96 protein-coding genes, 2 tRNA genes and 1 pseudogene (2 of these 99 cut by a window edge) are annotated in these 115343 nt (G+C 72.1%); 42 read left to right on the forward strand and 57 right to left on the reverse strand.

The features are described 5' to 3' along the window. A protein-coding gene (locus tag QMG39_RS05965; protein ID WP_281883054.1) for an FAD-dependent monooxygenase crosses the window boundary here: on the reverse strand, positions 1 to 1073 show its 5' portion. 490 nt of this gene lie to the left of the window's left edge; 1073 of the gene's 1563 nt are visible here — the first part of the coding sequence; the start codon lies at positions 1071 to 1073; its stop codon lies off the left edge, out of view. Between the two features lie 108 nt (positions 1074 to 1181). Between QMG39_RS05965 and QMG39_RS05970 the strand changes: the two genes are divergently transcribed. From QMG39_RS05970 to QMG39_RS05980, 3 genes are all read left to right on the forward strand, one after another. Continuing rightward, positions 1182 to 1967 carry an IclR family transcriptional regulator gene (locus QMG39_RS05970; protein ID WP_281883056.1) on the forward strand — a complete coding sequence of 262 codons (786 nt, stop codon included), beginning with the start codon at positions 1182 to 1184 and terminating at the stop codon, positions 1965 to 1967. Positions 1968 to 2111: 144 nt separating this feature from the next. Continuing rightward, complete coding sequence (locus tag QMG39_RS05975) at positions 2112 to 3011, forward strand: VOC family protein (RefSeq protein ID WP_281883058.1); 900 nt, start codon at positions 2112 to 2114, stop codon at positions 3009 to 3011. A 64-nt stretch (positions 3012 to 3075) separates the two neighbouring features. Further along, positions 3076 to 3942, forward strand: a complete 867-nt coding sequence (locus tag QMG39_RS05980; protein WP_281883060.1) for a fumarylacetoacetate hydrolase family protein — start codon at positions 3076 to 3078, stop codon at positions 3940 to 3942. Between the two features lie 88 nt (positions 3943 to 4030). On the opposite strand, the gene QMG39_RS05985 is transcribed toward QMG39_RS05980, so the two are convergent. From QMG39_RS05985 to QMG39_RS05995, 3 genes are read right to left on the reverse strand one after another with little or no spacing between them, the layout of a single operon-like run. Further along, positions 4031 to 5173 (reverse strand): amidohydrolase family protein, encoded by a 1143-nt coding sequence (locus QMG39_RS05985; protein ID WP_281883062.1) that lies wholly within the window; start codon positions 5171 to 5173, stop codon positions 4031 to 4033. Between the two features lie 52 nt (positions 5174 to 5225). After that, a complete protein-coding gene (locus QMG39_RS05990; RefSeq protein ID WP_281883064.1) occupies positions 5226 to 6698 on the reverse strand; it encodes an aldehyde dehydrogenase family protein in 1473 nt (490 codons plus the stop codon). A gap of 10 nt (positions 6699 to 6708) precedes the next feature. Then, positions 6709 to 7662, reverse strand: coding sequence for an amidohydrolase family protein (locus QMG39_RS05995; protein WP_281883066.1), 954 nt, complete (start codon positions 7660 to 7662; stop codon positions 6709 to 6711). A gap of 88 nt (positions 7663 to 7750) precedes the next feature. Here QMG39_RS05995 and QMG39_RS06000 point away from each other — a divergent pair, with 88 nt between their 5' ends. Next, positions 7751 to 8653 carry a LysR family transcriptional regulator gene (locus tag QMG39_RS06000; RefSeq protein ID WP_281883068.1) on the forward strand — a complete coding sequence of 301 codons (903 nt, stop codon included), beginning with the start codon at positions 7751 to 7753 and terminating at the stop codon, positions 8651 to 8653. 36 nt (positions 8654 to 8689) lie between these two features. Here QMG39_RS06000 and QMG39_RS06005 read toward each other — a convergent pair whose 3' ends face one another. From QMG39_RS06005 to serS, 12 genes are all read right to left on the reverse strand, one after another. After that, positions 8690 to 9520 (reverse strand): alpha/beta fold hydrolase, encoded by an 831-nt coding sequence (locus QMG39_RS06005; RefSeq protein ID WP_281883070.1) that lies wholly within the window; start codon positions 9518 to 9520, stop codon positions 8690 to 8692. Then, positions 9520 to 11340: a glycoside hydrolase family 3 protein gene (locus QMG39_RS06010; protein WP_281883072.1), complete on the reverse strand. Its 1821-nt coding sequence runs from the start codon at positions 11338 to 11340 to the stop codon at positions 9520 to 9522. Before QMG39_RS06010 ends, QMG39_RS06005 begins: the two co-directional genes overlap by 1 nt. Positions 11341 to 11429: 89 nt before the next feature. After that, positions 11430 to 12287 (reverse strand): ATP-binding cassette domain-containing protein, encoded by an 858-nt coding sequence (locus QMG39_RS06015; RefSeq protein ID WP_281883074.1) that lies wholly within the window; start codon positions 12285 to 12287, stop codon positions 11430 to 11432. Then, complete coding sequence (locus QMG39_RS06020) at positions 12284 to 14089, reverse strand: dipeptide/oligopeptide/nickel ABC transporter permease/ATP-binding protein (RefSeq protein ID WP_281883076.1); 1806 nt, start codon at positions 14087 to 14089, stop codon at positions 12284 to 12286. The genes QMG39_RS06015 and QMG39_RS06020 overlap by 4 nt, the downstream gene beginning before the upstream one ends. Next, positions 14086 to 15021 carry an ABC transporter permease gene (locus QMG39_RS06025; protein WP_281887183.1) on the reverse strand — a complete coding sequence of 312 codons (936 nt, stop codon included), beginning with the start codon at positions 15019 to 15021 and terminating at the stop codon, positions 14086 to 14088. Before QMG39_RS06025 ends, QMG39_RS06020 begins: the two co-directional genes overlap by 4 nt. Before the next feature lie 76 nt (positions 15022 to 15097). Continuing rightward, positions 15098 to 16624 (reverse strand): ABC transporter substrate-binding protein, encoded by a 1527-nt coding sequence (locus tag QMG39_RS06030; RefSeq protein ID WP_281883078.1) that lies wholly within the window; start codon positions 16622 to 16624, stop codon positions 15098 to 15100. Positions 16625 to 16769: 145 nt separating this feature from the next. Beyond that, a complete protein-coding gene (locus tag QMG39_RS06035; RefSeq protein WP_281883079.1) occupies positions 16770 to 17879 on the reverse strand; it encodes a PQQ-dependent sugar dehydrogenase in 1110 nt (369 codons plus the stop codon). 58 nt (positions 17880 to 17937) lie between these two features. Then, a tRNA-Ser gene (locus QMG39_RS06040) sits at positions 17938 to 18026 on the reverse strand. 89 nt (positions 18027 to 18115) lie between these two features. Further along, positions 18116 to 19432, reverse strand: coding sequence for an LCP family protein (locus QMG39_RS06045; protein WP_281883082.1), 1317 nt, complete (start codon positions 19430 to 19432; stop codon positions 18116 to 18118). A gap of 42 nt (positions 19433 to 19474) precedes the next feature. Further along, positions 19475 to 19562 (reverse strand) — tRNA-Ser (locus QMG39_RS06050). Between the two features lie 201 nt (positions 19563 to 19763). Beyond that, positions 19764 to 20564, reverse strand: a complete 801-nt coding sequence (locus QMG39_RS06055) for a Cof-type HAD-IIB family hydrolase (RefSeq protein ID WP_281883084.1) — start codon at positions 20562 to 20564, stop codon at positions 19764 to 19766. 9 nt (positions 20565 to 20573) lie between these two features. Continuing rightward, positions 20574 to 21842: a serine--tRNA ligase gene (serS, locus tag QMG39_RS06060; RefSeq protein WP_281883086.1), complete on the reverse strand. Its 1269-nt coding sequence runs from the start codon at positions 21840 to 21842 to the stop codon at positions 20574 to 20576. 112 nt (positions 21843 to 21954) lie between these two features. On the opposite strand from serS, the gene QMG39_RS06065 reads away from it, so the two are divergent. Then, on the forward strand, positions 21955 to 22977 hold the full coding sequence (locus QMG39_RS06065; protein ID WP_281883088.1) for a diacylglycerol/lipid kinase family protein: 1023 nt from the start codon (positions 21955 to 21957) through the stop codon (positions 22975 to 22977). Between the two features lie 9 nt (positions 22978 to 22986). Here the strand turns inward: QMG39_RS06065 and pheA are convergent, their stop codons facing one another. Further along, positions 22987 to 23940 (reverse strand): prephenate dehydratase, encoded by a 954-nt coding sequence (gene pheA / locus QMG39_RS06070; protein ID WP_281883090.1) that lies wholly within the window; start codon positions 23938 to 23940, stop codon positions 22987 to 22989. Between the two features lie 156 nt (positions 23941 to 24096). Here pheA and pgm point away from each other — a divergent pair, with 156 nt between their 5' ends. The 4 genes from pgm to treZ all read left to right on the forward strand — a co-directional run bounded on the left by pgm (position 24097) and on the right by treZ (position 32606). Beyond that, the gene (pgm, locus tag QMG39_RS06075) at positions 24097 to 25722 is read left to right on the forward strand and encodes a phosphoglucomutase (alpha-D-glucose-1,6-bisphosphate-dependent) (RefSeq protein ID WP_281883092.1); all 1626 of its coding nucleotides are present in this window, start codon (positions 24097 to 24099) and stop codon (positions 25720 to 25722) included. Positions 25723 to 25790: 68 nt separating this feature from the next. Beyond that, positions 25791 to 28352: a glycogen debranching protein GlgX gene (glgX, locus tag QMG39_RS06080; protein ID WP_281883094.1), complete on the forward strand. Its 2562-nt coding sequence runs from the start codon at positions 25791 to 25793 to the stop codon at positions 28350 to 28352. After that, a complete protein-coding gene (gene treY / locus QMG39_RS06085; RefSeq protein WP_281883096.1) occupies positions 28352 to 30775 on the forward strand; it encodes a malto-oligosyltrehalose synthase in 2424 nt (807 codons plus the stop codon). The genes glgX and treY overlap by 1 nt, the downstream gene beginning before the upstream one ends. A gap of 82 nt (positions 30776 to 30857) precedes the next feature. Continuing rightward, positions 30858 to 32606, forward strand: coding sequence for a malto-oligosyltrehalose trehalohydrolase (gene treZ / locus QMG39_RS06090; protein ID WP_281883098.1), 1749 nt, complete (start codon positions 30858 to 30860; stop codon positions 32604 to 32606). Between the two features lie 94 nt (positions 32607 to 32700). Here treZ and QMG39_RS06095 read toward each other — a convergent pair whose 3' ends face one another. The 3 genes from QMG39_RS06095 to QMG39_RS06105 form a co-directional block, all read right to left on the reverse strand. Then, positions 32701 to 33804, reverse strand: a complete 1104-nt coding sequence (locus QMG39_RS06095) for an amidase domain-containing protein (RefSeq protein WP_281883100.1) — start codon at positions 33802 to 33804, stop codon at positions 32701 to 32703. Between the two features lie 187 nt (positions 33805 to 33991). After that, the gene (locus QMG39_RS06100) at positions 33992 to 35248 is read right to left on the reverse strand and encodes an MFS transporter (RefSeq protein WP_281883102.1); all 1257 of its coding nucleotides are present in this window, start codon (positions 35246 to 35248) and stop codon (positions 33992 to 33994) included. 23 nt (positions 35249 to 35271) lie between these two features. Next, a complete protein-coding gene (locus tag QMG39_RS06105; RefSeq protein WP_281883104.1) occupies positions 35272 to 36087 on the reverse strand; it encodes a M15 family metallopeptidase in 816 nt (271 codons plus the stop codon). 265 nt (positions 36088 to 36352) lie between these two features. Here QMG39_RS06105 and QMG39_RS06110 point away from each other — a divergent pair, with 265 nt between their 5' ends. The 5 genes from QMG39_RS06110 (at position 36353) to QMG39_RS06130 (ending at position 42295) form a co-directional block, all read left to right on the forward strand. Then, the gene (locus QMG39_RS06110) at positions 36353 to 37660 is read left to right on the forward strand and encodes an ABC transporter substrate-binding protein (RefSeq protein ID WP_281883106.1); all 1308 of its coding nucleotides are present in this window, start codon (positions 36353 to 36355) and stop codon (positions 37658 to 37660) included. Between the two features lie 165 nt (positions 37661 to 37825). Next, a complete protein-coding gene (locus QMG39_RS06115) occupies positions 37826 to 38863 on the forward strand; it encodes a carbohydrate ABC transporter permease (RefSeq protein WP_281883107.1) in 1038 nt (345 codons plus the stop codon). Continuing rightward, positions 38860 to 39798 carry a carbohydrate ABC transporter permease gene (locus QMG39_RS06120; protein WP_281883109.1) on the forward strand — a complete coding sequence of 313 codons (939 nt, stop codon included), beginning with the start codon at positions 38860 to 38862 and terminating at the stop codon, positions 39796 to 39798. Before QMG39_RS06115 ends, QMG39_RS06120 begins: the two co-directional genes overlap by 4 nt. Continuing rightward, entirely contained in the window at positions 39798 to 41279 is a 1482-nt protein-coding gene (locus QMG39_RS06125) for a GH1 family beta-glucosidase (protein ID WP_281883111.1), read from the forward strand. The genes QMG39_RS06120 and QMG39_RS06125 overlap by 1 nt, the downstream gene beginning before the upstream one ends. Beyond that, positions 41276 to 42295 (forward strand): LacI family DNA-binding transcriptional regulator, encoded by a 1020-nt coding sequence (locus tag QMG39_RS06130; RefSeq protein ID WP_281883113.1) that lies wholly within the window; start codon positions 41276 to 41278, stop codon positions 42293 to 42295. Before QMG39_RS06125 ends, QMG39_RS06130 begins: the two co-directional genes overlap by 4 nt. A 24-nt stretch (positions 42296 to 42319) precedes the next feature. On the opposite strand, the gene QMG39_RS06135 is transcribed toward QMG39_RS06130, so the two are convergent. The 3 genes from QMG39_RS06135 to QMG39_RS06145 all read right to left on the reverse strand — a co-directional run bounded on the left by QMG39_RS06135 (position 42320) and on the right by QMG39_RS06145 (position 46301). After that, on the reverse strand, positions 42320 to 43882 hold the full coding sequence (locus tag QMG39_RS06135) for a gamma-glutamyltransferase family protein (protein ID WP_281883115.1): 1563 nt from the start codon (positions 43880 to 43882) through the stop codon (positions 42320 to 42322). Between the two features lie 46 nt (positions 43883 to 43928). Next, complete coding sequence (locus QMG39_RS06140; RefSeq protein WP_281883117.1) at positions 43929 to 45290, reverse strand: FAD-binding oxidoreductase; 1362 nt, start codon at positions 45288 to 45290, stop codon at positions 43929 to 43931. A gap of 147 nt (positions 45291 to 45437) precedes the next feature. Next, entirely contained in the window at positions 45438 to 46301 is an 864-nt protein-coding gene (locus tag QMG39_RS06145; protein WP_281883119.1) for a DNA-methyltransferase, read from the reverse strand. 93 nt (positions 46302 to 46394) lie between these two features. Between QMG39_RS06145 and QMG39_RS06150 the strand changes: the two genes are divergently transcribed. Next, positions 46395 to 46898 (forward strand): flavodoxin domain-containing protein, encoded by a 504-nt coding sequence (locus QMG39_RS06150; protein ID WP_281883121.1) that lies wholly within the window; start codon positions 46395 to 46397, stop codon positions 46896 to 46898. A gap of 14 nt (positions 46899 to 46912) precedes the next feature. Here QMG39_RS06150 and QMG39_RS06155 read toward each other — a convergent pair whose 3' ends face one another. From QMG39_RS06155 to QMG39_RS06185, 7 genes are all read right to left on the reverse strand, one after another. Continuing rightward, positions 46913 to 47284: a hypothetical protein gene (locus QMG39_RS06155; RefSeq protein ID WP_281883123.1), complete on the reverse strand. Its 372-nt coding sequence runs from the start codon at positions 47282 to 47284 to the stop codon at positions 46913 to 46915. A 9-nt stretch (positions 47285 to 47293) separates the two neighbouring features. Beyond that, complete coding sequence (gene lplAB / locus QMG39_RS06160; protein WP_281883124.1) at positions 47294 to 48343, reverse strand: lipoate-protein ligase LplAB; 1050 nt, start codon at positions 48341 to 48343, stop codon at positions 47294 to 47296. Positions 48344 to 48513: 170 nt separating this feature from the next. Then, entirely contained in the window at positions 48514 to 49845 is a 1332-nt protein-coding gene (locus QMG39_RS06165; RefSeq protein ID WP_281883125.1) for a glycoside hydrolase family 6 protein, read from the reverse strand. A gap of 248 nt (positions 49846 to 50093) precedes the next feature. Then, positions 50094 to 50942, reverse strand: coding sequence for an alpha/beta fold hydrolase (locus QMG39_RS06170; RefSeq protein ID WP_281883126.1), 849 nt, complete (start codon positions 50940 to 50942; stop codon positions 50094 to 50096). A 46-nt stretch (positions 50943 to 50988) separates the two neighbouring features. Beyond that, positions 50989 to 51834, reverse strand: a complete 846-nt coding sequence (locus QMG39_RS06175; protein WP_281883127.1) for a transglutaminase family protein — start codon at positions 51832 to 51834, stop codon at positions 50989 to 50991. After that, complete coding sequence (locus QMG39_RS06180) at positions 51831 to 52760, reverse strand: alpha-E domain-containing protein (RefSeq protein WP_281883128.1); 930 nt, start codon at positions 52758 to 52760, stop codon at positions 51831 to 51833. The genes QMG39_RS06175 and QMG39_RS06180 overlap by 4 nt, the downstream gene beginning before the upstream one ends. Further along, entirely contained in the window at positions 52754 to 54490 is a 1737-nt protein-coding gene (locus QMG39_RS06185; RefSeq protein ID WP_281883129.1) for a circularly permuted type 2 ATP-grasp protein, read from the reverse strand. The genes QMG39_RS06180 and QMG39_RS06185 overlap by 7 nt, the downstream gene beginning before the upstream one ends. A gap of 163 nt (positions 54491 to 54653) precedes the next feature. Between QMG39_RS06185 and QMG39_RS06190 the strand changes: the two genes are divergently transcribed. Both QMG39_RS06190 and QMG39_RS06195 read left to right on the forward strand, forming a co-directional pair. After that, on the forward strand, positions 54654 to 55079 hold the full coding sequence (locus QMG39_RS06190) for a MarR family winged helix-turn-helix transcriptional regulator (protein ID WP_281883130.1): 426 nt from the start codon (positions 54654 to 54656) through the stop codon (positions 55077 to 55079). A 5-nt stretch (positions 55080 to 55084) separates the two neighbouring features. Continuing rightward, complete coding sequence (locus QMG39_RS06195; RefSeq protein ID WP_281883131.1) at positions 55085 to 56626, forward strand: MFS transporter; 1542 nt, start codon at positions 55085 to 55087, stop codon at positions 56624 to 56626. Between the two features lie 18 nt (positions 56627 to 56644). On the opposite strand, the gene QMG39_RS06200 is transcribed toward QMG39_RS06195, so the two are convergent. From QMG39_RS06200 to QMG39_RS06230, 7 genes are all read right to left on the reverse strand, one after another. Next, a complete protein-coding gene (locus tag QMG39_RS06200; protein ID WP_281883132.1) occupies positions 56645 to 57829 on the reverse strand; it encodes a 4-hydroxybenzoate 3-monooxygenase in 1185 nt (394 codons plus the stop codon). A gap of 28 nt (positions 57830 to 57857) precedes the next feature. Further along, the gene (locus tag QMG39_RS06205; protein ID WP_281883133.1) at positions 57858 to 58661 is read right to left on the reverse strand and encodes an IclR family transcriptional regulator domain-containing protein; all 804 of its coding nucleotides are present in this window, start codon (positions 58659 to 58661) and stop codon (positions 57858 to 57860) included. A gap of 11 nt (positions 58662 to 58672) precedes the next feature. After that, the gene (locus QMG39_RS06210; RefSeq protein ID WP_281883134.1) at positions 58673 to 59509 is read right to left on the reverse strand and encodes an ABC transporter ATP-binding protein; all 837 of its coding nucleotides are present in this window, start codon (positions 59507 to 59509) and stop codon (positions 58673 to 58675) included. Positions 59510 to 59511: 2 nt separating this feature from the next. Then, a complete protein-coding gene (locus tag QMG39_RS06215; RefSeq protein WP_281883135.1) occupies positions 59512 to 60363 on the reverse strand; it encodes an ABC transporter permease in 852 nt (283 codons plus the stop codon). After that, on the reverse strand, positions 60360 to 61169 hold the full coding sequence (locus QMG39_RS06220; protein ID WP_281883136.1) for an ABC transporter permease: 810 nt from the start codon (positions 61167 to 61169) through the stop codon (positions 60360 to 60362). Before QMG39_RS06220 ends, QMG39_RS06215 begins: the two co-directional genes overlap by 4 nt. Next, the gene (locus QMG39_RS06225; protein WP_281883137.1) at positions 61166 to 62140 is read right to left on the reverse strand and encodes an ABC transporter substrate-binding protein; all 975 of its coding nucleotides are present in this window, start codon (positions 62138 to 62140) and stop codon (positions 61166 to 61168) included. Before QMG39_RS06225 ends, QMG39_RS06220 begins: the two co-directional genes overlap by 4 nt. Positions 62141 to 62352: 212 nt before the next feature. Further along, on the reverse strand, positions 62353 to 63861 hold the full coding sequence (locus QMG39_RS06230) for an apiosidase-like domain-containing protein (protein WP_281883139.1): 1509 nt from the start codon (positions 63859 to 63861) through the stop codon (positions 62353 to 62355). A 118-nt stretch (positions 63862 to 63979) separates the two neighbouring features. Here QMG39_RS06230 and QMG39_RS06235 point away from each other — a divergent pair, with 118 nt between their 5' ends. Continuing rightward, positions 63980 to 64858, forward strand: coding sequence for an SMP-30/gluconolactonase/LRE family protein (locus QMG39_RS06235; RefSeq protein ID WP_281883141.1), 879 nt, complete (start codon positions 63980 to 63982; stop codon positions 64856 to 64858). Positions 64859 to 64860: 2 nt separating this feature from the next. Here QMG39_RS06235 and QMG39_RS06240 read toward each other — a convergent pair whose 3' ends face one another. After that, a complete protein-coding gene (locus QMG39_RS06240) occupies positions 64861 to 65730 on the reverse strand; it encodes an NAD-dependent epimerase/dehydratase family protein (RefSeq protein ID WP_281883143.1) in 870 nt (289 codons plus the stop codon). Between the two features lie 127 nt (positions 65731 to 65857). On the opposite strand from QMG39_RS06240, the gene QMG39_RS06245 reads away from it, so the two are divergent. After that, on the forward strand, positions 65858 to 68536 hold the full coding sequence (locus tag QMG39_RS06245; protein ID WP_281883145.1) for a family 78 glycoside hydrolase catalytic domain: 2679 nt from the start codon (positions 65858 to 65860) through the stop codon (positions 68534 to 68536). A gap of 95 nt (positions 68537 to 68631) precedes the next feature. Here the strand turns inward: QMG39_RS06245 and QMG39_RS06250 are convergent, their stop codons facing one another. The 5 genes from QMG39_RS06250 to QMG39_RS06270 are packed head-to-tail and all read right to left on the reverse strand — an operon-like array spanning position 68632 to position 73397. Next, positions 68632 to 69513 carry a phosphogluconate dehydrogenase C-terminal domain-containing protein gene (locus tag QMG39_RS06250; protein ID WP_281883147.1) on the reverse strand — a complete coding sequence of 294 codons (882 nt, stop codon included), beginning with the start codon at positions 69511 to 69513 and terminating at the stop codon, positions 68632 to 68634. Continuing rightward, the gene (locus tag QMG39_RS06255) at positions 69510 to 70304 is read right to left on the reverse strand and encodes a sugar phosphate isomerase/epimerase family protein (RefSeq protein WP_281883149.1); all 795 of its coding nucleotides are present in this window, start codon (positions 70302 to 70304) and stop codon (positions 69510 to 69512) included. Before QMG39_RS06255 ends, QMG39_RS06250 begins: the two co-directional genes overlap by 4 nt. After that, the gene (locus tag QMG39_RS06260; RefSeq protein ID WP_281883150.1) at positions 70301 to 71158 is read right to left on the reverse strand and encodes a triose-phosphate isomerase family protein; all 858 of its coding nucleotides are present in this window, start codon (positions 71156 to 71158) and stop codon (positions 70301 to 70303) included. Before QMG39_RS06260 ends, QMG39_RS06255 begins: the two co-directional genes overlap by 4 nt. Then, a complete protein-coding gene (locus QMG39_RS06265) occupies positions 71158 to 71634 on the reverse strand; it encodes a ribose-5-phosphate isomerase (protein WP_281883152.1) in 477 nt (158 codons plus the stop codon). The genes QMG39_RS06260 and QMG39_RS06265 overlap by 1 nt, the downstream gene beginning before the upstream one ends. Further along, positions 71631 to 73397, reverse strand: a complete 1767-nt coding sequence (locus QMG39_RS06270) for a dihydroxyacetone kinase family protein (RefSeq protein WP_281883154.1) — start codon at positions 73395 to 73397, stop codon at positions 71631 to 71633. The genes QMG39_RS06265 and QMG39_RS06270 overlap by 4 nt, the downstream gene beginning before the upstream one ends. 165 nt (positions 73398 to 73562) lie before the next feature. Between QMG39_RS06270 and QMG39_RS06275 the strand changes: the two genes are divergently transcribed. Further along, a complete protein-coding gene (locus QMG39_RS06275; RefSeq protein ID WP_281883156.1) occupies positions 73563 to 74297 on the forward strand; it encodes a FadR/GntR family transcriptional regulator in 735 nt (244 codons plus the stop codon). Between the two features lie 24 nt (positions 74298 to 74321). Here QMG39_RS06275 and QMG39_RS06280 read toward each other — a convergent pair whose 3' ends face one another. The 3 genes from QMG39_RS06280 to QMG39_RS06290 form a co-directional block, all read right to left on the reverse strand. Next, positions 74322 to 75344 (reverse strand): LacI family DNA-binding transcriptional regulator, encoded by a 1023-nt coding sequence (locus tag QMG39_RS06280; protein ID WP_281887185.1) that lies wholly within the window; start codon positions 75342 to 75344, stop codon positions 74322 to 74324. A 61-nt stretch (positions 75345 to 75405) separates the two neighbouring features. After that, entirely contained in the window at positions 75406 to 76512 is a 1107-nt protein-coding gene (locus QMG39_RS06285; protein WP_281883158.1) for a dienelactone hydrolase family protein, read from the reverse strand. After that, positions 76509 to 79322, reverse strand: coding sequence for an alpha-L-rhamnosidase (locus QMG39_RS06290; RefSeq protein ID WP_281883160.1), 2814 nt, complete (start codon positions 79320 to 79322; stop codon positions 76509 to 76511). The genes QMG39_RS06285 and QMG39_RS06290 overlap by 4 nt, the downstream gene beginning before the upstream one ends. Before the next feature lie 262 nt (positions 79323 to 79584). On the opposite strand from QMG39_RS06290, the gene QMG39_RS06295 reads away from it, so the two are divergent. The 3 genes from QMG39_RS06295 to QMG39_RS06305 all read left to right on the forward strand — a co-directional run bounded on the left by QMG39_RS06295 (position 79585) and on the right by QMG39_RS06305 (position 82846). Further along, entirely contained in the window at positions 79585 to 80907 is a 1323-nt protein-coding gene (locus tag QMG39_RS06295) for an ABC transporter substrate-binding protein (protein WP_281883162.1), read from the forward strand. A 104-nt stretch (positions 80908 to 81011) separates the two neighbouring features. Continuing rightward, complete coding sequence (locus tag QMG39_RS06300) at positions 81012 to 81944, forward strand: carbohydrate ABC transporter permease (RefSeq protein ID WP_281883164.1); 933 nt, start codon at positions 81012 to 81014, stop codon at positions 81942 to 81944. Then, positions 81941 to 82846: a carbohydrate ABC transporter permease gene (locus QMG39_RS06305; RefSeq protein WP_281883167.1), complete on the forward strand. Its 906-nt coding sequence runs from the start codon at positions 81941 to 81943 to the stop codon at positions 82844 to 82846. The genes QMG39_RS06300 and QMG39_RS06305 overlap by 4 nt, the downstream gene beginning before the upstream one ends. Positions 82847 to 82858: 12 nt before the next feature. Here QMG39_RS06305 and QMG39_RS06310 read toward each other — a convergent pair whose 3' ends face one another. After that, positions 82859 to 83641 (reverse strand): nucleotidyltransferase domain-containing protein, encoded by a 783-nt coding sequence (locus tag QMG39_RS06310; protein WP_281883169.1) that lies wholly within the window; start codon positions 83639 to 83641, stop codon positions 82859 to 82861. 119 nt (positions 83642 to 83760) lie between these two features. On the opposite strand from QMG39_RS06310, the gene QMG39_RS06315 reads away from it, so the two are divergent. The 6 genes from QMG39_RS06315 to QMG39_RS06340 all read left to right on the forward strand — a co-directional run bounded on the left by QMG39_RS06315 (position 83761) and on the right by QMG39_RS06340 (position 90876). Further along, positions 83761 to 84150, forward strand: coding sequence for an L-rhamnose mutarotase (locus tag QMG39_RS06315; protein ID WP_281883171.1), 390 nt, complete (start codon positions 83761 to 83763; stop codon positions 84148 to 84150). Positions 84151 to 84179: 29 nt separating this feature from the next. Further along, positions 84180 to 85346 carry an L-rhamnose isomerase gene (rhaI, locus tag QMG39_RS06320; protein WP_281883173.1) on the forward strand — a complete coding sequence of 389 codons (1167 nt, stop codon included), beginning with the start codon at positions 84180 to 84182 and terminating at the stop codon, positions 85344 to 85346. Between the two features lie 180 nt (positions 85347 to 85526). Next, entirely contained in the window at positions 85527 to 86444 is a 918-nt protein-coding gene (locus tag QMG39_RS06325) for an alpha/beta hydrolase fold domain-containing protein (RefSeq protein WP_281883175.1), read from the forward strand. Between the two features lie 9 nt (positions 86445 to 86453). Beyond that, positions 86454 to 88490 carry a bifunctional aldolase/short-chain dehydrogenase gene (locus QMG39_RS06330; RefSeq protein ID WP_281883177.1) on the forward strand — a complete coding sequence of 679 codons (2037 nt, stop codon included), beginning with the start codon at positions 86454 to 86456 and terminating at the stop codon, positions 88488 to 88490. Further along, positions 88487 to 89911 carry a rhamnulokinase gene (locus tag QMG39_RS06335; protein WP_281883179.1) on the forward strand — a complete coding sequence of 475 codons (1425 nt, stop codon included), beginning with the start codon at positions 88487 to 88489 and terminating at the stop codon, positions 89909 to 89911. The genes QMG39_RS06330 and QMG39_RS06335 overlap by 4 nt, the downstream gene beginning before the upstream one ends. Next, on the forward strand, positions 89908 to 90876 hold the full coding sequence (locus tag QMG39_RS06340) for a serine hydrolase domain-containing protein (protein ID WP_281883181.1): 969 nt from the start codon (positions 89908 to 89910) through the stop codon (positions 90874 to 90876). The genes QMG39_RS06335 and QMG39_RS06340 overlap by 4 nt, the downstream gene beginning before the upstream one ends. 63 nt (positions 90877 to 90939) lie before the next feature. On the opposite strand, the gene QMG39_RS06345 is transcribed toward QMG39_RS06340, so the two are convergent. Both QMG39_RS06345 and QMG39_RS06350 read right to left on the reverse strand, forming a co-directional pair. Beyond that, the gene (locus QMG39_RS06345; RefSeq protein ID WP_281883183.1) at positions 90940 to 91611 is read right to left on the reverse strand and encodes a TetR/AcrR family transcriptional regulator; all 672 of its coding nucleotides are present in this window, start codon (positions 91609 to 91611) and stop codon (positions 90940 to 90942) included. Positions 91612 to 91666: 55 nt separating this feature from the next. After that, positions 91667 to 92635, reverse strand: a complete 969-nt coding sequence (locus tag QMG39_RS06350; RefSeq protein WP_281883185.1) for an aldo/keto reductase — start codon at positions 92633 to 92635, stop codon at positions 91667 to 91669. A gap of 106 nt (positions 92636 to 92741) precedes the next feature. Here QMG39_RS06350 and QMG39_RS06355 point away from each other — a divergent pair, with 106 nt between their 5' ends. Together QMG39_RS06355 and QMG39_RS06360 are read left to right on the forward strand one after the other, a co-directional pair. Beyond that, complete coding sequence (locus QMG39_RS06355; RefSeq protein WP_281883187.1) at positions 92742 to 93710, forward strand: NYN domain-containing protein; 969 nt, start codon at positions 92742 to 92744, stop codon at positions 93708 to 93710. 37 nt (positions 93711 to 93747) lie between these two features. Then, entirely contained in the window at positions 93748 to 94668 is a 921-nt protein-coding gene (locus QMG39_RS06360) for a 2-hydroxyacid dehydrogenase (RefSeq protein WP_281883189.1), read from the forward strand. 19 nt (positions 94669 to 94687) lie between these two features. Here QMG39_RS06360 and QMG39_RS06365 read toward each other — a convergent pair whose 3' ends face one another. After that, positions 94688 to 95350, reverse strand: a complete 663-nt coding sequence (locus QMG39_RS06365; RefSeq protein ID WP_281883191.1) for a hypothetical protein — start codon at positions 95348 to 95350, stop codon at positions 94688 to 94690. A 182-nt stretch (positions 95351 to 95532) separates the two neighbouring features. Here QMG39_RS06365 and QMG39_RS06370 point away from each other — a divergent pair, with 182 nt between their 5' ends. The 4 genes and pseudogenes from QMG39_RS06370 to QMG39_RS06385 all read left to right on the forward strand — a co-directional run. Further along, entirely contained in the window at positions 95533 to 96663 is a 1131-nt protein-coding gene (locus tag QMG39_RS06370) for a sensor histidine kinase (protein WP_281883193.1), read from the forward strand. After that, entirely contained in the window at positions 96660 to 97361 is a 702-nt protein-coding gene (locus QMG39_RS06375) for a response regulator (protein WP_281883195.1), read from the forward strand. The genes QMG39_RS06370 and QMG39_RS06375 overlap by 4 nt, the downstream gene beginning before the upstream one ends. 53 nt (positions 97362 to 97414) lie before the next feature. Then, positions 97415 to 98191, forward strand: coding sequence for a FadR/GntR family transcriptional regulator (locus QMG39_RS06380; RefSeq protein WP_281883197.1), 777 nt, complete (start codon positions 97415 to 97417; stop codon positions 98189 to 98191). A 32-nt stretch (positions 98192 to 98223) separates the two neighbouring features. Beyond that, positions 98224 to 99459, forward strand: a pseudogene (locus QMG39_RS06385) (alpha-hydroxy acid oxidase); the annotation flags it as partial. A gap of 291 nt (positions 99460 to 99750) precedes the next feature. On the opposite strand, the gene QMG39_RS06390 reads toward QMG39_RS06385, so the two are convergent. Beyond that, the gene (locus QMG39_RS06390) at positions 99751 to 100275 is read right to left on the reverse strand and encodes a hypothetical protein (RefSeq protein ID WP_281883199.1); all 525 of its coding nucleotides are present in this window, start codon (positions 100273 to 100275) and stop codon (positions 99751 to 99753) included. A gap of 174 nt (positions 100276 to 100449) precedes the next feature. On the opposite strand from QMG39_RS06390, the gene nhaA reads away from it, so the two are divergent. Together nhaA and QMG39_RS06400 are read left to right on the forward strand one after the other, a co-directional pair. Next, the gene (gene nhaA / locus QMG39_RS06395; RefSeq protein ID WP_281883201.1) at positions 100450 to 102318 is read left to right on the forward strand and encodes a Na+/H+ antiporter NhaA; all 1869 of its coding nucleotides are present in this window, start codon (positions 100450 to 100452) and stop codon (positions 102316 to 102318) included. Between the two features lie 206 nt (positions 102319 to 102524). Beyond that, entirely contained in the window at positions 102525 to 103412 is an 888-nt protein-coding gene (locus QMG39_RS06400) for a helix-turn-helix transcriptional regulator (RefSeq protein WP_281883203.1), read from the forward strand. 129 nt (positions 103413 to 103541) lie between these two features. Here QMG39_RS06400 and QMG39_RS06405 read toward each other — a convergent pair whose 3' ends face one another. Both QMG39_RS06405 and QMG39_RS06410 read right to left on the reverse strand, forming a co-directional pair. Then, the gene (locus QMG39_RS06405; protein WP_281883205.1) at positions 103542 to 103952 is read right to left on the reverse strand and encodes a (R)-mandelonitrile lyase; all 411 of its coding nucleotides are present in this window, start codon (positions 103950 to 103952) and stop codon (positions 103542 to 103544) included. Positions 103953 to 103992: 40 nt separating this feature from the next. Further along, positions 103993 to 105042 carry a zinc-binding dehydrogenase gene (locus tag QMG39_RS06410; RefSeq protein ID WP_281883208.1) on the reverse strand — a complete coding sequence of 350 codons (1050 nt, stop codon included), beginning with the start codon at positions 105040 to 105042 and terminating at the stop codon, positions 103993 to 103995. Between the two features lie 180 nt (positions 105043 to 105222). Between QMG39_RS06410 and QMG39_RS06415 the strand changes: the two genes are divergently transcribed. Together QMG39_RS06415 and QMG39_RS06420 are read left to right on the forward strand one after the other, a co-directional pair. Then, positions 105223 to 105591, forward strand: coding sequence for a DUF2255 family protein (locus QMG39_RS06415; RefSeq protein ID WP_281883210.1), 369 nt, complete (start codon positions 105223 to 105225; stop codon positions 105589 to 105591). A 126-nt stretch (positions 105592 to 105717) separates the two neighbouring features. After that, entirely contained in the window at positions 105718 to 106332 is a 615-nt protein-coding gene (locus QMG39_RS06420; protein ID WP_281883212.1) for a TetR/AcrR family transcriptional regulator, read from the forward strand. Between the two features lie 26 nt (positions 106333 to 106358). Here QMG39_RS06420 and QMG39_RS06425 read toward each other — a convergent pair whose 3' ends face one another. Further along, positions 106359 to 108605: a glycoside hydrolase family 3 C-terminal domain-containing protein gene (locus QMG39_RS06425; protein WP_281883214.1), complete on the reverse strand. Its 2247-nt coding sequence runs from the start codon at positions 108603 to 108605 to the stop codon at positions 106359 to 106361. A gap of 141 nt (positions 108606 to 108746) precedes the next feature. On the opposite strand from QMG39_RS06425, the gene QMG39_RS06430 reads away from it, so the two are divergent. Continuing rightward, entirely contained in the window at positions 108747 to 109340 is a 594-nt protein-coding gene (locus QMG39_RS06430; RefSeq protein WP_281883216.1) for a TetR/AcrR family transcriptional regulator, read from the forward strand. 86 nt (positions 109341 to 109426) lie between these two features. Beyond that, on the forward strand, positions 109427 to 110626 hold the full coding sequence (locus QMG39_RS06435; protein ID WP_281883218.1) for an ROK family protein: 1200 nt from the start codon (positions 109427 to 109429) through the stop codon (positions 110624 to 110626). Here QMG39_RS06435 and QMG39_RS06440 read toward each other — a convergent pair. Both QMG39_RS06440 and QMG39_RS06445 read right to left on the reverse strand, forming a co-directional pair. After that, positions 110561 to 111394: a polyprenol monophosphomannose synthase gene (locus QMG39_RS06440; protein WP_281883220.1), complete on the reverse strand. Its 834-nt coding sequence runs from the start codon at positions 111392 to 111394 to the stop codon at positions 110561 to 110563. The genes QMG39_RS06435 and QMG39_RS06440 overlap by 66 nt on opposite strands. Before the next feature lie 25 nt (positions 111395 to 111419). Continuing rightward, positions 111420 to 112937, reverse strand: coding sequence for a peptide MFS transporter (locus QMG39_RS06445; RefSeq protein ID WP_281883222.1), 1518 nt, complete (start codon positions 112935 to 112937; stop codon positions 111420 to 111422). 100 nt (positions 112938 to 113037) lie between these two features. On the opposite strand from QMG39_RS06445, the gene QMG39_RS06450 reads away from it, so the two are divergent. Next, positions 113038 to 114291 (forward strand): MFS transporter, encoded by a 1254-nt coding sequence (locus QMG39_RS06450; protein WP_281883225.1) that lies wholly within the window; start codon positions 113038 to 113040, stop codon positions 114289 to 114291. A 12-nt stretch (positions 114292 to 114303) separates the two neighbouring features. Here the strand turns inward: QMG39_RS06450 and rocD are convergent, their stop codons facing one another. Then, positions 114304 to 115343: the 3' portion of an ornithine--oxo-acid transaminase gene (gene rocD, locus QMG39_RS06455; protein WP_281883227.1), read on the reverse strand. Its footprint extends 187 nt past the window's final position; 1040 of the gene's 1227 nt are visible here — the last part of the coding sequence; the start codon falls outside the window, past its right edge; the stop codon is at positions 114304 to 114306.

Here is a 115343-nt window from a genome sequence, read left to right on the forward strand (position 1 = left end):
GACGCGGCGAGCGCGATGGTCTGCTGCTCGATCGCGCGTCGCTCCGCGTCGTAGCTGTCCAGGAGGTCCTCCGGCGCCCACCCGTCGATGACGGCTGCGAGCTTCCAGCCCAGGTTGACGGCGTCGCCGACGCCGGTGTTGAACCCGTGCCCGCCCCACGGCGGATTCTGGTGCGCCGCGTCGCCGACCAGGAACAGGCGTCCGTCGCGATACCGGTCGGCGAGCAGCATCCGTGCCTGCCACGGGTCGGTCGCGACGACCTCGACGTCGATCTCGTGCCCCACAAGGGAGCGTACGATGCGCTGCGCGTGCCCGGTGTCATCGACGGACTCGGTGCCGGTGGAGATGGCCCACCAGGTGCCGTCGCGGTCCAGCGGGCCGATGACTCCCGGGGCATCCGGATCGAGCACCCAGAAGTGGATCGACGCCGGGTGCGGCACGAGGGCCTGCAGCTGCGACGAGCGGAACGTGATGTTGACGTTCTTCCGCCCGCCTGCGGAACCCTCGTACCGTGCGCCCATCGCGCGGCGGACGATGCTCCTCGGCCCGTCCGCGCCGACGACCCATCGCGCGCGGACCAGTCTGGGGCGACCGGTCGCGTCCTCGAGACGCACCGTGACCCGGTCGTCGTACTGCTCGATCGCCGTCGCCGTCCATCCCAGGAGGAGGTCGACGTCCTCGACGGAATCAAGGTGGCGGCGGAGCACCTCCTCGACGATCGGCTGGGTCACCTGCTGCGCGGGCTCCGGGGAGATCTCCGGGCCGGTGTCGAGCCCGAGGCATCCGTCGATATGGGCGATCTCGCTCCCGGTGACGTGCTGCACGAACGTGACGCGCTGCGAGTAGGCCCGGTCGAGCGGCGCCGCAGCACGGAGGTCGTCCGCGATGCCCCAGCGGCGGAAGTGCTCCATCGTGCGCACGGAGGTCGTCTTCGCCCGGGGCCGTGAGTGCTCCACCTCGACCCTGGGCTCGACCACGGTGACGGGGATGCGGTGGAACCCGAGCTCCGCGGCGAGCGCGAGCCCGACCGGGCCGCCGCCGATGATGAGTACCGGGAGAACGTCGTCGGTCATTGCTGCGGGCTCCATCGTCGCGTTTCGGTCGTCTCTGACCTGTGCATGCTCGCCCATCCGAGCGGCACAGGTTGCCGCGACTTTCAATGAGTGGCAACATCCCGTGTCGTGGAGCACACGACGCAACGCGGCGGGCGGCCGCCATCCGGCGAGCCCGTCCTCGACCGCGCGTTCCGGCTGCTTGACGCGTTCAGCGACGAGCGCCCGATCCTGACGGTCACCGAGCTGAGCGAGGCGACCGGCATCCCGCTGAGCTCGGCCTTCCGCCTGGCCCAGCACCTGGCGCGGCGCGGCGCCCTCGAGCGGCAGCCCAGCGGCGGCTACATGATCGGGCTCCGGATGCTGGAATACGCAGCGCTCGCACCGCGCGGCCACGGGCTGCGCGCCATCGCGCTCCCGTACATGGAGGAGCTGCACCGGGCGACCCGGCAGCACGTGCAGCTGGCGGTTCGCGAGAAGGACGAGGCGGTGATCATCGAGCGGCTCTCGGCGAAGGACGCGGGCGCGGTCCTGTACTACCCCGGCGGGCGTGCTCCGCTGCACGGGACGGGCGTCGGGCTGGTCCTGCTCGCGCACAGCCGACCGGAGTTCCTGGCTGCCTACCTGCAGCAGGAGCTGTTCCTGGAGCCCGAGCACGTCCCGCTCCCCGCGTCCGAGCTGAGCGAGACGCTCGGCGCCGTTCGGCGCACCGGGCTCGCGTCGATGTCGCGAACGCTCCCCTCCGCCGCGACGTCGATCGCCGCTCCCATCTTCGACCGGACCGGCGCATGCGTGGCCGCGATGTCCGTGCTCGGGGCCGACGGATCCGTCGACGCGACGAGGCTCGAGCCGGCGCTGCTCGCCTTGACGCGGGTCATCAGCCGGGACCTCAAGCGGGTCGCAACGACCTCGTGAGCCTGCGCGGGCGACCTGCCCGCGGCGGTCGTGCGGAGTCGCATCCGCTCGCTTCCAATCATTGAAAGTCGAGGCCGGCCGTTCTCCGCGCCCGAGGTAGACAGTACTCGGCCGACCGGCACCCACACTCGACGAGGAGCGACCATGAACGACCACGGCAGGAGCGACAACGCAACGGGCGCGGTGTCCGAGATCGGATACGTCTCGATGCGGACGCGGGACCTCTCTGCGTCGCTGTCGAACGCCGTGGAGGTCTTCGGCCTCGTGGAGACGGAGTCGGACGGTGCGAAGGCGTTCGTGACCGCCCAGGACAAGCACCACGAGCTCGTGTACACGAAGGCGGACGAGGACGCGCTCGACCACATCGGACTCGTCGTGCCCAATGGCGCCGAACTGGAGGCGATCCGCGCGAAGGTCGACGAGGCGCGCTTCGCCGTCGTCTCCGAGCAGCCGATCGAGGACCACATCGAGCAGGGCTTCGCGTTCGTCGGGCCCGAGGGTTACACCTGGCAGATCTACACCGAGAAGCTCGACTACTCGATGCGCAAGCGCGGCAGCCTCACCGCCGACCGGCTCGGACACGTGAACATCAAGTCCGGCAACGCGCCGGCCATGCGCGACTTCCTCTCGGAGATCTTCGACTTCCGGGTGTCGGACGCGATCGGCATCGACAACTTCTTCATGCGGTGCAACAACGACCACCACGGGATCGCGATCTTCTCGTCATCCGACCTGGGCCTGCACCACCACGCGTGGCAGGCCGGCAACATCATGGACCTCGCGCGCTTGGGCGACCGCCTGGCGCGGCGCGGGGCACGCCTCGCCTGGGGCCCGGTGCGGCACGGTGCCGGCGACAACATCGCCGTCTACTACGTCGAGCCGAGCGGCGCGGTCATCGAGTACTACTGCGACATGGAGACCATCCGCGACCCGGACCGCCCCGCGCGCACGTTCGACCCCGAGGACCTGTACTGGATCAACCAGTGGGACGGCCAGGTGCCGGCGGGGATCCTCGACTACGGCGTGATCCCGATCGACCGCTGACCTCCCTCGCCCCGCGCGCACCTCCCGACTCCCGACTCCCGACTCCAACAGAAAGCGTCACCACATGCGCATCGCGAACCGTTCCAGCCGACTCGTCCTCATCTCCGGAGACCGCGCACTCGACGTCGAACTCGCCAGCGAGGGCCGGTTCGGCTCGGACCCGCAGGCGGTCTACGCCGACTGGGAGGAGTTCATCGAGTGGGCGAGGCAGCAGGACGCATCGAGCGGCGAACGGTACGAGGCGGCCGAGCTGGACGCCGCCGTGCCGCGTCCGCCCCAGGTGTTCGCCATCGGGCTGAACTACGCGAGTCACGCCGGGGAGTCGGGATTCGCCGTGCCGACGGATCCCGTCGTGTTCACCAAGTTCGTGTCGAGCTTCACCGGGCCCGACGTCGACGTCGCGCTCACCGGTGACGCCGTCGACTGGGAGGCCGAACTGGTCGCCGTCATCGGCACCGGCGGCCGCGACATCCCGGAGGACGAGGCCTGGCACCACGTCGCCGGGCTCACGGTCGGTCAGGACCTCAGCGACCGGACGGTCCAGTTCTGGGGGCATCCGCCCCAGTTCAGCCTGGGGAAGTCCAGGGCCCGGTTCGCGCCGGTGGGCCCGACGGTCGTGACGATCGACGAGGTCGGCGCCGCCGCGGATCCGTCCGACCTTCGCGTCCGCTGCACGCTGACGCGCGCCGACGGCTCGAGCGAGGTGCTGCAGGACGGGCGCACGCGCGACATGATCTTCACGGTGCCGGTGCTCATCGCGCGGCTCTCCGCAGTGGTCGAGCTGCTCCCCGGCGACGTCATCTTCACGGGAACGCCCGAGGGCGTCGGCCACGGCCGCACGCCGCGCGTCTACCTCGCGCCGGGCGACGAGCTCACCACCGAGGTGGAAGGCGTCGGACTCATCACGCAGCGCTTCTGCGCAGCCGGCTGAGCCGGGGCATCCGCCGTCCGAGCCGGGCATCCGGCGTCGGAACAGGGGCGGCGGATGCCCCGGATGGACGTCTCGCGATCCCGTCGGCTCAGCGGTGGGCGCTCGCGACCTCCACGACCCGCGCCCCGCCGATCCACACCCCGCGGATGCGGCGGGAGGCGGAGATGTCGTCGGTCGGGTCGCCATCGACGAGGACCAGGTCCGCGCGCAGGCCGGCGCGGATGCGGCCGCGGTCGTCAAGACCGTACACATCCGCTGCGGCGGATCCGGCGCCCCGCAGCGCCTCGACGGGCGTGAGGCCCGCGGCCACGAGTCGGCCGAGCTCGTCATGCAGCGACTCGCCGAACGGCACCTGGTGCGGCACGTTGGCGTTGTCGTTCGCGTCGGTGCCGACGAGTACTCGGCTCCCCTCGTCGCGGAACGCGCGCACCGTCGCCTCGGCGAACCGGTAGTCCATCCGCGCCGCCGGCACGAGCGCGCCGATGATCTTCATCAGCAGCCGCCCGCCGACCGTCTCGACGATGCCGTGCATCATGCCCAGCGTCGGGATGATGACGGTGCCGTTGCGGGCGATGAGCGCGCGGGCCTCGTCGTCGGGCTCCCCTCCGAGCGCGGCATGCGTCACGATGTCGACTCCTGCATCCAGCGCCTGCCGCAGCGTGAACGTGCTCACGACGTGGGCGACCGTGAGGTAGCCGGCCTCGTGCGCAGCACTGACGAGCGCCGCGATCGTCGCGGTGTCGAGCGGCTTCGACCCGGGGAACTTGGGGTCCTCGATGATGATCTTGATGAGGTCCGAACCGTCGGCCTTCCGATCGGCGACGAAGCGCGCGGCGTCGTCGGGACCGGTGACGCCGGTGGAGGCCGGCATGCCGACCTTCTCGATGAACATCGAGCCCGGTCCGCTGGCGACATGGCCGGCGCTCCGGAGGTCGGGCACCCCGGTCTCGGCCCGCAACGCGCGGACGGTGTCGAGGTCCGGCGATCCGAGGTCGAAGATCGTGGTGATGCCCGCACGGGCGGCCGCGTCGAGCTGCTCGCGCGTGCGCGGGTGAGCGTGCGTGTCGATGAATCCGGGGAGGAGGGTCGCCCCCTCCCCGTCGATGACGACGTCCGCGCTGTCGACGGCGGTGTCCGCCGAGATGGTCTCGCCGTCGATGACGACGGCGGTCGGTTCGGAGAGCGACTCGCCGTCGAAGACGCGTACACCGGTGATTGCAGTTCGACTCATGGGACTTCCTCGTCTCAAGGTGCGGTGGGTGGTGGTGGGTGGAACGTCTGGGTCAGAAGGGGTACCGACCCGGCTGGCTGCTGACCGTGGTCATCCTGACCTCGGTGAAGTCGTCGATGGCGTAGTGGCCCGACCTCCCCCAGCCGGACGCCTTGACCCCGCCGACGGGCAGTGCGGCTTCGCTCGCCATCGTGGGGGCGTTGACGTGCACGATGCCGGCATCGAACCGATCGGCGATGTCGAGCCCGCGGGATCGGTCCCGGGTCATGATCGCTGCGGTGAGCCCGTACGGCGTGTCCTGCGCCTCGGCGATCGCGGCCTGTTCGTCGTCGAACGCCTGGACGACCAGCAGCGGCCCGAACGTCTCGTCCTTCCCGGTGGTGCAGATCGCGTCCGAGGGCACGTCGGTGAGGATCGTCGGCTCGTAGAGGCGCCCCTCGGCGCGACCACCGGTGACGATCGTGGCACCGCGGTCGACGGCGTCCTGCACGCGCTCGTCGATCTGGGCGACGGCGCGGTCGTTGATGAGCGGTCCGATGACGACCCCGGGATCGGTCGGGTCACCGACCGGGAGCTGCCGCACGCGGTCGGCGAGGCGGGCGACGAACTCGTCGTGCAGCGCTCGTGCGACGTACACCTTGCGGGAGTTCATGCACACCTGGCCCTGATGCAGGAACGCGCCGAACGTCACGGCCTTCGCGGCCTCCTCGATGTCGGCGTCGTCGAGCACGAGCACCGGGTTGAATCCGCCGAGCTCGAGCACCATCCGCTTGAGCGCGCGGCCGGCGCGCTCGCCGAGCACGCGGGCCGTCCGGTCGGAACCCGTGAAGTTGATGCAGCGCACCGCGGGGCTGTCGAAGAACACGTCCGCGATCGCAGGTGCGTCCCCGGGCGCATGCGTCACGACGTTGAAGGTCCCGGGTGGGAACCCGGCCTCCTCGAGGATCTCGGCGTGGACGAGGCCGGCCGACATCGGCGCCTCCTCCGACGGCTTGATCACCGTGGTGTTGCCGAACGCCATGGGCAGCAGAAAGGTGCGCCATGCGAGGTAGAACGCCCCGTTCCAGGGAGTGAACCCGGCCACCACGCCGAGCGGCTTGCGGGTGACCGTGGCGGTCCTGCCGGGGACGTCGCTGCGCAGCACGTCTCCGTACGGGAGGTACCCCCAACCTGCGGCCTGGCGCAGCATCGCGGCGGACAAACGGATCTGGTAGGTCGAGAACGCGCGGCTCGCACCGCCTTCGACGGCCATGAGCCGGACGAGCTCCTCCTGCCGTCGCTCCACGATGTCCGCCGCCCGGAGGAACAAGTCCTGACGTGCGCCCGGTGCGGCCGCGGCCCACCCCGGGAACGCGGCGGCCGCTGCGGCGACGGCCGCCTCGGCCTCGGCGGCGCCGCCCGCGGCGGCCCGGGCCACGAGGGCGTCATCGAGCGGGTTCCGCACGTCGAACGTCGGGCCGGTCGGGTCGGTCCATCGTCCGTCGATGAAGTGGGAGGTGCGGCGTGGTGATGCTGGTGCGGTCATGGTGCGGTCCTCAGATGCTCAACAGTGCTTCGGCGTTCTCGTGTGCGATCTTCTCCCGATCGGAGGGTGTCAGGGGCGCGTCACGCAGGTGCGCGGTCGCGCGCGAACTGCTCGCGAACGGATGGTCCACCGAGAACAGCACGTGGTCGGCGCCGAACGTCGAGAGCGCGCACTCGAGGGGCGCGTCGGAGAAGTACCCGGACGTCGTGAGGTACACGTTGCGCCGCAGGGTGTCGGCCACCGTCAGGGAGTGGCCGGTGACCACCGGACCGAGCATGTCCTGGATCCGGTCGAGGTGGAAGGGAAGCCCCTCCCCCATGTGCCCCACGATCACCGTGAGGTCCGGCAGCTCCTCGAACACTCCGGCGGCGACCATCCGCAGGACGTGCATGCCGCACTCGGAGTGCCACCCCCAACCGGACGTGGACAGGCATGCCTGCACGGCCGGGGAGAGGTTCGAGTAGTAGGCGTCGAGCACCGTGGTGGGCGGGGGCGCCGGATGCAGGTAGACGGGCACGCCGAGACGCGACGCGGTCTCGAGCACGGGCCGTACCGATGGGTCGTCGAGGAAGACGCCGTCGGTCTGCCCGTGGATCATCGCACCGACGAACCCGAGCTCCTCGACGCACCGGGCGAGTTCGGCGGCCGCGTCGCGAGGCGCCGTCATCGAGAGGGAGGCGAACGCCCGGTAGCGGTCCGGATGCCGCGACACGGCCGCGGCCAGTCTGGCGTTCAGCTCGCGGCTCAGCGGCACCGACCTGGCGGGCTCGAGGTTCTGCACGAGCCAGCCCAGCGCCGAGAGCACCTGCACGTCGATGCCAGCCTCGTCCATGATGCGCAGGCGCCCCTCGTCCAGCTCGTCGAGGTCGGGGATCTTCGCGCCGGCGCGCAGCCCGAAGTCGAGCTGCTCCGATTCGATCAGGTCGCGGGGGAACATGTGCTCCTCGAGGGCGATGACCTTCACGCGGCGCTCCATTTCTGTCGGTACGGCTACCGTGACACCGGGCCAGCTATATGTCCAATGCATTGCAGACAGAGCTACTATGTTCGTCGTGCATATCGAGAACCTGGACCTGAACCTCCTGAAGGCGCTCGAGATCCTGCTGGACGAGCGTCACATCTCTCGAGCCGCGACGCGCGCGCACATCACGCAGCCGGCGATGAGCCGCGCGCTCGCTCGCCTCCGCGTCGCCTGCGACGACGAGCTGCTCGTCCGTACGCCGGCCGGCTACGAACTGACCGCCCGCGCTCGCACGCTCCAGGACGAACTCATCGGCGTCATGCGCAGCATCAGGGCGATGTTCGACGACATCGACTTCGACCCGAGCACGGCGTCGGGCTCGCTGCGCATCGCCGCGTCGGACTACCCCGTCAGCCTCCTCGGAAGTCGCCTCTTCCCGACCTTCACCCGGGAGGCCCCGAAGATGTCCCTCATCGTCACCCCGGTCGCCCCGTCGTCGTTCGTCGACCTCGACCAGGGCCGTGTGGATCTCGTTCTCACTCCGCTCGCGGCTCCCGAACACCTCGCGAGGCAGCCGATGTTCACCGAGGACTTCGTCTGCGTGCTGGCGCGCTCGAACCCGCTCCGCGCCGAACGATTGACCGTGGACGACCTCACGTCGCACGGCCTCGCCAGCGTCGGCGGGATGCACCCGCAGCAGACGATCGTGCTCGATCAGCTCGAGCGCCTCGGCGCACACGCCACCGCCGAGATCAGGGTCCCCACGTTCAGCGCGGCGATCAGCGCGGTCCGGGACACCGACCTCATCGCGGTGCTCCCCCGCCGGTTCGCGAACCGCCACGCCGACGAGGCCGTCCGGATCGCCGAGGCCCCCGAGGAGATCGCCGGCTTCTCGTACTGGATGCTCTGGCATCCCCGCGTCACGGACGACCGCGAGCACCAGTGGCTGCGCTCGCTCGTCCTGCGGGTGGCCGAGGAGGCGACCGCCGACTGACGGATGGCGCGCGACGACCGTCGCGCAGCGCCGGACTCACGGCTCGAGCTGCCCGAGGAAGCCACCCGCCGCGGCGAGGGCCTCGTCGAAGCGGTCGCGGTGGACGTTGTGGCCCGCGTCCGCGACGTGCACGAGTTCACCGCGCGCCATGAGCCCCACCGCCTCGGCGGCGACATCCGCAGTCACGCGCCCGCCGAGATGCGCGTCGCCGGTGAGCAGCAGCGCCGGGCATCGCACCCGTGCCGCGACGCTGCGCCAGTCGCGCCCGAGCGATGCGTACAGCGCCAGTGCGGCCGGGTCGAACTGCGCCTTCGTCTCCGCCCACGGCGCGAGTTCACTGTCGTGCCAGTGCGGATTCGCCTCCCGCGCCAGCGCGATCCGCGCCTCCGTCGGGATCGCCGCCATCTTCTCGAGCAGCGTCAGGAACCTGCTCCTCGGGTCGTCGCCACCGCCCGACGCGGGAACGGGTGGCGCGTCGAGGAACGGCGGATCCTCGAGCACGACCGCTGCGACCAGATCCGGGCGCATCGCGGCGACCTGCGCCGCAGTGGACGCCCCGAGCGAGTGACCCCAGATGCGCACGGGTGCCAGGCGGAGCCCCTCGATCAGCGAGATCGCATCCGCCGCGAGCAGCGGGACGGAGATCTCGCCGTGGACGCGTCGGCTCAGCCCATGCCCGCGCGCATCCGGCATCACGATGTCGAAGCGGTCGACGAACTCGTCGGCCACACGCGTCCAGACCGCACCGCCGTCGGAGATTCCGTGCAGCATGAGCAGGGCCGGCGCCCCGGCGCGACCCCGGCGCCGGTAGTGGAGCGAGCCGCCCGTGGTCGCGAGGTCGCGCTCGGTCCCGGTTGGCCCGGCCATCAGACCGCCAGGCCGTGACCGAACGCGAAGAGCGGGTCGGCGGTGTCGAACGGAACGTCCGGCCGCGACGCCTCGACCGCCGCCATGGAGCGTGGCAGGTCGAACGGCAGTCGGCCCTCGGAACGACTCGCGCCCGTGACCACGTCGAGGAGTGCTGCCGCTCCGGCACCCCAGTTCACGGTCACCGCCGCTGCCGACGCGACGAGCGGCTCGAGGATCGCCGGCCGATCGGCATAGACGTCGACGACCGTCGGCACCTGCTCCGCGACCTCGCGGACATGGTCGATCTCGTACGCGGGGAACTCGAGCGAGCCCGCGTGGAAGAAGTTCTCGAACACGGTCGCGCGTTCCTCGAACGGCGCCCTGAGACGCAGGATGGCGACGTCGGCCTCGGCAGGCGAGGAGACGACCTCGCCGTAGCCCGCCGCGACGTCGGCATCGATTCCCTCGACGTACAGCCGCGCGCCGCGCGGGACGGGCAGGATCGGCGCGTCGGCGTCACCGTCCGCTCGGTCGCGCGTGCGGTTGGTGAGCACCGTGATCGCTGCGCGCTGGGCGGCCTCGCCGGCTGCTCGGAAGTCCGCGCGGCCGACGAGCTCATCGGCCGCGTCCTCGTCGACGTACGGATCGTCGAACAGCCCGAGTTCGAACTTCTCGCGCAACAGGCGCCGGACCGAGACATCCAACCGCTCGACCGACACCTCGCCGGTCTCGACCAGCCCGACCAGGATGTCGGTGCACGCCTCGCCGCCGAACTGGTCGACACCGGCCTCGATCGCCGTGCGCATCCGCTCGGACGCGGTGAGGTGCTCGACGCCCCAGGCCTTGGCCGGCAGCGGGTCCCCGAAGATCTCGGCGTCGGAGATCAGGCCCCAGTCGGTGCACACCACGCCGTCGAATCCGTAGCGCTCGCGCAGCAGACCCGTGATCACCGACCGGTTGAAGCCGAAGCCGACCTCCTCGTACTCGGTGCCGACGGGCATCCCGTAGTAGGGCATGACCTGGCGGGTACCCGCCTCGAACGCGGCCTCGAACGGCTTCAGGTGCAGCTCGAACTCTCCGCCGGGGTACACCTGCTCGCGCCCGTATGCGAAGTGCGGGTCCTCGCCGTCCTTCTGCGGGCCGCCGCCCGGGAAGTGCTTCGTCATCGTCGCGACGGAGCCGGCGCCGAACGATTCGCCCTGGAAACCCCGGATGTACGCCGCCCCGAGGCGGCCGGTGAGTTCCGCGTCCTCGCCGAAGGTCGCATTCTGACGCGCCCACCGAGGCTCGGTGGCCAGGTCGACCTGCGGATGCAGCGCGACCCGGAGGCCCACGGCCGTGTACTCCTGCCGAGCGATGTCGGCGAACCGCTCGACGAGCTGCTCGTCGCGGATCGCGGCGAGACCGAGCGTCTCCGGCCACTGGGAGAACGGCCCTGCCATGATCGCCGCGCCCGGGTTGTCGCTGAACGAGTGCCGCGGATCCGTCGAGAGGGTCACCGGGATGCCCAGGCGGGTGGACGCGGCCAGCCGCTGGAGCCGGTTGTGCCAGGCGGCGATGTCGCGACCCGTGGGCGCCCCGCCCAACAGGTTGAAGTGCGTCATCCCGCGATCGACCACCAACTCGCGCGCCGACGGCAGGGAGAAGGCCGAGTTGTCGGCGTCGAGATCGACCAGCGGGAGGACCGTGTGGAAGCAGAGCCCGGCCTTCTCCGCCACGGTCATCTCGTTCAGCAGCAGCTCCACGCGATCGCTGATCGGCAGGCTCCGGTCGAGCCACGGCCGAGCGTGCTCGGTCCGGGCCGCGGGAGGGTTCGACTGATCGGTGGTGGTGGGCATTTCGCTCCTTCTGACGGGTGGGCGGTGGTCGGCCGGATGACGATCAGCCGGTGACGATGCGGGGGCGGACTGGTAGGGCGTCGTGGTACTCACGACATCACGGCCGTCGACGGCGCCGTGATCGACTCGCGCAGCGAGTGCCGAGCCGCGCGGCGCTCGGCCTGGGCGCGCGGGTCGGCGACCGGCGCCGCGAGGAGGAGGCGCTGCGTGTACGGATGGACCGGCCGCGCCGTCACCTGCTCGCCATCGCCGGTCTCGACGATCTCGCCGCGATACATGACCGACACCCGGTGACTGATGTGGCGGACGACGGCGAGGTCGTGCGAGATGAAGAGGTAGGCTACCCCTGTCCGCTCCTGGACCTCGACGAGCAGGTCGAGGACCCGAGCCTGGGTCGAGAGGTCGAGCGCGGAGACGGGCTCGTCGCAGACCACCAGCCTCGGGTCCAGCGCGAGTGCCCGGGCGATGGCGATGCGCTGCCGCTGTCCTCCCGAGAACTCCCGGGGGAGCCGGCGGGCGGCGTCCGAGGGCAGGGCCACCCGCTCGAGCAGGTCGCCGACGCGGCGGCTCGCCTCCTTCGCCGCGACCCCGCGCGCCATGAGCGGCTCCGCGAGGATCTGGGCGACCGTGAGGGACGGGTTCAACGAGGAGTAGGGGTCTTGGAACACGACCTGGATCTCGCTCGCGAGTGGTCGGCGTGCACGATGCGACAGGTGACCGATCTCCCTGCCGTCGAACACGATCTCGCCCGACGTGACGGGCGCCAGCCCGAGCACGGCGCGGCCCAGCGTCGTCTTGCCGGAGCCCGACTCGCCGACCAGGCCCAGCGACTCGCCCGGGCGGATGTCGAGGGACACCCCGGCGAGTGCGCGGAACGGTCTCGCACGGAGTCCTCGACCCGGGTACTCGACGATCAGGTCCCGGACCTTCAGCAGGCTCGTCATCATCGGGCTCCCCCGGTCGTCACGAGCGAATCGACCAGTGGCCCGCGCGCGGGGCCGTCGTCGAGGATCGCGTCCAGCAGCGAGCGGGTGTAGGGGTGGGACGGCGCCGTGAGGATGGTGCTCACGGTGCCCTGTTCGACGAAGCGCCCCTGCTGCATGACGGACACGCGGTCGCAGAGGTCGGCGACCACGCCGAAGTTGTGGGTCACGAGCAGCATCGACAGCTCCCGCTCGCGCTGGAGGTCGCGCAACAGGTCGAGCACCTCCGCCTGCACCGTCACGTCGAGTGCCGTCGTCGGCTCGTCGGCGATGATCAGTTCGGGATCTGTGGACACCGCACCCGCGATCAGCACCCGTTGCGCCATGCCGCCCGACACCTCGAACGGATACGCATCGAACGTGCGGCGCGGATCCGGGATGCCGACGCGATCCAGCAGTTCCAGGGCTCGCGCCGTGGCATCCTTCTTCGACAGCCCGAGGCCTCGTCGAAGCGGTTCGACGAGCTGGTACCCGATGCGGAACGACGGGTCGAGGTTCGACATCGGTTCCTGGGGGATGTAGCCGATGCGGGTTCCGCGGATGCGCGAGTAGGTGCGCTCCGGTGCATCCGCCAACTGGATGCCGCCGAAGTCGATGCTGCCCGCGGTGACACGACCCGCCGCGGGCAGCAGACCCAGCACCGCGAACGCCGTCTGACTCTTGCCCGATCCGGATTCGCCGACGAGGCCGTGGATCTCTCCGCGCCGGATGTCCAGGGACACCCCGTGCACGACCTCGATGTCGGCACCCGACACCGGCTGCTCGTACCCGACCCGCAGCTCCCGCACCGACAGGACGACGTCGCGCATCGGCCCAGCCGGAGCGTCGGAGTAGGCGATCGCGTCGCCTACGGGAGCGTCGACCACGTCCAGGGTTCGTCGCTGAGAGCGCCGGCGAACGGGCGAGACGCGTTCCAGCGCGTCTCGCATGGCGTTCGCGAGCAGGGTGAGCGCGACGCAGGTGAGCGCGATGGCGACCGAGGGCCACAGCATGAGCAACGGTTGCTTGTAGATGTTCGCGAAGCCGTCGGACAGCAGCCCGCCCCAGGTCGGCACGCTCGAGTCGCCGAGCCCGATGAAGTCGAGTCCTGCCTGCACGCCGATCGCGATGCCGGCGACGATGGCCGATTGGATGATGATCGGAGCGCGCACGACCGAGAGGATGTGGCGGCCGATGATGCGCGCGTCACCGAGCCCGGAGACCCGTGCGGCGTCCACGTAGAGCTCGTTTCGGACCCCGACGACCGTGGTGTAGGTCAGGCGGAAGTAGATGGGCGACAGGATGACGCCGAGGACGAGCATCGCGCCGAAGATCGTCGGCCCGAGCACGGAACGAGCCGCGATGAGCACGACGATGCCCGGCAGGGCCATCACGAGGGATGCGCACCAGGACGAGACCGCATCGAACCAGCCTCGGAAGTACCCCGCGACGAGTCCGGAGACCACCCCCAGCACCAGCGAGCTGACCACGGCGACGGCCGCGGCCGCAAGGGTGACCTGGGTCGCGACCAGCAGACGCGACAGCACGTCGCGACCTGCTCCGTCGGCCCCGAGCCAGTGCTCCGGGCTCGGTGACGCCAGGACGAGTTGCAGCGACGCCGTCCCGGGGTCGTAGGGGGCGATCCATGGACCGACGAGCGCGATCAGGGTGAGGAACGCGAGGAAGCAGATGGCGCCGAGTCCTGCCGGATTCCGCACCAGGCGCCGCCAGAGCGACGCGCTCTCGATGGTGGCCGGGATGCTGATGGGGGCTTCGATGGCGGTCATGAGAGTCGTACCTTCGGGTTGAGCGCCGCCTGCGCGAGGTCGATGGCGAGATTGACGACGATGACGATGATGGCGAACACGACGACCACGCCCATCACGACCGGGATGTCGCCGCCGACCCCCGCTGCGACCGTGAGCTGGCCCATGCCCGGGAGCGCGAACACCTGCTCGACGATGAGGGAGCCGCCCAGCAGTCCGATGAACTGGAGCGCGAGCACCGCGAGCGCGGGTCCGGCCGCATTGCGCAGCACGTGCCGGTAGACGACGCTCGCCGGCGAGAGGCCGCGACTGCGCAGCGTTCGGACGTAGTCGCGCGACATCCCGTCGATGACCGCACCGCGTATCTGCTGCGTCACGGCCGCGACCGCACCGAAGGACAGTGCCAGGATCGGCAGCGTCACGGACGCGAGCCACCCGGAGATCGAGTCCGTGGGCGGAACGTACCCGGTCGCCTTGAACCAGTGCAGGTTGATCGCGAATGCGAGCACGAGGTAGAGGGCGATGAGGAACCCGGGAATCGCGAAGCCGAGCACCGTGATGACCTGGATCACGCCGTCGACCCAGCCTCCCTTCTGCGCCGCGAGGATACCGAGCACGACGGACGCGATCGCCGTCAGCACCGTCGTGCCGATGACCAACGACAGCGTGACCGACAGCCGATCCGCGAGATTCACCGAGACGAGCTGGCCGTTGGTCCACGAACGACCGAGGTCGCCCTGGAGCGCGTTGGCGAGCCACTGGAGGTACTGCTGCCACAGGGGCAGGTCGAGTCCGAGCTCGGCCGTCTTCCTCGCGATCAGCTCCTCCGTGGCCGTCTCGCCGAGGATCCGGCGCGCGATGGTCGCGCTGTCGAGGTAGAGCAGCGTGAACGCGAGTATCGAGATCGCGAAGAGCAGGATCGCTCCGGCCACGATGCGCCGGACGATGAACATGAGCACGGTTCGCTCCTCCTGTCTGGAGAGGACGGTCTCCCCGGCCCGCCCTCCGGCGAGTCGGGGAGACCCGAGGTCAGGACTTCGGCTGGATGTCGTAGATGGCGGGGAAGATGTTCGTCGGGAGCATCTCCACCGTCGTCTCGGGATCCGTCGCAAAGCTGCCCTGCACGCGGTAGAAGGGCGCGAACCACGCGTGCTCGACGAGCCACTCGTTCAGCTCGCCGGTCGCCTCCTGCGCGACCGACTCATCGCCGAACTGGATCTGCTCGATCAGCTCGTCGACGCGCGGGTCCTGCGACCGGAGCGGGTTGAACGCAGCGGTCGGCGCGATCATGTAGTTGATCAGCTGCCAGTCCGGGTTCTGCTCCAGCGACATGAAGACACCCGGGTACTTGGGAGCGAGCATGTCCGCGATCGCCTGGTCGATTCCCGTGTCCACGTACGACACCCGGATGCCGACGTCCTCGAGCTGCTGCCCGATCAGCGCGAAGGTGCTCGCACCGAGCATCGAGATGGACATCGATTCCATCTCGAACCCGTCGGGGTAGCCCGCCTCCGCGAGGAGCTGCTTCGCGCGCTCCGGGTCGTAGGTGTAGTAGTCGTCCAGGCCGTCGTCGTACCCGACCGACGAGGCCGGGAACATCTGCGTCGTCACGGTGCCGAGGCCGCCCTGAAGCGTCTCGAGCATCGCGTCCCGGTCGATCGCGAAGTTGATCGCCTGACGCACCTTCACGTTGCCGAGGGCGGGATTCATCTCCCCGTCGCGATCGAACAGCAGGAGGCCCTGCACGTCCAGCTCCGTCGACTCGATCGTCCAGCCCGCGGCTTCGACCTCCGCCACGTCGTCGTTCGTCACCAGCTTGACGCCGTTCGCCTCGCCCGCCTTGAGCGCGTTGAGCGCAGCGGTCGGGTCCGTGATGACGTTGATGACGAGCTCGTCGTAGTGCTGGACCTCGGGGTTCCAGTACTCCGCGTTCTTCGTGTACACGTACGTGGTGCCCGTCACGGTGGCATCCGTGTCGAGCACGTACGGCCCCGAGCCGACGGGCGTCGTCGCGACCTCGGGGCTGTCGAGCGAGTCCGCGCTGCCGACGAGGCCGGCATCCCGGGTGAGATAGCTCAGCAGCGCGGGGTCGGGCGCCTCGAGCGCGATGGCGACGGTTGCGTCGTCGAGCGCCTCGAAGCCCTCGACGGCCGCGAACTGGCCGGCGTTCGGGGACGTGCCGTCCTTGTACCGCTGGAGGTTCTTCACCACGACGTCCGCGGTCAGGTCGGACCCGTCGGTGAACGTCACGTCGTCGCGCAGCGACAGCGTGAGCACGGTGTTGTCCTCGTTGTACTCCCATCCGGTCGCGAGCCACGGCTCGATGGTGCCCGCTGGGGTCGCGAGCAGCAGCGTGTCGAACACCGACTGGTAGAAGGGCGATGAGTTGCCCCACGATGCCCCTGCAGGGTCCATCGTGTCCGGGGCGGTGAAGCCGACGAGGGTGAGCGTGCCGCCGGACTCGTCGGTGGAGGCGGATTCGCTCGCTGCGGCACATCCGGTGAGGGCGAGCGCGGCGATCATGAGCGCGGCCGTTGTGGTCTTCCAGCGGGTCAACGTTGATCCCTTCCCATAGTCGCGATACGCCGTCGTATCGCTGTGGGGGAAAACCTAGCACGGTTCCGTATATTCGCTAGAATATATTCCACACGATATAGCTTCACTGGACGCGCGTCGTCAGGGGCAACGACCCGTCAGGAGGTCACGACCGGACGTCGATCCGCAGGATGCGATCGTCGCCGTCGCGCGGCGAGCCGCGCCCGTCGGTGTTGTTGGTGAGCACCCAGAGCGAGCCGTCGGGTGCGGCGACGGCGTCGCGCAGGCGTCCGTACTCGCCGGCCAACAGGTCCTCGTGCTGCGTCGGGTCGGCGACCGGGACCGCCCGCAGCACCTGCCCGCGCAGGTTCGCGAGGAAGAGCGTCTCGTCGACGATCGCGATGCCGCTCGGGCTCGCCTCGTCGGGGTTCCACTGCTGCACGGGGTCGATGAACCCGTCGCCGCCGCCAATGCCCTCGACCTCGGGCCAGCCGTAGTTGCCGCCGGGCTCGATCACGTTCAGCTCGTCCCACGTGTTCTGCCCGAACTCCGAGGCGAACATCGTGCCGTCGTCGGCCCAGGCGATGCCCTGCACGTTGCGGTGGCCGTAGCTGTAGACGAGCGAGCCGTCGAAGGGGTTGTCATCGGGCGCGTCGCCGTCAGGTGTCATCCGCAGGATCTTGCCGGCGAGCGAGGCGAGGTCCTGGGACGCCGGGCGGTCGCCCGCGTCACCGGTCGTGGCGTAGAGCATGCCGTCGGGCCCGAACGCGATGCGGCCGCCGTCGTGGAAGTTCGCGTCGGGGATGCCGTCGAGGATCGTCTGCGGCGAGCCCAGTGCGAGGCCGCCGGGTTCACCGCGCAGCACGAAGCGCTGGATGCGGTTGCCGCCGGGCGTGGTCGAGTACGCGTAGAGGCGGTCGGCGTCGTCGACGGCGAGGCCGAGCAGGCCGGCCTCGCCATCCGAGCGGATGCCGGCGACCGCGCCGACCTCGCGCGCCTCGCCGGTCTCGGACAACTCGAGGATGCGACCGGTGTCGCGCTCGCTCACGAGCGGCGTGCCGTCGGCGCGGAACGCGACCGACCAGGGGGCGGCGAGTCCGGTGGCGAAGTCGGTCGGGGCTCCGAGCGACGGGACCGGCGCGAGTCCGCCGTCGGCGGCGGTCGGGGCGACGGCATCGGGCGTCGCCCCCTCGGAGCATCCGACCAGTGCACCTGCGACCGCGACGGCCAGGGCGAGGCGGATGCCCCGTGCGGCGGTACCCCTCAGCGATGCCATGCACCCATCCTCCGGCCCGGAGACGACGAAACCCCTCGCGAAGAGGGGTTTCGGTGAGCGGAGACGGCGGGATTTGAACCCGCGGTCCCCTTACGGGGACTCCACCTTAGCAGGGTGGTGCACTCGACCGGACTATGCGACGTCTCCTCGTGCGACGCTCGCGCGACGCACGCCTGACATCATAACCGCACATGCCCCCGAGCGACGATTCGAGGCCGGGAGCGGGCGGGCGGATGCTACTGGTCGGCGAGCGTGCGGCCCGCGGAGCAACGGGTGTCGGCCGCCGTCTGGCCGTAGACGTCGCTCGGCAGCGCCTCTGCGGTGGGCTCGGGCGAGGCGGTCGCGGTCTCGCCACCGGCATCCGCCGTCGACTCGGGCGCCGTGGTCTCGGCCGGCTCCTCGGTGGCCTCGGCGCTGGGCGAGGGCGATGCGGTCTCGTCCTTCTCCGAGGCGAAGCTCGCCTCGTTCTGGTCCTCGTCGAACGAGACCGGCCGGTCCTCCTGCAGCGCGAGGTTCACGACCTCGGCCGACGCGGTGGGCACGACGGCGCCCCCGTTCGCCGTGTACCCGGTCGGGTACTGGATGAACGCGAGCTGGGCGAGGTCGATGTCCTTCATCGCCTTGGCGATCGAGACCATGCGCACCGGGTCGGTGAGGCTGCTCGAGAGCTGCATGTTCGCCAGCGCCGCCTTCGCGATGCTGAACAGCTTCACCGGGTCGGTGAACGTGCCGTCGCTCTGCAGCGTGCGCGCGAGCGCGGAGAGGAAGACCTGCTGGTTCGAGATGCGGCCGAGGTCGCTGCCGTCGCCGACGCCGTGGCGGGTGCGGAGGAACTGCAGCGCGGGGATGCCCTCGAGGGTGTGCATGCCCGCGTCGAGGAACGTGCCCGTGTAGAGGTCCTCGATGGGCTCGGCCACGCAGACCTCCACGCCGCCGACGGCCTTGGAGAGCGCGGCGACGCCGAGGAACTGCACGACGCCCGCGAACGGGATCGTGACGCCGGTGAGGTTCTCGACGGTGCTCACGACGCAGGCCATGCCGCCGTACGCGAGCGCGGTGTTGATCTTGACGCCGTACTGGTCCCAGAGGTCGGCACCGGTCTCCGGGTCCTTGCAGCCGACCAGGTCGACGAGCATGTCGCGCGGGAAGCTGATCACCGAGGCGTGCGTGTGGTCCTCGGAGATGTGCAGCAGCATCGTCACGTCGTTGAGGACGGCCGTCTCCTGGGTCGGGTCGCCGAAGCCGTTGCCCTGGCCCTCGCGGCTGTCGCTGCCGACGAGCAGGAAGTTCACGCCGCCGTCGATCGCGCCCACGTCGGGCACGCCCTCGAGCACCTCCTCGTTGCCGAGGGTCACCGACGGCTGCACCGTGTCGGCCAGGTCCCACGCCGCGTACGCCGCGACGGAGACACCGCTGACGAGCAGCACCGCGAGCGTCGAGGCGGTGACCTTGGCCAGCGTGCGCCAGGCGCTCGACTTCTTCAGGCGGCCGTGCCGGGCGACGGTGGGGTGCTTCGCGGCTCGACGCGAGCTGTGGCGGATCTCCTCGTTCACTCGGCTCCTTCCCGGTCTCCTGGTCGTGTCGTGGTCTTCGGTTGGCGGAGGGCGTGGGATTCGAACCCACGAGGCATTGCTGCCCACTGGTTTTCAAGACCAGCTCCATCGGCCGCTCGGACAGCCCTCCCGGCCGGGCACGCTGACGCGGCCGTACTCGACGGCATCCTCGCTCCCGAACTGGCCCGATTCTACTCGAACGCAGGTTGCGAGCCTGCCAGCGTCCACTGGGAGACCCCTGAACCGGGGCTGTGCGCGGGCAGTCGACGGATGCCGCGGGCGGCATGCCCGAGCCGGGCCGTCGCCGCGCGTGCCCCCGCCCGAATGGGTCTCAGGGCAGCGAGTCGAGCGCCTGGACGACCCCGTCGTGGTCGATGTCGCCCGTCACCTCGGTGGCGGCCGCCTTGACCTCGTCGGGCGCCTGCCCCATCGCGACCGCGCGGCCCGCGCGAGCCGCCCACTCGAACATCTCGATGTCGTTGCGGCCGTCGCCCACCGCGAGCACGCGGTCGGCAGGCACCCCGAGCCACTCGCGCACGCGCTCGAGCGCGGTGGCCTTGTTCACGCCCTCCGGCGCGATGTCGAGCCACGCCGTCCAGCCGATGGCGTAGCTCACCTGGTGCAGGCCCATCTGCTCCACGATCGCGAGGAACTCGTCGAGCTCGTGCCCGGGCGAGATGACCACGACGCGGGTGGCGGGCGTGTGCAGCAGGTCGTCGAAGTCGACCTCGTGCGCGTCCTCGAGGTCCCAGTCGTCCATGCCCGCGGTGTAGAGGCGGTAGCCGGTCGGGTCCTCGACCATGAAGCTGCCCTGCGGGAGGTACTCGCGGATGCGGCGCAGCACGTCGGCCGGATCGAACGTCTCGATGTGCTCGCGGCGGTAGCCGCCGCCGGGTTCGCCGTCGCGCTTCAGCACCAGCGCGCCGTTCGCGCAGACCACGTACTCGGGCTCGATGCCGAGGCGCTCGAGGATCGGCCGCGTGTGCTTCCAGGAGCGTCCCGTGGCGAGCGTCACGAGGTGCCCCGCGTCGCGGGCGACCTGCACGGCCTCGACGACGGCGAGGTCGAGCGTGCCGTCCTCGTGCAGCACGGTGCCGTCGACGTCGAGCGCGACGAACCAGGGCGACGTCATCGGCGAGGCCTACTTGCCCACCGGCTCGAGCACCTCGAGGCCGCCGAGGTACGGCCGGAGCGCCTCGGGCACGACGACCGAGCCATCGGCCTGCTGGTGGGTCTCGAGGATCGCGACGATCCAGCGGGTGGTCGCGAGGGTGCCGTTGAGGGTGGCGACCGGGGCCGTCTTCCCGCTCTCGGTGCGGTGGCGGATGTCGAGACGGCGCGCCTGGAACGTCGTGCAGTTCGAGGTCGACGTGAGCTCGCGGTACGCGCCCTGCGTCGGCACCCACGCCTCGACGTCGTACTTGCGTGCCGCGCTGGAGCCGAGGTCGCCCGCGGCGACGTCGATCACGCGGTAGCTGAGCCCCAGGTCCTGCAGCATGCCCTCCTGCCAGGCCAGCAGCCGCTCGTGCTCGGCCTCGGCGTCGGCCGGGTCGACGTAGGAGAACATCTCGAGCTTGTCGAACTGGTGCACGCGGATGATGCCGCGGGTGTCCTTGCCGTGCGAGCCGGCCTCGCGGCGGTAGCAGGTCGACCAGCCCGCGTAGCGCAGCGGGCCGCCGGACAGGTCGATGATCTCGTCGGAGTGGTACCCGGCGAGCGCCACCTCGCTCGTGCCCGTGAGGTAGAGGTCGTCGGCGGGGAGGTGGTAGACCTCCTCGGCGTGCGCGCCGAGGAACCCGGTGCCCTGCATGATCTCGGGGCGCACCAGCGTCGGGGTGATGAGCGGCGTGAAGCCCGCGTCGATCGCCCGGGCAAGGCCCATGTTCATGATGCCGAGCTCGAGGCGGGCGCCGACGCCCTTGAGGAAGTGGAAGCGCGCACCGGAGACCTTCGCACCGCGCTGCATGTCGATCGCGTCGAGCAGCTCGCCGATCTCGAGGTGGTCGCGCGGGTCGAAGTCGAACGTGGGGCGCTCGCCCACCTCGCGGAGCAGTACGAAGTCGTCCTCGCCGCCGGCCGGCACCCCGTCGATCACGACGTTGCCGATCGCGCCGATCGCGGCGGTGAACCGCTCCTCCGCCTCGCCGGACGAGGCGTTGGCGGCCTTCACCTTCGCGGCGAGCTCCTGCGCCTGGGCGACCAGGGCGGGCTTGTCCTCCTTGGGCGCCTTCGCGACGGTCTTGCCGAACGCGTTCTGCTCGGCGCGGAGGGTCTCGAACGCGCTGATCGCCGCACGACGCGACGCGTCCGCCTCGAGGGCGGCGTCGACGAGGTCGGGAGACTCGCCGCGCGCCTCCTGCGAGCGCTTGACGACATCTGGGCTCTCGCGGAGCAGCACGGGGTCGATCACGCGAGCAAGTCTAACGGCGGCGTGCCCGGCGGGCCGCGGGGCGCCCTGCCCCGGCCCGCCACCCCGTGCGCGGCGGGCACATGTCGCGCACGGCATGCCGTACCGTTGAGCCATGGATGCGGGGGGAACTGGCGCGGACGGCGGGGAACGCCGGGCGGCGGTGATCTACAACCCCACGAAGAAGGGCGTCGAGGCGCTGCGCCGCGACGTGGCATCCGCCATCGAGGAGGCCGGCTGGGCCGAGCCGGTCTGGATCGAGACCGAGGCCGACGACCCCGGCAAGGGCATGGCCGAGATCGCTGTCGCGAAGGGCGTCGACCTCGTGATCGCCGCGGGCGGCGACGGAACGGTGCGCGCGGTCGCCGAGGGGCTGCGCGGCACGGGCGTCGAGATGGCCGCCGTGCCGCTCGGCACGGGAAACCTGCTCGCGCGCACGCTCGGCATCCCGGTCAACGACGTGAAGGGTGCGTTGCAGACCGCGCTGCACGGGGTGCCGCGCGCGATCGACGTGATCATGCTCGAGGTCACCCGCCCGGGCGGCGAGGCCGAGACGTTCGCCTCGCTCGTGATGGCCGGCATCGGCATCGACGCCGACATGATCGCCAAGACCAGCGACGACCTGAAGAAGCGCGTCGGCTGGCTCGCCTACGTCGAGGGCGCGGTTCGCGCACTCCCCGAGTCCGAACCGTTCCGGGTCTACTACCGGCTCGACGACGACCACGCCCACCGCGCCCGGGTCAGCTCGGTGCTCATCGCGAACCTCGGCGACCTGCCGGGCAACGTCGAGTTGATCCCCGACGCCGAGGTCGACGACGGCAGGCTCGACGTCGCGGTGCTCCAGCCCAAGGGCTTCCTCGGCTGGCTGCAGGTCTGGCGGCGCGTGACCTGGGAGAACCGGGTGCTGCGCCGCACGGCGGTCGGCCGCACGGTCATCAAGATGCGCGACGACACCGAGGGCTCCGAGCGCAGCTCGGTCATCGCGTACCTGCGCGGCCGCTCGTTCAGCCTCGACCTCGGCGACGACGCGAAGGAGCTCGAGGTCGACGGCGACGAGTTCGGCAAGGTCGTGAAGATCGCGGCGAAGACGGATGCCTCGTCGGTCGTGATCCGCGTCGACCGCGAGCACCTGGGCTGACGCCGAGCGCTACGCCTCGGGCTCGCCGCTCAGCAGGCCGCGCAGCCAGTCGCGCGCCTCGACGTAGACCGCGTCGTCGTACTTCGAGTGGTACTCGTTCGGCTGCTTGTCGGCGCGCGGGTACGAGCCCAGGAAGATGACGTTCGGGCTGAAGCGGCGCAGGCCGAGCAGCGCGTCGGCCACGCGTTCGTCCTCGATGTGCCCGTCGAGGTCGACCACGAACCGGTACCGACCCAGCGCGTCGCCGATGGGCCGCGACTCGAGCAGGCTCATGTTCACGCCTCGCGTCGAGAACTGCTCGAGCATCGCCAGCAGCGAGCCGGGCTCGTCGTCGGGCAGCTCGACGATGAGGCTCGTCTTGTCGGCGCCGGTGCGCGGAGGGATGGCGCGCGAGCGGCTGACGAGCACGAAGCGGGTCACGGCGTTCGGGTTGTCGCCGATGCCGGTCGCGAGCACGTCGACCGGGTGGTGCGCGTCGATGCCGGGCGGTGCGACCGCCGCATCCGCCACGTCGTTCTCGAACAGGGATGCGGCCGCCTGCACGTTGCTCGAGCTCGGCACGTGCGCGTGGCCGGGCAGCTCGCGCTCGAGCCAGCCGTGCGTCTGCGCGTACGCGACCGGATGCGCGTTGACGGTGCGCACGTCGGCGAGCGTCGTGCCCGGGCGCGCGACGAGCACGAAGTTCACCGGCACGAGGTACTCGCCGACGATGCGCAGGCCCGGCACGGTCGCCAGCGCGTCCTGCGTCGCCGAGACGCCGCCCTCGATCGAGTTCTCGATGGCGATCATCGCCGCCACCGCCCGGCCGGACGTGACGTCGGCCAGCGCCTCCCCCACGTTGTTCACGGGGTTCCACGGGTGCCCCGCGGCATCCGGAACCTGCTTCAGCGCCGCCTCGGTGAAGGTGCCGGCCGGCCCGAGGTACGAGTAGGCGTCGGTGGCGTCGGCAGCGGCATCCGTCATGGAGGTCAGCCTAGCCAGCGCGGGCGCGCGGCCGGCGCCGAGCGCGGTCTGGTTCGCGAGCGGCGAAGCGGCCCGGCGAGTCGACCGAGGGTAGGCACGGGACGGATGCCCCGCAAGGGCGTGACGCCTGCGCGCCCCGGTGGAAGGATGAAGGTCATGCACGAGCGAGCGGGAACCCCGGCCCTGGCATCCGATCTCATCGACGTCGATGCCCTCATCCACGCCTACCACGAGCTGAAGCCCGACGTCTCGGTGCCCGAGCAGCGGGTGGCGTTCGGCACCTCCGGCCATCGCGGGTCGAGCCTGAAGACCGCGTTCAACGAGCACCACATCCTCGCGATCACGCAGGCGATCGTCGAGTACCGCGCCGCGCAGGGCACCACCGGTCCCCTGTTCATCGGCGCCGACACCCACGCGCTGAGCGCCCCGGCGCAGACCAGCGCGCTCGAGGTGCTCGTCGCGAACGACGTGCGCGTGCTCGTCGACGAGTTCGGCGACTACGTGCCGACGCCCGCGCTGTCGCACGCGATCCTGAAGTGGAACAACGACCCCGAGCGCCGCGCCGAGGGCGAGGCCGACGGCATCGTCATCACCCCGAGCCACAACCCGCCCGCCGACGGCGGCTTCAAGTACAACCCGCCGCACGGCGGCCCCGCCGACTCGGATGCCACGAAGTGGATCGCCGACCGCGCGAACGCGATCATCGAGGGCGGCCTGCGTGACGTGAACATGCGGGAGGCCAGCGCGGTCGAGACCTACGACTTCCGCGGCAACTACGTCGACGACCTCGCGTCGATCATCGACGTGGACGCGATCCGCGAGTCGGGCATCCGCATCGGGGCGGACCCGCTGGGCGGGGCATCCGTGCACTACTGGGAGGCCATCGCCGAGCAGTACGGCCTCGACCTGACGGTCGTGAACCCCCGGGTCGACGCCACCTGGTCGTTCATGACGCTCGACTGGGACGGGAAGATCCGCATGGACCCGTCGAGCCCGTCGGCCATGGCCTCGGTGCTCGAGCACGCGGCGGAGTACGACATCGTCACCGGCAACGACGCCGACGCCGACCGCCACGGCATCGTCACGCCCGACGCCGGGCTCATGAACCCGAACCACTACCTCGCGGTCGCCATCGAGTACCTCTACGCGCACCGCCCCGAGTGGCCCGCCGACGCCGCCATCGGCAAGACGCTGGTGTCGAGCTCGATGATCGACCGGGTGGCATCCGCCCTCGGCCGACGGCTCTGGGAGGTGCCGGTCGGGTTCAAGTGGTTCGTGCCGGGCCTCATCGACGGGTCGGTCGCCTTCGGCGGCGAGGAGAGCGCCGGCGCCTCGTTCCTGCGCAAGGACGGCACGGTCTGGACGACGGACAAGGACGGCATCCTGCTCTGCCTGCTCGCATCGGAGATCCGCGCCGTGACGGGGAAGAGCCCGTCGCAGCTCTACGCCGAGCTGGTCGAGCGCTACGGCGACCCCGCGTACCAGCGGGTCGACGCGCCCGCGACGCCGGCGCAGAAGGCCGTGCTCGGCAAGCTCGACGGCGACGCGATCACGGCGACCGAGCTCGCGGGGCAGCCCATCACCGCGAAGCTGTCGAAGGCGCCGGGCAACGACGCCGCGATCGGCGGCCTCAAGGTCACGAGCGAGGACGCCTGGTTCGCGGCCCGCCCGAGCGGCACCGAGGACGTCTACAAGATCTACGCCGAGTCGTTCCGCGGCCCCGAGCACCTCGCGGAGGTGCAGGCGGAGGCGAAGCGCATCGTCGATGCGGCGCTCGGCTGACGCCACCCGCTGCACATCCCCGTAACACGGGGGTGCGATGATGACGCATTGCTTCGGAAGGGGACTGAATGCAGGCGTGGCCCGGAACCGCATATCCGCTCGGCGCGACATTCGACGGCAGCGGCACCAACTTCGCCCTGTTCAGCGAGGCCGCGGAGCGCGTCGAGCTCTGCCTCTTCGATGAGGACGGCACCGAGACCCGCGTCGAGCTGCAGGACGTCGACGCGTTCGTCTGGCACGCCTACCTGCCGCAGGTGCAGCCCGGCCAGCGCTACGGCTACCGGGTGCACGGCGCGTACGACCCGAAGCGGGGGCTGCGGGCGAACCCGAACAAGGTGCTGCTCGACCCGTACGCGAAGGCCATGGCGGGCGCGTTCGACTGGGACCAGGCGCTGTTCTCGTACGACTTCGGCGACCCCGACTCGCGCAACGACGAGGACTCGGCCGCGCACGTCATGCACTCGGTCGTCATCAACCCGTTCTTCGACTGGGCGGGTGACCGGCCGCCCAAGACGCCGTACAACGAGACGGTGATCTACGAGGCCCACGTGAAGGGCCTCACCGAGCTGCATCCGGCCATTCCCGAGGAGCAGCGCGGCACGTACTCCGGGGTCGCGCACCCGGCGGTCATCGAGCACCTCCAGCGGCTCGGCGTGACCGCGCTCGAGCTCATGCCCGTGCACCAGTTCGTCCAGGACTCGACGCTGCTCGAGAAGGGCCTGCGCAACTACTGGGGCTACAACACGATCGGCTTCCTCGCGCCGCACAACGAGTACTCGTCGACCGGTGAGCTCGGCCAGCAAGCGCAGGAGTTCAAGTCGATGGTGCGGGCCCTGCACGAGGCCGGCATCGAGGTCATCATCGACGTCGTCTACAACCACACCGCCGAGGGCAACCACCTGGGGCCGACCATCGGGTTCCGCGGCATCGACAACGCCGCGTACTACAAGCTCGAGGAGGCCGACAAGCGGTACTACACCGACTACACCGGCACCGGGAACTCGCTGAACGTGCGGCATCCGCACGCCCTGCAGCTCATCATGGACAGCCTGCGGTACTGGGTGCTGGAGATGCACGTCGACGGGTTCCGCTTCGACCTCGCGGCGACGCTCGCACGCGAGTTCTACGACGTCGACCGCCTGTCGAGCTTCTTCGACCTCGTGCAGCAGGACCCGGTGGTCTCGCAGGTGAAGCTCATCGCGGAGCCGTGGGACGTCGGGCCCGGCGGGTACCAGGTCGGCAACTTCCCGCCGCAGTGGACCGAGTGGAACGGGAAGTACCGCGACGAGGTGCGCGACTTCTGGCGCGGCGAGCCGTCGAGCCTCGGCGAGTTCGCGGGGCGCATCACCGGTTCGGCCGACCTGTACGAGAACAGCGGCCGGTTCCCGTTCGCGTCGATCAACTTCGTGACCGCGCACGACGGGTTCACGCTGCACGACCTCGTGTCGTACAACGAGAAGCACAACCAGGCCAACGGCGAGGGCGGCAAGGACGGCGAATCGCACAACCGCTCGTGGAACTCGGGCGCAGAGGGCGAGACGACCGACCCCGAGGTGCTCACGCTTCGGGCCCGCCAGCAGCGCAACTTCATCGCGACCCTGATGCTCTCGCAGGGCGTGCCGATGCTGCTGCACGGCGACGAGCTCGGACGCACGCAGCTCGGCAACAACAACGTCTACGCGCAGGACAACGAGCTGAGCTGGGTGCACTGGGATGCCGCGGACGAGCCGCTGATCGAGTTCACCGCCGCGGTGTCGCGCCTGCGCAAGGACCACCCGACTTTCCGCCGCCGCCAGTTCTTCGACGGCCGCCCGGTCGAGAGCGAGGAGGGCGCGAAGCTGCCCGACATCGTCTGGCTGCGCCGCGACGGCACGCGCATGCAGCCCGCCGACTGGGACCGGCCGCTCGCACGCACCGTGGGCGTGTTCCTGAACGGCGACGGCATCCGCGAGCGCGACGCACGCGGCGAGCCGATCACCGACGTCGACTTCCTGCTCTTCTTCAACGCCGACCCCGAGCCGGCGAAGTTCACGATCCCCACCCGCACCAGGCGGCAGTGGGACATCATCCTCGACACCTCGGGCATGTCGGCGGATGCCCCGCCCAAGCGCGCCGGCCAGCGGCTCACGCTCGTGGGCAAGTCGCTGCTGGTCATGCGGGCGCACGCCGTCGACGAGGCGGAGCCCGACCACTCGGTCGCCGCGTCGCTCGCGGTGCGGAGCGCGCAGACCGGGGCGATCCCGGTGCAGTCGAGCGCCGCGTTCGACGCGATGCTCGCGCGCGGCGGGGGCGACATCGAGACCGAGGACCCGGAGCCGGGCCAGGAGGCGCGCGAGGCCGCGGCCGAGGCAGCGGCGGCCGGCGATGCCGAGGCGGCCGAGCGCGAGGCCGCGGCCGAGGCCGAGGCGGTCGCCGAGGCCGCCACCGAGATCGAGGCGAAGGCGGCGGCGCGGGTCGCGTCACCGCGGTCGGCGTCGGCCGCGGTCGAGGCGACGGATGCCGCGAGCGCGACCCGCACGCCGACGAAGCCGATCCCGTCGCCGGTCGACGACGAGCCCGATGCGCCGGCCGACTCCGACTCCGAACCACCCGAACCATCCGAACCATCCGAACCACCCACGGAGGACTGATGCGCCGACCGGTCTCGACCTATCGCCTGCAGGTGCGGGCGGGCTTCGACCTCGACCGGGTCGCCGGGATCGCCGACTACGTGCGCGCGCTCGGCGCCGACTGGCTCTACCTCTCGCCGCTGCTCGAGTCGGCGGGGGGCAGCGACCACGGCTACGACGTGGTCGACCACTCGCGGGTCGACGCCGCGCGGGGCGGGCCCGAGGGGCTCGCGCGGGCGGTCGCGGCTGCGCGGGCGCACGAGCTCGGCGTGCTCCTCGACACCGTGCCGAACCACGTCGGCGTGGCGGTGCCCGCCGAGATGCGCTGGTGGTGGGACGTGCTCGAGCGCGGCCGTTCGTCGCGGTTCGCGGAGGCGTTCGACATCGACTGGGAGTTCGGCGGCGGGCGGCTGCGGTTGCCCGTGCTGGGGTCGGCGGAGGACGTCGCGTCGCTGCGGCTGGTCGAGGTCGAGCCGAGCGAAGACGAGGCGGATGCCTCGGGGCCGACGGGCGACGCGGCGGGCGCGCCGCGGTTCGAGCTGCACTACTGGGACCACCGGTTCCCCGTGGCATCCGGAACCGCCGCCGCAGGCGACGACCCGGTCGCCGTGCACGACCGGCAGCACTACGAGCTGATCGACTGGCGGCGGGCCGACTTCGACCTCAACTACCGGCGCTTCTTCGCGGTGAACCAGCTCGCGGGCGTACGGGTCGAGGTGCCGTGGGTGTTCGACGAGTCGCACGCCGAGATCGTCCGCTGGCTGCGCGAGGGGCTCGCCGACGGCATCCGCGTCGACCACCCCGACGGGCTGCGCGACCCGGGCGGCTACCTCGACCGCCTCGCCGCGGCGACCGGGCACGCGTACGTGCTGGTCGAGAAGATCCTCGAGGGCGACGAGCCGCTGCCGCCGCACTGGGAGGCCGACGGCACGAGCGGCTACGACGCGCTCGCCGACATCGACCGCGTCTTCGTCGACCCCGCAGGCGCGCCGGCCCTCGACGCGCTCGACACCGAGCTGCGCGGCGGCACGCCCGCGCCCGCCTGGCCCGACCTCATCCACACCACGAAGCGCGCGATCGCCGACGGCATCCTCCACTCCGAGGTCCTCCGCCTGACCCGCGAACTCCTCGCCCCCGCCGAGCCTGCACGATTCGACGCTCTGAGCGCTGAGAACGACGATTTGCGCAGGTTCGGCGATACGCGGGTCGCGGACGCGGTGGCGGAGGTGCTGACGTGCTTCCCGGTGTACCGGTCGTACCTGCCGTATGGGCGGGAGCACCTGGAGGATGCGGTGGCCGAGGCGCGCTTGCGCCGGCCCGAGCTGGCGGGCACGATCGACGCGGTCGCTGCGGTGCTGGGCGATTCGGGGCATCCGGCCGCCGTGCGGTTCCAGCAGACGAGCGGCATGGTCATGGCCAAGGGCGTCGAGGACACCGCGTTCTACCGGGCGACGAGGCTCGGCACGCTCACCGAGGTGGGCGCCGATCCGTCGGAGTTCGCGATCGACGTGCCGACGCTGCACGAGCGGTTCGCGAGGCGGCAGGCCGAGTGGCCGCTCTCGATGACCACGCTGTCGACGCACGACACGAAGCGCGGCGAGGACGTGCGGGCGCGCCTCTCGGTGCTCGCCGAGGTGCCCGAGCGCTGGGCGGCGGCGCTCGGCGAACTGCGGGCGATCGCGCCGACGGGCGACGGGCCGTTCGACGCGCTGCTCTGGCAGGCGATCTTCGGGTCGTGGCCGGCGTCGCGCGAGCGACTGCACGCCTACGCCGAGAAGGCGTCGCGCGAGGCATCCGTCTCGACCACCTGGACCGCACCCGACGAGGCATTCGAGCAGCGGATGCACCGTGCCGTCGACGCCGCCTTCGACGACCCGCGCGCCCGCGAGATCGTCGAGGGGCTCGTCGCGGAGCTCTCGGCGCCGGGCTGGTCGAACTCGCTGTCGGCGAAGCTCGTGCAGCTCGCCGGGCCCGGCGTGCCCGACGTGTACCAGGGCAGCGAGCTGTGGGAGACGAGCCTCGTCGACCCAGACAACCGGCGGCCCGTGGACTTCGGCGAGCGCAGGCGCCTGCTCGCCGAGATCGACGCGGGCGCGCTGCCGCCGGTCGACGAGTCGGGCGCGGCGAAGCTGCTCGTGACCTCGCGGGCGCTGCGGCTGCGGCGCGACCGTCCGGAGCGGTTCACGCGGTACACGCCGATGGCCGTGGAAGGCCCCGCGGCGGCGCACGCGATCGCGTTCGACCGCGGCGGGGCGCTCGCGGTGGCGACGCGGCTGCCCGTCGGCCTCGCCGCGCGCGGCGACGACCCGTGGGCGGGCACGGTGCTGCTGCGGCACTCCGGGCCGACGGTCGACGTGCTGACCGGGCGGCGTTTCGAGGGCGGCGTCGTGCCGATGGGCGAGCTGCTCGCGACGTACCCGGTGGCGCTGCTGGGGCCGGCGTGATGGGCGCGAGCCGGGCGGGCGACGCGGCGAGGCATCCGATCGCGCCCCGACCCCCACGAGACGACTCTTCGAGGGAGACGACATGACCGAGTTCCGCGTGTGGGCACCGACGCCCGAGCGGGTCACCCTGGTGGCCGGCGACGAGCGCGTGCCGATGACCGGCGGGGCCGACGGGTGGTGGTCGGCCGAGGCATCCGCCGCCCCCGGCACCGACTACGGGTTCCTCCTGGGCGACGGCGACACGCCGCGGCCCGACCCGCGCTCGCGCCGCCAGCCCGACGGGGTGCACGGGCTCAGCCGCGTGTTCGACCCGGGCGCGCACCACTGGGGCGACGGCGACTGGCACGGCCGGCCGCTCGCGGGCGGGGTGATCTACGAGCTGCACATCGGCACGTTCACGCCCGAGGGCACGCTCGATTCGGCGATCGAGCGGCTCGACCACCTCGTCGACCTCGGCGTCGACTTCGTCGAGGTGCTGCCGGTCAACGCGTTCAACGGCACGCACAACTGGGGCTACGACGGCGTGGCCTGGTTCGCGGTGCAGGAGACCTACGGCGGGCCGGCCGCGTACCAGCGGTTCGTCGACGCGTGCCACCGGCGCGGACTCGCGGTGATCCAGGACGTGGTCTACAACCACCTCGGCCCGAGCGGCAACTACCTGCCCGAGTTCGGGCCGTACCTGCACCAGGCCTCCGCCAACACCTGGGGGCTGTCGGTCAACCTCGACGGGCCGGACTCCGACGAGGTGCGCCGGTACATCCTCGACAACGTGCGGATGTGGTTCCGCGACTACCACGTCGACGGGCTGCGGCTCGACGCCGTGCACGCCCTGCTCGACCACCGCGCCACGCACCTGCTCGAGGAGATCGCGATCGAGACGGATGCCGCCTCAGCGACGCTCGGCCGCCCGCTCACGCTCATCGCCGAGAGCGACCTCAACGACCCGCGCATGATCCGCCCGCGCGCCGCGCACGGGCTCGGCATGACCGCGCAGTGGAGCGACGACTTCCACCACGCCCTGCACGTGAATCTCACCGGCGAGACCGTCGGCTACTACGCCGACTTCGACTCGGTCGGCGCGCTGGCGAAGGTGCTCGAGCGCGGGTTCTTCCACGACGGCACGTTCTCGAGCTTCCGCGGGCGCACGCACGGCCGCCCGATCGACCGCGAGCGCACGCCCGCGTCGGCGCTCGTCGTGTTCGCGCAGGACCACGACCAGATCGGCAATCGCGCGATCGGCGACCGGCTCACCGCGACGCTCGGCGAGGGCCGGCTGCGGCTCGCGGCCCTGCTCATGCTGACCGCGCCGAACACCCCGATGCTCTTCATGGGCGAGGAGTGGGCGGCGTCGACGCCGTGGCAGTTCTTCACGTCGCATCCGGAGCCGGAGCTCGGCCGCGCGACCGCCGAGGGGCGCATCGCCGAGTTCGCGCGCATGGGCTGGGACCCGTCGGTCGTGCCCGACCCGCAGGACCCCGAGACCTTCACGCGCTCGAAGCTCGACTGGACCGAGCCGTACGGCGACCGCGACGACGGCGGGGACCTGCACGCCCGAACGCACGCGCTCTACCGAGAGCTGCTCGCGCTGCGCCGAGCCCGGCCCGAGCTCACCGACCCGCGCTTCGGCACCGTGCGCGTCGAGTACTCGGAGGACGAGCGCTGGATCGTGCTGCACCGCGGCGCGCTGGCCGTCGGCGTGAACCTCGGCGACGCGCCCGTCACGGTGCCGGTCTCCGGTCACGTGCTCCTGGCGACGGATGCCGGCGCCTCGGTGTCGCCCGAGGGCCTGGTGCTGCCCGCGGCATCCGGCGCCGTGCTCGACTCGGCCTGACCCATCGCGGCGGGCATCGAGTCGTCACGGAGTGCCGGAATCCAGGTGCCTGAAGCGACAGTTCGTGACGACTCGCGGCGGAGCGCGCGAGGGGCTAGTGGATGCTCCAGAAGTAGACGGAGCCGCCGGAGGCGATCGCCTCGTCGACGTTCCAGTAGTCGGTGTCCTTGGTGTGGCCGGCGACCCAGATCTTGGTGCCCGCACTGGTGTGCTCGACGCGGCTGACGATCGTGGTGTGGTCGCGGTCGCCCGAGTTGTCCCAGTCGAACTGGGCGATGTCGCCGACCTTGACCTGTGAGCGCTCCGAGCCGAGGTTCGTCGCGCGATCGGTCTGCGTGGCGAGGTAGTCGCGCAGCGCGGTCGAGCTGATCCAGCTCGGCGAGTAGCCGGCGGCCGAGTAGTTCCAGCCCGAGTCCATCTCCCAGCCGCGGGCGGCGAGCGACTGGCTCGTGAAGTTCGCGCAGTCGGCGCCCGAGATCACGATGTACTTCGCGCTGTTGTACGACTTCCAGTACTTCATGACGTAGCGCATCTGCTTCTCGATGGCGGGGTCGGCCACGTAGGTGAGCACGAGGGCGTCGGCTGCGTCGGCTGCGTCGGCCTGCGACTCCGCCGCCTCCACGTCGTCCGCCTCGTCTGCGACGGGCGCGAGCGCGCCGTCCTCGGTCAGCACCTGCACGAGCTCCGTGCCGGCGACCGACGCCGAGTTGTCCACGACGGCGGCGGGGTCGACCACGGGGATCTCCTCGCCGTCCTCGTCGAGGAAGGTCACGTCGACGTCGCCGGTGCGCCCGGCGTCGGCCGCGGGCATCTCGAACGCGATCGCATCGTCCGCGTGGTCGATGATCTCGACCTCGTCGCCGTCGACGGCGACCGCGGCGACCATCGTGAGGTCGGTGCCCTCGACCGACACCTCGGTGCCGCCGGTGACCGGGATCTCGTCGATCGACGCGCCGTCGAAGACGACGGGCTCGGCGGGGGCGGGGGTGACGGATGCCACGAGCTCGGCGTTCTCGAGCGAGGCCTGCGCGGCGGCGGTCAGCGTCTTGGGCGCTGCCCACGAGTTCGTGACGACGGCGCCGAGGGCGCACGCGGCGACGGTGCCGAAGGCGGCGGTGGAGAGGACGACACGGCGCACGGTGGTCGCGGGCAGCGCGACGACCCGTGCGCGGGCACGGTGGAAGGAGGTGTTCTGCACGGGGGTCCAGGGGGGGTTCGGGGGCCCGGAGCGATCGGGGATGGGGAGGCGCGACGATGCGCGGGAATCGGGCCGCCGGACACGGTTCCAGCCCCGTCTGGGCGAATCCGTCACGTTTCCTGAATGAAACGTGAGCAGAGTTCGAATTCGGCGCGCCGAAAGCGCCTCCGACCGGCCGCGCCGGGAATCAGCCGGTGAGCGCCGACTTCCGCACCACGACGCGGATCGCGGCGACCACCACGGGCAGCAGCAGGACCGCCGCGACGGCGTTCACCGCGCCGTACCCGCCGGCGCTGAGAATCAGCCCGGAGAAGGCCGCCGAGGCGGCCGCGGCGAGGTTCATCGCGGCATCCGTCGCCCCCTGCAGGGGCACGCGAAGGCGCCGGTCGACCGCGTGGGTGAGCAGCGCGGACCCGCCGATCAGGCCCGCCGACCAGCCGAGCCCCAGCAGGCCCAGGGCGACGGATGCCCCGATGAAGCCGCTGCCGAAGAACCCGCCGACCGTGACCGCGGCGGCCAGCACGACCACGCCGATGCCGATCACGCGCACGGTGCCGATGCGGTCGACCAGCCAGCCGACCAGCGGGCTGGCGCCGTACATGCCGAGGATGTGGATCGAGACCACGAGCCCGATGAGCGGGATGCCCAGGCCGTTCACGTGCAGGTGCACGGGCGTCATCACCATGACGCCGACCATGACGGTGTGCGCGGTGACGATCGCGAGGACCGCCAGCAGCGCCTGCGGCTCGCGCACCGCCGTGCGGAGCGCGCGGAACGCGCTCGGCGCGGGCTCGTCGGACGCCTCCGCGTCGGGCTCGTCGTCCTGCAGGGTGCCGGCGGGCGGGGTGCGCAGCAGCGCTGCGACGAGCACGGCGCAGATCGCGAACGCGACGAACGAGAAGGCGAACGGGCCGACGAACGACGGCAGGCCCCATCCGCGGCCGACGTCGTCGCCCCACTGGGAGAGGTTCGGCCCGGCGACCGCACCGATCGTGGTGGCCCAGAGCACCAGCGACATCGCTCGGGCCTGGAACTCGGGGCGCACGACCTCGGGCGCCGCGAACCTGGCCTGCAGGCCGGCGGCCGTCGCGGCCCCGATGCCGGCGAACCCGGGGATCAGCACCCAGGCCAGCCCGGTGACCGCGGCGACGACGATGAGCACCGCGCCGACCGCCGAGGCGGCGTAGCCGGACGCGAGTGCGACGTGGCGGCCGCGAGCGACGGCGATGCGCGCCATCGGCACGGCGAGCAGGCCCGCGCCGAGCACGATGGCGGTCTGCGCGAGGCCGGCGAGGGCGACCGCCCCGGTCATGTCCTCGACGAGGATGCCGCCGACGGCGATGCCCGTGGCCACGCCGAGCCCCGCGAGCAGCTGGCTCGTGACGAGCACGCCCATCGCGAGGCGCGCATCGGTGCGTCGACCGCGGTGCGTCGCCTCGGGCATTGCCGCCTCCCCCTGGGCCTACGCTACCCCTGGTCGGCCGGGTACTCCGGCGCTGCGGGGAGCCCGAAGAACTCCTCGAGCGTGGTGACGCCGGTCTCGTGCATCTCGGTCGAGAGGTCGGTGCCGACGTAGCGGAAGTGCCACGGCTCGAACTGGTACCCGGTGACCTCGGTCTTGTCGGCCGGGTAGCGCAGGATGAAGCCGAACCGCCAGGCGTTGTCGCGCAGCCAGATGCCCTCTGCGGTGTCGGCGAGGCACACGTCGAGCGAGCAGACGCCCGACGCTGCGCCGATGTCCATCGTCAGGCCGGTCTGGTGCTCGCTGTAGCCGGGTCGCGCGGTGAGCAGGTCGTTGCCGGTGTAGATCGCCGCCTGCGAGTCGTAGCTGCGGTAGGCGGAGTTCGAGGCGAGCGCGAGGCCGGCCTCCTCCGAGGCGGCGGTGAACATGGCGACGATGGCGTCGGACGCCTCCTGCCGCATCTCGGGCACCCAGGTGTGCGCGACCGGCACCTGCACGAGGTCGGGCGGAACGAAGTTCGCGGGCTCGAGCGGGTTGAGCTTATTGACCACGACCCAGATGCTGGTCGGATCGTCGAGCGAGTTGGCCTGGCGATCGAACGTGTCGACCGGCTCGGCGGTGGGCGTCGACGCGGGCTCGGGCCGCGGGGTCGGCGTGGCGGTCTCGGTCGGCTCGGCCGACGAGCTGCCCGCCCCCGCGAACGCGCCGAACAGCGCGCCGGCCGCGAGGGCGGCGACGAGCGCGACGACGAGGGAGACGACGATCGCGGTGGTGTTGCGGCGCCCCTGGCGCGAGGCCCGGGATCGGGAAGCGGCGGCCATGGGTTCGAGCCTAACGCCGGTCGGCCGTTCGCTCTGAGCGAACGGCCCGCCCGAGGCATCCGCTCGCCCGCATCGTGCGCGTTCGGTCACGGAACGGTCACGATCGGCGCGAATCCGAAGATTCGTGAGAGCGCTCTCTTGACACCGGTCCGAACCGCGTGCAAGCATCGGTCCCGCAAGCGTGAGAGCGCTCTCACGGAGTTGAGAGAGCGCTCTCTTGTGAGCACATTCCCCGACCCCAACGCACACACACAAAGGAGTGACCGTGAAGCTCTCACGCCACACGAAGGTCGCGGCGGCTGTTGCCGGCGCCGCGTCCGTCGCCCTCCTCGCCAGCGCCTGCTCCTCCGGAGGCGGCACCGACGATGCAGCGAGCGACGAGCCCATCACGCTGACGATCACCACGTTCGGCACCTTCGGGTACGACGACCTCTACGAGCAGTACATGGAGGAGAACCCGAACATCACGATCGAGGCGACCAACATCGACACCGGCGGCAACGCCCGCACCGACGCGTTCACGAAGATCGCGGCCGGCTCGGGCCTGTCGGACATCGTCGCGATCGAGGAGGGCTGGCTCGGCTCGATCATGGAGGTCTCCGACACGTTCGTCGACCTGCGCGACTTCGGCATCGAGGACCGCTCGGGCGACTGGGTCGACTGGAAGTACGCCCAGGCGACCGACGCCGACGGCCGCGTCATCGGCTACGGCACCGACATCGGCCCCGAGGGCCTCTGCTACAACGGCGTGCTGTTCGAGGAGGCCGGCCTGCCGAGCGACCGCGCCGAGGTGGCCGAGCTCATCGACGGCGACTGGGAGCACTTCTTCGACGTCGGCCGCGACTACCAGGAGGCCACCGGCAAGGCCTGGTACGACCACTCCGGCTTCGTCTGGAACGCCATGGTCAACCAGCTCGACGAGGGCTACTACACCGCCGACGGCGACCTGAACGTCGAGGGCAACGCCGAGCTGCAGGAGCGCTTCGAGCTGCTCGGCGCGGCGACCGAGGACGGCCTGTCGGCCGCCCAGGCGGCCTGGGACTGGAACGGCGGCAAGTCGTTCGTCGACGGCACCTTCGCCACGTTCGTCTGCCCGGGCTGGATGCTCGGCGTCGTGCAGGGCAACACCGAGGCCGGCGGCGGCGACGCCACCACCGGCTGGGACTTCGCCGACGTCTTCCCCGGCGGCGCGGCCAACTGGGGCGGCGCGTTCCTCGCGGTGCCCGAGACCAGCGAGCACCAGGCCGCTGCCGCGGCGCTCGCCGACTGGCTGACCCAGCCCGAGCAGCAGGTCGCGCAGTTCGAGGCGGCCGGCACCTTCCCGAGCACCGTCGGTGCGCAGGACGAGCTCGCGGCGAACCCGACGCCCAACGAGTTCTTCAACGACGCCCCCGTCGGCGAGATCCTCGCGGGTCGCTCGGTCGGCGTGGTCGCCCAGTTCAAGGGTCCGGACGACTCGGTGATCCAGGAGAACGTCTTCGGCCCGCCGCTGCAGAAGCTCGACCGCGGAGAGGTCTCCACGCAGGAGGCCTGGGACGAGGCGATCGTGCTGCTGGACGAGCTGGTCGGCTAGACCGAGCCCGGCACCAGCGCGGGGTCCCCGGGAGACAGCGCCCGGGGGCCCCGCCCCACGAACCCCGCATTCCGACGACGCCGCGTGAACCGCGCGCCGAGCCCGCGCGCCGCCCCGCGGCATCCGCCCCCGAAATCGCACGCACCCCGCACGACAGGACCCGCGATGACCTCCACCCTCACGCCGCCGACCGGCACCGGCTCGGGCGACGACGACCGACCGCCCCGCGAGAGCCGCCTCACCTGGCGCCAGCGCGTCAGCCGCTTCGACGTCAAGGCCAGCCCCTACGCCTACGTCGCCCCCTTCTTCCTCCTGTTCGGCATCGTCGGCCTGTTCCCCCTCGCCTACACGTTCTGGGTCTCGCTGTTCGACTGGGACCTGCTGAAGGGCCAGGGCGACTTCGTCGGCATGGACAACTTCTGGGCGATCCTGAACGACCGGTTCTTCTGGAACTCGATCCGCAACACGATCAGCATCTTCCTGCTGAGCGCGATTCCGCAGCTGGCGATGGCGCTGCTGCTGGCCTACCTGCTCGACCAGGGGCTGCGCGCGAAGACCTTCTGGCGCATGAGCATCCTGCTCCCCTACGTCGTCACGCCCGTCGCGGTCGCCATCATCTTCTCGAGCGTGTTCAACGAGGCCGACGGCCTGGTCAACAACCTGCTGAACCTCGTCGGCATCCCCGACCAGCAGTGGAAGCACGACACGTTCCTCAGCCACATCGCGATCGCGTCGATGGTGAACTGGCGCTGGACCGGGTACAACACGCTCATCCTGCTCGCCGCGATGCAGGCCGTGCCGCGCGACCTCTACGAGTCGGCGGCGATCGACGGCGCCGGTGCCGCGCGCCGCTTCTTCTCGGTCACCATCCCGAGCATCCGCCCGACCCTCATCTTCGTCGTGATCACGGCCACCATCGGCGGCCTGCAGATCTTCACCGAGCCGCGCCTGTTCGACGTGTCGAACGCGGGCGGCATCGGCGGCGCCGACCGGCAGTTCCAGACCACCGTGCTGTTCATGTGGGAGCTCGCGTTCTTCCGGCGCGACTTCGGCGAGGCGTCCGCCGTGGCCTGGCTGCTGTTCCTGCTCATCGTGGCCTTCGGCCTCGTCAACTTCCTCCTCTCGCGCAGGGTCGCCACCGGCGACGCGCGAGGAGGGCGGCGCGCCGCGCGCCGCGCGGCCCGGAAGGGAGCCGACGCATGACCACCGCAACCCCCGAGCCCGTCCCCGCCGTCGAGGTGGACGTGGTCTCGCCCGACCGCCGGGAGAAGGTCGACAAGTACGGCCGCCCCCGCCGGGCCCGCGGCTCCGGCCAGGCCGGCCTCGGCAGCCGACCCGGGTTCCTCACCTACGGCCTGCTCGCCGCGTTCGTCATCGGCGGCGCGTACCCGCTGTGGTGGTCGTTCGTCGTCGCGAGCGGCACCAACGCGACCCGCGGAGAGACGCTCCCCCTGATTCCGGGCGGCAACTTCCTCGCGAACGCCGTGCAGGTGCTCGACGCCATCCCGTTCTGGCTCGCGCTGTGGAACTCGATCCTCATCTCCTCGATCATCACGATCTCGGTCGTGACGTTCTCGACGCTCGCGGGCTACGCCTTCGCCAAGCTCCGCTTCCGCGGCCGCGACGGGCTCATGATCTTCGTCATCGCGACCATGGCGATCCCGACGCAGCTCGGCATCATCCCGCTGTTCATGGTCATGCGCGAGCTGGGCTGGACGGGCGAGATCGGCGCGGTCATCGTGCCGACGCTGGTCACCGCGTTCGGCGTGTTCTTCATGCGGCAGTATCTGGTCGACGTGATCCCCGACGAGCTCATCGAGGCGGCGCGCGTCGACGGCGCGAACCAGATCCGCACGTTCTTCCACGTGGCGCTGCCGGCGGCGCGCCCGGCGATGGCGATCCTCGGGCTGTTCACCTTCATGATGGCGTGGACCGACTACCTGTGGCCGCTGATCGTGCTGAGCCCGACCAACCCGACCCTGCAGACCGCGCTCAGCCAGCTGCAGTCGGGCTACTACATCGACTACTCGATCGTGCTCGCGGGCGCCGTGATGGCGACCATCCCGCTGCTGATCCTCTTCGTGGTCGCGGGCAAGCAGCTCATCTCGGGCATCATGGCCGGGGCGGTGAAGGGCTGATGGCGCGCACGTTCCCCGACGGGTTCCTCTGGGGCTCGGCCACCGCGGCCGCGCAGATCGAGGGCGCCGCCCACGAGGACGGCAAGCTCGACTCCATCTGGGACGCGTACGCGCGCGTGCCCGGCGCAGTCGCGAACGGCGACACCCCCGAGCGGGCGGTCGACCACTACCACCGCTACCGCGAGGACGTCGCGCTCATGCGCGACCTCGGCCTCGACTCGTACCGGTTCTCGACGAGCTGGGCGCGGGTCGTGCCCGACGGGCGCACCGTCAACGCGGCGGGCCTCGACTTCTACTCGCGCCTCGTCGACGAGCTGCTCGAGGCGGGCATCCTGCCGTGGCTCACCCTCTACCACTGGGACCTGCCGCAGGCGCTCCAGGAGCAGGGCGGCTGGGCGAACCGCGACGTGGTCGCCCGCTTCGCCGACTACGCCGAGGCGACCTACGCGGCGCTCGGCGACCGGGTGTCGCACTGGACCACGTTCAACGAGCCGTTCTGCTCGTCGCTCATCGGCCACGTCGGCGGCGAGCACGCCCCGGGCCTCAACGACCCCCGCGCGGGCCTGGCCGCGGTGCACCACCAGCACCTCGCGCACGGCACGGCCGTCTCGCTGCTGCGGGAGCGGGCGGATGCCTCGGGGCGCGAGATCGAACTCGGCATCACGCTCAACCTCACCAACGCGGTGCCGCTCAACCCGCACGACCTGGCGGACGTCGAGGCGGCCCGCCGCATCGACGCCATCTGGAACCGGATGTACCTCGACCCGATGCTGCGCGGCGCGTACCCGGCCGACCTGCTGGACGACGTGCGCGGGCAGGGGCTCGACGACGTCATCGAGCCGGGCGACCTCGAGGTGATCTCGGCGCCGATCGACTTCCTGGGCGTGAATCACTACCACGACGACTGCGTGAGCGGCCGGCCGCTGCCCGCCGACCACGTGCCGTCGGCGAAGCCCACCGACAAGCCGGGTCGGTCGCCCTTCGTCGGCAGCGAGTACGTGACCATGCCCTGGCGCGGGCTGCCGCGAACGGCCATGGACTGGGAGGTGCACCCCGCGGGCCTGCGCACCCTGCTCGTGCGCCTCGGGGAGGAGTACGAGCACCTGCCGCCGCTGTACGTCACCGAGAACGGCGCCGCGTACGACGACGAGGTCTCGGCCGACGGCGCCGTGCACGACCCCGAGCGCACCGCCTACATCGAGGCGCACGTCGACGCCGTCGCCGACGCGATCGCCGACGGTGCCGACGTGCGCGGCTACTTCGTCTGGTCGCTGCTCGACAACTTCGAGTGGGCGTGGGGCTACGACAAGCGGTTCGGCATCGTGCACGTCGACTACGAGACGATGGTGCGCACGCCCAAGGACTCGGCGCTCTGGTACGCCCGGCGAATCGCCGCCTCGCGCCCGGTCGCCGCATCGGCGAGTACCGTTGGTGGCAACCCGGCCGACACCGGCGTGCCGGGAGGCGGGAGCACAGCATGACCCAGGCGGGTGCCGCGGGCGCGACCCCGACGCTCGAGATGGTCGCCGCGCGGGCGGGCGTCTCGCGCGCGACGGTCTCGCGGGTCGTCAACGGCTCGCCCAAGGTCACGCCCGAGATCGTCGAGGCCGTGCAGGCCGCGATCGCCGAGCTGAACTACGTGCCCAACCGCGCGGCGAGGTCGCTCGCGAGCCGTCGCACGCACGCGATCGCGCTCGTCGTGCCCGAGTCGACGGCCCGGGTCTTCAACGACCCGTTCTTCGCGACGCTCGTGCAGGGCGTCGCACTCGCCCTGTCGGACACCGAGTACACGCTCTCGATGCTCATGGAGTCGGAGCGGTCGGTCGACAAGACCCGGCGCTACCTCCTGGGCGGCAACGTGGACGGCGCGCTCGTCGTCTCGCACCACACCGGCGACCACTCGTACGCGCACGTCAGCCGATCGCTGCCGGTGGTGTTCGGCGGCCGGCCGCTCGACCCCGCCGAGCAGGTGACCCACACCGTCGACGTCGACAACGTGCACGGCGCGGAGCTCGCGACCCGCCACCTCATCGACCGCGGCTGCAGGCGCATCGCGACGATCGCCGGCCCGCAGGACATGCCGCCGGGCGTCGACCGCCTCGCCGGCTGGCGCCGCGCGCTGCAGGAGGAGGGCCTCGCCGACGACCTGGTCGAGTTCGGCGACTTCTCCCCCACGACCGGTGCGGCGGCCATGCGCCGGCTGCTCGATCGCGGCGAGCCGATCGACGGGCTCTTCGCCGCCAACGACCAGATGGCGATCGGCGCGTACTCGGCCATCCGGGAGGCCGGACTCTCGATCCCCGACGACATCGCCGTGGTGGGGTTCGACGACGACAACTACGGGGCGACCGCCGTGCCGCCGCTCACCACGGTGCACCAGCCGTCGCTCGAGATGGGCTCGACCATGGCGCGCACGCTCGTGCAGCTCATCGAGGGCGAGGACGTCGAGCCGGCGACGATGCTCGACACCGAGCTCGTGCTGCGCGCGTCGGCCTGACGGCTCCGCGCCACCCGGTCCCCGTCAGACGACGATCGCGGCGCCGTCGGCGCGCGGGTCGGTGCCCGCGGTGAAGCCGTCGGCATCGATCCGCACCAGGTGGGCGTGCCCGTGGCCGTCGGAGCGCGCGGGCACCTCGACGAGCGGATGCCCCGCTGCCGCGATCGCGTCGCGGGCGACCGGGTCGAGGTCCGCCTCGACCGAGACCGAGCGCCCGTCGTCGTCGCCGTCGGCTCCCGCGATGAACCGCGGCGCGGCGACGGCCTCGGCGGGTGACGCACCGGCGAACGCGCGCAGCAGCACCTGGGTGTGGATCTGCGGCTGGCCCTGCCCGCCCATGCACGAGGAGACGTACTCCACGTCGTCGGCGCGCGTGACGAGCACCGGCATGAGCGTGTGGCGGGGCCGCTTGCCCGGAGCGACGACGTTCGGCGAGGCCGGGTCGAGCGAGAAGCTCGCGCCGCGGTTCTGGAAGATGACACCGGTCGACGGCTCGAGGATGCCCGAGCCGAAGCCGTAGTAGAGCGACTGGATGAGCGAGACCGCGGTGCCGTCGGCGCTCGCGACGGCCACGCCCACCGTGTCGCCGTCGGCGTGCCGGTCGAGGTCGCGATCGCGCGACGGGGCGGTGGCGGCGAGGAGCGCCGCACCGTCGGGCGCGCCGAAGCGGGGGTCGCCGAGCAGCGCCGCGCGCACGTCGTTGCTCGCGAGGAAGGCGTCGACCAGGGCGCCGGCGTCGCGGCCGAGCGGGTCGGGCCACGCGGCATCCGCCACCGCCCGCATCGCGCGCAGCAGCGAGTACCCCTGCGTGTTCGGCGGGCTGGTGTGCACGGTGCGGTCGCCGTGCTTCGCCGAGAGCGGGTCGACGACGTCGGGCGCGTAAGCCGCGGCGTCGTACGGGGCGATCGCCGAGCCGAGCGCCTCCAGGCCCGCGACCCAACGGCGCGCCACGTCGCCCGAGTAGAACTCGTCGGCGCCGCCAGCGGCGATGCGGGCGAGCGTGTCGGCGAGCGCGGCCTGCACGAGCGGACGCCCGACGCGGGCGGGCTCGGGGTGGGAGAGGAAGACCTCGCGGAAGCCGGCGTCCTGCTCGAGCATCGGGCGGCCGCGCTCGATGCCGCGGGCAATCGCCGGGGCGACCGGCACGCCCTCGCGCGCCATCCGCTCGGCGGGCGCGAGCCGGTCGGCCCAGCCGAGGCGACCGCCGAACGCGGCGAGGGCCTCCCAGCCGCGTACCGCGCCGGGCACCGTGATCGTGTCGATGCCGCGCAGCGGCAGTGCGTCGCCGTGCCGCTCGGCGAGCCGCTCGCGGGTCTGCCCGCGCGGTGCGGTGCCGGTCGCGTTCACGCAGCGGATCGCTCCGTCGGGCGTGCGCACGAGGGCGACCAGGTCGCCGCCCAGGTGCACCATGCTCGGGTACGCCACGCACAGCGCGGCTGCGGTCGCGATGGCCGCGTCGATCGCGTTGCCGCCCGCGCGGAGCATCCGGGCGCCGACCTCGCTCGCCGCCGCGTGCGGCGACGCCACGGCACCTCCCCCGGCATGCACGGGGTCGGCTGCGGTCACGGGCGTCGTCGCGTCGGTCACCCCACGAGCCTAGACGCGACGTGCGCCCGCGACCTCCCCCTGTGGTTCACGACTCGACGTTGCGGTTGAACCGGAAGACGTTGTCGGGGTCGTACCGATGCTTCGCCGCGCGCAGGCGCGCGACGTCGAGCCCGGCGTGCTCGCTGCCGCCGCCGTCGCCCATGCTGAAGTTGGAGTAGCGGCCGGGCCGGGCCTCGTCCGCGATCGCTCCGTGGAACTCGCGCACCCACGCCATCGCCCGCTCGTCGTCGGCGGGGTCCGCCCACGAGCCGGCGACGATGCCGAGGTACCCCGCGTCGCGCTCGCCGAAGGCCGTCGCGTCGGCCGGCACGTCCTGCACCGCGCCATCGAACGGATACAGGTGCAGCACCGAGCTCGGCCCGGGCACGAGCGGCCCGAAGCGCCGCACGGCCTCGCCGACCGACGGGCCGATGTCGTCGAGGTACAGGGGCCGCCAGTACTGGCGGTTGCCGGCGGGCGCGGACGCGTCGTTCGCCGAGTTCAGGAACGCGTACGACACCGGGCCGACGTGCTCCGCGACCGGCTCGGCCACGTCGCGGAAGGTGCCGATACGCGCCAGCCCCTCGTCGGGATCGCCCGTCCAGCACGAGATCACGGCGAACATCGGCTCGCCCACGCGGTCGGGCGGCATGAACGGCGCCGGGCCCGCGACGTCGAGCGCCGGGAACCCGCCGTACTCGCGCGGCGCGGTGCGGATGAACTCGGCGAACCGGTCGAGCACGGCCGGAGCGTCGTCGAGCGAGAAGAAGATCGGGCCTCCGACGACCGACGGCACCTCGTGCAGCTGGAACGTGAACGAGGTCACCACCCCGAAGCTGCCGCCGCCGCCGCGGATCGCCCAGTACAGCTCGGGCTCGCTCGTCTCGCTCGCCGTCACGACGCTGCCGTCGGCGAGCACGACCTCGGCCGAGACCACGTTGTCGCAGGCGAGCCCGAACCGGCGCGACAGGAACCCGATGCCGCCGCCGAGCGTCAGCCCGCCGACCCCGGTCGTCGAGATGAGCCCGCCGGTCGTGGCGAGCCCGTGCGGTTCGGTCGCGTCCATCACGTGCCGCCAGCGCGCGCCGCCGCCGACGACCGCGGTGCGCGCATCGACGTCGACCCGCACATCGTGCAGGTCGCCGAGGTCGGCGACGAGCACGCCGTCGGCAGTGCCGAAGCCGGCCACATTGTGCGCCCCGCCGCGCACGACCAGGCCGTCGCCGCTCGCCGCAGCGGCGCGCACGACCGCACGCACGTCGTCGACGCTCGCGCAGCGCACGACGGCGGCGGGCCGCCGGTCGATCATGCCGTTGTAGACGGCGCGGGCGTCGTCGTAGCCGTCGTCGCCGGGTGCCACGACCCGGCCGTCCACCCCCGCGCGCAGGTCATCGAGTTGCACGGACATGGTGCCTCCCCCTCGTCGTGCCTGGGCCGGGGGGAAGGGGCACGCACGTGCCGGCGGCGGCAGGTCGGTCTTCGCGACACACGGTAGCGAGGCATCCGCTCGCACCGCAATGGCGGGCATGCCATCCGCATACCCGAGCGGGTGGGGTCACCCCCTCGCGACGGCCTCCTCGAACTCGACCCCGCTGATCTCGCCGAACCGGCCGCGCATGACCTCGATCGCCGCCGGGTTCTCGTCGACCAGCACGAACCTGCGCCCGAGCGCCGCCGCCACCGCCCCGGTCGTGCCGCTGCCGGCGAAGAAGTCGAGCACCCAGTCGCCCTCGCGGCTCGACGCCTGGATCATGCGGCGGATCACGCCCTCGGGCTTCTGCGTCGGGTAGCCGGTCTTCTCCTTGCCCGTGGGCGAGACGATCGTGTGCCACCAGACGTCCGTCGGCAGCTTGCCGAGCTCGACCTTCTCGGGGGTCACGAGCCCGGGTGCCATGTACGGCTCGCGGTCGACCGCGGTCGAGTCGAAGTAGTACCGCTTCGGGTCCTTCACGTAGACGAGGATCGTGTCGTGCTTGCTCGGCCAGCGCCGCTTCGACTTGCCGCCGTAGTCGTACGCCCAGATGATCTCGTTCAGGAAGCACTCGCGCCCGAACAGCGCGTCGAGCAGCACCTTCGCGTAGTGCGCCTCGCGGTAGTCGAGGTGCAGGTAGAGCGTGCCGTCGTCGGCGAGCAGGCGCCACGCCTCGGCCAGCCGCGGCTCGAGGAACCCCCAGTAGTCGTCGAACCGGTCGTCGTAGTGCACGAGGTCGCCGCGGATGCGCTCGTAGCGCTGCCCCTGGAACCCGACCACGCTGCCGGTCGCGCTGCGCACGTTCGTGGTCGGCCGGCGCCCCTGCACCCGCCCCGAGTTGAACGGCGGATCGAGGTACACGAGCGTGAACGCCGCGTCGGGCAGGCCGGGGAGCACGTCGAGGTTGTCGGCGTGGATGATCCGGTCGGGCCCGGCGAGCGGCGGCACCCGCCCAGTCTGCCGCAGTTCGCCGGTCGCGGGCCGAAGGTCCTGTCGACGTGGACGAGCGGGTCCGTAGGCTCGGCGCGGGAGGGCGGATCGATGCGCGTACTGGTGGTCGTGGAATCGGCCTGGGGGAACACTGCGGCGATCGCCGAGGCGATCGCGGACGGGCTGCGGCCCGCCGACGTCGAGGTGGTGACGACGGATGCCGCGGATGCGGCGCTGCCCGCGGACCTCGACCTGCTGCTGGTCGGCGGCCCGACCCAGGGGTTCGGCATGTCGACGCCCGACACGCGCCGGACGGCGCGCGATCGCGGCGCGCCACGAGTTCCGGAGCGCGGGATCCGCGAGTGGATCGACGCGCTCGACTCGGCGCCGCGCCGCATCCGCGTCGCCACCTTCGACACCCGCACGGTCACGCCCCGGCTGCCCGGGTCGGCGGCGAAGAAGGCGCTGAAGCAGCTCGTGGGGCTCGGGTTCGAGCCCGCGGCGAAGGCGGAGACGTTCGGCGTGCACGGGTTCGAGGGGCCGCTGGCCGACGGCGAGCTCGGGCGCGCGACCGACTGGGGCGGCTCGCTCGCCCAGGTGGTCGCGGCGGGCTGAGCTCCGGGCGCGGGTCAGTCGACGTCGAGTCGGATGCGGCCGGCGAACCGGTCGGGCGACGGCGCGCGGCGCTCGGGCTCGGGCAGCAGCTGGGGCATCGCGTCGGGGTCGGACGAGGCCGGCCCCGCGGCATCCGCCGCCTCGACGATGCCCTTGTCGCCGTCGCCGGGCAGCGGCGCGGGCGCGGGCAGGAGCGTCTGCCGGTCGAGCTCGACCTGGGCCTCGTGCTTGCGCGGCGCGAACACCTCGTCGCCGATGCCGACGAGCCCGGCGCTGCCGGACGTGCGGCCCGCCTTGTTCGAGAAGTCGATCCAGCCGAGCCGGGTCGCGACGATCACCGCCACCACGGCCACCGCGATGATCGCGGGGAGCACCCACCAGTCCACGCGGGCATCTTACGGCACGCGGTTGAGCCACTCCTCAGTCGCGAACTTGCTGGCGACCAGCGCCTCGGCCTCGGCCAGCTCCTCGGCACTCACCGTGCCGGGCGTCGCGCCGTAGAGCTGGCTGAACGTGCCCTTCAGCGCCTCGATGATGGCGCCGCGACTGAGGCCCGACTGGCTGCGCAGCGGGTCGACGCGCTTGTCTGCCGACGCGATGCCCTTGTCGCTGAGCTTCTCGCGGCCGATGCGCAGCACCTCGAGCATCTTCGCGTTGTCGAGGTCGTACGCCATGGTCACGTGGTGCAGCACCCCGCCGCCGCCGAGGCGCTTCTGCGCCGCCCCGCCGATCTTGCCGAGCGGGCTCGCGATGTCGTTCAGCGGCTGGTACGTGGCCTCGACGCCGATCGAGTGCAGGCCCTGCAGCACCCAGTCGTCGAGGAACGCGTACGAGTCGGCGAAGCTCATGCCCTGCACCAGCTCGCCCGGCACGTAGAGCGAGTAGGTGACGACGTTGCCGCCCTCCATCATCATCGCCCCGCCGCCCGAGATGCGCCGCACCACGTCGAACCCGTACTTCGCCGCGCCCTCGGGGTCGACCTCGTTGCGCACCGACTGGAAGCTGCCGATCACGACCGCCGACTCGTCCCACTCCCAGATGCGCAGGGTGGGCTTGCGTCGCCCGTCGCCCACGCGGTTCGCGAGCACCTCGTCGAGCGCCAGGTGCAGGCGCGGGGGCACGGCCGCGTCGTGCACGACCTCCCACTCGTAGTCGTGCCAGCTCGTGGCATCCGTCATCGCCCGCCGCACGGCGACCGCGACGCCCTCGGGGCTGAACCCGAGCAGGGTCGCGCCCTCGGGCAGCGCGCGGTCGATCGCGGCGGCGATGGTGCGGGCGTCGGATGCCGCGGGCAGGCCGTTCAGCGCGCCGTTGATGTCGACCAGTGCGTCGTCGGGCTCGAGGAAGAAGTCGCCCGAGACACGGGCGTTCGCGATGACGTCGCCTTCGACGTCGAAGTCCGCGACCACGAGCTTGCCGCCGGGAACCTTGTACTCACCGTGCATGCGCCCCAGCCTATTCGGGCGCGATGCGCCCGGGTGGGGTTCGCGTTGGCCAGCCTGCGTCGCGCCGGCCAGCCGTGCAGGACTGGCCCGCGACACGCAGACTGGCCGCAGCGGGCGGCGACGGATGCCCCGGGCGCGGCGTGCGGCCCGGGGCATCCGCTCGGCCCCGCCTACGGGAGCGGGGGCACCGCGTTCGCGATCAGCTCGGCCGCCATCTCGGGGAACCACACGCCCGCAGCCGGGTCGATCATGCCGCGCTCGGGGTCCTCCGGCCCGCCGGTGCCGCGGAAGCACTCGCCGTCGGACTCGCCGGGCACCTTGATCCAGAGGTAGGCGTCGATGAGGTCGACGCCGGTGTCGGTCGTCGGCAGCAGGCCGAGGCCGCGGTCGGGCGGATTGCACCAGTCCTGCACGTCGGGGTAGGTGCCGGGCGCGACGTTCCACGGGCCCACGCCGTTGCGGCTCGTGTCGATCACGTAGTGCGTCGACGGCTCGACGTCGCCGAGCGAGGCCGCGTAGCGGGAGTCGACGCCGGCCGTGTCGAGGGCCGGGTCGGATGCCCCGGAGCTCCACTCGCCGTACGGGCTCATCGCGACGCCGCTCCAGCCGGTGGCCGGCCCGCCGTTCCAGTACTGGTTGCCGCAGTCGCCGACGCCTCCGCCGAGCTCGGTGAGGAGGGCGATGCACGACGAGATCCAGCGGCCGTACGCCTCGAGGTTCGCCGTGTACTGGTAGTTCGACGCGTTCAGGTAGAACCCGTCGGCGCGCTCGACGCCCGCGCGGATCAGCCGGTCGCTGATGTCGCCGACGTTCAGCCAGCCGCTGTGCACGCCGTCGAGGTAGACCGCCGTGTTCGGCAGCGCGGCGAACGCGTCGACCGCGTGGTTCAGCATGGCGAAGCGCTCGTCGGCGGCCGTCGCGGGGTCGGCCTCCGACGGCTGGCACCACTCGGCGACGCCGTCGACCGAGGTGTACCACGGGATGATGCCGAGGCCGTCGGGCTCGAGGATCACCACGGCCTCCTTGTTGCCGATGCCCTTGGCGAAGCCGTCGATCCACGCCTCGTACTCGGCCAGGGTCGTCGCCCCGCCCGCCGAGTACTGCGCGCAGTCGCGGAACGGGATGTTGTACGCCACCAGCACCGGCACCTGCCCGGCCGCGTGCGCGTGCACGACGGCCTGCTTCACCCGCTGCTTCACGTCGATCGGCGAGCCGCCGTTGAACCAGGTGGCCGAGCCGATGCCCGCGAGCAGCAGGGCGTCGTCGCGGGCGTCGCCGGTCAGTGCGTCGGCCGCCTCGTAGGTCGTGCTCGAGGGGTTCGCCCAGAGCTCGGCGCCCGGGTGGAGCACGTCGTTCGCGGCGTGGGCCGGCTGGGCGGCGAGCGTCGCGAGGGCGAGTGCCGCGGCGGCGGCGAGGGCGGCGCGGAGTGCGCGTCGGGCGCCCGGCGGGCGGTGGTCGTCAGAGGTGGTCGTGCGGTTCCTCGTCGTCGAGGGTGTCGTCATCGGTGAACTCCGTTGTTCGGCCGCGTCGGTGCGGCGGATGCCTCGTGAGAGCGCTCTCACGACTCGATCGTACCCTAGCATCCGCCCGCCGCGCCGTGCCTGTCAAGGGGTGCGCGACCTTCGAACGTTTCATCCCTCGTGCGCTCCGCACCGTTCGGCCAGCCTGCGTCGAACCGGCCAGCCGTGCAGGACTGGCCGGCACGGCGCAGGCTGGCCGTTGCGAACGGGAGGTGGGCGGATGCCGCGGGTCAGACTCGCACGGGGAAGCGCGCGTCGAGCCACGCGAGCAGGTCGGCGCGCACCTCGGCCTGGTTGGTCTCGTTGAAGATCTCGTGCTGGGCGCCCGGGTAGACGATCAGCTCGACGTCGGTGAGCCCCGACCGGCGCGCGTAGGCCTCGGCGAGTCGCACGTTGCTGTCCTCGCCGCCCAGCGGGTCGATCTCGCCCACCATGAGGAGCAGCGGCAGCTCGGTCGGCAGGTGGCGAGCCGGACGGCCGAGCAGGCGCGCCGAGTCGACCAGCCCGAACAGCTTCTGGGTGGGCGTCGGCGTGCAGTACGGGTCGGCCATGAACGCCTCGGCGACCGCGCGGTCGCGACTCAGCCACTCGACCGGGGTCGGCCCGAGGTGCCGGAATCGCTTGTTCAGGTCGCCCGACTCCATGTGGAGCACGGTGCGGTACGCGCTGCCGGTGAGCACGACCGCGTCATGATCGTGCGGGTACTGGTTCAGCAGGATCTGCGCGACGAGCGACCCGAGCGAGTGCCCTATGAGGATGAGCGGCAGGTCGGGGTGCGCCTCGCGCGCGATGCCGGTGAGCTGGTGCACCGCGTCGATCAGCCCGCGGATGCCCCCGGGGCCGGGACGGCCCATGCGCGTGAGGTCGCCGCCGTGCTGCTCGAACCCGGTCTGCCCGTGGCCGCGATGATCGTCGGCGAACACGCTGTACCCGGCATCCGTCAATGCATCGAAGAGCAGGTCGTAGCGCCCGACGTGCTCGCCCACGCCGTGCACGAACTGCACGACCGCCCGCGGCTCGTCGGCCTCGCGGCGCAGGTAGTGGATGTGCACGCCGTGCGCGTCGGTGAACCGCTCCATGCGTTCATCCTCGCAGAGCGGCCGGGCCGCCCCGCTGTCGAAACGCTCAGGCCTCGCGCGTGATCTGCACGGTCACGAACATCTCGGATGCCCCAGGGCTCGCGTACACCCCGCGCAGCGGCGCCACGTCGTGGTAGTCGCGGCCGCGCGCCACGAGCACGTGCCGCTCGCCGATCTCGATGAGGTTCGTGGGGTCGTAGCCACGCCAGTCGCCCGCGTACCACTCGACCCACGCGTGCGACTCGCCGGTGACGGCCACGCCGAGCGGGGTGTCGTGGTTCGGGTGCAGGTACCCCGAGACGTACCGTGCGGGGATGCCCAGCGAGCGCAGCGCGCCCAGCGTCACGTGCGCGATGTCCTGGCAGACGCCCTTGCGGTGCTCCCACGCCTCGGTCGCGGTGGAGTGCACGCCGGTGACGCCCGGCATGTACTCGAGCGCCTCGCCGACGGCCTGCGCCACGGCGAGCGCCGTCTCGGCGACCGAGCCGCCGCGGTCGGCGATCGACCGGGCGAGCTCGACGACCTCGGCCGGCGGCCGCGTGGCATCCGTCTGCGTGATCTGCTCGACGAACTCGGTGGTCGAGGTCGAGAGCGTGCGCAGCTCGTCCCACGGGATGTCCACGGGCTCGTGCGGCACGGGGCGCACCTCGACGAGGCTCGACGCGGTGACCGAGAGCTCGCGGTGCGGGGTCAGCACCTCGAAGGTCGAGACGCGCGTGCCCCAGTAGTCGAGGTACGCGTGCTGTGCGGCGGCGGGACGGATGTCGAGGTTCGACGCGAGCACGAACTGCTCGCCGCCCGAGTACGGCAGCAGCCGGGCCTCGTTGTACGACGCCGTCGCGGGCTCGTCGTAGGTGAAGCCCGTGCGGTGGACGATGCGGAGCCTGCTCACGTGATCTCCCCCGTCCAGACCGGCATCCCGCTCGTCGGGAAGTATCGCTTGCGGATGGCCTCGCTCGCCGCCGAGGTGACCTCCTGGATGTGCTCCATCTTGCCCGACAGGTCGACCGTGATGTCGGTGATCGGCCGGTACTCGAGCTCGCCGCGGATCTGGCCGAGCAGGCGCCTCGCCTGGTCCTCGACCCCGACCCGGCCGGAGCGCGGGTCGATCTCGCGCAGCGCCTCCTCGGCGCGGCTCACCGAGTACAGGATCGACCGCGGGAACAGCCGGTCGAGAATGAGGAACTCGGCGGCCGACTCCGACGACGGCATGCCCCGGTAGCTGCGCAGGTACGCCTCGTAGGCCCCGCAGCTGCGCAGCAGGGTGGTCCACGACGGGCCGGATGCCTCGGTCAGCGACCGGGTCGCGAGCAGGCGCGCGGTCATGTCGGCCTGCTCGATCGCCCGGCCGAGCGAGAAGAACTGCCAGGCCTCGTCGCGGCTCGCGCCCGTGTTGGCGACGCCGATGGCGAGGGCGGCGCGGTCGCGCACCCAGCGGAAGAACTCGTGCGTCTTGTCGCTCGCGACCGTCCGCGGCATCCGCGCGTTCGTGGTGTTGAGACACTCCCAGAGCTCGGTCGAGACGATCTCGCGGGCGCGGCGGGCGTTCTCGCGGGCGCTCGCGATCGAATAGGCGATGGATGCCACGTGGTCGCGGTTCACGGCCAGCAGGTCCATCACGTCGGCGCGGTTCAGCTCGACGTCGTCGTTCGGCTCGGAGCCCATGACCGACATGAGCGACCGGCACGCGGTGTCCTCGTCGATCCACGGGTCCTCGAGCAGCAGCTGGAGGTGCACGTCGAGGATGCGGGCGGTGCCGTCGCTGCGCTCGACGTAGCGGCCGATCCAGAACAGCGACTCGGCGATGCGGCTCAGCATGATGCACCACCGCCCCTCGCCTGCTGCTGTTGCTGCTGTTGCTGCTGCAGCCGGGCGTCGGCGTCCTCGTCCTCGGGGGCGCTCGACAGCGGCGGGGCGACGTGCGCGGGCTCGACGGTCGGGCCGTTGCCGCCGATGGGGGACATGGCCTCCTCGTTCTCGAGGTCGAGGATGTTCAGCACCCCGGTGGCAGGGCCCGAGGCCTGCTCGCCGACCAGCTGGCCGGCGTCGCGGTGCACCGGGCGGGCCGTGACGGGCTCGGCCGGACCGTCGCCGACGATCCAGGTGTCCTTCGAGCCGCCGCCCTGCGACGAGTTCACGACGAGCTGGCCCTCGGGGAGGGCGACGCGGGTGAGTCCGCCGGGCAGCACCCACACGTCGTCGCCGTCGTTGACCGCGAAGGGGCGGAGGTCGGCGTGCCGGGGCCGCATGCCATCGTCGACGAGCGTCGGGATGGTCGAGAGCTGCACGACCGGCTGCGCGATCCAGCCGCGGGGGTCGGCCTGGAGCTGGGCGCGGAGCGTGGCCAGTTCCTGCTTCGAGGCATCCGGCCCCACCACCAGGCCCTTGCCGCCCGAGCCGTCGACGGGCTTCACCACGAGCTCGTCGAGTCGGTCGAGCACCTCCTCGAGCGCGCCGGGCTCCTCGAGCCGCCAGGTGTCGACGTTCGGGAGGATCGGCTCCTCGCCCAGGTAGTAGCGGATGAGGTCGGGCAGGTACGTGTAGGTCAGCTTGTCGTCGGCGACGCCGTTGCCGACGCCGTTCGCGATCGTGACGTTGCCGAGTCGCGCGGCGAGCAGCAGGCCCGGCGCGCCGAGCACCGAGTCGTGCCGGAACTGCTGCGGGTCGATGAACTCGTCGTCCACGCGGCGGTAGATGACGTCGACGCGGGTCGGGCCGGCGGTCGTGCGCATCCAGACCCGGCCGCCCGAGCAGAACAGGTCGCGCCCCTCGACGAGCTCGACGCCCATGAGGCGGGCGAGCAGGGTGTGCTCGAAGTAGGCCGAGTTGAACACGCCGGGCGTGAGCACGACGATGTTCGGGTCCTCGACGCCCTCGGGTGCGCTCGCCTGGAGCGACTGGAGGAGCCGGTTCGGGTAGTCGCCGACCGGCTTGACGCGCATCGAGACGAACAGTTCGGGCAGCGTCTGCGCCATGACGCGGCGGTTCGAGATGACGTACGAGACGCCGCTCGGCACGCGCACGTTGTCCTCGAGGACGCGCCACGCGCCGACCTCGTCACGGATCAGGTCGATGCCCGACACGTGCACGCGCACGTTGTTCGGGGTCTCGATGCCGACCGCCTGGCGGTGGAAGTGCTTGGAGGTCGAGATGAGGGATGCCGGGATCACCCCGTCGCGCACGCAGGCCTGCGGGCCGTAGACGTCGGCGAGGAACCGCTCGAGCGACACGACGCGCTGGCGCACGCCGGCCTCGACCTGGGCCCAGTCGCTCGCGGAGATGACCCGGGGCACCGCGTCGAGCGGGAACGGCCGTTCCTCGCCCGCGAAGTCGAAGGTCACGCCCTGCGCGAGGTACGAGCTCGCGAGGGCCTCCGTACGTCCGCGCAGCTCGTCCTGGGTCATCCGGGCGAGCGCGGTGTGGATCTGACGGTACGGAGGGCGCACGCCGACCTCGTCGGACGGGAACATCTCGTCCCACGGCGTGGCGCCCTTCCGCCTGCGCCGGCCCTTGCGGGTCGCAGCGTAGTCGTCGAAGAGTGTCGCCATTCGTGCAGCCTCTCAGGAAGCGATTACGGCGATGTTACCGATGGTCGCCCGACGCGCGCCGGGGGTTGACCCGCTCCGGTACCCTGCGGCCCTTCCGCCTCGCATCCCGAGCGCGGACCCTCCCGATTTGCTTAGCAAGGCTAATGAGCTAGGCTAAGCGTTCGTGCAGAAGACGATCGCGGAGCAGGGTTCCGACCTGCGGATGGCGGTGTTCCGCCTCTCGCGCCGGCTGCGGGCGCAGAAGGCCGACGACGGCATGAGCGACGGGCAGTTCGCCGTGCTCGCGGCGCTCTACGTCGACGGTGCGCACACGCTGACCGGGCTCGCCGAGCGCGAGCGCGTGTCGGCGCCCTCGATGAACCGCACCGTCAACTGCCTGCAGGACTCCGGCTACGTCGAGCGCTCGGCCGACCCCGACGACGGCCGCAAGACCAACATCTCGCTGAGCGACGCCGGCACGGCGGTCGTGAGCGAGACCGTGACCAAGCGCGACGCGTGGCTCACCGAACGCGTCAGGGAACTGCCGAAGGAGGACCGCGCGGTGCTCGCGCGGGCCGTCGAGCTGATGGAGGAGATCGTCAACCGTTGAGCGCCATGTTCCGTTCGCTCTCGAGCGTCAATTACCGGCTCTGGTTCATCGGGGCCCTCGTGTCGAACATCGGCAGCTGGATGCAGGCGACGACCCAGAACTGGGTCGTGCTCACCGAGCTGACCGACAACGACGCCGTCGCCGTGGGCGTCACCATGGCGCTCCAGTTCGGCCCGCAGCTCGTGCTCGTGCCGATCACGGGCCTCATCGCCGACCGGTTCGACCGCCGGAAGATCCTCATGGTCACGCAGACCGCGCTCATGGTGCTCGGCCTGGCCCTCGGCGTGCTGCTCATCGCGGGCCACGCCACGATCTGGCACCTCTACGCGTTCGCCCTCGCGCTCGGCATCGTGAACGCGGTCGACGCCCCGGCCCGCCAGACCTTCGTGGCCGACCTCGTCGCCGAGCACAACATGTCGAACGCGGTCGCGCTCAACTCGGCCTCGTTCAACGCCGCGCGCCTCATCGGCCCGGCCGTCGCCGGCTTCCTCATCGTGCTGATCGGCTCCGGCTGGGTGTTCGTGGTGAACGCGGTCACGTTCGTGGCGGTGCTGGGTGCACTCGCGGCACTCCGCGTCGACCAGCTCCGACCCCGGAAGCCCCGCACGCGCGGACGCGGCGACCTCGCCGCCGGCCTCCACTACGTGCGGCGCCGCCCCGACCTGATCGTGGTCTTCGCGATCGTGTTCATCCTCGGCGCCTTCGGCATGAACTTCCCGATCTTCTCGTCGACCATGGCGGTCGAGTTCGGCCGCGGCGCGGGCGAGTACGGCATGCTCTCGTCGATCCTCGCGATCGGCTCGCTGACCGGCGCGCTGCTCGCCGCCCGTCGCGACCGCGCCCGGCTGCGGGTGATCGTCGGCGCGGCCGGCGCGTTCGGCCTCGCGACCTTCGCCGCCGTCGTCATGCCGACGTACTGGAGCTTCGCCGCCTCCACGATCCTCATCGGGTTCACCGCGGTAACGCTGCTCACGACCGCGAACGGCTACGTGCAGACGACGACCGACCCCGACGTGCGCGGCCGCGTGATGGCGCTCTACATGGCGATCCTCATGGGCGGGGCACCCGTGGGCGCGCCCATCGTCGGCGCCATCGCGAACGGGCTCGGGCCGCGCTGGGCGCTGGGCGCCGCATCCGTCGCCGCCGTCGTCGCGTGCGGCATCGGACTCGCCTGGATGGTCGTCGCCCGCGGCCTGCGCATCGTGCGCGACCCGGATGCGCGCTTCGGGCTCGCGGTCACCCACCACGGGCAGGGTCGAGCGGATGCCCCGGGGCTGGTCGACGGCGTGCGCCAGCCCGCGCCGGCGATCACGAGTCCCATCGCGGTGGTCGCGGCGAACCCGCCCGAGCACTCGTGCCCGCGCACGCGCCCCGAGCCGCCCGTGCCCGCCGAGTTCTCCGAGGAGGTCGCGGTGACCTCGCCGATCCCGCTGCCGAAGCGCGGCTGGACGGCGCCGGCCGGGTCCGCGGCGCGGACCGTGCGCGGCTCCGAGCTCACGTCACGGCGTCGCGAGCCCCGTCGGAACGGCCTGCGCACCCGTCGCTAGCGCCGCCGGCGCCGAACGTCACGCGGGGTCGACCCACCCCGTGTAGCCCTCGGCGAGGTAGCGCCGCCCGGCCTCCGAGTCGACCAGCATGTGCAGCTCGGCGAGGCGCCGTCGACGCTCGAACCCGTCCTCGTCGGGCGTGGAGTGCAGCATCCGGCTCATCCAGGCCGAGAAGTGCTGCGCGCGCCAGATCCTCCGGCCGGCCCGCCTGCCGTACTCGTCGAGCAGCGTGTCGTCGGGCGTCCGCAGCCACTCCTCGAGCAGCTCGTGCAGCACCACCACGTCGCCGATCGCGAGGTTCAGGCCCTTCGCACCCGTCGGCGGCACGGTGTGCGCGGCGTCGCCGACGAGCACGACCCGGCCGAGCCGCATCGGCTCCACGACCGATGAGCGGAACCGCAGCACCGTGCGCTCCTGCACCGGCCCCTCCTGGAGCACGAACCCGTCGGGGCCCGCCACGCGGCGCTGCAGCTCGTGCCAGATGCGCGCGTCGTCCCATTCCGCGGCATCCTCGTCGGGGTCGCACTGGAAGTAGAGGCGCTGCAGCGTCGGCGTGCGCTGGCTGACCAGCGCGAAGCCGTGCTCCGACTCGGTGTACACGAGCTCGGGCGCGCTGCGCGGCGCCTCGACGATCACGCCGAACCACGCGTACGGGTACTCGTGCACCCAGGTGCGCCGCATCTGCTCGGGGAAGCCGTGCCGCACGATCGAGTGCGACCCGTCGGCGCCGACGACCAGGTCGGCGCGCACCTCGTACTCCGCGCCGTCGGGGCCCTCGACGCGTGCACCCGGCAGGTCGGACTCCGCGTCCAGCACCTCGGTGACGCGGTGCTCCCAGCGGATGTCGGCGCCGTCGGCCTCGCACCGGTCGGCGAGGTCCACGAACACGTCGGTCTGCGGGTAGAGCCAGACCGAGCGACCGACCAGCCCGTCGAAGTCGATCCGGTGCATGCGCCCGTCGAATCGCATGTCGATGCCGTCGTGCCGGTCGCCCTCCTCGATGACCCGGGTCAGGCCGAGGTCGACGAGCGTCGACACCGAGCCGGCCTCGAGGATGCCCGCGCGATGCGTGTGCGCGATCTCCGACCTGGAGCGCGATTCGACGACGACGTGGTCGACCCCGCTGCGGTGCAGCAGCGTCGACAGCAGCAGGCCCGCGGGGCCCGCCCCGATGATGAGAATCCGTGTCCGCTCAGGGGGCATCCGTCTGCTCCGTTCCTCAGGGCCGCGATCAGCGCACCCGGGTGCGGGTGCGCTGGAGGTCCAGTTCGATCTCGCGGGCCGCAGCCAGCAGGTGCGGCAGGAGATCCTCCTTGATCTCGTCGACGTCGCCGCGGCGCACCGGCGCCGAGACGTTCACCGCGGCGACGACCTCTCCGGTGATGTCCCGCAGCGGCGCGGCGACCGAGCGCAGCCCGAGCTCGAGTTCCTGGTCGATGAGCGCCCAGCCCTGCACGCGCACCGCGTCCAGCGCCTCCCGGAGCTCGTCGCGATCGGTGACCGTGCGCGGCGTGAGCGGCGGCAGCTCGACGCGCGCCAGGAACTCCTCCCGGCGCGCGTCGGATCCGGCACCGAGGATCGCCCGGCCCATCGAGGTCGCGAACGCGGGGAACCGCGTGCCCACCTCGATCGCCGCCGACATGATGCGGTACGCGCCCACACGGGCGACGTAGACGATGTCCGCGCCGTCGAGCACGGCGACCGACGACGACTCCCCCACCGTCTCCGTGAGCTGCGTGAGGTGCGGCTGCGCGATGTCCGGGAGGGAGTAGCTCGACAGGTAGGCGTACCCCAGCTCGAGCACGCGGGGCCGCAGCGAGAACTCGCGGCCGTCCGTGCCCACGTAGCCGAGCTCGACGAGCGTGTGCAGGAAGCGCCGGGCGGACGCGCGGCTCAGTCCGGTCTCGCGCGCGACCTCGCTCAGCGTCAGCGACGGCGTGAGCGCGCCGAAGGCGCGGATGACCTCCAGCCCGCGCTCGAGCGACTGCACGAAGTCGGGGTCCCTGGCCGGTTCGCCGGCCTGCTCGCCGTTCATCTCGAAGCCGCTCAGTGGGAGAGGTGCGCCTCGCCGAGCGAGCGCGCCCCCTTCTTCGCCGCCTGCACGAGCTCGTACACATGGGTGCGCAATCGCGCGAACTCGGCGTGCGACCTGGTCTCCAGCTGGTCGCGCTCGTCGCCGAGGTCGACGGTCACGTCCTCCAGCAGCACGGTCGGCCGTCCCGAGAGCACGAGCACGCGCTCGGCGAGGTAGATCGCCTCGTCGATGTCGTGGGTCACGAACACCACCGTGACCCCGAGCCGCTTCCACAGCCGCCGCACCAGGTCCTCGAGCTCGAAGCGGGTCTGCGCGTCGACCGCGGCGAACGGCTCGTCCATGAGCAGCACCTGCGGCTCGTACGCGGCCGCGCGGGCGATCGCGACGCGCTGCTGCATGCCGCCCGAGAGCTGCCAGGGGTACTTGTCCTCGTCGCCGGCGAGGCTCACCGCGGCGAGCGCATCGCGCACGAGCTCGTGCCGCCGCGCGGACGGCACGTGCTTCTCCTTCAGCGGCAGTTCGACGTTCTGCGCGACGGTCAGCCACGGGAAGAGCGAGCGGCCGTACTCCTGCAGCACGACGGCCATGCCCTGCGGCGGCGCGTCCACCACCGAGCCGGCGAGGCGCACCTCGCCGGTCGTGGGCGCGAGCAGGCCCGCGAGCGTGCGCAGGAGCGTGGTCTTGCCGGCGCCCGACGGGCCGACGACGCACACGAACTCGCCCGCCGCGACCGTGAAGCTCAGGTCGGCGATGGCCTCGACGGGCTCGCCGCGCCCGGTATAGGTCTTGCCGAGGGACTCGATCTCCAGGGTCGCCGAGTTCGCCGCGCCGTTGTCGGTGTCGGTCATGTTCACTCCCCTCCACGTTGGGACTGCAGGTACCCGTAGTACCACTTGAGGATCACGTCGGTGATGACGCGGAAGACCAGCGACATGATGACGCCGAGCAGGCCGAGCAGGATGACGCCGCCCCACATCTCCGGGATCGCGAAGCTCCGCTGGAACTGCACGATCGAGAAGCCGAGCCCGTCACGGCCCGCGAACATCTCGCTGATGACCATCAGGATGATGCCGATCGACAGCGCCTGGCGGGCGCCCGTGACGATCTGCGGGCTCGCACCGGGGAGCACGAGGTGCGTCAGTCGCCGCCGGCCGCGGAGCCGGTAGGCGCTGGCCGTGTCCTTCAGCACCGGGTCGAGCCCGCGCACGCCCTCGACGGTGTTGAGCAGGATCGGCCAGATGCAGCCGATCGCGATCACGGTGATGCGCATCTCCGGGCCGATGCCCATGAAGAGCATGAAGATCGGCACCAGCACGGGCGGCGGGATCGCCCGGAAGAACTCCAGCACCGGCTCGAGGAAGGCGCGCAGGTTGCGCCGCGAGCCGATGAGCACGCCGAGCAGGATGCCGAGCACGAGCGCGACGCCGTAGCCGGCGAGGATCCGGCCGACCGACGGGATCACGTCGGACATGAACCGCGTGTCGGCGAAGGTGTCGGCCGTGAACCACGTCTCCCAGAACGTGCCGATGATGGTCGACAGCGGCGGGTTCAGGAAGTTCGTGCTGTTCGCCGACCCGATCCACCACAGCGAGAGCAGGATCAGGGGCAGCGCGACGATCATCACGATGCGCCGCAGGAGGCCGCGGCCGCGGCCGCGCGAGGACCGCTTCGAGACGGTCTTGAGGCTCATCGTGGCGCTCATACCATCACCTCCAGCCGCACCGAGGGGTGCCAGAAGAGCGCCCGTCGCTCCGTCCACCTGGCGAGGATGTTGACGACGACGCCGAGCATGCCGGCGACGATCACGTAGGCGTACATCGACGCGACCGCGCCCGACTCGCGCGCGATCGCGAGCAGGCCGCCGATGCCGTCGAAGCTGATGAGCAGCTCACCCGTGACCGTCAGGATCAGGGCGACCGCCGCGGCGAGGCGGAGCCCCGTCATGGCGTAGGGCAGCGTCGTCGGCCAGACGACGGTGCGGATGCGGGTGAGGGTGCGGAACCGGTAGGAGCGCGCCGTGTCGCTCGCGATCGGGTCCACGTCCTGCACCCCGGCCAGCACCTGGATGAGGACCTGCCAGAACGACGCGTAGACGACCAGCAGCAGCGTCGACGCCATGCCCGTGCCGAGCAGGAGCACGGCGACGGGGATCAGGGCGACCGATGGCACCGGACGGAGGAACTCGATGGTCGAGGCGGTGAACTCGCGCAGGAACGGGATCATGCCGATGACCACGCCCAGCACGACGCCCGCGACCAGCGAGATGGCGAGCCCGATCGCCCACGTGAGCACGGTGTGCCAGAGCGCGGCCCAGAACACCGCGGTGGACGCGGACTCGGCGAGTGCGGCGAGGATCTCCGACGCCGGAGGCAGGAACCTCGGGTCGATGAGTCCCAGCCGCGGGATGAGCTCGAGGAGCACCAGGAGCGTCGCGACGCCGGCCGCGCCGAGCATCCACGCGGGGATGCCCGGCGCGGCCGCGCCGCGAACGCGCCCGGCCTGACTCACGGCAGCAGCGCCGAGTAGTCGATCTCCTCGTCGACGAGCCCGTACTGCAGGGCGAGGTCGGCGAGCAGCGCCACCGTGTCCTCGGAGAACTCGCTCTCGAAGCGCGGCAGCGTCATCGCGTCCTTCACCTCGGGATCGATGTCCGTGTAGGTGTCCAGGATGTCCGCGACGACCGCCGGGTCGGAGGACGCGAGCTCGAACGACGCCTGCAGCGCCGCCACGAAGCCCTCGACGACATCGGGGTTCGACGACGCGAAGTCCTGGCTCGTGAAGTACGCCGCGATCATGAGGTCGGGGTCGGTCTCCACGTAGTTCCAGCTCACCACGCGCGCACCCGGCAGCAGCGCCCGGGTGAGGTGCGGCTCGAGGATCCACGCGGCATCCACCTGGCCGGCCGCCAGCGCCGCGGGCATGTCGGGGAAGCCCATCTCGACGAAGTCGATGTCCGACGGGTCGCCGCCGTCCTGCTCGACCGCGTAGCGGATCGTGGAGTCGCCGATGTTGTTCAGCGTGTTGACCGCGACGGTGCGTCCGGCGAGGTCCGCGGGCGACTCGATGTCGGAGTCGTCGAGCACGGCCACGCCGCCGAAGTCGGGGTCGGTTCCCGTCGAGAAGACGCCGGCCGCGACGGCCTTGAGCGGCACGTCGTTGTACGTCGCGAGCAGCAGCGACGTGACGTTCGAGAACCCGAACTCGTACTCGCCCGAGACGACGGCCGGCACGATCGCGGCGCCGCCCTGCGCGAGCTCGAGCGTGACGTCGAGGCCCTGCTCCTCGAAGAAGCCCTCCTCGACGCCGAGGTAGATCGGCGCGACATCGACGATCGGGATGACACCGACGGTGACGGGCGTGAGCTCCGTCGTGTCGGATGCGCCCTCGTCGGTCGACGGCTCCTCCGACGAGGTGCCGCACGCCGTGAGGGCGAGCGCGGACGCGAGGGCGACCGCGGCCAGGGACAGTGACTTTCGCATTGCGTTCTCCTTCGAACTCGGCGACTCGTCGGCCGCCGGTGCTGTGCGTTGCCTTTCCGAGTCCCGGTCACCGGCGACCGGGACGCACGCTCTCCCCCTGTTTGGTCGCTCTGCGAACGAGCGTGCTCTCTGCGAACATACGTCCGCACGGCCGACCACGGAAGGGCCGGAAGGCCCATCCGGCGGATCGTGTCCGAATCGCGACCTTCGGGTCAGGCGACGCGGCGGATGCGCAGCGCGATCGCCTCGCCCGCCGGGAGCGCGACCGGCGCCGCGGCACGCGCCCACGCGTCGTTCTTCGCCACCTCGTCGATCTCGAACACGCGCCCGACGGGCGCGACCGTCATGTGCCAGGTGTCGATCACGTCGACCTCGAACCGGTCGCCGGCCTCGAGCTGCACGCCGCGCCAGCCGATCGGCAGCCGGAACACCCACTCCCCCGGCGCCTCGCGCCCGAGGTACTGGACGTAGACGCTGCCCTGCACGCCCGCGACGAACGCGTCGTCCCACCAGTTGTCGACGGGGTCGAGGCCCACGCCGTCGACCTCGTCGAGGATGCCCCTGAGGAACCCGAGCCGCGCCGGGCTCTCGCCGGTGAACGGGCCGCCCTCGACGATGTGCAGGCTGCCCGACGGGATCACGAAGCTCTCGCCGTGCGACGCGTAGCAGCCCGAGACCGTCGTGATCCAGAACTGGTGCACGAGCTGCTCGGCGCTCAGGTGGCCCCAGCGATCGGGCACGTCGCCCTCGTACTTGATCTCGTCGAGCACCACGGGCTTGCGGTACGCGTCGCGGAACAGCGACGCGCGGCCGAAGTCCTCGGTCGCCTGCCCGAGCTGCAGCGACGCGTGCGTGACCCACGGCCGGTTGTGGTCGAACAGCCGCACGAGGTTGTGGATCGACCTCGGGTGGTCGTGCGGGTCGATCTCGGCGAGGCGCAGCCCCGCGGCATCCCACCGCTCGTCGGGCCGGTCGAGCTGGTCGAACTCGTTGCACAGCGACCACCACACGTTCGGGAACGCCGAGAGCCGCGCGACCAGGTAGCGGAGGTAGGCGGCGTCCTGCTCCTCGGTGAGCCCGTCGAGGCCGAAGCGCCCGTAGTCGTAGGCGTTGTAGATGAGCACCTCGGCCTGGATGCCGGCGGCGCCCAGCGTGCGCACCGCCTCGTCCAGGCGCCGGAAGAACGCCGGCACGGGCCGGGTGACGTCCCAGCCGCCGTCGGCGTCGCGCTCGAACGGCAGCAGCTCGGGGAAGTGCTCGACGTAGCCGCCCGCCTGCGGGAACACCATGAATCGCAGCTTGTTCATGCCCGCCCCGGCGACCGCGTCGACGGTCTCGGTGAAGAGCGGCTCCTCCTGGTGCAGCCAGTTGTAGGCGGTCGCCCCGACCGGCCGGAACGGCGTGCCGTCGGCGTGGGCGAAGTGGTACGTGCCTGCGACCCGCACCGGGCCGTGCTCGCCGGGCGCCGCGGGCCCGACGTCGAACCCGCCCGTGCGGGCGTCGAGCTCGGGGGCGTGCGACTCGCTCTCCCACGACCATGCGCCCTCCTGCTCGGGTGCGAAGCGCACGAGGTAGCGGTCGTCGCCGTCCCAGAAGCCGGGCACCGTGATCGTGTCGCCGTCGGCGTGCACGAAGCGCACCCGGAGCGGCTCGACATCGGCGGGGATCGGGGTGGCCGGGCCGGCGAAGGCGAGTTCGACCGGTGCGAAGCGGGGGTGCATGGGGAGGGTGTCCTCTCAGTGTGGGTGCGGGCGACTCGGGGGTGGGTGCGGGCTACGCTGACATCGAGCGCGGCCGGGTGCGGATGCCCCGGGCGGACCGAGGGCGAAGGGAACGGGCATGACCGGAATCGGACTCATCGCCGGTGGCGCGAGGCTCGAGAAGCTCGCGTCGGGCTGCGAGTGGGCGGAGGGCCCGCTGTGGCTGCCCGAGCTGGGACGGGTGCGCTGGAGCGACATCCCGAACAACCGGATCCTCGAGTGGGACGCCGCGACCCGGCGCCTCAGCGTCTTCCGCGACGGCGCCGAGTACACGAACGGGCGCGCGCTCGACCTCGAGGGCCGCGTCGTGCAGTGCAGCCACGGCCGGCGGGCGATCGAGCGCGAGGGCGCCGACGGTCCCGAGACGCTCGTGGGGCAGTGGGCCGAGGGGCGGTTCAACTCGCCGAACGACGTCGCCGTGGCATCCGACGGCTCGATCTGGTTCACCGACCCGCCCTACGGGCTCGACCCGAGCGGGCGCGAGGGGCACCCGGCGCCGCAGGAGTACGACGGATGCTACGTCTTCCGCTTCGACCCGGCGACCGGCGACGTGGAGCCCGTCGTCACCGATCTCGTGCACCCGAACGGCATCGGCTTCTCGCCCGACGAGGGCGTGCTCTACGTGTCGGACACCGGGTCGCTCGCCGGCCACGAGGCCGACACGCACATCCAGTCCTACCCCACAGACGGCGTGCGGGTGACGGGCCCGGGCGCGCACTTCGCGAAGGTGCCGACCGGCGTCTCCGACGGGTTCGCGATCGACGAGGAGGGCCGGCTCTGGACGTCGGCGGGCGACGGCGTGCACGTCTACACGCCCGCCGGGCGGCACCTGCACCACATCCGGGTGCCCGAGGTGGTGTCGAACGTGACGTTCGGCGGCGCCGACGGGCGCGACCTGTTCATCACCGCGACGACGAGCCTGTACCGCATCGCGACGCTGACGGTCGCCGCACGCTGAGTTCATGGGGTGGCCTGCTCGGCCCTCCACCTGGCGTACTCGTCGCGCCAGAGGTGCTGCGGCTCGAATCCGAGGCGGTCGCGCGCCTTGTCGATCGACATGAGCGTCTCGAACTCGCCGAGCTGCTTCACGACCGGCACGTCGGGGTAGTGCCGGGCCGCGAGCTCGGCGGTCGGCACGGTCATGCCCGAGTCGGGTGCGGCGACGTTGTAGACCTCGAAGCCGGGGGCGGCGTGGCGCAGGGCGAGGGCGACGGCCGCGGCCCCGTCGCGCGAGTCGACGTAGCTGTGCAGCAGGTCCCTGCGGTACTCGGGGTCGCCGGCGCGCTCGAACGAGCCGTACTCGTCGGGGTCGACCACGTTGGTGAAGCGCAGCGCCGTGATGCTGAGGCCCTCGCGCCAGCCGACGAGCTGCGCGGAGATCGCCTCCTCGGCGACCTTGCCGAGCGCGTAGGTGTTGTTCGCCTCGGTGTACGTCTCGTCGACGGGGAGCGCGGTGAGGTGCGCGAAGTCGGGGAAGCCCATGGCGGTGATGCTCGAGGCGGTCACGATCGTGTCGATGCCCGCGCGCACGGCACCGTGCAGCACGTGGAACGTCGCGGTGACGTTGTTCGTGAAGGTCGCGGCATCCGGCACCAGGCCGTTGACCGGCAGTGCGGCGAGGTGCACCAGCGCGTCGAGGCCCTCGTGGCGGGCCGTCACGCCGAGCAGCGCGTCGAGCACCTGCCCGTAATCCTGCAGGTCGACGCGGGTGAACCCGAAGCCGGGAGCGCCGACCAGGTCGAAGCCGATGACGTCGTGCCCGTCGGCTCGGAGCCGCTCGACGGTCGCCCGTCCGAGCTTGCCGGAACTGCCCGTGACGGCGATGCGCATCGTGACTCCCTCGTCGATTGATCGCACCAATCCTCGCGCAGAGTTTGAAACGTGTCAATTGGCTGGCATGATGGGCAGCGACCCCGGCCCCGCACCGACGCGATGGCCGCGCACCAGGAGACCTCCCATGAGCATCGTCGTCGCTGCCCCCACGTTCGAGCACCACCGCGAGGCGCTCGGCATCGGAACCCCCGAGCCCCGCCTGTCGTGGAAGACGCAGGCGCCCGCCGGCTGGACCCAGGCGGCCTACGAGCTGCACGTCGAGCGCGACGGCGCCGACGGCGTACCCGGCACCACCGGCACGACCGGCGCCCCGTCAGCCGACGCGCCCGGCACCGCCACCTTCGCCGACGCGCCCGGAGCGCCCGCCGGCTGGACCTCCGACCCCGTGGCCACCGACGACCAGGTCCTCGTGCCGTGGCCGGTCGCCCCGCTCGCCTCGCGCGAGCGCGCCGTCGTGCGCGTGCGCGTCACCGGCGCCGACGGAAGTCGCTCCGAGTGGAGCGAGCCCGGGGTCGTCGAGGCCGGCCTGCTCGAGGCATCCGACTGGATCGCCTACCCCGTGGGCTCGGCTGCGCAGGAGGACCCGCTCGCCGAGGAGCGCCGCCCGTCGGTGGTGCGCCGCGCGTTCGCCGCCCGCCCCGGCCTCGTCGCCGCCCGCCTCTACGTCACCGCGCACGGCCTCTACGAGGTCGAGCTGAACGGCCGCCGCGTGGGCACCGACACCATGTCGCCCGGGTGGACGCCCTACAACGAGCGCCTCCGCTACCTCACCTACGACGTGACCGACCTCGTCACCGCGGGCGAGAACGCCATCGGCTCGTGGCTCGGCGACGGCTGGTACCGCGGGCGGATCGGCTGGGACACCGGGTTCCGCAACCTCTACGGCCACGACCTGTCGCTGCTCGCGCAGCTCGAGCTGCGCTACGCGGACGGCAGCACCGAGACCGTCGCGACCGACGACTCCTGGCGCGCCGCGCCCAGCCCGATCGTTCGCACCGGCAACTACGACGGCGAGCTGCACGACGCCCGCCTCGAGGAGGCCGGCTGGTCGAGCGCCGGATTCGACGACGCCGGCTGGGGACGCGTGGTCGCCGCCCGCCGCGACCCGCGCACGCTCGTCGCGCCCGACGGACCGCCCGTGCGCTGCACCGAGGAGGTCGCGCCGGTCGAGGTGCTCACCACCCCGAGCGGCGCCCGCGTGCTCGACTTCGGGCAGAACCTCGTGGGACGCATGCGGATCCGCGTGAGCGGGGCATCCGGCGACCGTGTCGTGCTGCGCACCGCCGAGGTGCTGCAGGAGGGCGAGATCTACACCCGCCCGCTGCGGTCGGCGAAGTCGACCGACGAGTACGTGCTCGCCGGGCGCGAGGGCGAGGAGTGGGAGCCGCGCTTCACGTTCCACGGCTTCCGTTACGCCGAGGTGACGGAGTGGCCCGGCGACCTCGACGCGGCCGTCGCGAACGGCGACATCGTGGCGCGGGTGTACCACACCGACATGGAGCGCACCGGCTGGTTCGACTCGTCGAACGCGCTCGTGAACCGCCTGCACGAGAACGTCGTGTGGAGCATGCGCGGCAACTTCCTCGACATCCCTACCGACTGCCCGCAGCGCGACGAGCGCGTCGGCTGGACCGGCGACATCCAGGTCTTCGCGCCGACCGCGTCGTTCCTCTACGACGTGTCGGGCATGCTCTCGGGGTGGCTCAAGGACGTCGCGCTCGAACAGCTGCCCGACGGCACGGTGCCCTGGTACGTGCCGGTCATCCCCGCGCAACGCATGTGGACGCCGATCCAGCCCGGCGCCGCCTGGGGCGATGCGGCCGCGATCACGCCGTGGACGCTCTACGAGCGGTTCGACGACCCGGGGATCCTCCGCCGCCAGTACGACAGCGCCCGCCGCTGGGTCGAGCTGCAGGAGCGCCTCGCCGGCGAGAACCGGCTCTGGGAGGGCGGCTTCCAGCTCGGCGACTGGCTCGACCCCGCCGCTCCCCCGCACGACCCGGCCGACGCCCGCACCGACCGCTACCTCGTCGCGACCGCGTACTTCGCCCGCTCGGCGGAGCGCGTGGCGCGCATGGCCGAGGTGCTCGGACTCGAGGACGACCGGGCGCGGTTCGACGCGCTGGCCGCCGAGGTGCGGGCGGCGTTCACGGCCGCGTACGTCGGGTCGGACGGCCGCATGACGAGCGACGCGCAGACCGCGTACTCGCTCGCGATCGCGTTCGACCTCGTGCCCGACGCCCTGCGCTCGGCCGCCGGCGACCGCCTCGCCGAGCTCGTCGAGGAGGCCGACCACCGCATCGCGACCGGCTTCGTCGGCACGCCCATCGTCAGCGACGCGCTCACCGAGACGGGGCATGCGGATGCCGCGTACGACCTCCTCCTGGAGGAGGGCGCGCCGTCGTGGCTGTACGCGGTGCGCCAGGGCGGCACCACGATCTGGGAGCGCTGGGACAGCCTGCGCCCCGACGGCACCGTGAACCCCGGGTCGATGACGTCGTTCAACCACTACGCGCTCGGCGCCGTGGCGGACTGGATGCACCGGGTGGTCGCCGGGCTCGCTCCGGCGTCGCCGGGCTACCGCAGCATCCGCTTCGCACCGCAGCCGGGCGGCGGGTTCACGCACGCCTCGGCCGCGCACGAGACGCCCTACGGGCGCGCGGCCATCGGCTGGCGCATCGAGGGCGGGCGGATGCACGTGCAGGTCGTCGTGCCGACGGGCGCGACTGCGACCGTGGAGCTGCCCGGCACGGAGCCCGTGGCGGTCGGCAGCGGCACGCACGAGTTCGACGTCGCCGCCTGACGCGCGGCGGCGCGGCCCCGCATCCCCGCGGCCGAGTACGCGAAGTGCGGGAACCCTTCGCGGGTTCCCGCACTCTGCGTACTCGGTGGCGCGGGTCAGCGCTCGATGCGCTCCAGGTGCAGCATCCGCGCGAGGTTCTTGTCGAGCTCGTCGTCGCGGAAGACCTTCTTCCAGTCGTCCTTGATGATCGACTCCTTGCCGTAGTCCATCGCGATCAGGCACGCGTCGCTGAACGGGTTGTCGCCGCGCAGGCCGTTCGCGAGGGCGACCTGGGTGTGGCCGAGCAGGATGCTCCGGGCCGCCGCCTCGGGCACGCCCATGGTGTTCACGGCCTCGTCGAGCGATTCCTTCAGCAGGGCGCCGATCATGCACGCGATCGTCTCGACGAGGGTCGGCTCGAGCTGCGCGAGCTGCTTGATCGTGACCCAGTGCACGTCGACGACGGGCGCGTAGATCGCGCGCACGGTCGCCTCGACGATGGCCTGCTTCGCCGGGTCGTCGGACTCGATCGCCGCGATCGCGTCCTGCGGGGCCGCGATGCCGCCGAACGTGTCGGCGTACTCCTCGGGCGTGGTGCGCTGCAGGAAGATCGACGGGTGGCACGGGTGCGCGACGGCCTGGATCACGTCGTCGCGCGTCGTGAGCAGGCCCGCGTACGCGGCGGCGGGGTCGAGCGTGAGCACGATCGCGCCCGCCTTCATCTGCGGCACGACCTCGGCGGTCACCGGGGCGAGCGCGAGGTCGGGCACCGCGAAGACGACGATGTCGGCCTCGCGCACGGCGTCGGACAGGTCGGTGAGCGCGCGGCCCGCGGCCTCGACGCGCTCGCGTCCGGCCGGGGCGACCTCGACGTAGAAGACCGTGTGGTCGGTCTCGACGAGGTTGTCGGAGACGCGCATCCCCATCTTGCCGCCGGCGCCGAGCACGGCGATGGTGTGGGTGTCGGTCTGCGGGGGGTTGTGCACGGTGTCGGTCATGACATGCTCCTCAGGTACTCCAGTGCGGTGGCCGTCCACTCCCGTTCGGTGCGGACGGTGGTCTCGGGGTCGCCCTGCCAGGGCAGCCAGTGCTCGACGATCTCGTTGATGCCGCGCTCGCGCGGGCGGATCTGCTCGAACAGGTACGGATACTCGCCCAGGCCCTCGCCCATGGGCGTGCCGGTGTAGGTGAAGCCGACCCAGCCGTCCTGGCGGGCGAAGGCCGAGTCCTTGGCGTGCACGTTGCGGGTGAGCGCGGCGCACGCGTCGATCGTGTCGCGCGGCAGTTCGAGCGCGGCGACGACGTTGGCCGGGTCGAGGCAGATGCCGAGCCGGTCGCTGCCGACGCGCTCGACGAGTCCGACGAGCTCGGCGGTCGGCAGCTGCTCGTACGTCTCGAGCGCGAGGGTGACGCCGGCCGCCTCGTAGTCGCGGATGCTGCGCGCGAGCAGCTCCTCGGCCTCGGCGAGCGTCGGCCGGAAGTCGGGGCCGAACACCATGCTGCGCACGAGGTGCGCGTCGAACGCGTCGGCGAGGCGCAGGAAGCGCGCGAGGTGGTCGGCCGCGATGCCCTTGGTGCCGAGCTCGATGGTGAGCCCGAGGTCGGATGCCGCGCGGGCCGCGTCGCCGATCTCGGCGTCGGAGAGCTCGAGCAGCGGCGCGTAGTCGCAGACCTGGAACAGGTCGACGCCCAGCGCCCGGGTCTGCTCGAACGCGCCGATGAGGTCGAGCGGCTCGGGCACCCGGTCGGAGTGCTGCCAGAAGAAGGCGTAGGTGCCCAGCCCGATCATCGCCCGCCCTCCCCCGCGTCAGAGCCCGTCGAGTCGTCATGAAGTGTCGGAATCGGCCCGCCGATAGCGGCACTTCGTGACGACTCACGAAAACGGCGGTCGGCGAGGGCGGCGGCCTCGTCGAGCACGGCGAGGAAGGCGTCGGGGTCGTGGCCGAACCGGCCGACGAAGAGGCCGTCGACCGCGCCGTCGAGCGCGGTCAGCAGGCCCGGGCCCGCCGAGCCGCCGTAGATCACGCCGGAGCCGTCGCGCCCCTCCAGCTCGGCGACCGCGGCGCGCAGGCCGAGCGCGACGTCCGTGATGTGGTCGGCCGGGGCCGGCTCCGGGGCGCCGATGGCCCAGACGGGCTCGTAGGCGACGACCACGCGACCGGCGGGGGCGGAGTCGAGCGCGCGGTGGACCTGGCCGACGACCTCGGCGACGGCGTCGGCCGGAGGCATCCGCTCGCCCTCGCCCACGCAGAGCACGGGCACGAGCCCGTTCCGCAACGCGGCCCGGGTCTTCGCGGCGACGACCTCCTCGGTCTCGCCGAACAGGCGGCGCCGCTCGGCGTGGCCGACCTCGACGTGCGTCGCGCCGACCTCGGCGAGCTCCGCGCCGGACACCTCGCCCGTGAACGCGCCGCGGTCCTCGGTGGCGAGGTCCTGCGCGCCGACGCGCACCGGCGACCCGGCGACCGCGGCGACGGCGGCCGGCACCTGCAGGTACGAGGGGATGACGAAGCACTCGACCCGTCCGTCGGCCACCGCCGGGTGCGCGGGCACGCGCGCGGCGACCTCGCGCAACCAGTGCAGGCCGTCGGCGTGCCCGAAGTACATCTTCAGGCTGATGCCGATCGAGACGGGTGCGGGCATCAGCAGCTGCCGGTGGTCTCGTACTCGTCGAGCACGGCGACCTTCTCGGCCGACGCCGAGGTCGGGTCGAAGCGGTAGGTGAGCCACTCGCGCACGAGGCGGCGGGCGAGCTCGATGCCGACGACACGCTGGCCCATCGTGAGCACCTGGGCGTTGTTCGACAGCACGCCCCGCTCGACCGAGAAGCTGTCGTGCGCGGTCACGGCGCGGATGCCGGGCACCTTGTTCGCGGAGATCGCGACGCCGAGGCCGGTGCCGCAGATGAGCAGCGCGCGGTCGGCCTCGCCGTCGCGCACGAGCTCGGCGGCGGTCACGGCGACCTTCGGGTACGGGGTGTGGCCGTCGGCGTCGACCCCCACGTCGACGACGGACGCGACCCCGTCGCTCGCCTCGAGGTCGCGCTTCAGGATCTCCTTGTAGTCGAATCCGGCGTCGTCGCTGCCGATGACGATGCGGAGCGGTGCGGTGTCGGTCATGCCGAGGGTCCCTTCGGTGTTGCGGAGGCGGCGGCGAGCGTCTCGCCGACCGCGGTGACGATGAGGGCGAACGAGTGCGCGCCCGGGTCGGGGGTGCCGAGGCTCTTCTCGGCGTGCGGCCGGGCGCGTCCCATGCGGGGCAGCAGGTCGGCGGTGGCGGCAGCGGCAGCGGATGCCTCCGAGGCGGCGCTCGCCCAGGCGTCGGCGAGCCGGGAGCCCGCGTCGACCTCGCGGCGCAGCGCGTCGGCGAACGGCACGAGCGCGTCGACCATGGTCTTGTCGCCGACCTCGGCCTTGCCGTACGAGCGGATGCCGGTGTCGGCCGCGGTCACGCCTGCAGCGACAGCGTCGCGCGTCGGCGCGGCCTCGTCGCCCAGGGTGGCGCCGACCTCGCGCAGCGCGAGCCCCCAGAGCGCACCCGAGGTGCCGCCCGCCCGGTGCGACCAGCCGTCGCCCGCGCGGGCGAGCGTCGTGCCGGCGCCCGCGCCCGCCTCCACGGCCTCGCGGGCCGCGGCCACGGCCGCGTGCGACCCGCGCTGCATGCCGATGCCGTGGTCGCCGTCGCCGGCGATCGCGTCCATGCGGCCGAGCTCGTCGGCATGGGCGTCGACCGTTTCCGCGACGGTCTCGAGCGCGGCGAGCACGGTGGCGGCGGCCGCGCGCGAGGCGGGCGTCGCGTCGGGGATCGTCGGGGTGGCGGGGTCAGCCGACTCAGGGGCATCCGTCGCCGTGTCGAACTCGGCACGCATGACCGAGCCGCGCCGGTACGCGGGGGTGTCGACCGGGGTCTCCCAGAGCTCGGCGAGCTCGTCGTCGAGCCAGAAGAGCGTGAGCGAGCAGCCGGCCATGTCGAAGCTCGTGCAGTACTCGCCGACGTGCGGGTCGACGACCTCGACGCCGGCGGCCTCGAGCAGCTCGGCGACGCGGCGGTAGACGACGAAGAGCTCCTCGTACTTCAGCGCCCCGAGTCCGTTCAGGATCGGCACGACGCGCGCGCCGCGTGGGGAGTCCACGCCGTCGGGCAGCTCGGCATCGGCGAGGAGGTCGCCCACGAGGCGCTCGGCGAGCTCGTCCGCGGTCGGGATGTCGGTCTCGTCGATGCCGGGCTCGCCGTGGATGCCGAGGCCGACGGCCATGCGCCCCTCGGGCACGGTGAACAGCGGGGCGTCGGCGCCGGGGAGGGTGCAGCCGGTGAACGCGACACCGAAGGAGCGGGTGCGCCCGTTGGCGAGGCGCGCGACGCGGGCGACATCGGCGAGGTCATGGCCGGCCTCCGCCGCAGCGGCGGCCGCACGGAACACGGTGAGGTCGCCGGCGATGCCGCGGCGCCGGTGCCGCTCGGCGACCGGGGCGCTCGAGATGTCGTCGGTGACGGTGACGGTCTCGCAGGCGATGCCCTCGGCGCGCAGCTGCTCCTGCGCGGCGTCGAAGTTCAGCACGTCGCCCGCGTAGTTGCCGTAGCTGAGCAGCACGCCCGCGCCGTGCTGGGCGGCGCGCGCGACCGAGTGCACCTGCTGCGTCGCGGGCGAGGCGAAGAGGTTGCCCATCGCCGCTCCGTGGGCGAGGCCCTGGCCGACCAGGCCGCCGAACGCCGGGTAGTGGCCCGAACCGCCGCCGACGACGACGGCCACCTGCCCCTGCGGGGAGCGGGTGCTGCGGACCACCCCGCCGGGGACGCTGCGGACGTACCGCCGGTTGGCCGCCACGAACCCGGCGATCATCTCGTCGGCGAACGCGTCGGGCTCGTTGAAGAGTCGAGTCAACGCTGTCTCCTGTCGGTGCGCGCCCGGGTGTCGTGCGCCGGGCGCAGCCATTCAACCAAACCGGTTGACCAATTTCAAGCGGGTCGATAGGTTCGGAGCGGCGCAGGGCGGTTCGGAGCCCGTCGCGGCGCGGTAGGTTCGTTGCCCGAGGAGAGGTGGTGGCGCATGCCCGTCTTCCGCGACGACGCGCCTGCGGAGATCACCGCGGCACTGCAGGCACTGCCCGCGCGATCGGCCGTCTCGGTCGTCGCCGAACGCCTGCTCGAGCTCTTCACGAGCGGATCGATCGCCGCCGGCACCCGCCTGCCCCCGGAGCGCCAGCTCGCCGCCACCCTCGAGGTCGGCCGCTCGGCCGTGCGCGAGGCGCTCGCGGCGCTCGAGATCCTCGGCATCGTCGACGTGCGGCCCGGCTCGGGCACCTACCTGCGCGGCACCGCGAGCGAGCTGCTGCCCCAGACCCTCAGCTGGGGCATGCTCATCGGCGAGCAGCGCACCGCCGAGCTGCTCGAGGTGCGCTCGGGCCTCGAGATCTACGTGGCCCGCCTCGCCGCCGAGCGGCTGACCGACGAGGAGCTCGCACGCCTCGCCGAGCACCTCGATGAGATGGCCGATGCCACCGACGACCTGCACGCGTTCGTCGCCGCGGACCTCGCGTTCCACCAGGACCTCGCGCGCGCCGCCGGCAACACCGTGCTGCTCGACCTGCTGCAGATCGTGCGCTCGCTGCTGCGCGTCTGGGTCGACCGTGCGGTGCAGGACCCGGACCACGCCGCCATCGCGCTGCGCGAGCACCGGGCCGTGCACGACGCGCTCGCGGCGCGCGACGCCGACCGCGCGGCATCCGCCATGGCCGCCCACATGGCGACCGCCTCGGCGCGCCTGCAGTCCGCGACCGCCTGAGGCGGGCACCTCACCGTCGTCGGGTCAGGAACCGCCGCCGGTCGACTCACGCACCACGAGTTCGGGCCGGAACACGACATGCTGGCGCTCGGGCGCGGCGCCGGACGCGGCATCGGACGTCTCGCGCATGAGCAGGTCGACCGCGGTGTAGCCCATCAGCACGGCGGGCTGGCGGATGGAGCTCAGCGGCACGACCGCCGCCTGCGCGAAGTCGATGTCGTCGTAGCCGATCAGCGCTACGTCGTCGGGCACCGCGAGGCCGCCCATCATCACGAGCGCCTGCAGCACGCCCGTCGCGAGCAGGTCGTTGGCGGCGAACACCGCGTCGGGCCGGTCGGCGGCAGCGCGCTCGCGCAGCGCCTCGCCCGCCCGGCGCCCCTCCAGCACGGAGAGCGAGGTCGTCGCGACGACCTCGAGCGAGGCATCCGGCACCTGCGCGATCGCCTTGCGCGCGCCCTCGAGGCGATCCGCGACCTGGCGGATGCCCTGCGGGCCGCCCACGAACGCGATGCGCCGGCGCCCGATCGACAGCAGGTGCTCGACGGCGAGCGCACCGCCCTCGACGTCGTCGACGGCGACGGACGACAGCGACTCCTCGGGCGACTCGCGGTCCACCAGCACGACGGGCGTGCCGCGCTCGGCGAGCCGTGCGAAGCGCGTGAGGTCCTCGTCGAGCGGCGACACGACGAGGCCGTGCACCCGCTGCTCCTCGAACGAGTCGAGGTAGCTCGTCTCGCGCGCGAGCTTCTCGTCGGAGTTGCCGAGCAGCACGTTCATGCCGTCCTCGGACGCGCGGTCCTCGGCGCCGCGGGCGATGTCGGTGAAGAACGGATTGCGCACGTCGAGCACGACGAGGCCGATGCTGCGGCTGCGGCCGGCGCGCAGCTGGCGGGCCGCGTCGTTGCGCACGAACCCGAGGTCCTGGATCGCGGCGAGCACGCGCTCGACGGTCGCCGGCGCGACCTTGTCGGGCCGGTTGAGCACGTTCGAGACGGTGCCGACCGACACGGATGCCGCGAGGGCCACGTCGCGCACGCTCACCGCCATGGCGTCCGCCCTCCGTCCGGCCCCGTCGACCTGTCGGCGAGTGTAGGGCATGGGAGCGCGATCATCGCGGCGCCTCCCCGTCGCCGACGAACGCGACGGCCTCGGCGAGCATCGCGGGCGTGAGCGCATGCCCCGAGTCGTGGAAGCTGCCGCGGTAGTCGGCACCGGATGCCTCGAGCCGCGCGTGCGCGTCGCGCATGCCCGCCTCGGGGAACAGGTCGTCGTGCAGCCCGTACTGCACGAGCCGCCGTGGGCGTAGCGGCGCGGCGAGCAGTTCGTGCAGCTCGGCGTGGCGCGGGAGTCCGGGACTGTTGACGAGCCAGGAGTGGGCCTCGACGTGGTCGGGCACGAGGGCGCGCCACGTCGTCATCATGCAGGCGACGACGACGGCGTCGAACCCGCCGTCGAGCGCGGCCAGGTACGCCGCCCGCGCCCCGCCACCGGAGTAGCCGAACAGCGAGAGGCGGTCGGCGTCGACCATGGGCAGCGCGCGCACCGCATCGAGCGCGACGAGGTCGTCGTGCGCCACGAGGCCCGCGAACGACGTGCCGAGCAGGGAGGCGGCACGGGCGAGGCTGGGTTCGAGCACGGATGTCTCGCGGTCGCCTGCCGCGGGCTCGTCGAGCCGTATGCCGTTCGCGGCATCCGTCGCCTCGAGCGCCGCGAGGAGCGGTGCCGTCGCGGTGCCCGGCCGCAGGCGGACGCGACGGGAGCCCCACCCGAAGGTGTCGAAGGCGATCGCCGCGAACCCGGCCTGCGCGAACGCGTTGCCGACGCCGAGCCCCGAGTAGAGGCGCTCGCGCGCCCCCCGGACGCGGCCGTCGTCGCCCGGGACGTCGATCATCGGCCGGCCGCCGACGTGCGTGACCCCGCCATGCGCGTGCAGCAGCACGACCGTCGGGAACGGCCCCTCGCCCTCCGGCGCGACCCACCACGCCTCGGTCGGCGCGCCGTACCCCGCGTCCCACTCGAGCGCGCCGCCGCGCAGCCCGTCGGTGCGCCAGCCGCCGGTGTCGCGTGCGCTCGTCGGCCCGTGCGCGGGCACGCCGAGCACCTCGGCGAGCGCCGCCGCCCCCTCGTCGCCCGGCCGGTGGAGCGGCCGGTCGTCGAGGTAGTCGGCCAGCGCGGCGAGTCCGATGCCACCGCGCCGCAGCGCGGTGTCGGTCACCCGGCCAGCCCCCTTTCGCGATTCAGTTCGCCCAGCGCCGCCGCGACCGCGTCGAACTGGACGGCGGTGGTGCGCATGCGGATCGCCTCGCCGAGGTCGCGGCCGGGAACCCAGGCGATGCTGCGCAGCATCGGCGCCGAGCTGCCGGGCTCTCCGCCGTCGAGCGCGCCGGCGAGCGCCGCATACGCCTCCGGGTCGTCGACGATGTCCGCGAGCGGGCTCTCGAGCGAGACCACCCCCGGCGACGGGGGGCTCGCCGGCGCCGGCACCCGCCACGCGTGCACGCCCGAGCCGATCTCGACCTCGTCGTGTGCACCCGGGAGGTGCACGGTCGCCGTCGTGTTCGGCGGCACGGTCGCCTCGATCGCGACGTCGTCGCCCTCGCGGCGCCACGCCACCCTGGCAGTGCCGTACGGCGTGAGATGCTCGGCCGACGCGTGGTCGAAGCCCTCGAGCGGCGTGGGCGCGATGCGCAGCGCGCGGTAGCCGTCGGCGGCGGGCGCGAGACCGGCGAGCACGCGGTGCATCCAGTCGGCGATCGCGCCGAGCGCGTAGTGGTTGAACGAGGTCATCTCGCCGGGGTTGATCGACCCGTCGGGCAGCATCGAGTCCCAGCGCTCCCAGATCGTGGTCGCGCCCATGGTGACCGGGTACAGCCACGAGGGGTTGCCGGTCGCGGTGAGCAGCCGACGTGCGGTGTCGACGTGCCCGGTGCTGCTGAGGGCGTCGGCGATGATCGGCGTGCCCACGAAGCCCGTGCCGATGAGGTACCCGCCGCGGCGGGAGAGCTCGGCCAGGCGAGCCCCCAGCGCGTCGCGCTGCGCGTCGTGGGCGATGCCGAACTCGATGGCCACGGCGTAGCCGGTCTGCGCGTCGGACACCATGCGGCCCGACGGCGTCACGTACTCGGCGAGGAACGCCTCGCGCACCTCCTCGCGCAGCCGGCCGAACCGCTCGGCATCGGCCGCATGCCCGAGGCGCTCCGCCGCGCGCGCGACGAGGTCGACCGACCGGAACAGGTAGGCGCTCGCGACGATGTCGGTGTCGGTCTTCGCCTTGAACGGGTTCTCGGGCGGGGCATCCGGGTCGAGCCAGTCGCCGAACTGGAACCTGCCCTCCCACAGCCGCCGGTCGCCCGCGATCGCGAGGATCGCCTCGGTCCACGCGACCATGCTCGGGTACTGGCGCGCGAGCACCTCCTCGTCGCCGAAGCGCTCGGCCAGCACCCACGGCACGACGGTCGCCGCGTCGCCCCACGCCGCGGCGGGGGTCGGGTCGGCGTCGAGCACGTTCGGCACCACGAAGGGCACGACGCCGTCGACCTGCTCGATGGCGAGGTCGACGAGCCACGAGTCGAGGAACCCGCGCACGTCGTAGAGGAAGCTCGCGGTGGGCGCGAAGACCTCGATATCGCCGGTCCAGCCCAGGCGCTCGTCGCGCTGCGGGCAGTCGGTCGGCAGGTACAGGAAGTTGCCGCGCAGGCCCCAGACGACGTTCTCGTGCAGCTGCCGCACGAGGTCGTGCGAGGTGTCGAACCACCCGGTGCGCTCCATGTCGCTGTGGATCACGACCGCGGTGACGTCGGCCGGGTCGAACTCGCCCGGCCAGCCGGAGACCTCGGCGTAGCGGAAGCCGTGGAAGGTGAACTCGGGCTCCCAGGTCTCCTCGCCGGCACCCGCCAGCGTGTAGTGGTCGGTGGCCTCGGCCGCGCGGAGCGGCCGCACGCCGAGCTCGCCGTGCTCGAGCACCTCGGCGTGGCGCAGCATCACCGTGTCGCCCGCCGCGCCGCGCACCGTGATGCGCAGGCGGCCGACCAGGTTCTGGCCGAAGTCGAGCACGGTCGCGCCCGAGGGCGTCGTGATCACCTCGGCGACGGGGAGTTCCTCGATGCGGCGGACGAAGGGCGAGGTGCGCGCCTCGGGTACGACCAGCTCGGGGCCGGGCGCGGCAGGCGTCCACGCCGACGCGTCGAACCCGGGCTCCGACCAGCCCGGCAGCTCGCGTCGGGCGTCGTGCGACTCCCCCGCGTAGATGCCGCTCGCGGTCACGGGCGACGGATGCGACGACCAGGCGCCCGGCCCGGTGCGCACGCGCAGCTCGCTGCCGTCGTCGTACTCGACCACCAGGAGGGCCGCGAACGCGGGCTGCTCGCCGTAGACGCGGCGGGCGTGGTCGCGGAACCCGTACTCCTCGGTCGCCCAGGCGCCGGCGAGCCGCACGCCGATGGCGTTGGCACCGTCGCGCAGCAGCCCCGTGACATCCGTCGTCTCGTGGATGAGCCGCTCGCGGTACGGCGTCCAGCCGGGCTTCAGCACCTGCTCGTCGACGTCGGTGCCGTTGATCGCGACCTGGTACGCACCGAGCGCGGTGGCGTAGAGGGTGGCGGCTGCCACGCCGGCGTCGAGTGCGAACTCGGTGCGCAGCAGCACCGGCTGCGCGGGGCCGTCGGGGGCCGCGTGGGCGATGGGCGCGGCATCCCACTCCCCGTCGGCGAGGAAGCCGGCTCGGATGCCGCGGGGCTCGCTCCAGGGTGAGGTCGCCCCGTCGGCACCCGTGGTGCGCACCCGCAGCTCCACGTGCTCGCGAGGTGCCAGCGGCGCGAACGGCCAGGGCACGTCGACCGAGTCCCGGCCGGCGACCGACGACGTCTCGACGTCGTCGCCCCGGCGGAGCTCGAGTTCGGCCGCGGACTGGAGCCAGCCGGGGGCGTCCGTCTCGGTCGCCCAGGAGAGGCGGGGCCGGGCGGACGCGACGATGTCGCTGCCGCGCGGGGCCCCTGCGTCGACGCGTACGGTACGGGGGTCGCTCATCGTGATCCTTCCGCTCCGGGCCTCGTCGCCCGGGCTGTGGTAATCGTGAATCGATTCACGATTTCTGTCAACCGGTTCGCCCGATACCGTGCGACCGGCGCGGCGAGTTGTCCACTGAAACGAATCAATGCGTTGCACGATCGTTACCGAGAATCATTTGACGAGCGGGGACAACAGGCCTACAGTTCCAACTGAACCGTTTCAAAGCAGAGGCGGGGCAGCATGCACCAGGGCTGTCCGCTCTCTTTACAAGGAGGTAAAGATGCAGATCGCACGCAACCGGCGCACCCGCGCCGTGGCGGTGGCGGGAGCGGCCCTGCTGGCCCTTCCCCTCGCCGCATGTTCCGCCGACAGCGGTGACGACTCGAGCGGTGGCGACGAGGCCATCGAGCTCTCGTTCCTCATCGACAACGGCGAGCAGACCGTCTCGATGGTCGAGGCGCTCACCGAGGCCTACACCGCCGAGAACCCGAACATCACGTTCGACATCGAGCAGCGGCCGGGCGGCGGCGAGGGCGACAACATCGTCAAGACCCGCCTCGCGACCGGCGAGATGAACGACCTGTTCCTGTACAACTCGGGCTCGCTCTTCCAGGCGCTCGGGCCGGACCAGACGCTCACCAACCTCGACGACCAGCCCTGGGTCGCCGACCTCACCGACGACTTCAAGACGGTCGTCTCGACCGACAACGGCGTGTACGGCACGCCGATCGGCACCTCGATGGCCGGCGCCGCGCTCTACAACATCCCGATCTACGAGGAGCTCGGCCTCGAGGTCCCCGAGGACTGGGACACGTTCATCGAGAACAGCCAGGCGGTCAAGGACGCCGGCTACGTGCCGATCGCCCAGACCTACGGCGACACCTGGACGAGCCAGCTCTTCGTGCTCGGCGACTTCGGCAACGTCGACACGCAGGACCCGAGCTGGGCCGAGGAGTACACGGCGGGCAACGCCAAGTACGTCGACCAGCCGGCGCTGCAGGGCTTCCTGAACCAGCAGGACGCCTACGAGGAGGACCTCTTCAACGAGGACTTCGCCTCGGCGCTCTACGACGACGGCGTGCGCATGGTCGCGACCGGTGAGGCAGCGGTGTACCCGATGCTGAGCTTCGCGGTCGGCGTGCTGCAGAACTCGTACTCGGAGAACCTGAACGACGTCGGCGTGTTCGCACTGCCGGCACAGGACGCCGCCGACACGACGCTGACGATGTGGCAGCCCGCCGGAATCTACATTCCGAACACGACCGAGGGCGCGAAGCTCGAGGCCGTGAAGGACTTCATGGCCTTCACCGTCACCGCCGAGGGTTGCGAGATCCAGGTGACCGCGGGTGGCGCGAACGGCCCGTTCTCGATGACCAACTGCACGCTGCCCGACGACGTGCCCCAGCTGGTCAAGGACATGCAGCCCTACTTCGACGAGGGTCGCACCGCTCCGGCGCTCGAGTTCCTCTCCCCCATCAAGGGACCGGCCCTCGAGCAGATCACGGTCGAGGTCGGCTCGGGCATCCGCTCGGCCGAGGACGGCGCCGCGCTCTACGACGAGGACGTGGAGAAGCAGGCCGCCCAGCTCGGTCTCGACTGGTAGGCGCGCCTGACGCGTAACGTGTAGTCCATCGACGAGGAGGGGCCGGCAGCCGCCCGGCTGCCGGCCCCTCGCTCGTCGGCGGACCACTGATCAATGGAGATTCGATGACCGCGACAGCGACGCCCCCGACGGCGAAGACCACCCCGCCCCCACGCACGAACGGCAAGCCGAAGCGGCGCACCATGAAGAGCGCCTACCCGCTCTGGTTCTACATCCCGGCCGGCATCCTCTTCACGGTGCTGTTCCTGGTCCCGACGATCTCGTCGTTCTACTTCAGCCTCACCCGGTGGTCGATCTTCGACGTCGAGTTCATCGGGTTCGAGAACTACGTGCAGTTCTTCCGCGAGCCGGCGCTCGTGCAGGGCTTCATCAACACCTTCATCTTCGGCTTCATGACCTCGGGCCTGAAGGTCATCCTCGGCCTCCTGCTCGGCGTGCTGCTCACCTCGAGCGTCATCGGCCGCGGGTACCTCCGCTCGGTCGTCTTCTTCCCGGTGCTGGTCTCGGTGATCGGCGTCGGCTTCACGTTCCGCGCATTGATGGACCCGTTCGACGGCGCCATCAACGCTGTGCTCGGGTGGTTCGGCATCGACGGCCCCGGCTGGCTCACCGACCCGGCGCTGGCGCTCTACTCGGTCGCCCTCGTCGACGTCTGGCGCGGCGTGGGCCTCGCGACCCTCATCTACATCGCCGGCATCGTCGGCATCCCGCAGGAGTACTACGAGGCCGCACGCGTCGACGGCGCGAACGCCTGGCACAGCTTCCGGCACATCACGCTGCCGCTGTCGTGGCCGGCGACCAGCACGGTCGTGCTGCTGTCGCTCATCGGCGGCCTCCGGTCGTTCGACCTCATCTGGGCGATGACGAGAGGCGGACCGGGCTTCACGAGCGACGTCATCGCGTCGGTCATCTACAAGCAGTACCAGGCCGGGTTCTACGGCCTCTCCACGGCGGGCAACGTGATCCTGTTCCTCGTCGTCACCGCGATCGTCGTGCCGCTCAGTATGTGGCTCCGGAAGAGGGAGGTCGAGCAGTGAGCGAGACGCGCGTCGTCACGACCCAGGTCGCCGAGGGCCAGAAGCCGATGAAGATCCGCAGGCGGCGTCCCATGACCTGGAGGGCCAAGCTGCAGCGGTACGGCATGGGGTCGCTCGCGATCCTCGCCTCGATCGTCGTGTTCCTGCTGCCGTTCCTGTTCATCCTGTTCCAGGCCGGGAAGGAGCGCCAGGAGGCGTCGCTGTTCGCGTTCGCACCGCCCGAGCAGTGGATGCTCTGGGAGAACTTCATCGCGGTGCTCGAGACGCGCAACTACATGGTGGTCACCGCGTTCTGGAACTCGATCGTGCTGACGATCGCCGCCGTCTCGATCATGGTGATCCTCGGCTCGATGGTCGGCTACGTGCTGCAGCGCCGGAAGTCGCGCTGGAACCCGCTGGTCATGCTGTTCGTGCTCGCCGGACTGATCATCCCGCCGGCCGTGGTGCCCACGGTCTGGGTGATGCAGTCGCTCGAGCTCTACGGCACGCTGATCGGCCTGATCCTCATCGAGGTCACCTTCGGGCTCGCGTTCACGGTGCTGCTGATCCGCGCGTTCGTCGCCGCGATCCCGCGGGAGCTCGACGAGGCCGCCATCATCGACGGCGCCGGGTCGATGCGCCTGTTCTTCACGGTGATCTTCCCGCTGCTGCGCGGCGTGATCGTGACCGTGATCGTGGTGCAGGCGGTCACGGTGTTCAACACGTTCGTGAACGCCCTGTACTTCCTCCCCGGCGAGCCGACCGTGCAGCTCACGCTGTACAACTTCCTCTCGCAGTCGGGCAACCAGTGGAACCTGCTGTTCATGAACATCCTGATCATCACGATCCCGCCACTGATCCTCTACATCTTCTTCAACCGGCAGATCGTGGCGGGCATGACGAGCGGCGCCGTCAAGGGGTGATGCGCAGATGGCTCAGGCGTACTCCGCGGGAAGCGTGCCCCGGAGCCACGCCAGCTCGTTGTCGCGGATGAACGTCGAGAGCGTGGACTCGGCCGGCAGCATGTCGCCGGTCCACGCCTCGACGGCGGCGACGAGGCGGGCGGATGCCTCCGGCGAGCCCGTCCCGACCGTCTCGTGCCAGGCTGCGGCCACGTCGCCGGGCACGGGCAGGTCGGCCATCGCGGCCGTGACGTACTTCGGGCCGCGCAGGAATCGTCGCGCCTTCGCGAGCGCCAGCCGCCCGACGGCCAGCGTCAGGTGGGTCGTCGCATGCGACCGCAGGAAGTCGTCGCCGAACGCGACGGACTGCTCGAGGAAGTAGCCGCCGTGGATACGCACCTGCGCCAGATGCGAGGCGACGCGCCGGTCCCACTCGGCGTCATCGAGCCGGGCGACCGCATCGATCGCCCGGCCCAGGCCCGGGTCGCGCGACCAGGCGACGCGGGCACCCTCGAACGACGCCCGCGTCGGGTCGTCGCCGCGGCGGGCGGCCTCGGCCAGGTACCACGGGCACGTGAGCTTCACGTCGACGTACCCGCCCGGGTAGTCGACGTCGTGGCGCTCGACCCACGCGACGCGGTTGTCGGCGAGCGCCTGCCGGAAGTCGCGGTCGGGCACGACGAGGTACACGTCCACGTCGGAGTCCTCGCGCTCGGTGCCCCGCGCGACCGAGCCGACCACGACGACCCCGGTGGCGTCCCCCGCCGCGCGCTGGTCGGCGACGAAGGCGGCGAGCGCCCGTTCCTGGTGTTCCATGCTGGGCGCTCCTCCGCATCGAGTGACTCGGGGTCGAGCCTAGCCGCGCGAGTTGCGGTCGACACGCCGGGCGCGGTATCGTTGAAACGATTCACCCCCAACTTGAACGGAGCTCGACGATGAGCAGCAGCACCCCGGCGCCGCAGCGCGTGTGCTTCCAGCTCCAGGTGCACCCCGATCGCCTCGAGGAGTACACCCGCCGCCACGCGGCCGTCTGGCCCGAGATGCTCCAGGCGATCGCCGACGCCGGGCGTCGCAACTACTCGCTCTTCCTCCGCCCCGACGGGCTCCTCATCGGCTACTACGAGACCGACGACGACGAGGCCGCCCAGCGCGCGCTCGCCGCCGACCCGCGCACCGCGGCGTGGGAGGCCGAGATGGCCCCGTTCTTCGTGGCGCTCGACGGCGCCCGTCCCGACCAGGGCGCCCCCCAACTGACCGAGGTCTTCAATCTCGAGGACCAACTCGCCGCGCTCGACGACGAGCCCGGCCCGACCCCGCCGGCGTGAGCCGGCACCGACACAGAAAGCGACGACCAGTGAGCATCCTGACGCCAGAAATCCAGGCCGAACTCGCCAAGCAGGCGATCGAGCTGCCCAGCTGGGCCTTCGGCAACTCGGGCACCCGATTCAAGGTGTTCGGCACGCCCGGCACCCCGCGCGACCCCTACGAGAAGATCGCCGACGCCGCGCAGGTCAACCAGTACACCGCGCTCTCCCCGTCGGTCGCCCTGCACATCCCGTGGGACAAGGTCGACTCCTACGACGACCTCCGGAAGTACGCGGAGGACCTCGGCGTCTCGCTCGGCACCATCAACTCGAACACGTTCCAGGACGACGACTACAAGTTCGGCGCCCTGACCCACGAGGACGCGGGCATCCGCCGGAAGGCGATCGACCACCACCTCGAGTGCATCGACATCATGGACCAGACCGGGTCGCGCGACCTCAAGATCTGGCTCGCCGAGGGCTCGAACTACCCCGGCCAGACCGACATGCGCGGCCGCCAGGACCGCCTGAACGACTCGCTGCGCACCATCTACGAGCGGATCGGCGACGACCAGCGCCTCGTGCTCGAGTACAAGTTCTTCGAGCCGTCGTTCTACCACACCGACGTTCCCGACTGGGGCACGAGCTACGCCCAGGTCGCCTCGCTCGGCGACAGGGCGATGGTCTGCCTCGACACCGGCCACCACGCGCCGGGCACGAACATCGAGTTCATCGTCATGCAGCTGCTGCGCCTCGGCAAGCTCGGGTCGTTCGACTTCAACTCGCGCTTCTACGCCGACGACGACCTGATCGTCGGCGCGGCCGACCCGTTCCAGCTGTTCCGCATCATCGTCGAGGTCATCCGCGGCGGCGGCTACGGCGACCCCGACGTCGCGTTCATGCTCGACCAGTGCCACAACGTCGAGGACAAGATCCCCGGCCAGATCCGCTCCGTGCTGAACGTGCAGGAGATGACCGCCCGCGCGCTGCTCATCGACCACGAGGCGCTCCGCGCCGCGCAGGTCTCGGGCGACGTGCTCGCGGCGAACGCCATCTTCATGGACGCGTTCTACACCGACGTGCGCCCCGCGCTCGCCGAGTGGCGCGAGAGCCGGGGACTGCCCGCCGACCCGATGGCCGCGTTCGCCGCGTCGGGCTACCTCGCGAAGATCGCCGAGGAGCGCGTCGGCGGCGTGCAGGCCGGCTGGGGCGCCTGACATGACGCTCGCCGCCCGCGCCGGTGCGCGAACCGTGGTCTCCCGGGGGGACGGCCACGGTTCGGGCACCGTCGGCGTGCGCGGCGAGCGACGCAATCTTCCCGCGGCGCGTTGCGTGGTGGTGGCGCGCCGCGGGATCCTCTTCACGTACTTCCGGGGGGAACGATGGGGCGCCAGGGCATGAGCATCGCGCACCTGCTCCGCGTCTACGAGGCGACGGATGCCACGGGCGAGCCGCGCACCGACCGCACCCTGCTCGTGTGGGCGCACGGCGGCGCGTTCGCCTTCGGCGACCTCGACATGCCCGAGGCCGACTGGGTGGCATCGCGCTTCGCCGAGCGCGGCACGCCCGTCGTGTCGATCGACTACCGGCTCGCGGGACCGGGCACCACGTTCCCCGCGGCATCCGACGACGTGCTCGTCGCCTGGCGCTGGGCCGTCGCCAATGCCGAGCGCCTGGGCGCCCGGCGCATCGTCATCGGCGGTGCGAGCGCCGGCGCCAACATCGTGACCGGCGCGGTGCTGCGCATGCTGGCGGCCTCCACCGGTGGGGTGCGCGAGCGGATGCCCGACGCGGTGTTCCTCGCCTACCCCACGCTGCACGCCGTGCAGCCCGCCCCGGGCACCGACCTGCGGGCCGCGCTCGATGCGAACCCCGAGGCCGACCGCTTCGGGCCCGCGGCGGTGCTCGAGATGTACGAGAACTACCTCGGCGGCACGGTCGAGGGCGCGCCGCCGGCCGCGATCCCCGGCACCGCCACCCGCGACGAACTCGTCGGCTTCCCGCCCACGCTCATCGTCAACGACGACCTCGACGAGCTGCGCGTCTCGGGCGAGGCGTTCGCCGCCATGCTCGCCGACGCGGGCGTGGACGTCACCTGCGAGACCGAGCCCGACGTCGACCACGGGCACCTGAACCGACCCGATCACCCCGCCGCCGCGCGCACCGTCGCGCGCGTCGCCGCGTGGTTCGACGACCTCGCCGCGGGCGCACCCGAGGCATCCGCCGCGCTCGTGCCGGAGGCATCCGCCCCGCCGACGTCCTCCACCGCCGTTCCCACGACAGACCCGACCGAACCGACCCCGACGCTCACCTAAGGAGCCACCATGACGAACCCCGCAGCCGCCGACCTCATCGCGCGGTCGAACCGCCTCGGCGCCGACCCCAAGAACACCAACTACGCCGGGGGCAACACCTCGGCCAAGGGCACCGAGACCGACCCGGTCACCGGGCAGCCCGTCGAACTGCTCTGGGTCAAGGGCTCGGGCGGCGACCTCGGCACGCTGCAGGAGCGGGGCCTCGCGGTGCTGCGCATGGACCGCATGCGCGCGCTCGTCGACGTGTACCCCGGCGTCGACCGCGAGGACGAGATGGTCGCCGCGTTCGACTACGCGCTGCACGGCAAGGGCGGCGCGGCCCCCTCGATCGACACCGCCATGCACGGCCTCGTCGACGCCGCGCACGTCGACCACCTGCACCCCGACGCAGGGATCGCCATCGCCACCGCGGCCGACGGCGAGGAGCTCACCGCGAAGATCTTCGGCGACAAGGTCGTCTGGGTGCCGTGGCGCCGCCCGGGCTTCCAGCTCGGCCTCGACATCGCCGCGATCAAGGACGCCAACCCGCAGGCCGTCGGCTGCATCCTGGGCGGCCACGGCATCACCGCCTGGGGCGACACGAGCGAGGAGACGGAAGCCAACTCGCTCTGGATCATCGACACCGCAGCCGCGTACATCGCCGAGCACGGCACGGCCGACCCGTTCGGCGGCGTGGTCGCCGGCTTCGAGGCCCTCCCCGAGGCCGAGCGCCGGGCGAAGGCCGCCGCGCTCGCCCCGACCATCCGCGGCCTCGCGAGCCACGACAAGCCCATGGTCGGCCACTACACCGACTCCGACGTCGTGCTCGACTTCCTCGCCTCGGAGAAGCTCGGCCCGCTCGCCGAGCTCGGCACGAGCTGCCCCGATCACTTCCTGCGCACCAAGGTGAAGCCGATGGTGCTCGACCTGCCGGCGGACGCCTCGGTCGAGGACTCGATCGCGCGCCTGAAGGAGCTGCACGAGGCGTACCGCGCGGACTACCAGGCGTACTACGACGCGCACGCGACCGAGGACAGCCCCGCGATCCGCGGCGCCGACCCGCTCATCGTGCTCGTGCCCGGCGTCGGCATGTTCAGCTACGGCGCGAACAAGCAGACCGCGCGCGTGGCCGGCGAGTTCTACGTCAACGCCATCAACGTGATGCGGGGCGCCGAGGCGCTCTCGACCTACTCCCCCATCTCCGACGCGGAGAAGTTCCGCATCGAGTACTGGGCGCTCGAGGAGGCCAAGCTCCAGCGCATGCCCAAGCCCAAGACCCACCAGGGCCGCATCGCGTTCGTGACCGGCGCCGCCTCGGGCATCGGCAAGGCCATCGCGACCCGCCTCGCGGCCGAGGGCGCGTGCGTGGTCGTCGCCGACCTCGACCTGGAGAAGGCGCAGAGCGTCGCCGCCGAGCTCGGCGGCACCGACGTCGCGATCGGCGTCGCCGCGAACGTGGCCGACGCCGCGGGCGTGCAGGCCGCGATCGACGCGACCGTGCTCGCGTTCGGCGGCATCGACCTGGTCGTCAACAACGCCGGCCTGTCGCTGTCGAAGCCGCTGCTCGAGACCACCGAGAAGGACTGGGACCTCCAGCACGACGTCATGGCGAAGGGCTCGTTCCTCGTCTCGAAGGCCGCCGCGAAGGCCCTCATCGAGCAGGAGATGGGCGGCGACATCATCTACATCTCGTCGAAGAACTCGGTGTTCGCCGGCCCGAACAACATCGCCTACTCGGCGACCAAGGCCGACCAGGCGCACCAGGTGCGACTGCTCGCCGTCGAGCTCGGCGAGTACGGCGTGCGCGTCAACGGCATCAACCCCGACGGCGTCGTGCGCGGCTCGGGCATCTTCGCCGCGGGCTGGGGCGCCAACCGCGCCAAGACCTACGGCGTCGAGGAGAAGGACCTGGGCAAGTTCTACGCGCAGCGCACCATCCTCAAGCGCGAGGTCGTGCCCGAGAACGTCGCCGACGCGGTGTTCGTGCTCACCGGACCCGAGCTCAGCCGCACCACCGGCCTCCACGTGCCGGTCGACTCCGGCGTCGCCGCCGCGTTCATCCGATGAGCACGTCGGGCCACGTCGCCGCGATCGACCTGGGCGCGACCAGCGGCCGGGTCATGCTCGGCGCGGTCGGGCCGAACTCGCTCGAGCTGCACGCGGTCGGCCGGTTCCCGAACCAGCCCGTGCGCACGATCAACGGGCTGCACTGGGACCTGCTCGCGCTCTACCGGGGCGCGGTCGACGGGCTGCGCGCGGCCGTCGCCGAGGCGCCCGACGTGGCGAGCATCGGCGTCGACTCGTGGGCGGTCGACTACGCGCTGCTGCGCGACGGGCGCATGCTCGGCACGCCGTTCCACTACCGCGACGAGCGCACGGCGGCGGGCGTCGAGGCGGTGCACGCCGTCACGCCGTTCGAGGAGCTCTACCGCCGCAACGGCCTGCAGTTCCTGCCGTTCAACACGGTCTACCAGCTCGCCGCCGAGCGCGACGGCGGGATGCTGTCGCTCGCCGACACGATGCTGCTCGTGCCCGACCTCATCGCGTACTTCCTCACCGGCGAGGCCGTGGCCGAGCGCACGAACGCCTCGACCACGGGCCTCGTCGACGTGATCACGCACGCGTGGGACACCGAGCTCGCCGAGCGGCTGCAGCTGCCGGCATCCGTGCTGCCCCGCCTCGTGGACCCGGGCGAGCGCATCGGCTCGACGCTCGGCTACGTGAACGACGGGATCGGCGCGATCTCGCCGATCGACGTGGTGGCGGTGGGCTCGCACGACACGGCGTCGGCCGTGGTCGCGGTGCCCATGCGGGCCGAGACCGCGGCGTACATCTCGTGCGGCACCTGGGGCCTCGTGGGCCTGGAGCTGGAGCAGCCGGTGCTGACGGATGCCGCGCGGCAGGCGAACTTCACGAACGAGGGCGGCGTCGACTCGCGCGTGCGCTTCCTGCACAACGTGATGGGGCTGTGGCTGCTGAGCGAGTCGATCCGCGAGTGGGAGCGCGCCGGCGAGTCCGTCGAGCTGACCGAACTGCTCGCCGCGGCGGCATCCGTCACCGCACCCGTCGCCGTGTTCGACGCGAACGACCCGCGATTCATGGCGCCGGGCGACATGCCCGCGCGCATCGCCGAGTGGTGCCGCGAGCACGATCAGCCCGTGCCGTCGACGCAGGCCGAGTTCGCGCGCAGCATCATCGAGAGCCTCGCCGAGGCGTTCGGCGACGCCGTGCGCACGGCTGCCGAGCTGTCGGGGCGCACGGTCGAGACCATCCACATGGTCGGCGGCGGCGCGCTCAACGAGCTGCTCTGCCAGCGCACGGCCGACCGCGCGGGGCTGCCCGTGCTCGCCGGCCCGGTCGAGGCCACCGCCATCGGCAACGTGCTCGTGCAGGCGCGCACGCAGGGCTTCGCGGGCGGCGACCTCGAGTCGCTGCGTGACCTCGTCGCCACGGCGTTCGCGCCGCGCCGCTACGATCCGAAGGCATGACGACGTTCGACCACGCCTTCGACTGGGCCCGACGCCACGTGGACGCGGGCACCCTTCCCGGCGGGGTGCTCGGCGTCGCCACGAGCGACGGCATCATCGCGCTCGACGCCTTCGGCGACGCGGGCACCGGCGACCACTACCCGCTGTTCTCGATCACGAAGCCGCTCGTGGGGCTCGCCGCGCTGCGCCTCATCGAGCAGGGGCGGCTGACGCTCGAGACGCCGCTCGCCACCGCGGTGCCGGAGTTCGGCGCCGACCGCGACGACATGGTGCGTCTGCGGCACCTCGTGAGCCACACCTCGGGCATCCCCGAGCCGGCGCTCGACGTGCCGCCGGGGCTGCGCCCCGCCCTGCTCGCCCCCGGCCGCGACTTCGCCGCGGGAGCCATCTCGCGCTACTCGACGATCGCCTACGAGGGCATCGCCGCGCTCATCTCCCATGCGGGCGGCGCGCCGTGGGAGCAGCAGGTGCTCGAGACGCTCGCGGGGGCGGATGCCACGGGCGTCACGTTCGACGTCGAGGCGACGCGCCACGCGCCCGTCGAGTGCGCCGAGCAGGGCGTCGACTGGGAGCTGTTCGCGTCGCACCGCAATCCCGGCGCCGGGGCGTTCGCGACCGCCGAGGACCTCCTCGCGGTCGCCGTCTCGCTGCTGCGCGACGACGGCAGGCTGGTGCACCCGGTCACCCGCGCGATGATGCGGCGCTCGCTCACCGACGGCATCCCGACCATCGACCCGTACCCGCCCGAGCGCGGCACGCACTGGGGCTTCACCTGGTGCCTGCGCGACGCGGCGCCCGCGGCGCTCGCCCGCGACGCGTTCGGCCACGGCGGCTGGGCGGGCACCGACTTCTGGGTGCACCCCGAGCACGACGTCGCGTTCGTGTTCCTCACCAACGTGGCGTCGTCGGGCCGGCTCGGCCTCGGCCTCGACGAGCTCGACAACGCGGTGGTCACCGGGCGCTGAGCCGACCGGCGGCATGAGCCGGCGGCATCCGTCGCACTTCCCGTGGGCCTCAGGGCGTGCGCGTCAGGTGCGCTCGGCGCGCGTCGGGGGCTCGGCCCGGCGACCGTGCACCGCGATGTTGAGGTCGTCGGTGCTGAACGGCTCGGTCGGCATCGGCTGCGCGGTGTCCGACGCGCGGAGGCCGTCGAGCGTGATCGTGCGGTAGCGCGCGAGGGCGACGCCGCGCTGCGGCTCCGGGAACCGCAGCACGCTCGCCATGGCGAGCGGCAACATGCCGAGGTCGGTGCCGGTCACGTCGGTGCGCAGCGACCCCTCGTCGTGCGCGCGCTGCACGAACGCGGCGACCGCCTCCTCCCAGCGCATGCCGGGCCGGTAGTCGGGGTCGAGCTCCGACATGCGGTGCAGCACCGCGGGCGTCGCCGGGTAGTCGACCAGTATCGCGAGGTTGCCGTCGAGGAACGCGACGACCTGGTCCCAGCCCGAGTCGAGCTCGGCGAGCTGCTCCATGACCACGTCGATGCGCGCGGCGGCGCGGTCGTAGAGCGCGCGGATCAGGTCGGCGTAGGTCGGGAAGCGGCGGTACAGCGTGCCGATGCCGACCCCGGTGCGCTCGGCGAGCTCGTGCAGCGAGGCGTCGATGCCCGCCTCCGCGAAGTATTTCTCGGCCTCGTCGAGCAGGCGCTCGCGGTTGAGTGCGGCGTCACGGCGGAGCGGTCGGGTTGTTGTTACTGACACAGCCTCATCTTACGACCGGTGCCGTCCGGTACGCCCGGGCACGCCCGGTCGTACGTCATGCGGCAGATGCCGCGGAGAGCTCGTCCAGCTCGGCCGACGACAGCTCGAGGGTCGCCGAGGCGAGCAGCGCGGGCAGCTGGTCGACGTGACGCGCGCTCGCGATGGGCGCGACCACGGTCGGCTGCACGCGGAGCCAGGCGAGGGCGACGGATGCCACGGGCACGCCGTGCGCCGCCGCGATGCGGTCGAGCGCGGCCAGCACGGCGGTGCCGCGGTCGTCGAGGTACGACGAGGCGGCCGCGGCGCGCGGGCTGGCGTCGGCCGCAGCGGCATCCGCCCCGCTCCGGTACTTGCCGGAGAGGAAGCCCTTGGCGAGCGAGAAGTAGGCGAAGACGGCGAGGCCCTCGCGCTCGGCGCGCTGCCGGAGCCCGTGCTCGAAGTCGCGCTCGACGAGGTTGTAGTGGGGCTGGAGCGCCGCGGCGCGGTGGAACCCGTTCGCCTCGGTCACCTGGAACCACTCGTCGATGCGCTCGGGCGTGTAGTTCGAGATGCCGATCGCCCGCACCTTGCCCGCGTCGACCAGGCCCGAGAGCGCGCCGACGGTCTCCTCGAGCGGCACGGATGCGTCGTCGAAATGGGCGTAGTAGAGGTCGATGCGGTCGGTGCCCAGGCGCTGCAGCGACGCGTCGGCCGCGGCGCGGACGTTGTCGCCCGCGAGGCCCGTGAATTCGGGGTGCTGGCTCACCTTGGTCGCGATGACGACGTCATCGCGGTTGCCGCGGGCACGCATCCAGTCGCCGATGACCGTCTCGCTCTCGCCGCCGATGTGGCCCGGCGCCCAGGCCGAGTACGCGTCGGCCGTGTCGACGAAGTTGCCGCCGCCCGCGACGAAGGCGTCGAGCACGGCCTCCGATTCCGCGACGTCGGCGGTCCAGCCGAAGACGTTGCCGCCGAGGTTCAGCGGGAACACCTCGAGCCCGGTGTCGGCGATGCGGATGCGGGTGGCCTGCGCGGTCTCGGTCATGGAGCTCCTCCGGGTGTTCGACGTGCGTCTTCAGGCCAACGTCCGCGCGCCACGGGTATTCCCCGCGTAGGCTCGGGTCCGAGACCGCACGCGACGAAAGGCCGCCATGCCCACCACCGCGGAACCCCGCGTCGCCATCTACCTCGACTTCGACAACATCGTCATCTCGCGGTACGACCAGCTGCACGGAGACATGTCCTACCGGCGCGACACCGGCAGGCGCTCCTCGACCGCCAAGGCCGAGACCGCCACGAAGCTCGAGGCCGCCACGGTCGACGTCGACGCCGTGCTCGACTTCGCCGCGACCTTCGGCACGATCGCCGTCGCGCGCGCCTACGCGGACTGGTCGAACCCGGTGAACGCGAGCTATCGCAGCCAGCTCATCGACCGCGCGGTCGACCTCGTGCAGCTGTTCCCGCTCTCGGCGACCAAGAACGGCGCCGACATCCGCCTCGCGGTCGACGCCGTCGAGGACCTCTTCCGGCTCGACGACCTGACGCACGTGGTGATCGTCGCGGGCGACTCGGACTACGTCGCACTCGCGCAGCGCTGCAAGCGACTGAGCCGCTACGTCGTCGGCATCGGCGTCGCCGGCGGCACGAGCCGCGCGCTGACGGCCGCGTGCGACGAGTTCGCCGACTACGACGCACTCCTGCAGACCGACGCGGACGTGGAGGAGGACGAGCGGGCGGCCGAGGAGGAGGCCGCCGCGGCGGCGAAGTCCGGCGGCGGGAAGGCCGCGTCGAAGGGGTCGTCGGGCGGCAGGAAGAAGGGCGGGTCCGCGTCGGAGGACGCCGACTCGGGGGCATCCGATGCCGAGCCCGAAGCCACGCCGTCGACCCGGCATCCCGGCCGCCTGCTGATCAAGGCGCTCGAGCTGCTGCGGGCGAAGAACGACGACGAGTGGCAGCAGTCCGGCGCGGTCAAGAACCAGATGCTGCGGATGGATCCGGGCTTCCAGGAGCGCCGGCTCGGCTTCGGATCGTTCACCGACTTCCTGAAGTCGAGGGGCGGCGTGGTCGAGGTCGACGAGACGCCTCCGCACCGCGTCCGCATCCGCCCGAAGAAGGGCTAGGGCGCCGCACGGCACGAACGGCGTGGAGAATGGCGGGGTGACCGACGCAGCCCTCACCGTGACCGTGCCCGATGCGACCCTGCGCGACGCGCTCGGCCCACTGCCCGAGGGCGTGAACGTGTTCGAGTGGGACTTCCAGGGCCCGCCGCCGGCACCGGAGCTCGACCTCGTGGTGCCGCCGTACATGGGCGGCAACGCGGTGCTGCGCGCGCTCGAGGGCGTGCCCGTGCGGCTCGTGCAGAGCCAGTCGATCGGGTACGACGGCGTCGCCGGCGTGCTGCCGGCGGGGCACGTGTTCGCCAACGCGACGACCGTGCACGAGACCTCGACCGCCGAGCTGGCGCTGGCGCTCGTGCTCGCGGCGCAGCGGGGCATCCCGCGATTCGTCCGGGCCGCAGACGAGGGGCGCTGGGCGCCGGTGGCGCTGCCGAGCCTCGCCGACCGGCGCGTGCTGCTCCTGGGCTACGGCGGCGTGGGGGTCGCGATCGAGGACCGCCTGCTGCCGTTCGAGGCGGTCGTGACGCGCGTCGCGAGCCGCGCGCGCGAGAGCGACCGCGGGCGCGTGCACGGCATCGATGAGCTGCCCGAGCTGCTGCCCGACGCCGAGATCGTGATCGTCGGACTGCCGCTGTCGGACGCCACGCGTGGCCTCGTCGACGACGCGTTCCTCTCCGCGCTCCCCGACGACGCGCTCGTCGTGAACGTCGGCCGCGGGCCGGTCGCCGACACCGACGCGATCCTGGCGCACGCGCACCGGCTGCGCTTCGCGCTCGACGTCGTGGATCCGGAGCCGCTGCCCGACGGGCATCCGCTCTTCGCCGCACCGAGCGTGCTGATCAGCCCGCACGTGGGCGGTGCCTCCAGCGCCATGCTCCCCCGCATGGCCGCGCTCGTGCGCCGCCAGGTCGCGCACCTGCTCGCGGGCGAGGAGCCCGAGAACGTGGTGCTGCGCACCTGACGGCGCGGGGTTCCCCGAGTCAGGGAGTCGCGCGGCGGGCGACGGACTCCGCGGCGAGCGCCCAGCCCCACATGAGGGGGAGCATGACGCTGCCCATCGACGTGATCTCGGTGATGACGAAGAACCCCGGGAGGAACGCGATGAGCAACCACGCCGTCGTGCGCGGACGGAACCCGCGACGCAGCAGCACGATGCCGAGCGCCGCGCCGCCGAGGCCGATCACGAGTGCGGCCGCGAGGCCGACGAGGAAGAAGAGGTCGGTCCACGGCGTGTAGTAGTCGCCGGTCAGCGCGAGCGTGAGCAGGCCGTAGGCGCCGAGCTGCACGCGCCAGAGCACGCGCTCCGCGCCCACCGGTCGGCGGCTCCGGTACGCGAGCACGGCGGCGGCGAGGAACGCGAGGCACACGGGCAGCCATATCTTCCCGTAGGTCCAGTACACGAAGAGCGGGTCGCCCCAGTCGAGCAGGGGCCGCAGCGCGTCCATCGAGGGAACCGACCACGCGGCCAGCAGCGGCGATGCGAGGTCCTCGGGGTGCGAGGCGGCACGGCTCAGGGCGTGCAGCTGGCCGGCGACGGTGCCGAACGCGGCGAAGACCCATGCGAGGGTCGCGATCAGGCGGGCGTGCGCGGGCGCGACCCGCCGGATGTCCGGCCGTTCGGAGGCGAGGGTGTCGGTGGTCATGTCGGTGCTCCTTCTCGGTGCGTGTCGGTCGGTGGTGCGACGAGGTGTCGGCACCGAGGCTAGGAACGCAGGCCACCCGCGGTCGTCGTGCCGCCGGATGCGATGCGTGGACTCCGGAAGGACCCGGCGTGTCCTCCCACAGGAGGATGTGCCGCCGGATGCGGCGGGCGTAGCATCCCCACGTGAGGCCGCGGATCCACCCCGTCGACATCGCGATCGCCGCGATCGTGCTGGTGCTCGGCCAGCTCGAGGCGTGGGCCGGGATCGGCGCGATGACCATGCCCGGGCCCGACTGGGCCCGCGGCCTCGCCTACGGGCTCGCTGCCGTGCTGCTGGTCTTCCGTCGTGCTCGGCCGCTCGCCGTGCTCACCGCGGTCGCGATCGTGCTGCTCGCGGAGTTCGCGCTCGCGGGCGCCCCCGAGGGCTACGCGTTGCTGCTCGCGCCGCTCGTCGCGATCTACACCGTCGGGCGCTGGGTCGCGATGCCGACCTCGCTGTGGGGCATCCTCGTCGGCACGGTGCTCTGGGCGGGCTGGGCCTGGACGGATCCACTGAACACGACCCTCGAGGACCGGCTGTTCGCCCTCGTCTGGCTCGCGCCGTGGGTGATCGCATGGCTGGTGGGCGCACTCGTGCGCACCACGGCGACCCTGCGCGAGCAGCGGCGCGCCGAGCGCGCGGCGCGCGAGTCGAGGGCGATCGCTGAGGAACGCAACCGCATCGCACGCGAACTGCACGACGTGGTCGGACACGGCCTGTCCGTGATGACCGTCCAGGCCGCCGCGGTGCGCCGCCGGCTCCGCCCCGACCAGGCGACGGAGCGCACCGCGCTCGAGGCGGTGGAGGCGGTCGGGCGGGAGTCGCTCGCAGAGATGCGCCGACTGGTGGGGGTGCTCCGCACGGACGAGGCGGCCAGCCGCGAGCCGCCGCCCGGCCTCGGCACGGTCGGCCGCGTCGCCGACCGGGTCACCGCGGCCGGCCTGCCCGTCACCGTCACCACGACGGGCGCCGCCCGGGACCTCCCGATCGCGCTCGACATCGCGGCGTTCCGCGTCGTGCAGGAGGGGCTCACGAACGCCATGCGCCACGCGACCGGCGCGACGCGGGTCGACGTGGACGTGGACTTCGGGGATCGCGCGCTCTCGCTCCGGGTTCGGGACGACGGCGTCGGTCCGATCGATACGGGAGGATTCGGCGCCGGGCTCACCGGCCTGCGCGAGCGGGTGACGCTCCACGAGGGAGACCTGAGCTTCGGGCCGGGACCCGACGGCGGCTGCGAACTGCGCGCCGAGCTCCCGTGGCCGGCCGCATGAACGCCGGGGCCGTGCTGCCGGCCGGACCGGACGCCGCACCGATCCGCGTGCTCATCGCCGACGACCAGGCGCTCGTGCGCACCGGGTTCCGGATGATCCTCGAGATCGAGCCCGACCTCGAGGTCGTGGGCGACGTCGCCGACGGGGCGCAGGCGCTCGAGGCGGCGCGGGCACTCGCCCCCGACGTGGTGCTCATGGACGTGCGCATGCCGCGGATGGACGGCATCGCCGCGACGCGCGCGATCGCCGAGGACCCCGCCGCGACGGGGCGCGTCGTGATGCTCACCACGTTCGACGTCGACGAGTACGTCTACGACGCGCTGCAGGCGGGTGCGAGCGGGTTCCTCCTGAAGGACGTGCAGCCCGAGCTGCTCGTGGCGGGCATCCGCGCCGTGCACGCCGGCGACTCGCTGCTCGCCCCGGCGGTGACCCGCCGCATGATCGAGACGTTCGTCGCCCGGCCGCGCGCGGCGGCCGACTCGTCCGCGCTCGCCGCCCTCACCGAGCGCGAGCGCGAGGTGCTCGCGCTCGTCGCCCGCGGCCGCACCAACGGCGAGATCGCTCGCGACCTGTACGTGTCGGAGACGACCGTCAAGACCCACGTCGGTCGAGTGCTCGCGAAGCTCGGCGCCCGCGATCGGGTGCAGGCGGTCATCATCGCGTACGAGACGGGGCTCGCACAGGCGCCAGGGGGCTGACATGTGGTCTGACCTCGGTGTAGCATGGTCGGACCACACACGAGGAGCTCTCAGTGACGACGACGCCCGGCACCGTGCCCGACGCAGAATCGCCCCGCGCCTGGAAGTCCGTGCTCGAGCACGTCGAGCGCGCGCTCCTCGACGGCTCGCTGCAGCCCGGCGACCGGCTCCCCGGCGAGCGCCAGCTCTCGACCGACCTCGGCGTCGGCCGCTCGAGCGTGCGCGAGGCGTTCCGGGTGCTCGAGGTGCTGGGGCTCATCCGCACGCGATCCGGCTCGGGCCCGAACGCAGGCGCGATCATCGTCGCGACCCCGCGCGGCGGCATGTCGGCGCTCATGCGCCTGCAGGTCGCGGCACAGGGCTTCCCGGTCGACGACGTCGTGCGCGCGAGGCTCCTGCTCGAGGCATCCGTCGCCGGTGAACTCGCCGCCGCGGTGCACGACCACGACCTGGGCGACGCGATGCAGCTCCTCGACGCCATGGAGCCGCCGGGGCTCGACCCCGACGAGTTCCTGGTGCTCGACGCGCAGTTCCACGTGGCGCTGGCGGAGGCATCCGGCAACCAGGTCATCACCGCGATGATGGCCGGCCTGCGCAGCGCGATCGAGGGGTACGTGCTCGCGGGCGTGCCGCACATCCGCGACTGGGGCGCGATGGCCGACCGGCTGCGCGACGAGCACCGCGAGATCGTGCACGCCATCGAGCGCGGCGACGCGGCCGATGCCGAGGCGCGCATCCGCGACCACATCACCGGGTACTACGCCGAGTCCCTGCTCGAGGTGCCCGACCGACCCGCGGACCCGGCGCACGCCGCGGCATCCGCGACCTGACCGACCGACCCGACACACGAAGGAAGACGCACATGGTGCAGCGACAGATGCCGAACCCCAAGGAGCTCGCGCAGCTCATGCGGTTCAAGACCCCGACCCTGAACCCCACGGACCGCCGCCTCGACGCCGCGCTCACGATCGCCGACCTGCGCGCGATCGCCAAGCGCCGCACGCCGAAGGCCCCGTTCGACTACACCGAGGGCGCCGCCGAGGGCGAGCTCTCGCTGGCCCGCGCGCGGCAGGCGTTCCAGGACGTCGAGTTCCACCCGTCGATCCTGCGCAACGTGCCGGTCGTCGACACGAGCCGCGAGGTGCTCGGTGAGCGCAGCGCCCTGCCGTTCGGCATCGCGCCGACCGGGTTCACGCGCCTCATGCAGACCGAGGGCGAGGAGGCCGGCGCGGGTGCCGCGGGCGCAGCGGGCATCCCGTTCACGCTGTCGACCCTCGGCACGACCTCGATCGAGGGCGTCAAGGCCGCCAACCCGAACGGCCGCAACTGGTTCCAGCTCTACGTCATGCGCCAGCGCGAGATCTCCTACGGCCTCGTGCACCGCGCCGCCGCCGCGGGCTTCGACACGCTGTTCTTCACCGTCGACACCCCGGTCGCCGGCGCCCGTCTGCGCGACAAGCGCAACGGCTTCTCGATCCCGCCGCAGCTCACGGTCGGCACGGTGATCAACGCGATCCCCCGCCCGGCGTGGTGGATCAATTTCCTCACCACCCCGCCGCTCGAGTTCGCGTCGCTGTCGTCGACCGGCGGCACCGTGGGCGAGCTGCTCGACTCGGCGATGGACCCGACGATCTCGTTCGACGACCTCGACGTGATCCGCGAGATGTGGCCGGGCAAGATCGTCGTCAAGGGCGTGCAGACCGTCGAGGACGCCAAGCTCCTCGCGGGCCGCGGCGTCGACGGCATCGTGCTCTCGAACCACGGCGGCCGCCAGCTCGACCGCGCGCCCATCCCGTTCCACCTGCTGCCGCACGTCGTGCGCGAGGTCGGCGACGACATGGAGGTGCACCTCGACACGGGCATCATGAACGGCGCCGACATCGTCGCGTCGATCGCGCTCGGCGCCCGCTTCACGCTCATCGGCCGCGCGTACCTCTACGGCCTCATGGCCGGCGGCCGCCGCGGCGTCGACAAGACCATCTCGATCCTCCGCACCGAGATCGAGCGCACCATGAAGCTGCTCGAGGTCTCGACGCTCGACGAGCTCGGCCCGCAGCACGTGACCCAGCTGTCGCGCCTGGTGCCCGTGGCCAAGACGGTGACGGATGCCGCGGAGCAGGCGACCGCCTCGAAGCCAGCCACCGTGCGCACCAACCGGTCGACGGGCGCGGCGAAGTCGGGCGGCGCGAAGACCGCGACGAAGACCACCGCGACGAAGGCGACCGGCACGAAGACCACGGCCGCGAAGTCGTCGTCGAAGTCCACCGGCACCCGCACGGCCAAGAAGGCGACCACGTCGACGGCGACGGGCACGGCCGGCACGACACCGTCGACCGACTCGTCGAGCTCCTAGTCCTCGGGGCTCGCGGGCCGGCCGGCGCCCCCGGCGTCAGTCGGCCCGCGAGCTCGACCGGGTCGCGAGCGACGCGGTCGTCACCGACAGCGATGCCGCGCTCGCCATCTTCTGCACCGCCTTCAGCTGCTTGCGGCGCTGCTTGAGCGCCTTGCGCTTGGCGGCGGCGTTGCGCTTCTGGATGCGCCTGGCGGCGCGGGTCGTGCGCGCCTCGGCGCGATCCGCGGAGCGCACGACGCGGCGCTTCGCCTTCCTCGCCGACTTCGCGGCTCGACCGGGCGCGTCCTTGGCGTCGTGACGCACCGAGCGTGCGACCTCGGTCGCGCGGGCGACGGCGGCGTCGACACGGCGTCTCGCCTTCCTCGGGAGCGACGCGGCAAAGGCGGATGCCTCGCGAGCGGCCTGCACCGCCTGGTCGGCGGCGTCCGCCGCATCGCGCCGGGCTCGACGCGACGCCTGCGCAGCGCGCTCGGCCGCGGCCCGCGCCTTCCGCGTCGACTCCCTGCGCTTCGCCTTCGCACGCTTGGACACACGCTCGCTCGTGCGCTTCGAGCCGGCCATCCTGCTCCCCTCCCCCGCACGCGCGCGGTCGGCGCGAGTACCGCTCCAGTCTGGCACCGGTGCACCCTCGAGGGCCACGGAGTCGGCCCCGCGTCTCCACAGGCGCCGGCGTTCGGGGTGGATTCACACGCGCGCACCCCGCTAGCGTGTCCGCAGGCGTGCGGAGGGCGGGGCATGGGCGAACCGATCGAGCTCAGCACCGCGCCGTCGCGCCCCGACCGCCCGGCCCGGCCCGGCCGGTCACGGCGACCGCGGTTCAGCGGGGGCTCGTCCGAGCGCACCGCCGCAGGCCTCCTCCTGCTCGCCACGCTGGTCGCCATCACCTGGGCGAACTCGCCGATGAGCGCGACCTACGACGAGTTCTGGTCGACCGAGATCGAGCTCGCCGTGGGGTCGTTCGAGGCGCACATCAGCCTGCGCCACCTCGTGAACGACGGCATCATGACGCTGTTCTTCTTCGCGATCGGCCTCGAGGTCAAGCGCGAGATCACCCTGGGCGAGCTCACCGACCGCTCCCGCGCGATGGTGCCCGTGATCGCCGCGGTCGCGGGGCTGGTCGTCCCCGCCCTGTTCTTCCTCGCCGTGGCCGGCACGACCGAGCAGGCGCACGCGTGGGGCGCCGTGATCTCGACCGACACCGCGTTCCTCGTGGGCGCGCTGGCGGTCATCGGCCCCAAGTTCCCCGCGCGGCTGCGCATCTTCCTGCTCACGCTGGCCGTGGTCGACGATGTCGGCGCGCTCGGCGCGATCGCGATCTTCTACAGCGACGACATCCAGATCTGGCCCCTGCTGCTGTCGATCGCGTTCCTCGCCGGCGTGTTCCTCGTGCGCTACCTGCCCGTCGGCCGCGGACCGGCGTACGCCGTGCTGTCGATCGGCGCCTGGGTCGCGATGTACGCGTCCGGGGTGCATCCGACCCTCGCGGGCGTGGCGATCGCGCTCATGATCCCGGTCTTCCCGCCGCGCCGCCGCGACGTCGAGCGCGCGGTGGAGCTCACGACCGCGTTCCGCCAGTCACCCAGCTCCGAGTACGCGGCGGCGGCGACCCGCAGCCTGCGCGCCTCGATCTCCGAGAACGAGCGCCTGCAGACGGCGTACTCGCCGTACGTCACGTACATCGTGCTGCCGCTGTTCGCCCTCGCGAACGCGGGCGTGCGCCTGGATGCCGAGACCGTCGGCGCGGCCCTCGGCTCGCTGCTGTTCTGGGGCATCATCGCCGGTCTCGTGGTGGGCAAGTTCGTCGGCATCACCGCGACGACCGCGATCGTCCGCGCGACCGGACTGGGCACGCTGGCGCCGGGCCTCACCCTCGCACGCGTCGCGGGCGGAGCGGCCCTGTCGGGCATCGGCTTCACCATCTCGCTGTTCATCGTCGACATCGCGATCGACGACCCGCTCGCACAGGCCGAGGCGAGATTCGGCGTGCTCGTGGCATCCGCAGTCGCCTTCCTGCTGGCGTGGGTCGTCTTCCGGGTGAGCGACCGGCTGCAGCCGCCCGTGCCGGTCGGCGGCACGCTCGCGCGGCCCGTCGACCCCGAGCGCGACCACATCCGCGGCCCGGTCGACGCGCCGCTCACGCTGGTCGAGTACGGCGACTTCGAGTGCCCGTTCTGCAGCCGCGCGACGGGTTCGATCGACCACGTGCGGTCGGTGCTCGGCGACGACCTGCGCTACGTCTGGCGGCACCTGCCGCTGACCGAGGTGCACGACCACGCCGTGGACGCCGCGCGCGCCGCGGAGGCGGCCGCGAAGCAGGACGCGTTCTACGAGATGGGGCAGCTGCTGTTCGCGAACCAGGACCGCCTGGAGGTCGACGACCTGTGCGGCTACGCGGAGCAGCTCGGGCTCGACCCCGAACGGTTCCTCGAGGACTTCAACTCGACCGAGGTCGCGAACCGCGTCACCGACGACGCGCTCGACGCCGAGGTCATGGACCTGCACTCGACGCCCACGTTCTTCATCGGCGAGAAGCGCCACAAGGGCCACTACGACGCGGCGACCCTCGTGGAGGCGCTGCGCGCCTCGCGCGAGCAGTCCTCCTGACCCGAGACCCGTCGATTCCCTGCGTTCCCAGCGCTCAGAGTGCAGCATTTCGACGGGTCTCAGCGCGCGCACCATCGAGACCCGTCGATTCCCTGCGCTCTGAGCGCTCAGAGTGCAGCATTTCGACGGGTCTTGGCAGACGGATGCCGCGTGGCAGGCACTCGCAGGGCCTCCCTGCGCGCGGCGTACGGGCATACCGTGGGGTCATGGCCGACCTGCGCGACGAGATCAAGGAGTTCCTGAGCTCCCGGCGCGCCCGCATCACCCCCGACCAGGCGGGCCTGCCCGCCTACGGCGGCAACCGGCGCGTGAAGGGCCTCCGCCGCGAGGAGGTCGCGATGCTCGCGGGCGTCTCGGTCGACTACTACGTGCGGCTCGAGCGCGGCAACCTCGCGGGGGCCTCCGAGAGCGTGCTCGACGCGCTCGCCAGCACGCTCCAGCTCGACGAAGCCGAGCGACAGTACCTCTACGACCTCGCCCGTGCCGCGGGACCGGGACGGACGCGCACCTCCCAGGCAGGGCCCGTCGTGCGCCCCGCCGTGCAGCAGGTGCTGGACGCGTTCGCCGACGCCCCGGCGTGGGTGCGCAACGGCCGGCACGACATCATCGCGGCGAACCGCCTCGCCCGCGCGCTCTACTCGCAGGTCTACGACGACCCGCGCCGGCCCGTGAACACCACCCGGTTCGCCTACCTGAACCCGGCCGCGCGCGAACTGTGGCGCGACTACGACCAGATCACGCACGACGCGGCGGCGATGCTGCGCCTCGAGGCGGGGCGCAACCCGCACGACCCGGAGCTCATCCGGCTCGTGGGCGAGCTCTCCACGCAGAGCGAGCTGTTCCGCGAGCGTTGGGCGTCGCGCGACGTGAAGTTCCACCGCAGCGGCCTGAAGCGCCTGCACCACCCGGTGATCGGCGACCTCGACCTGAACTACGAGTCGATGGAGCTGCCGAGCGAGCCGGGCCTGGTGCTGAACGTCTACACCGCCCCGGCGGGATCGCCCTCGGCCGACGGGCTGCGCATGCTCGCGTCCTGGGCGGCGACGCACGAGGCGGAGTTCGCCGCCCAGGAGCGGGCCGCCGCCGGCTCCTGATCGCGGCCGCGCGACCACGCCGAGGTGCGTGACGAGATGTCGGATGCCCCGCCGCGGCGACGGCGTGTCACGGCGCGGGGCCGGCGTGTCGCCCGAGGCATCCGACATCTCGTCACATCGGCGGCCCGGTCAGGCCGAGGGGTACTCGTCGGTCGACACGTGGTCGCCCCAGACGGTCTCGGGCTCGGCCGAGCCCGGCTCGGGCGCCTCCCACACGGCGAGGTGGCACATGAAGCCGTCGGATGCCGCGCCGTGCCAGTGCCACTCCCCGGGCGGCGTGTACACCGTGTCGCCCGGGTGCAGCTCGATCGGCTCCTCGCCGCGCGACTGCACCCAGCCGATGCCCTCCGTCACGTGCAGGGTCTGGCCGACGGCGTGCCGGTGCCAGGCGGTGCGCGCCCCGGGCGTGAAGCGCACGAGGTTGACCCGCGTCCGCGACGGCGGCTTCCCCATGTAGTAGGGGTTGAAGTAGACGTCGCCGGTGAACCACTGCTCGGGTCCCTTTATCGTCGCGCCCTTGGGCTGCATCCGTGTACTCATGTCGTCGCTCCTTCGTGGGATTCGAACTGCGCCGGGTCCATCAGAACTCGACCATCACCTTCAGCGCCTCGCGCGCGTCCATCGCCGCGTAGCCCGCGGGCACGTCGTCGATGCCGACCGAACGGTCGAACACGCGACCCGGGTCGATCTCGCCCTCGAGCACCTGGCGGATGGCCGGCTCGAGGTAGGCGCGCACGGGCGCGGGGCCGCCGGTCAGCGTCGCGTTCTTGCCGAACAGCGAGCCGAACCCGATCGGCGCCTCCTCGTACTGCGGCACGCCGACGCGGGAGATGACGCCACCCGGGCGGACGACGCCGTAGGACTGCTCGTACGCCGGCATGTGGCCGACCGCCTCGAGCACGACGTGGCTGCCCTCGCCGCCGGTCAGGTCCATGACCTTCGCGATGCCCTCGGCGCCGCGCTCGGCGACCACGTCGGTGGCGCCCCACTCGCGGCCGAGATCGGTGCGCGAGGTGTGGCGACCCATCAGGATGATGCGCTCGGCGCCCATGGTGCGCGACGCGAGCACGGCCGAGAGGCCGACCGCGCCGTCGCCGATCACGGTGACGGTCCTGCCGGGCTCGACGCGGCCCATGTGCGCGGCGTGGTAGCCGGTGAGGTACACGTCCGAGAGCGTGAGCAGTGAGGCGAGCAGGCTCGGGTCGGCGCCCGCGGGGTCGACGTCGGGCACCTTCACGAGCGAGCCGTCGGCCTGCGGAATGCGCGCGAGCTCGGCCTGGAGGCCGCCCGTCTGCGGGGTGCCGTACCAGCCGCCGTGCGGGCACGAGGTCTGGAAGCCCTCGCGGCAGAACGCGCAGGTGTTGTCCTGGAACGCGAACGGGGCGATGACGAAGTCGCCGGGCCGCAGCGAGGTGACGGCCGCGCCGACCTCCTCGACGACGCCGATCAGCTCGTGGCCCATCGGGTTGCCGTGCTCGGAGTGCGGCATCGAGTGGTAGGGGTGCAGGTCGCTGCCGCAGACGCAGGCGCGAACGGTGCGGACGATGGCGTCGGTGGGCTGCTGGATGACGGGGTCGGGCACCGTCTCGACGCGGACGTCGCCGGCGCCGTACAGGAACGTGGCCTTCATGAGGTGTCTCGTTCTCCTTCTGAGTGGTTCCGCCACGGGCAAGGACCCGCGACCTCAGCCATTCGACCCCGCCGCGCGCGGGCGTGGGAGTCCCTGACGAGACAGGTACCGCCAGGGCCTGTCGCCGGCGCGGCCGATGCCGCAGAGTGGGAGGCGACGTCCATGACGAGAGGAAGCACCATGCCCACGTGGACCCCCGATGAACTCGACTCGCTCGACCGCACGCAGGAGATCCGCGTCGCCGGCCGGAAGCAGGACGGCTCGCTGCGCACCCTCACGATCGTCTGGCACGTCGTCGTCGACGGCGCGCTGTACGTGCGTTCCTACAAGGGCGCCGACGGTCAGTGGTACAAGGGCGTGCTGCGCAACCTCGCCGGTGCCGTCAGCTGGGGCGGGCAGACCCGCGATGTCACGTACATCCCCGACGACGCGCACGACGAGGACGTCGATGCCGCCTACTTCGCGAAGTACGGCGACACCGGCCCCACGCGCGCCATGGTCGCCCCGTCCGCGGTCGCGACCACCCTCCGCGTCGAACCCGCCGCCTGACGCCGAGACCCGTCGAATTCCTGCGTTCTCAGCGCTCAGAGCGCAGGGAATCGACGGGTCTGGGAACCGGGCATGGTCGACCGGCACCGGTACGCTCGTCTGCGAACGGATGCGGGAGGCACGGGCATGACCGAGCAGGTCGCCGCGACGGGGCGCAAGCGCGGGCCGTACGCGAAGACGAAGCGCACGCGCGCCGCGATCCTCGACGCCGCGCTCGACGTGTTCGCCCGCGGCGGCTACCGCTCGGGCTCCATCCGCGACATCGCGACGGCGGTCGGCATGAGCGAGGCCGGACTGCTGCACCACTTCCCCACCAAGAGCGCGCTGCTCGCGGCCGTGCTCGAGCACCGCGACCAGCGGTCGATCGACGTGCTCGGCACCGACGACGCCGATCCGCTCGCCACCCTCCGCGGCCTGGTCGAGCTCGCCCGCTACAACGCGTCGGTGCCGGGCGTGGTCGCCCTGTACTGCACGCTCTCGGCGGAGGCCACCGACCCGGGGCATCCGGCCCATGCGTACTTCGTGACGCGCTACGCCGACACCGTCGGCCGGCTCGAGCGGGCATTCGACGGATGCCGCGAGCTCGGCCGACTCCGCGACGGCACGACCCCAGGGTCGGCCGCCCGCCAGGCGGTCGCGGTCATGGACGGCCTGCAGGTGCAGTGGCTGCTCGACCCGGAGGGCGTGGACATGGCCGCCGAGCTCGACCGGTTCCTGCGCGAGGTCGTCGACTTCGACTGAGTCGCCGACGACGACCTCGGCGGACGCTACGACCGCGCGTTCGCCTCGGCGAGCACGCGCTCGACCTCGTCGCGGTCGAGCGGCATGTTCGGGAACGACGTGAGCCGGCCGATCGGGAACGACGCGAGCATCTTGAACATGGCGGGGTCGGCCATGAACGAGCCCTCGGCGGCGAGCGCCTGGCGGATGACGGGCCCGGCGATCGGGTCCTCGACGACCTCGCCGATCGACGAGTGCATGCTGAGCGGCACGCGCACGTCGTCGCCCGCCACGTCCACCGACACCGTCGCGCGGAGGTCGCGGCTCGACGCGCCGATCGACAGCTCGTACGCGCCGCCCTCGACGATCCAGGCGTCCGCGCGCGTGTCCCAGTACGCGAGGTCGTCCCGGCGCAGGTGCACGCGCGCGACGCGGGACTCGCCCGCGGGCACGGACACCTTCGCGAAGCCCTTCAGCTCGCGCGGCGCGCGCACCACCGACGACCCGGGCAGCGCCGAGTAGACCTGCACGACCTCGGCGCCGTCGCGGTCGCCCGTGTTGGTCACGGTCACGCGCACGTCGATGCCGTCGGCCGTGGCCTCGGCCGAGGCATCCGCGTACTCGAAGTCCGTGTACGAGAGGCCGTGCCCGAACGGGTACGCCACGTCGATCGCGCGGGCGTCGTACCAGCGGTAGCCGACGAACAGGCCCTCGCCGTAGCGCACGCGGGAGTGCTCGCCGGGGAAGTCGAGGAACGCCGGGCTGTCCTCGAGGCGGTGCGGGATCGTCTCGGCGAGCCGGCCCGACGGGTTGACGCGGCCGTAGAGCACGTCGGCGACCGCGCCGCCGCCGGCCTGGCCGAGCAGCCAGCCCTCGACGATCGCCGGCACGCGGTCGGCGAAGGGCAGGCGCACGACGCCGCCGTTCGAGAGCACGACGACCGTGTTCGGGTTGGCCGCGATCACCCGGTCGGCGAGCTCGAGCTGCGCGGCGGGCAGCTCGATGTCGTCGCGGTCGAAGCCCTCCGACTCGAGCTCGGCGGGCACGCCGAGGAACAGCAGCACGGTGCCGGCTGCGGATGCGGCGGCGACGGCCTGGTCCGCGAGCGCGGCGTCGGCCGTGCCGTCGGCGGAGTACCCGGCCGCGAACGGCACCTCGGCACCCGCGACCGCGCGGATCTCGTCGAGCGCGTTGTCGAGGCGGTGCGGGTTGATGAGCGACGAGCCGGCGCCTTGGTAGCGCGGGGTGCGCGCGAGCTCGCCGACGACGGCGACGGATGCCCCGGGCTCCAGCGGCAGCGCGCCGCCCTCGTTGCGCAGCAGCACGATGCTCGCGGCCGCGACCTCGCGGGCGAGCGCATGGTGGGCGTCGACGTCGTACGTGGCATCCGGCCTCGCTGCCGCGACCGCCTTGTGCACGAGGTCGAGGTTGCGCCGCACGGCGACGTCGAGCGCGGCCTCGTCGAGCTCGCCGGCGCGCACGGCGGCCACGAGCTCGGCGTCGGTGCGGCCGTCGCTCGACGGCATCTCGAGGTCGAGGCCGGCGACCAGGCCGGTGACGCGGTGGTTGACGGCGCCCCAGTCGGAGACGACGAGGCCCTCGAAGCCCCACTCGTCGCGCAGCACGCTCGTGAGCAGCCACGGGTCCTCGGAGGTGTAGACGCCGTTGAGCCGGTTGTAGGAGCACATGACGGTCCAGGGCTGGGCGTCCTGCACGACGCGCTGGAACCCGCGGAGGTAGATCTCGCGCAGCGGGCGCTCGTCGACGTCGGCCGAGACGCGCATGCGGTCGGCCTCCTGGTTGTTCGCGGCGAAGTGCTTGAGCGAGGCGCCGACGCCCTGCGACTGCAGGCCGCGCACGAGCGCGGTGCCCATGACGCCCGACACGATCGGGTCCTCGGAGAGGTACTCGAAGTTGCGGCCGCAGAGCGGCGAGCGCTTGATGTTGATGCCCGGGCCGAGCAGCACGCCGACGTCCTCGGCGAGCGACTCCTCGCCCAGGGCGACGCCGACCCGCTCGAGCAGCTCGGGGTCGAACGACGACCCGAGGGCGACGGCGGGCGGGAAGCAGGTGGCCGGCACGCTGTCGGCGATGCCGAGGTGGTCGGCGCCGGCGCGCTGCTTGCGCACGCCGTGCGGGCCGTCGGTGAGCATGATGCCGGGCAGGCCCACCCGCTCGATCGGCTCGGTGGTCCAGAAGCTCGCGCCGCTCGTGAGGGAGGCCTTCTCCTCGAGGGTGAGGTCGGCCACGCGCACCTCGCGGTCGGCGGCGGGGCGGTTCAGCGTGTCGGTCATCGTGCTCCTTCGTCCTGGTGACCGGTCGCACGACGCGGGGCGCGACGACGCGGTATGAGAAACCATAGATCGTTCGCGTTTCATTTTCAAGTGCTCGCTCGGTTTTCATGCCCGGCGCGCTCGACGGCTACGATCGAGCGCATGGCACGCAGGGGCTCGTACGCCAAGGGCATCGCGAAGCGCGAGGAGATCCTCTCCACGGCGCTCGACGTGATCGCGCGCAACGGCTATCGCGGCGCATCCGTGAAGGAGCTCGCCGACGCCGTCGGGCTCAGCCAGGCAGGTCTGCTGCACTACTTCGGCACCAAGGAGGACCTCTTCGTCGAGGTGCTCCGCACGCGCGACCGGCGCGACGAGGCGGCCGCGGGGTCGTACCGCGGCGCGCCCCTCACCGGCTTCGTCGACGTCGTGCGCGGCAACGCGTCGGTGCCCGGCCTGGTGCAGCTGTACGCGCAGCTCTCGATCGAGGCGGCCGACCCGGCGCATCCCGCCCACGACTACTTCGTCGAGCGCTACCGGCTCTTCCGCTCGATGATGGCCGAGCTGCTCCGCTCGCGCATCGACGCCGGCGAGCTCGGCGCCCACGTCGATCCCGACCGCGCCGCCGCGCTGCTCGCCGCCGCGGCCGACGGCCTGCAGATCCAGTGGCTGCTCGAGCCGGAGCTCGACATGGCCGCGCACCTCGACTACCTGGTCGCGCTGCTGGCCGCACCGGGCGCCGACGACACCCGTTAGGGGCATACGCACGCGCCTGCGGCCTGTGCCATGCTGGCGACATGATCCGAGGGGAACGGACCGGGGACACCGCGCACGCCGCTCGCATGGCGGATCCCGACACGCGCACGCGGAACCTCGCACTGGTCGTGGGGCGGCTCGCGACCGCGGGACCCGCGTCGCGCACCGAGCTGTCGCGCGGCACCGGGCTCGCGAGGGGGTCGATCCGCACGCTCGCGTCGACGCTCATCGACGCCGGCGTCGTGCGCGAGGCGACGGTCGGCGGCGACGGCGGCGGGCGGCCGCGCACCGTGCTGCGGCTCGCGACCGACGACCTCGCCATCGTCACGGCCCGCACCGACGCCGACGCGGCCGTCGCCGTGCTGCACGGCATCTCCGGGGAGGAGCTCGCCCGGTTCACCGCCCGCCACGGCGGGCCGCTCGAGGACCCGGACACGGTGCTCGACGTGCTCGCACCGGTGCTCGACGCCGCGATCGGCGGGGCGGACAGCCGCGACCGGCGCATCGGAGCGGTGTCGGTGATCGTGCCCGGCGTGGTGGGCGGCGACCCGGCGGTCGTGCGGGTCGACCACGAGCTCGGCTGGCGCGACGTCGACGTGCTCGCGGGGCTGCGTGAGCGCCTGCCGCGGCTGAGCGAGCTCGAGCCGACGCTGCCGAACGGGCTCGCGCTGCTCGGCGAGGGCACCGCCGCGGCCCGGGCCGAGCTGGACGCGCTCGACGACCTCGGCGACTTCCTCTACATCTCCGGCCACAGCGGCATGGGCGGCGCGGTCGTCGTCGACGGCGAGCCGGTCCCCGGCGCGCACGGGTCGGCGGGCTCAATCGGGCACGTCGCGATCGACCCCACCGGGGTGCCGTGCCGATGCGGGCAACTCGGATGCCTCGTGACGATCGCCGGCCCCGAGATCGTGCTCGACCGGGCCGGCCTCACGGAGCTGCGCCGCGAGCACGGGCTCCAGACGGCGCTCGAGGAGCTGCGCGAGCGGATCGCCGCGAACGACCAGCCCGCGGTGTGGTCGTGGAACGACGCGGTGCTCTGGATCGGCCGCGCGCTGCGCGCCCTCGACGCCGCGCTCGACCCCGAGGTCATCGTGGTGGGCGGCTACTGGGCCGACCTCGTGGGCGACATCGCCGACGCGGTCACGACCGACGGGTTCCTGGCGTCCGACGCCGAACAGGCGCCGCTCGTGCTCGCGGGCGCCGCGGGACCCGACGCCGCCCTACTCGGCGGGTTCGCCACCGCCAGGTCGCGGCTGCTCGCCGACCCGCTGCACCTCGCGGTCTGACGCATCGCCCGCCCGGCGAGCGAGGTGGGGCGGTCGCCGCGTCCACGGCGCGCGGATCGCCCACCAGGTCACCCGGGCCGCCGCCTCGACGGCGATGCCGAGGCTCATCTTCGACGCGCCCCGCTCGCGCTCCACGAACCGCACCGGCTCCTCGACCACGACGAGGCCGGCACGGTGCGCGTGCCAGAGCACGTCCACCTGGAACCCGTAGCCGCGCGTGTGCACGTCGGCGAGGTCGATGGCGCGGAGGGCGTCGGCACGGAAGACGCGGAACCCCGCGGTCGCGTCGCGCGCCGGCAGGCGCAGCACGAGGTGCGCGTAGGCGCTGCCCAGCCGGGAGATCACCTGGCGGTGCACGGGCCAGTTCTCGACGGAGCCGCCGTCGACCCAGCGCGAGCCCACGACGAGGTCGGGTGCGGCCTGGTCGGCATCCGCCCGATCGAGCCGTGCCAGCAGGCGCGGCAGTTCCTCGGGCAGGTGCGAGCCGTCGGCGTCCAGCTGGACGATCGGGTCGTGGCCGTGGGCGAGCGCCCAGTCGAACGCCTCGAGGTAGGCGGCGCCGAGCCCCTGCTTGCCCGGCCGGTGCAGCACGTGCACGGCGTCGTCGCGCGACGCGATGCCGTCGGCGACCTCGCCGGTGCCGTCGGGCGAGGCGTCGTCGACGACGAGCACGGATGCCTCCGGCACGGCGGTGCGGACGCGCGCGATGATCGGCCCGAGGTTGTCGCGCTCGTCGTAGGTGGGGATCACCACGAGCGGGACGGTCATCCCGGCATCCTAACCTCCGCGGCCGTCAGCGGACGCCGCGCATGAGGGCGAGCACGGGCCGCACGGCCAGGAAGAGCGAGGCCCCGATGGCGATGGCGATCGCACCGAGCACGCCGAAGTAGGTCGCCTCGTTCACGCTCGTGTAGAACTCGGCGAGCAGGCCGGCGATCGAGGTGCCGAGCGCGATCGACAGGAAGAACAGCGCCACCATCTGGGTGCGGAAGATCGCGGGTGCGAGCTTCGTCGCGACCGACAGCCCGACCGGCGACAGCAGCAGCTCCGCAACGGTGAAGGTGAAGAGGATGAGCACCATCCACAGCAGCGGCGTCGAGTTCTTCCCGCCGTCGGCGAACGGTAGGAAGAGCAGGAACGCCACGCCCATCACGATCGTGCCGACGGCGAACTTCACCGGGGTCGACGGCTGACGCGTGCCGAGCTTCGTCCAGAGCGCGGCGAACACCCCCGACAGGATGATGATGAAGATCGGGTTGATCGCCTGCACCCACGGCACCGGCATCTCCCAGCCGAGGATGTGGCGGTCGAGCTGCTCGTCGGAGTAGATCGTGAGCACCGTGAACTGCTGCTGGTACAGCGACCAGAACCCGACGCTCGTGATGAACAGCGGGATGAAGCCGTACACGCGCGAGCGTTCGAGGCTCGTGATGCGCTGCGACGTGAGGATCACGGCGAAGTACGCGATCGCGGCGATCACGGTGCCGGCGATCACGAGGGTGACGAGGTTGTCGGCGGTGATCAGCCCGAGCAGCACGCCGACGCCGATCAGCACGATCGCGACCGCGGCGATGACCGCGGCGATGATGCGGCGATCGCGCGGGAGCGGGTTGGGGACCTCGCGGGCGACGTCGGGGATGCGACGGCGGCCGAACGAGTACTGGATGAGCCCGATCGCCATGCCGACCGCGGCGAGGCCGAAGCCCCAGTGGAAGCCGAGGTTCGACTGCAGCAGCCCCGTGAGCAGCGGACCGAGGAACGCGCCCAGGTTGATGCCGAGGTAGAACAGCGAGAAGCCCGCGTCGCGGCGCGGGTCGTCCGGACGGTAGAGCGTGCCGACGACGGCGGTGGCGTTCGCCTTCAGCCCGCCGCTGCCCAGCGCCACGAGGATCAGCCCGACGCCGACGCCCCAGAACCCGGGCAGGAGGGCGAGCGCGATGTGTCCGAGCATGATGACGACGGCGCTCCAGAAGAGCACGCGCTCGGAGCCGAAGAGCCGGTCGGCGATCCACGCGCCGAGCACCGTCGAGAGGTAGACCGCGCCGCCGTACGCGCCCACGATGCCGGCGGCCGTGGACTGCTCCATGCCGAGGCCGCCCTCGGACGCGGAGTAGTAGAGGTAGAGGAGCAGGATGCCCTGCATGCCGTAGAAGCTGAACCGCTCCCACATCTCCACGCCGAAGATGTTGGCGAGCGCACGAGGCTGGCCGAAGAACCCGTGGTCGTCCTTCGCGCCGACCCCCGGCAGTCTCGGCTCCCCCTCCGACGGACTCGCGTCCCCCGGCGCCGGCTTCGCGACGTCGTCGCTCATGGCGTCATCGTATGCCCGCGCGCCGCTCCGGTCGAGTGCGAGGGCGACGGATGCCGCGGGCCCGGCGCCGCACCCGCGGCACCGCGTACGATCGAGCGCAGTGACACCTCCATCCCGGGACTCCGCGGCCCGCGCGTTCCCGTGGCTGCTCACGGCGGGCATCATGCTCGTCGCGCTCAACCTGCGCGCGCCCATCGTCGCGCTCGCCCCGGTGCTCGAGCGCATCGAGGCCGAACTCGGCCTGACACCGGCCACGGCGGGCCTGCTCACGACGCTCGCGGTGCTGTGCTTCTCGCTCGCCACGCCGCTGGCCGCGCTCGTCATCCGGCTGAGCGGGGCGGAGCGCGCCGTGGTCATCGCCCTGCTCGGCGTGCTCGCCGGCACGATCCTGCGGTCGGCCGACGGCGCACCGACGGCGTTCGCGGGCATGGTCGTGATCGGCGCGGCGATCACGATCGGCAACGTGGTCATGCCCGTGGTGATCCGGCGGGACGTGCCGCCCGACCGGGCCCCGCTCGTGACCGGCGTCTACACGGCGATGCTCAACGTGGGCACGATGATCACGTCGCTCGCGACGGCGCCGCTCGCGGACCTGGTGGGCTGGCGACTCGCGACGGCCGCGTGGGGCGTGTTCGTGCTCGCGGCGCTGGTCGTCTGGGGCGCCTACCTGCGTCGGCGACGGCGCGACGACGCACCCGAACCGGAACCGGCGCTCACGACGGCGGAGCTGCTGACCGGCGGGATCGCGGTGGTCGACGACCGCGCCGGCCCCGGGGCATCCGACTCGGCGTGGCGCAACCCGCTGACCTGGCTGCTGACCGCCGCCTTCGCGGCGCAGGCGTGGGGCTACTACGGGGTCACGAGCTGGCTGCCGACGATGCTCGCCGACCTCCGCGGCATCGGCGAGGTCGCCGCCGGCGCGGCCTCGTCGGTGTTCCAGGTCGCGGCCATCGTCGGCGCGCTCGGGGTGCCGCTGCTCGGCGCCCGCACGCCCCAGTGGGTGCCGGCCGCGCTCATCGGGGCGCTCTGGATGACCCTGCCGATCGGCCTGCTCGTCGCGCCCGAGGCGTACCTGCTCTGGGAGTTCCTCGGCGGCATCGCGCAGGGCGGCGGCTTCGTGGTGATCTTCACCGTCGTCGTGCGCCATGCGCGGAGCGACCGCGAGGCGGGCGGCATGTCGGCGATCGTGCAGGGCGTCGGCTACCTGCTGGCGGCGCTCAGCCCGCCGCTGCTCGGCGCCATGCACGCCGCGACCGCGGGCTGGGCGCTCCCGCTCGTGGTGCTGATCGGCTCGACGTCGACCTTCCTCGTGCTCGCCGTCGTCGCGACGCGCATGACCGACGCCCGCCGCTGAGCGGCTCGACCGTCAGCGGGTGGCGCGCTCGGCGAGCACGGCCTCCAGCTGGTCGACGGCCCAGTCGAGGTCGGATGCCTCGACGACGATCGGCGGCGCGAGCCGGATCGTGGAGCCGTGGGTGTCCTTCGCCAGCACGCCGCGGCGCATGAGCGCCTCGCAGACCTCGCGGCCCGTGCCGAGCGCGGGGTCGATGTCGATGCCGGCCCAGAGCCCGGCGCCGCGCACGGCGACCACACCCCGACCGACGAGGGCATCGAGCCGCGCGCGCAGGCGCGCACCCAGCTCGCGCGCCCGGGCCTGGGGCTCGCCGCTCGCGAGCATGCGCACGACCTCGAGTCCCACGGCGGCGGCCAGCGGGTTGCCGCCGAACGTCGAGCCGTGCTCGCCGGGACGCAGCACGCCGATCACGTCGGCACTGCCGACGACCGCAGACACCGGCACGATGCCGCCGCCGAGCGCCTTGCCGAGCGTCACGAGGTCGGGCCGCACGTCGACCAGGTCGCACGCGAGCGTCGAGCCCGTGCGGCCGAGACCCGACTGGATCTCGTCGGCGATGAGCAGCACGTTGCGCGCGTCGCACAGCGCGCGCACCCGCGGCAGGAAGTCGGCCGGCGGCACGACGATGCCCGCCTCGCCCTGGATCGGCTCGACGAGCACCGCCACGGTGTTCTCGTCGATCGCGTCGGCCGCCGCGTCGGCGTCGCCGTACGGCACCGCCCGGAAGCCCGGCGTGAACGGACCGAAGTCGGCGCGTGCGTCGGGGTCGTCGCTGAACGAGACGATCGTGGTGGTGCGGCCGTGGAAGTTTCCGGCCATGACGACGATGTTCGCGGCATCCGGCGCCACGCCCTTGACCCGGTACCCCCAGGCGCGCGCGACCTTGATGGCCGACTCGACCGCCTCGGCGCCCGTGTTCATCGGCAGCACCATGTCCATGCCGACGAGCTCGGCGAGCTCGGTCACGAACGGCCCGAGCCGGTCGTTGTGGAACGCGCGGCTCGTGAGCGTGATGCGGTCGAGCTGCGCGTGCGCGGCGGCGAGGAGCTGCG

The sequence above is a fragment of the Agromyces rhizosphaerae genome (genome assembly GCF_027925245.1).
Classification (GTDB): Bacteria; Actinomycetota; Actinomycetes; order Actinomycetales; family Microbacteriaceae; genus Agromyces; species Agromyces rhizosphaerae.

Coding starts and splice junctions, on each gene's coding strand:
- QMG39_RS05975 (WP_281883058.1), top strand. CDS start 2,112: ATGAACGACCACGGCAGGAGCGACAACGCAACGGGCGCGGTGTCCGAG.
- QMG39_RS05980 (WP_281883060.1), top strand. CDS start 3,076: ATGCGCATCGCGAACCGTTCCAGCCGACTCGTCCTCATCTCCGGAGAC.
- QMG39_RS05985 (WP_281883062.1), bottom strand. CDS start 5,173: ATGAGTCGAACTGCAATCACCGGTGTACGCGTCTTCGACGGCGAGTCG.
- QMG39_RS05990 (WP_281883064.1), bottom strand. CDS start 6,698: ATGACCGCACCAGCATCACCACGCCGCACCTCCCACTTCATCGACGGA.
- QMG39_RS06005 (WP_281883070.1), bottom strand. CDS start 9,520: ATGGCCGGGCCAACCGGGACCGAGCGCGACCTCGCGACCACGGGCGGC.
- QMG39_RS06010 (WP_281883072.1), bottom strand. CDS start 11,340: ATGCCCACCACCACCGATCAGTCGAACCCTCCCGCGGCCCGGACCGAG.
- QMG39_RS06015 (WP_281883074.1), bottom strand. CDS start 12,287: ATGATGACGAGCCTGCTGAAGGTCCGGGACCTGATCGTCGAGTACCCG.
- QMG39_RS06020 (WP_281883076.1), bottom strand. CDS start 14,089: ATGACCGCCATCGAAGCCCCCATCAGCATCCCGGCCACCATCGAGAGC.
- QMG39_RS06025 (WP_281887183.1), bottom strand. CDS start 15,021: ATGTTCATCGTCCGGCGCATCGTGGCCGGAGCGATCCTGCTCTTCGCG.
- QMG39_RS06035 (WP_281883079.1), bottom strand. CDS start 17,879: ATGGCATCGCTGAGGGGTACCGCCGCACGGGGCATCCGCCTCGCCCTG.
- QMG39_RS06055 (WP_281883084.1), bottom strand. CDS start 20,564: ATGACGTCGCCCTGGTTCGTCGCGCTCGACGTCGACGGCACCGTGCTG.
- QMG39_RS06065 (WP_281883088.1), top strand. CDS start 21,955: ATGGATGCGGGGGGAACTGGCGCGGACGGCGGGGAACGCCGGGCGGCG.
- pheA (WP_281883090.1), bottom strand. CDS start 23,940: ATGACGGATGCCGCTGCCGACGCCACCGACGCCTACTCGTACCTCGGG.
- pgm (WP_281883092.1), top strand. CDS start 24,097: ATGCACGAGCGAGCGGGAACCCCGGCCCTGGCATCCGATCTCATCGAC.
- glgX (WP_281883094.1), top strand. CDS start 25,791: ATGCAGGCGTGGCCCGGAACCGCATATCCGCTCGGCGCGACATTCGAC.
- treY (WP_281883096.1), top strand. CDS start 28,352: ATGCGCCGACCGGTCTCGACCTATCGCCTGCAGGTGCGGGCGGGCTTC.
- treZ (WP_281883098.1), top strand. CDS start 30,858: ATGACCGAGTTCCGCGTGTGGGCACCGACGCCCGAGCGGGTCACCCTG.
- QMG39_RS06100 (WP_281883102.1), bottom strand. CDS start 35,248: ATGCCCGAGGCGACGCACCGCGGTCGACGCACCGATGCGCGCCTCGCG.
- QMG39_RS06105 (WP_281883104.1), bottom strand. CDS start 36,087: ATGGCCGCCGCTTCCCGATCCCGGGCCTCGCGCCAGGGGCGCCGCAAC.
- QMG39_RS06115 (WP_281883107.1), top strand. CDS start 37,826: ATGACCTCCACCCTCACGCCGCCGACCGGCACCGGCTCGGGCGACGAC.
- QMG39_RS06120 (WP_281883109.1), top strand. CDS start 38,860: ATGACCACCGCAACCCCCGAGCCCGTCCCCGCCGTCGAGGTGGACGTG.
- QMG39_RS06125 (WP_281883111.1), top strand. CDS start 39,798: ATGGCGCGCACGTTCCCCGACGGGTTCCTCTGGGGCTCGGCCACCGCG.
- QMG39_RS06130 (WP_281883113.1), top strand. CDS start 41,276: ATGACCCAGGCGGGTGCCGCGGGCGCGACCCCGACGCTCGAGATGGTC.
- QMG39_RS06140 (WP_281883117.1), bottom strand. CDS start 45,290: ATGTCCGTGCAACTCGATGACCTGCGCGCGGGGGTGGACGGCCGGGTC.
- QMG39_RS06150 (WP_281883121.1), top strand. CDS start 46,395: ATGCGCGTACTGGTGGTCGTGGAATCGGCCTGGGGGAACACTGCGGCG.
- lplAB (WP_281883124.1), bottom strand. CDS start 48,343: ATGCACGGTGAGTACAAGGTTCCCGGCGGCAAGCTCGTGGTCGCGGAC.
- QMG39_RS06165 (WP_281883125.1), bottom strand. CDS start 49,845: ATGACGACACCCTCGACGACGAGGAACCGCACGACCACCTCTGACGAC.
- QMG39_RS06170 (WP_281883126.1), bottom strand. CDS start 50,942: ATGGAGCGGTTCACCGACGCGCACGGCGTGCACATCCACTACCTGCGC.
- QMG39_RS06180 (WP_281883128.1), bottom strand. CDS start 52,760: ATGCTGAGCCGCATCGCCGAGTCGCTGTTCTGGATCGGCCGCTACGTC.
- QMG39_RS06185 (WP_281883129.1), bottom strand. CDS start 54,490: ATGGCGACACTCTTCGACGACTACGCTGCGACCCGCAAGGGCCGGCGC.
- QMG39_RS06195 (WP_281883131.1), top strand. CDS start 55,085: ATGTTCCGTTCGCTCTCGAGCGTCAATTACCGGCTCTGGTTCATCGGG.
- QMG39_RS06200 (WP_281883132.1), bottom strand. CDS start 57,829: ATGCCCCCTGAGCGGACACGGATTCTCATCATCGGGGCGGGCCCCGCG.
- QMG39_RS06205 (WP_281883133.1), bottom strand. CDS start 58,661: ATGAACGGCGAGCAGGCCGGCGAACCGGCCAGGGACCCCGACTTCGTG.
- QMG39_RS06210 (WP_281883134.1), bottom strand. CDS start 59,509: ATGACCGACACCGACAACGGCGCGGCGAACTCGGCGACCCTGGAGATC.
- QMG39_RS06215 (WP_281883135.1), bottom strand. CDS start 60,363: ATGAGCGCCACGATGAGCCTCAAGACCGTCTCGAAGCGGTCCTCGCGC.
- QMG39_RS06225 (WP_281883137.1), bottom strand. CDS start 62,140: ATGCGAAAGTCACTGTCCCTGGCCGCGGTCGCCCTCGCGTCCGCGCTC.
- QMG39_RS06230 (WP_281883139.1), bottom strand. CDS start 63,861: ATGCACCCCCGCTTCGCACCGGTCGAACTCGCCTTCGCCGGCCCGGCC.
- QMG39_RS06235 (WP_281883141.1), top strand. CDS start 63,980: ATGACCGGAATCGGACTCATCGCCGGTGGCGCGAGGCTCGAGAAGCTC.
- QMG39_RS06240 (WP_281883143.1), bottom strand. CDS start 65,730: ATGCGCATCGCCGTCACGGGCAGTTCCGGCAAGCTCGGACGGGCGACC.
- QMG39_RS06245 (WP_281883145.1), top strand. CDS start 65,858: ATGAGCATCGTCGTCGCTGCCCCCACGTTCGAGCACCACCGCGAGGCG.
- QMG39_RS06250 (WP_281883147.1), bottom strand. CDS start 69,513: ATGACCGACACCGTGCACAACCCCCCGCAGACCGACACCCACACCATC.
- QMG39_RS06255 (WP_281883149.1), bottom strand. CDS start 70,304: ATGATCGGGCTGGGCACCTACGCCTTCTTCTGGCAGCACTCCGACCGG.
- QMG39_RS06260 (WP_281883150.1), bottom strand. CDS start 71,158: ATGCCCGCACCCGTCTCGATCGGCATCAGCCTGAAGATGTACTTCGGG.
- QMG39_RS06265 (WP_281883152.1), bottom strand. CDS start 71,634: ATGACCGACACCGCACCGCTCCGCATCGTCATCGGCAGCGACGACGCC.
- QMG39_RS06275 (WP_281883156.1), top strand. CDS start 73,563: ATGCCCGTCTTCCGCGACGACGCGCCTGCGGAGATCACCGCGGCACTG.
- QMG39_RS06280 (WP_281887185.1), bottom strand. CDS start 75,344: ATGGCGGTGAGCGTGCGCGACGTGGCCCTCGCGGCATCCGTGTCGGTC.
- QMG39_RS06290 (WP_281883160.1), bottom strand. CDS start 79,322: ATGAGCGACCCCCGTACCGTACGCGTCGACGCAGGGGCCCCGCGCGGC.
- QMG39_RS06295 (WP_281883162.1), top strand. CDS start 79,585: ATGCAGATCGCACGCAACCGGCGCACCCGCGCCGTGGCGGTGGCGGGA.
- QMG39_RS06300 (WP_281883164.1), top strand. CDS start 81,012: ATGACCGCGACAGCGACGCCCCCGACGGCGAAGACCACCCCGCCCCCA.
- QMG39_RS06310 (WP_281883169.1), bottom strand. CDS start 83,641: ATGGAACACCAGGAACGGGCGCTCGCCGCCTTCGTCGCCGACCAGCGC.
- QMG39_RS06315 (WP_281883171.1), top strand. CDS start 83,761: ATGAGCAGCAGCACCCCGGCGCCGCAGCGCGTGTGCTTCCAGCTCCAG.
- QMG39_RS06325 (WP_281883175.1), top strand. CDS start 85,527: ATGAGCATCGCGCACCTGCTCCGCGTCTACGAGGCGACGGATGCCACG.
- QMG39_RS06330 (WP_281883177.1), top strand. CDS start 86,454: ATGACGAACCCCGCAGCCGCCGACCTCATCGCGCGGTCGAACCGCCTC.
- QMG39_RS06335 (WP_281883179.1), top strand. CDS start 88,487: ATGAGCACGTCGGGCCACGTCGCCGCGATCGACCTGGGCGCGACCAGC.
- QMG39_RS06340 (WP_281883181.1), top strand. CDS start 89,908: ATGACGACGTTCGACCACGCCTTCGACTGGGCCCGACGCCACGTGGAC.
- QMG39_RS06350 (WP_281883185.1), bottom strand. CDS start 92,635: ATGACCGAGACCGCGCAGGCCACCCGCATCCGCATCGCCGACACCGGG.
- QMG39_RS06355 (WP_281883187.1), top strand. CDS start 92,742: ATGCCCACCACCGCGGAACCCCGCGTCGCCATCTACCTCGACTTCGAC.
- QMG39_RS06365 (WP_281883191.1), bottom strand. CDS start 95,350: ATGACCACCGACACCCTCGCCTCCGAACGGCCGGACATCCGGCGGGTC.
- QMG39_RS06375 (WP_281883195.1), top strand. CDS start 96,660: ATGAACGCCGGGGCCGTGCTGCCGGCCGGACCGGACGCCGCACCGATC.
- QMG39_RS06390 (WP_281883199.1), bottom strand. CDS start 100,275: ATGGCCGGCTCGAAGCGCACGAGCGAGCGTGTGTCCAAGCGTGCGAAG.
- nhaA (WP_281883201.1), top strand. CDS start 100,450: ATGGGCGAACCGATCGAGCTCAGCACCGCGCCGTCGCGCCCCGACCGC.
- QMG39_RS06400 (WP_281883203.1), top strand. CDS start 102,525: ATGGCCGACCTGCGCGACGAGATCAAGGAGTTCCTGAGCTCCCGGCGC.
- QMG39_RS06405 (WP_281883205.1), bottom strand. CDS start 103,952: ATGAGTACACGGATGCAGCCCAAGGGCGCGACGATAAAGGGACCCGAG.
- QMG39_RS06410 (WP_281883208.1), bottom strand. CDS start 105,042: ATGAAGGCCACGTTCCTGTACGGCGCCGGCGACGTCCGCGTCGAGACG.
- QMG39_RS06415 (WP_281883210.1), top strand. CDS start 105,223: ATGCCCACGTGGACCCCCGATGAACTCGACTCGCTCGACCGCACGCAG.
- QMG39_RS06420 (WP_281883212.1), top strand. CDS start 105,718: ATGACCGAGCAGGTCGCCGCGACGGGGCGCAAGCGCGGGCCGTACGCG.
- QMG39_RS06425 (WP_281883214.1), bottom strand. CDS start 108,605: ATGACCGACACGCTGAACCGCCCCGCCGCCGACCGCGAGGTGCGCGTG.
- QMG39_RS06430 (WP_281883216.1), top strand. CDS start 108,747: ATGGCACGCAGGGGCTCGTACGCCAAGGGCATCGCGAAGCGCGAGGAG.
- QMG39_RS06435 (WP_281883218.1), top strand. CDS start 109,427: ATGGCGGATCCCGACACGCGCACGCGGAACCTCGCACTGGTCGTGGGG.
- QMG39_RS06440 (WP_281883220.1), bottom strand. CDS start 111,394: ATGACCGTCCCGCTCGTGGTGATCCCCACCTACGACGAGCGCGACAAC.
- QMG39_RS06445 (WP_281883222.1), bottom strand. CDS start 112,937: ATGAGCGACGACGTCGCGAAGCCGGCGCCGGGGGACGCGAGTCCGTCG.